A 111,597-nucleotide genomic window follows, 5' to 3' on the forward strand; every position below is an offset into this window, starting at 1 on the left:
ACGCCGGTTAAATTTACGACATGCAATTACTTATATGCCGAGAGGGTTATAACTTTGGTATTAGCGCTATTTGAACAATTGCATTCAGCCATACGACGCCTAGCCTGACGATGAAGTCGGGGCGCCGCCCCGGTGGTATTCGAGGGAGCACCCGTGATGGACCTGACAATAAAAAACCTGTCCCTGAAACTGTATTGCAAGGCCAAGGCATTCATGGCCGACAAGGAAGGGGCAACAGCGATCGAATATGCGGTTATTGCGGGACTGATCTCGGTAGTCGTCATCAGCGCGGCCGCGTTGATCGGAACCGACCTTGGCGTAATCATGGACAGCATCAAGACCGAAGTTGCAAAAGCGAAATAGCGGTTATTCCTGATTTCCGCTCTTCTACCTAATTGGAAGTTCCCGCGCCCGGCGCGGGAACTTGTTCTGCTGCGTGCATGAAAGTTTTCTAAAGTTGCGCCCTGCGCTGCCGATACAGCCTGCTCAAACCCGTTTCACAGCAGGATGCTTTACCAATGCTTCGTTCGCTGTCCTTCTCCAGGAAGATTCTCCTGGCTGCCTCCCTCGTGGTTACCTTCGCCTTCGCCTGTTTCATCTTCTTCAACGATTTGCGCCAGCGCGACGCGATCCACTCTGACACCGAATCCTATCTCTCCGAGGTCGGCAGCCTGACCGCCAGCAACATCCAGAGCTGGCTGGAGGGGCGCATCCAACTGGTGGAAGCGGAAGCTGCGCAACTGGCCGATGGCGAACCGACGTCCGAGCGCATCCAGCACGTGCTGGAGCAGCAGGTGTTCCAGAAGAACTTCGAATCGGTCTACCTCGGTGAAGCCGCCAGCGGCGTGTTCACCATGCGCCCCTATGCGCCGATGCCCGACGGCTACGACCCGCGCACCCGCGGCTGGTACAAGGACGCCGTGGCCGCCGGCCGGCTGATCGTGACCGAGCCCTTCCTCGATGCCGGCACCAACGAGCAGATCCTCGCCATGTCCATGCCGGTCATGCGCAATGGCCAGTTGGTCGGCGTGGCCGCCGGCGACATGAAGCTGGAAACCATCACGGCGATCATCAACTCGCTGAAGTTCGACGGCGATGGCTATGCCTTCCTGGTCAGCGACGCCGGCAAAATCCTTCTGCACCCCGATAGCAGCCTGATCTTCAAGAGCCTCGGCGAGGTCTACCAGCAAGGCGCACCCAAGGTGCAGCCGGGCGTGCAGGAAGTCAGCATCAACGGCGAGGACCAGCTGGTCTCCATGACCCCGGTGAAAGGCCTGCCGGGCGTGACCTGGTACGTCGCCCTGGTGCTCAACAAGGATTCCGCCTACGCGATGCTGAGCGATTTCCGCAACACCGCCATCATCGCCACCGTCATCGCCATCATCGCCATCCTGTTCCTGCTGGGCATGCTGATCCGCGTGCTGATGGCGCCACTGACCGACATGGGGCGCGCCATGCAGGACATCGCCCAGGGCGAAGGCGACCTGACCAAGCGCCTTAACGTCGCCAGCAACGATGAGTTCGGCGTGCTGGCCAATGCCTTCAACCGTTTCGTCGAGCGTATCCACGAGTCCATCCGCGAAGTGGCCTCCACCGCACGCCAGCTGCACGACGTCTCGCAGTTGGTGGTGAATGCTTCCAACTCCTCGATGAGCAACTCCGACGAACAGGCCAACCGCACCAACAGCGTCGCCGCGGCGATCAACGAACTGGGCGCCGCCGCCCAGGAAATCGCCCGCAACGCCGCCGACGCCTCGCACCATGCGACCGACGCCAGCCATCAGTCCGCCGATGGCCGCCAGGTGGTCGAGCAGACCATCAGCGCGATGAACATGCTGTCGGACAAGATCAGCTCGGCCTGCGCCAACATCGAGTCACTGAACAGCCGCACGGTGAACATCGGGCAGATTCTGGAGGTGATCAAGGGCATCTCCGAGCAGACCAACCTGCTGGCGCTGAACGCCGCCATCGAGGCCGCCCGCGCCGGCGAAGCTGGCCGTGGATTCGCCGTGGTGGCGGACGAGGTGCGCAACCTCGCCCACCGGGCCCAGGAGTCCGCGCAGGAAATCCAGAAGATGATCGAGGAGCTGCAGGTCGGCGCCCGCGAAGCCGTGGATACCATGACCGAAAGCCAGCGCTACAGCCTGGAGAGCGTCGAGATTGCCAACCGCGCTGGCGAGCGCCTGGCCAGCGTCACCCTCCGCATCGGCGAGATCGATTCGATGAACCAGTCGGTCGCCACCGCCACCGAAGAGCAGACCGCCGTGGTCGACTCGCTGAACATGGACATCACCGAGATCAACACCCTGAACCAGGAAGGCGTGGAAAACCTCCAGGCCACGCTGCGCGCCTGCGCGGACCTGGAGAACCAGGCAGGCCGGCTGCGCCAGTTGGTGGACAGCTTCCGTATCTGATTCTTGCGAAGATGAAAAAAGGCGCCTTTTGGCGCCTTTTTTGTTCGCGAGCAAGCTCGCTCCTACAGGTCGGGGCTCTTGCAGGAGCGAGCTTGCTCGCGAACCTGCCCATCCCGACCCTACCACCAAATTCCGCTTTCTCAGGCTTGGCCCCAACCAGCCTGTATCACCGCTGAAACACCTACCACAGAGCCACTCCTACCGTTCGTCCGACTCTTTCAAGCTTCCCTCGGGCACGCCGAAATCAAGGGTGAAGGCCTTTGATACCAACCAACAAACCGGGCCTGTCGTCACCGCCGGCACAAGGGAGTTCCGGCCACGCCCGCACGGCTATCCGCCGCGCCGGCGCCGTCCGTTTCACACCACAGGAACGGACGTCCTGCGGCGACACCGGATCTGTCGCCCGGACCAACGCCGCTCAGGCATCCCACTACTTCCGGACTCGACGCAGCATGATCAAGAGCCTGAAATTCAGCCATAAGATTCTCCTGGCCGCTTCTCTTGTTGTTTTCTCGGCATTCGCCCTCTTCACCCTCTACAACGACTACCTGCAGCGCAACGCGATCCGCGAGGACCTCGAAGACTATCTGCGGGAAATGGGCGACGTGAGCGCCAGCAACATCCAGAACTGGCTGAGTGGCCGGCTGCTGCTGATCGAAAGCACCGCACAGACCATTGCCCGCGACAGCGCAGCGGAACATCTGAGCGCATTGCTGGAGCAGGACAGCCTGCGCAAGACCTTCAATTTCACCTACCTGGGCCAGGAAGACGGCACCTTCACCATGCGCCCCAACAGCGCCATGCCTGACGGTTACGACCCGCGCACCCGCCCCTGGTACAAGGATGCCGTCGCCGCTGGCGGCACCACGCTGACCGAGCCGTACATCGACGCCGCCACCCAGGAACTGATCATGACCGTGGCGACCCCGGCCCGCGCTGGCGGCAAGACCTTGGGTGTAGTCGGCGGCGACCTTGGCCTGCAGACCCTGGTGCAGATCATCAACTCGCTGGACTTCAGCGGCATGGGCTACGCCTTCCTGGTCAGCGGCGACGGCAAGATCCTGGTGCACCCGGACAAGAGCTTCATCATGAAGTCCCTCTCCGACATCTACCCGCAGAACACCCCGAAAATCGGCGGCGGCTTCAGCGAGGCTGAGCTCAATGGCCACACCCGCATCCTCAGCTTTACCCAGGTGAAGGGCCTGCCGTCCGTGAACTGGTACATCGGCCTGTCCATCGACAAGGACGCGGCCTACTCCATGCTGAGCAAGTTCCGCGCCTCGGCCATCATCGCCGCCGCCATCGCCATCGTCGCCATCCTGCTCCTGCTGGGCATGCTGATCCGCGTGCTGATGCAGCCGCTGACCACCATGGGCCGCGCCATGGAAGACATCGCCCAGGGCGAAGGCGACCTGACCAAGCGCCTGAAGGTCGCCAGCAACGACGAGTTCGGCGTGCTGGGCAACGCGTTCAACCGCTTCGTGGAGCGCATCCATGAATCCATCCGCGAAGTGGCCTCCACCGCGCGCCAGTTGCACGACGTCTCGCAACTGGTGGTGAATGCCTCCAACTCGTCCATGAGTAATTCCGACGAGCAATCCAACCGCACCAACAGCGTGGCCGCGGCGATCAACGAGCTGGGCGCCGCCGCCCAGGAAATCGCCCGCAACGCCGCCGATGCCTCGCACCACGCCACCGACGCCTCGCACCAGGCCGGTGACGGCCGCCAGGTGGTCGAGCAGACCATCAGCGCGATGAACATGCTGTCGGACAAGATCAGCTCGGCCTGCGCCAACATCGAGTCGCTGAACAGCCGTACGGTGAACATCGGGCAGATTCTGGAGGTGATCAAGGGCATCTCCGAGCAGACCAACCTGCTGGCGCTGAACGCCGCCATCGAAGCCGCCCGCGCCGGCGAGGCGGGTCGTGGATTCGCCGTGGTGGCGGACGAAGTGCGCAACCTCGCTCACCGCGCCCAGGAGTCCGCGCAGCAGATCCAGAAGATGATCGAGGAGCTGCAGATCGGCGCCCGCGAAGCCGTGGATACCATGACCGAAAGCCAGCGCTACAGCCTGGAGAGCGTCGAGATTGCCAACCGCGCTGGCGAGCGGCTGGCCAGCGTCACCCACCGCATCGGCGAGATCGATTCGATGAACCAGTCGGTCGCCACCGCCACCGAAGAGCAGACCGCCGTGGTCGACTCGCTGAACATGGACATCACCGAGATCAACACCCTGAACCAGGAAGGCGTGGAAAACCTCCAGGCCACGCTGCGCGCCTGCGCGGACCTGGAGAACCAGGCAGGCCGCCTGCGCCAGTTGGTGGACAGCTTCCGCATCTGACCGCGGCAGCTATGAAAAAGGCGCCTGCGGGCGCCTTTTTTTGTTCGCGAGCAAGCTCGCTCCTACAGGTCGGGGCGCTTGCTCGCGAACATCCCTGTTGTCTGGTTTCGGGGCGGCACTATCTGCACGATCGCGGGCATGGCCCGCTCACCTCAACGCCGCTTGCTACCGCCCAGCAGCGCGCCCATCAGCCCGCGCACCAACTGCCGACCAATCTGGTTCGCCGCCTGGCGCACCACCGTCTTGCTGACCTGGCTGGCCAGGGAACCGAGGATCTCGCCGGCCATACCGCCGAAGTCGGTGCCTTTCTCCTCCTTCCCCTGAGTCGGCGCCATCTTGTCGTCGGCGCGGCCGGTGAGCTTTTCGTACGCGGACTCACGGTCAATCGGCTGGTCATAACGTCCGGCCAACGGCGAGCGACGGATGAGGTCGGCACGCTCGGCATCGGTCAGCGGGCCGATGCGCGACTGTGGCGGCGCCACGGCCACACGCTGGACCATGGCCGGCGTGCCCTTCTCTTCCAGCGTGCCGACCAGCGCCTCGCCGATGCCCAGTTCGGTGAGCACCTTCAGGGTGTCGAACGCCGGGTTCGGGCGGAAGCCATCGGCCACCGCGCGCAGGGATTTCTGCTCTTTGGCCGTGAAGGCGCGCAGGCCGTGCTGGATGCGCAGGCCCAGTTGCGCCAGCACGTCGTCCGGCAGGTCGCTGGGCGACTGGGTGACGAAGTACACGCCCACACCCTTGGAGCGGATCAGCCGCACCACCTGTTCGAGGCGATCCTGCAGGGCCTTGGGCGTGCCGTTGAACATCAGGTGCGCCTCGTCGAAGAACAGCGCGAGGATGGGCTTGTCCGCATCGCCGCGCTCGGGCAGTTGCTCGAACAGCTCGGCCAGCAGCCAGAGCAGGAAGGTGGCGTAGACCTTGGGCGCATCGTGCACCAGCTTGCTGGCATCCAGCAGGTGGATGCGGCCGCGGCCGTCGGCTTCGGGGCGCAGCAGGTCCTCCAGTTGCAGCGCCGGCTCGCCGAAGAAATCTTCTGCGCCCTGCTGCTCCAGCAGCGCCAGGCGCCGCAGCAGCGCCTGGGACGAGGCGGCAGTGAACAGCGCGCGGTCCTCGCCGAGCACTTCCGGGTGTTCCTTGAAGTGGTTGAGCAGCGCCTTGAGGTCCTTCAGGTCGAGCAGCAGCAGGCCTTCGCGGTCGGCCACCTTGAACGCGGCAAACAGCGCGGCCTGCTGGCTCTCGGTCAACTCCAGCAGGTTGGCCAGAAGCAGCGGGCCCATCTCGGACAATGTGGTGCGCAGCGGGTGGCCGGTCTTCCCAGCCACGTCCCAGATACTGACCGGGTAGGCCTGGGGCTTGTAGTTCAGCCAGGGCATGCTGGCGATACGCTCGGCCACCTTGCCCTGCGGGTTGCCAGCGGCGGCAATGCCGCACAGGTCGCCCTTGATGTCGGCGGCGAACACCGCGATACCGGCATCGCTGAAGGATTCGGCGAGGTGCTGCAGCGTCACCGTCTTGCCCGTGCCGGTGGCGCCGGCGATCAGGCCGTGACGGTTGGCGAGCTTCCAGGACTGGCCGACCGGCTGCCCGTCGGGGCCCGCACCGATGATGAGTTGCTTCGTGACTGACATCCGTTGTTCCCCTTCAGTGGGCCTGTCGCAATGAGTGCTTCAACAAGAGTGGCGCGTCCCGCCGCGCTTCGCAATCGACTAGGCCGGGACTTTGAAGACGTGCTTGAGGTAGTGCAGGAAGTTCTCGTCCTTGCACTGCGTCTTGCCAGGCTCGTCGGAAATCTTTGCCACCGGGTGGCCGTTGCAGGCGGTCATCTTCAGCACGATGTTCATCGGCTGTACACCCGGCACATCGCAGGTGAAATGGGTGCCGATGCCAAAGCTGACATCGATCCGCTCGCGCAGCGCGCGGTAGATTTCCAGCGCCCGTGGCAGGTTGAGGCCGTCGGAGAACACCAGGGTCTTGGTCAGCGGGTCGATACCCAGGTGCTCGTAGTGCCGGATGGCCTTTTCCGCCCATTCCAGCGGATCGCCCGAGTCATGGCGCAGGCCGTCGAAGAGCTTGGCGAAATACAGGTCGAAGTCCGCCAGGAAGGCGTCCATGGTGATGCAGTCAGTCAGGGCGATACCCAGTTGCCCGCGGTACTCACGCACCCAGGCGTCCAGCGCGGCGGCCTGGCTGTCGATCAGCCGAGGGCCGAGCTGCTGATGCGCCATCAGCCACTCATGGGCCATGGTGCCCAGTGGCTTGACGCCCAGCTCCCGCGCCAGGTGTACGTTGCTGGTGCCGACGAAGTGGCCGGGGAAGCCGTCGCGCAGGTCGCGCACCACCGCTTCCTGTACCGGATAGGAGAAGCGCCGGCGGGTGCCGAAGTCGGCCATCTTGAAGCCCGCCAGTTCCTCGGCGCTGGCCTCCTTGCGCAGCCAGTCGAACTTTTCCTGCAGGCGCTCGCGGACCATCGTCAGCGTCGTACCAGGGTGGCGGTGGCGGTTGCGCACTTCACTGATACTCGCGAGCAGCGGCACCTCGAAGAGAATCACGTGCAGCCACGGCCCTTTCAGGCGCAGGAACAGCTCCTCGTTCTCCACGCCCAGTTGCACATAACGGGGATTGAAGCGGAACAGGCCGAGGAAGCGGATGAAGTCGGGCTTGAAGAACGGGATACGTTCGAGGAAAGCCAGGTCCTGGGGGGAGAAGGACAACTCCGCCAGGCGCTCGATCTGCTCGCGCAGCGGGTCCAGGTAGGCGCGCAGGTCCTCCTCGTTGCGGCAGCGGAACTCCCACTCCACCTCGGCATTGGGGTAGTTGTGCAGTACCGCCTGCATCATGCTCAGCTTGTAGAAGTCGGTATCCAGCAGGTTCTGCACGATCCGCCGGGAAAATGCGCTGTCGCTCATGCTCATCTCATTGCAGGCTTGAACCGGCAGTCTAAACCCGTCGCCCACAAAAAACCCCGCCGAGGCGGGGTTTCGAGTTGGAATCAGAAATCAGCGTGCTTTGCTCTGCGTCATCCCGAACAGGAAGAGCAGCAGGTCGTCATCCGGGCGGATGTCCTGTTGCTTGGCGCGCAGGTTGGGCGGCATCGGACAGCTGTCCAAGCCGCCTTTTCCGGAAATGACCGAAGGCCCCGGCTCATGCCAGGCCGCCGCCGCCAGGGTCGCCACCCCGAGCGCGCCAACGAGGAGCAAACCTCGCGTGATTTCTAACTTCATGTCTGCAACCCTTTGATGGCGCTGCCAAACGCCGCTTGGTAACCATAGACAAAGGCCTGCCATTGCGCCTCTGTCCACGACGAGCGGCGTTTTACCTGGCGAAGATCGTGACGCGCGGCACGCTGGGCGCTGAAGCGCTGGCGAGCCTTTTCCATGTCAATCAGGGCCACTTCGATCTTCTCGCCGTCCACCTTCACGAACACATGCTTGAGGTAGAGGCAGCCATGCTGCCAGCGACCGGCGTTAAGTTTTGCAAGGGTACTACCGTAATGTTGCAGAATTCTTTGGTGCAGGGCTTCACCCCAGCGCTCCTGGTCGCCACGGGCGTAGCAGTCTTCCAGGCTGGTGAAACCGTCCAGGGATTCGGTGACCAGCAGCGCCTGCCATTCGCCATCGACCTTGCGGCAACCGGCGTAGACCAGCGTCGGCACCTTCACGCCCAGCGCTTCGGCGGCCTTGAGGGCGTTACGCTCGCGAATGGCGGTCGGATAACCGAAGGGATGCAGCAGGTCACGGTAGATGTGACCCATCTGCTGCTTGCGATAGAGCATGCGGCCGTCGGAGGTCAGGACTCGCTGCACGCCGCTTTCGCCGCCGCGCCGACGGTTGGGTTCCTCGACCCACTTGCCGGGCACCTGGAGCCAACGGTCGATGGCGTTCTCACCGGAAATTTGCTGCAGCGAAGCCAGATCAACGGCCATCCATCACTCCTTACGCAGAATGTAGACCCGCCACATGTGTACGAGCGGGACGAAATCAATGTGATCCTGGACCTTGAAACCAGCCTGGCGGAACTCCGCCTCGATGGTCTTGGCGGGAATCACGAAGCGGTTCTGGTAAGCGTGTTTCTTGCGATTCGACTCGGCGCGAGCACGTTTCCAGGACTTGAAGTTGCCATCGACCCACATCGACAGGATCACCGAATCACGGGTTACGCGGTGAAATTCGCGCAACATCGTCAAACGATCGTCAGATTCGCCGATATGGTGCATCAGGCGCATCGAGAAGATGCTATCGACGGCGCTGTCGGGCAGATCAATGGCAAACGCGGAAGTCTGCAAAGGTCGGACGCGTTTTACAACCTCATTCGGTTGACCCGCGCAGGCTACGGCAATCATGTCCGGGGAATTGTCCGCCCCGATGATCACCCGGTTCTCCTTTTCGGCCAGCATCGGCCAGAAGCGCCCGGCGCCGCACGGCAGGTCGAGAACCAGGTTGGGCTGGCCGGCAAGCTTGAGAGCCTGGCGGGCGACTTGGACATCGCGCCAGTGGGAAAGTTTCCGGGAGAGTCCGGCCTGGTGCTTGCGCAGGTAACGCTCTGCGTGCTGGCGGTCGTACTTTTGAGAGAACTCCAGGTCGACGGGTTTTTCAGTCATCGGATATTTACCTTTCCCGAATTCAGGGCGAACGATACAAACCAGCCTGTCACAGCCGGGTCATGCACTTGTGAAGTTTTCGTCAAACGATGGCTAGGCGAACTTCGAAGCGACAGCCATGGGGCTCGGCCGGACGCAGCGTGACGTCCCAACCTTCGGAGGCGCAGATCCGCTTGACCAGCGACAACCCCAGGCCAAGCCCCTCACCACGCGGGTTCTGGCCACGCACGAACGGCTGGAAGACGCGCTCGCGCTGTTCTTCAGGGATGCCGGCACCGGTGTCTTCGACCCAGAATCCGTTCGGTCCAAGTTGTAAGCGGATGCTGCCGCTTTCGGTGTAATGCATGGCATTGCGCAATAAATTGCTCATCACCGAGCGCAGGAAAGGCGCGTTGAATTGGCCGGGCATCTCCTGACCAACGTCATACTCCAGCGTCAGGCCTTTTGCCTCGATCGGACCACGCCACTGTGCGACCAACTCGTCGCCGATCTGCCGCAACCCGGCCTGGGAAACGATGGCCATGTCCTTGCGCTGAGCGCGGGCCAGCATCAGGAAGGTCTGCACCAGGTCACGCATCTCTTCGCAGGCACTGTTCATGCGAGCCAGCTGGGCGCGCGCCCGCGGGCTGAGACCCGGCTCTTCCGCGAGCAATTCGGAGCTGGTGGCGATCACCATCAACGGCGTCCGCAGTTCGTGGCTGACGTCACTGGTGAAGAGTTTCTCCCGGGTCAGCACATCGTGTAGCCGCCCCATGGCGTAATCGAAGGCTGCCGCCAGTTCGCCTACCTCATCGTTGGCGTAATCCGGCGACATCGGCGGCGCCAGCTCCAGCAACTGGTCGCGATGGCGAACCTGGCGCGCCAGGCGCGACACCGGCTCCATGACCTTGCGCGCCAGCAGCCAGCCCAGCAGCCCGGACAAGGCCAGGCTGAGCACATAGCCGGTCACGACGGCAGCGTAGAGAATCTGCTCGCGCGCCTCGAAATCGCTCTGGTCCTGCAGCAGGACGAAGCGGCGACCGTCAATATCACGCGCCAGCGCATGGAACGACAGCTCGCCGTCAAACACCTCATGGAAACCAGTATCCAGCCGGCGCAAGGCTGGCGGCATGGCGTAGACACCCGCGCCATCGCTGATGAAGAAACGCATGCCTGGGTCTAGCTTGGGAGCCTGGCCGTTGCCCAGGTCCTCATTGATGATGCGGTCCAGTTCGCCGCCCAGGTCGCGGGAGATCAGACGTTCCTCGACGATGTGGACAACGCCGACGATTCCCACCGAGAACAGGCCACCAACGGCGGCGGTCATGAGTACGAAGGCAAAGACAATCCGTCGGGAAAGGCTCTGCTTATACTCCATGCGCTTCCTCCGCCAGCTTGTAGCCGACGCCGTGCACGGTATGCAGCAGGGAGGAACCGAAGGGCTTGTCGATCACTTGGCGCAACTGGTGAACGTGGCTGCGCAGGCTGTCGCTGTCGGGGCAGTCGTCGCCCCACACGGCCTCCTCGAGTACATCGCGGCGCACCACGTGCGGGCTCTTCTGCATCAGTACGGCGAGCAGCTTGAGGCCGATGGGGTTGAGCTTGAGCGGCTTGCCGGCGCGGTTCACTTCGAGGGTGTCGAGGTTGTAGCTCAGGTCAGCGACCTGCAGCTCGCGACGCCCGCCGCCCTGGCTGCGGCGCAGCACCGCTTCGATGCGGGCGGCCAGCTCGGAGAGTGCGAAGGGTTTGAGCAGGTAGTCGTCGGCGCCGGAGCGGAAGCCCTGCAGGCGGTCGTCCAACTGGTCACGGGCGGTGAGCATGATTACCGGGGTGTCGCGGCGCGCGTCTTCGCGCAGGCGACGGCACAGGGTGAAGCCATCCAGCCCCGGCAGCATCACGTCCAGTACGATCAGGTCGTAATGGGAGGTCGCCGCCAGGTGCAATCCGGACAGGCCGTCCTGGGCGCAATCCACCGTGTAGCCCTTGAGGCCCAGGTAGTCGGCCATATTGGCCAGGATGTCCCGATTGTCTTCAACCAACAGAATACGCATGTGCTCTCCTTTCGCGAACAGCACTCTAGCCTAACTGGCTTAAATGGAACTTAAACGCCTTTGACGGATTTTTCACACTTGTTCGCAGTGACACGGTAGCACTGCCGCGCTTCCCGAGGCCTGCCGGCGTCTCTTTCAGCAAGGCCTAGCGGCCCATCAGCGCGTGAACAGACCAGAGTCCGGCCAAGGTCATCAACAGGGAGCCGGCAAGGTGCGTGGCCACGGTGCCCATCGCCCAGGCCAGCCGGCCCTGCTGCAGCAGCACGACGACTTCGGCCGAGAAGGTGGAGAAGGTGGTGAGACCACCGCAGAAACCGGTGATGATCAGCAATCGCCATTCTGGCGCCAGGCCCGGCGTGTTGGCGAAGAAGGCGATGGCCGCGCCGATGATGTAGCCGCCGACCAGATTGGCGACCACCGTCCCCGGCGGCATGGATGGCAGGAGGGTATTGAGCTTGAGCCCGAGCACCCAGCGCAGTAGAGCGCCGAGAGCGGCTCCGAGGGAGACGGCGAGAATCGATTTCCACATGGTCCTGTCCTGGGGAAGGTGTTTTGGACAGGCTGCAGGCGAGCGCCTACGCGCCTTTCCAGGTCAATGCGTAGGCATCATCAGCCACAAGGGCGGTTGAAGGAGGAATGCCATCTCCTGCGACGGATACTGGCATATCCGGCGCCCATGAAAAAGCCCCGCCTAGGCGGGGCTTTTTCGTATAGCAGGTGCCGGGTGGCTTACATCATGCCGCCCATGCCGCCCATGCCGCCCATGTCCGGCATGGCCGGAGCAGCCTTGTCGTCAGCCACTTCGGCAACCATCGCCTCGGTGGTGACCATCAGGCCGCCGATGGAAGCAGCAGCTTGCAGAGCCGAACGGGTGACCTTGGCCGGATCGAGAATACCCATCTCGATCATGTCGCCGTACACACCGGTAGCAGCGTTGTAGCCGAAGTTGCCCGAACCTTGCTTGACCTTGTCGACTACCACGCTCGGCTCGTCGCCGGAGTTGGCAACGATCTGGCGCAGCGGAGCTTCAACGGCGCGACGCAGCAGAGCGATACCGACGTTCTGGTCTTCGTTGTCGCCCTTCAGGCCTTCGATGGCTTGCAGAGCACGAACCAGAGCGACGCCGCCGCCAGGAACCACGCCTTCTTCCACCGCAGCACGGGTAGCGTGCAGGGCGTCTTCAACGCGGGCTTTCTTCTCTTTCATCTCGACTTCGGTGGCAGCGCCAACCTTGATCACGGCAACACCGCCGGCCAGCTTGGCCAGACGCTCTTGCAGCTTCTCACGGTCGTAGTCGGAGGAAGTCTCTTCGACCTGCTTGCGGATCTGCAGAACGCGAGCTTCGATGTCGGCTTGAGCGCCAGCGCCATCGATGATGGTGGTGTTTTCTTTGCTCAGAACCACGCGCTTGGCGTTACCCAGGTGCTCCAGGGTGGCGCCTTCCAGGCTCAGACCGACTTCTTCGGAGATGACGGTACCGCCGGTCAGGATGGCGATGTCCTGCAGCATGGCCTTGCGGCGGTCGCCGAAGCCCGGAGCCTTGACGGCTGCGACCTTGACGATGCCACGCATGTTGTTGACGACCAGGGTAGCCAGGGCTTCGCCTTCGACGTCTTCAGCCACGATCAGCAGCGGACGGCCGGCTTTGGCAACGGCTTCCAGGACCGGCAGCATTTCGCGGATGTTGGAGATCTTCTTGTCGACCAGCAGCAGCAGCGGGCCGTCGAGCTCGGCCACCATGGTGTCCGGCTTGTTGATGAAGTAGGGGGACAGGTAGCCGCGGTCGAACTGCATGCCTTCTACGACGGACAGTTCGTTTTCCAGGCCCGAGCCTTCTTCAACGGTGATCACGCCTTCTTTACCGACTTTTTCCATGGCTTCGGCAATGATGTTGCCGATGGAGTCGTCGGAGTTGGCGGAGATGGTGCCCACCTGGGCAATGGCCTTGGTGTCAGCGCAGGGCTTGGCCAGGTCTTTGAGCTGAGCAACGATCGCGATGGTCGCCTTGTCGATGCCGCGCTTCAGATCCATCGGGTTCATGCCGGCAGCGACGGCTTTCAGGCCTTCGTTGACGATGGCCTGGGCCAGAACGGTAGCGGTGGTGGTGCCGTCACCGGCAGCGTCGTTGGCCTTGGAGGCAACGTCTTTCACCAGTTGGGCGCCCATGTTCTCGAACTTGTCTTTGAGTTCGATTTCCTTGGCGACGGAAACGCCGTCCTTGGTGATGGTCGGAGCGCCGAAGCTCTTGTCCAGGATGACGTTACGGCCTTTCGGGCCCAGGGTCGCTTTCACAGCGTCGGCCAGGACGTTTACGCCGACCAGCATTTTCTTGCGAGCGGAATCGCCGAACTTAACTTCTTTGGCAGCCATGTTCTGTTTCCTCTAAATCGAATTCGGTGGGGAGTGGACGGACTGAAATCAGTCTTCCAGGACGGCGAGGATCTCGGACTCGCCCATCACCAGCAGTTCTTCGCCGTCGACCTTGATGGCGTTGCTGCCGGAGTACGGACCGAAGACCACCTTGTCACCGACCTTCACGGCCAGAGCGCGAACTTCGCCGTTGTCCAGGACACGGCCGGCACCAACAGCAACCACTTCACCGCGGTTCGGCTTCTCGGCGGCGGAACCCGGCAGCACGATGCCGCCTGCGGTCTTGGTCTCTTCCTCGCTGCGACGGATGACGACGCGGTCATGCAGAGGACGAAGCTTCATAGTCGTAACTCTCCCAAACTGTGATTTCCAACGGCCAGATCGATGCCCGGCAGGTTTTATTGAATCCGGCGGTGCCGGTTTGCGTCCCGGCTGGCGAGACGCGTAAAGAGCAGCCTGTCCAACTGACAGGGACCTTGCGGTGACCGGTACATAAGGTCGCTACAAGGCATTTCAAGGGTGTGACCAAAAAAAATTTGCTAACGGAGGGTGCTCCAGGCGGTCGAAGCCGCCCGAAACTCAACGCAGGCGGTCGCGGTCTTCCTCGCGGCGCTGGTACTCGCCTTCGATCACGCTGGGACCACTGCGTTGCTGGGCCGCCGGATCATCAGCGAAGGCCCGGCGACGCTCGGCCTGTTCCTGCATGCGCTGACGCACGCGGCCAAGCATCAGGCGGCGAGTGAAGGGGATCAGGCAAAGCAGGCCGAAGACATCGCTGATAAAGCCCGGCAGCATCAGCAGACCACCGCCCAGGGCGATGACCAGGCCTTCGAGCATTTCCTGCTCGGGCAGCTCACCGCGATTCAGGCGCTCACGGGCACGCAGCGCGGTGGCGACGCCAGCGACGCGCAGCACGGCGGCGCCGATGAAGGCGCCGGCGATAATCAGCAGCAGGGTCCAGCCCACGCCGATCACGCTGCCGACCTTGATCATCACGGCCAGCTCGATCAGCGGGAATAGAAGAATCAGGAAAAGAGGAACTCGCATCGATATTTCCTTGGCGGGGCGTTTGCCCAGATAACAGGCAAGGTGGCGACGCCCCGCGCCGATTTCAAGGGAATGCTCAGGCCTGGATGACTTCATTCCCCGGCCAGGCGTCCGCCTTGGCCAGTTGCACGAGTGCCTGGCGAACCGCGCCGGGATTGCCGCACGGCGCGGGGAACGGCAACCAATGCAGGCCCTGGCCAATGCGCAGGTGGAAACCTTCAGTATCAATTCCCGCCATCTGCGGGCCCTTGCCCGCAGGCAACCCGGCCAGTTCGACGTAGTGCTCGATGGCATTGGCATGGTCGCTGTTCATGTGCTCGACCATGCTCTTTTCTGCCTCGCCGATGAAAGGATTGGCCAGCGGCACGCTGTCCGCACCCAGCCAATGGATGTCACCGAAGCCGCCGATAAACCGCCACTGCACCGGCTCCAGCACCCAGAAATCGAAGTCGTGGACGATGTGGTAGTCCTGCGAGCCGGGGAAATAGCGGTAGTAGCGCTCGGCGGCGCCAGCGATGGCATCGACGTCCTCGATCAGCAGCGCCTCGGCCAGCAGGGTCAGGCGACCGGCGGCCTGGATGTCGTCGACACCGCGCTCGCCGATCAGCAACGAGCACTTGCCGTCCATCTGCAGGTTATGGGTGTGCTGGGCAATGCGGCTGATCAGGATCAGCGGGCGCCCTGCCTGGTCCAGGCAGTAGGGCACCACGGAGCCGAAGGGGAATCCAGGCCACTTCTTCGAATGGGTGGAGAGGACGCCGCGGTATTCCTTGAGCAGCAGTTCTCGGGCATGCTTGGCAGCTTTCACGCTCAACTTATGACTCCTCGCAAAGAATCCGTCGTAAACGGACGGGCAGGACTGACTCTGTGCACAGCTGCCGGCGGGGCCTTTCACCAGAAACTGTTCGTGGGGTTGTTCCGATGCAATTGAAAGACAAGGTCATCATCATCACCGGTGGCTGCCAGGGCCTGGGCCGCGCCATGGGCGAGTACCTCTCCGGCAAGGGCGCGCGCGTCGCGCTGGTTGACCTCAATGCCGAAAAACTGGACGAAGCCGTGACCGCCTGCAAGGCCGCTGGTGGTGACGCCCGCGCCTACATCTGCAACGTCGCCAATGAAGAACAGGTTACCCACATGGTGGCCCAGGTCGCCAGCGACTTCGGCGCCATCAATGGCCTGGTCAACAATGCCGGCATCCTGCGCGACGGTCTGACCATCAAGGTCAAGGACGGCGAGCTGAGCAAGATGAGCCTGGCCCAGTGGCAGGCGGTGATCGACGTCAACCTGACCGGCGTGTTCCTCTGCACCCGCGAAGTGGCGGCAAAGATGATCGAACTGAAGAACGAAGGCGCGATCGTCAACATTTCTTCCATCTCCCGTGCCGGCAACATGGGCCAGGCCAACTACTCCGCGGCCAAGGCCGGCGTGGCTGCCGACACCGTGGTGTGGGCGAAGGAACTGGCACGCTACGGCATCCGCGTGGCGGGCGTGGCGCCCGGCTTCATCGAGACCGACATGGTCGCCAGCATGAAACCCGAGGCCCTGGAGAAGATGACCGCCGGCATTCCGCTCAAGCGCCTGGGCAAGCCGCTGGAAATCGCTCACTCGGTGGCTTATATCCTCGAGAACGACTACTACACCGGCCGCGTGCTGGAGCTGGACGGCGGCCTGCGTCTGTAATCCCCCGCCCATGAAAAAGCCCCGCCAGGTGCGGGGCTTTTTTGTGCTTTTTGTAGGAGCGAGCTTGCTCGCGCACTCTTTCCCGGCAGCACCGATGCCATGCGGTTCGCGAGCAAGCTCGCTCCTACACGCCGGGGCGGCTTACCAGCCGACACCCAGGCCAACGGTATAGCGACGCTCGTTGACGTCGCCATCGTTGCCGCTGAGCTTGTCCCACTCGGCCTTCAGGCTCAGGGACGCCCAAGAGGTGAGTTTGTAGCGGATGCCCGCCTCGCTCTCCAGCTCGTACTCCACATTGGACTCCAGCGGCTTGCTGACCTCGCCGTTGGTGAACAGCTCGAACTGCTTGGCCAGCAGGTAGCGGTTGTAGTCCCACTTCAGGCTGGTGCTGTAGAAGTGCGACTTCTCGTCGTCGACGAACTCGTAGTCGTTGCGGTTGACCAGCGTGGCCAGGGAGAACGCGCCCAGTTCGTTATCCCAGAACTGGTAGCCCGGGCCGGTACCAACGGTGCGCTTCTTCTGCAGGTCTTCGATCCAGTCGCGCTTGTACTGCGCCTGCCCTTGCCAGAACCAGTGCTCGTCGAGGAAGCGGTCGAGGGCGTACTGGGCCGAGTAGTTGTCCGTACTGACCTGGTTGTCCTTCTTCTCGCGGTTGTATTCGCCCTGCAGGTTGTGACGCCAGCGACCGTGGCGGGCATTGGTCTTGAAGTCGATGTCGTAGTCCTCGACATCGTTCTCGGCCTGCTTGTGGTCCAGGGAAAAGTCGACGTTACCGGTCCACACCCAGTCTTCCAGGATCGGCTTGGGCGGCATCATCTGTTCGATCTTCGCCAGCTCAACGGTCTTCGCCTCGCCGTTGACCAGCGTGACCTTGCCGTCTTCCGACGCCTTGATGCCCTTGGAATGCTCGCCAGTCTCCTCGTCGTACTTCACCAACAGATTCTGGTCGGTCTCCAGCGTCTTGATCTTGTCCCACTTCAGTGTGATCTCTCCGCCATAGTCGGTCGCCAGCAGCAGCTTGCCGCCGTCGAACAGCCTGATGGTGCCAGTGAGGCGGTCACCGTTCTTCAACCAGACGGTATCGGCAAGGGCGGACAGGGAACAGGAGGCAAGGGCGATGGACAGTAGGGCTCTGGGCAACATGAGTCGAATTCAACTGGATTAGGTGGGCAAAAAGCCGGGCATTATCCAGATACCCGACACTAGAGCAACGACTGACCGACCCAGTTGCAGGGAGTTCACCATGACTGACAGATGGACCTTAGGAACCAGCTGACTTGTCAGACTTGCGACAACCGATATCCTGAGCGTCAGCCCCTCTGCCACGGTGCATTCGATGCCCAGGTCCAAGCCTCCGGCCAGCCCCCCCCCGGCCAGCCCCCCCGCTTCCGATCTCGGGCTGGAAAGCCTGCAGGTGCGCCGCGAGGCGATCTTCCTGGTGATTGCCCAGGTGCCGGAAGGCTGCGTCATCACCTACGGCGATGTCGCCCGCCTCGCTGGCCTGGGCCGCTCAGCGCGGCTCGTCGGGCGCATCCTCAGCCAGTTGCCGGAGGGCACGCGGCTGCCCTGGCACCGGGTGATCGCCGCCGGCGGGCGGATCAGCCTGCCCATTGGCACCGTCTCGGGTAACGAGCAGCGCGCACGATTGCGTGCGGAGGGTGTCAGAATCCATAACGATCGGGTGGACATACGTCGGCACGGCTGGCCTAGCGGCGAGCAGTCCTAGTAAAGTTCGCGAGAATTTTTGACCTGCTGGAAAACACCCCATGAAAGAGCATTCCTGGCGAGAGGCATGGATTGCCTACAAGTCTCCCGCCAGCCTCGCGCTTTTGCTGCTGGGATTCGCCGCCGGCCTGCCCTACATGCTGGTGCTCTCCACCCTCTCGGTGTGGTTGCGTGAAGCGGGTGTCGCTCGGGAAACCATCGGATTCGCCAGCTGGATCGGGCTGGTGTATGCCTTCAAGTGGGTCTGGTCGCCCATGCTCGACCAGTGGCGCCTGCCCTTCATCGGCCGGCTGGGCCGTCGCCGCTCCTGGCTGCTGTTTTCCCAGGGGCTGATCGCCATCGGCCTGCTTGGCATGGCGCTGTGCAACCCGCAATCGCACCTGAACTGGCTGATCGCGCTGGCGATGGTGGTGGCCTTCGCCTCCGCCACCCAGGATATCGCCATCGACGCCTACCGCCTGGAAATCGCCGAGAACACCCGTCAGGCTGCGCTCGCCGCCTGCTACATGACCGGCTACCGGGTTGCCGTGCTGTTCGCCACCGCCGGCGTACTGTTCCTCGCCGAATGGGCCGGCTCCAGTGCCCTGCACTACAGCCAGTCGGCCTGGGCGCTGACCTATGCGGTGTGCTCCCTGGCCATCCTGCCCGGCCTGATCACCACGCTGCTGATGAAAGAGCCGCCGGTGAACGTGCAGCCGCAGGCCGGCAGTTCGGCTTTCGCCTTCAACCACCAGTTGCTCTCGGTGCTGACCCTGCTGGTGCTGCTGATCTCCGTGCCGGCGATGCTCACCGCACTGACCGCCCAGGCCTGGCCGCGCGCTGCGTTGTACGCGATCTTCATTGGCGTGTGCATGACTCCCCACGGCCGCCGACAGATCCGCCCGGTGCGCGAGCTGCTGTCGAAGGTACGCCGCCCGTTGTTGCTGGCCGTGCACGGTCGCGGCCTGCCGCAGTTCGATTTCGTCCACCAGGCCGTCTCGGTGATCGTGCTGATCATCCTGCTGGTCACCGGCACTGCGTTCATCAACATGACCGAGGCCGGCAAGTGGTGGCTGGCCATCCTCTACCTGCTGATCGCCCTGAGCTGCATCTCCGCCCCCGGCCGCCTGCTGATGGCACCGGTGCTGACGCCCATCACCGAGTTCGTCCGCCGCTACCGCTGGCAGGCGCTGCTGCTGCTCGGGTTGATCTCCACCTATCGCATGTCCGACACCGTCATGGGCACCATGGCCAGCGTGTTCTACATCGACATGGGCTTCTCCAAGGACACCATCGCCACCGTCAGCAAGCTGTTCGGCGTGGTGATGACCCTGGTCGGCGCGGCGGCCGGCGGCGTGCTGATCGCCCGCTTCAGCATCCTGCCGATCCTGTTCATCGGCGGCGCGGCTTCGGCTGGGACCAACCTGCTGTTCGCCATGCTGGCGCAGATGGGCGCGATCGACGACCCACACCTGATGGGCCAGAACGTCTTCGCGATGCTCGAGGTGCTGGAACCCCACGTCACCATGCTGGTGGTGACCATCATGCTCGACAACTTCAGCGGCGGCCTCGCCACTTCGGCCTTCGTCGCCTACCTGTCGAGCCTGACCAACCTGAAGTTCTCCGCGACCCAGTACGCCATGCTCAGCTCCACCATGCTGCTGTTGCCGCGCTTCATCGGCGGCTATTCCGGCGCCATGGTCGAGGGCATGGGTTATGAGCGGTTCTTCTTCTTCACCGCCCTGCTGGGCGTGCCCACGCTGCTGCTGATCGGTTGGCTGTGGCTGCGCCGCAAGAACGACATGACCAACGGCGCCGCCGAGGAACCTTCGGAAGCGCCCGCGCAACACCCCAGCGCGGAACGTCACTGAACCCTGGCCAAACAACAGCCCCATGAAACGGTGCCCATGAAAAAGGCCGGCAAATGCCGGCCTTTTTCGTTCAGCGTGAAGAATCATTCCGCCAGGACGGAATCCTCCTCGCCCTTGACCACGCGCACCACCTTGTTCGGCGCCAGGTCGATACCGGCATCGCGCAGGCGCTGGCGCACCTGCTCGTTGAGCATGAAGGTGATGGCCCAGTAGTCGGAGTTGGCAGTCCACAGGCGCAGCGACAGGGTCACCGAGTTTTCACCAAGGCCCGCGACCACCACCACCGGCGCAGGCGACTTGAGCACGCGCGAATCCTCGGCCAGTTCCTTGAGAATGGCGCGGGCGCCATCCAGGTCGGCATCGAAGGCCAGCTTCACGTCGAAGGTCACCTGGCGCGTGGTCTGAGTCGAGGTGTTGGTGATGATGCCGTTGGACAGCGCGCCGTTGGGGACGATCACGGTGCGGTTGTCGCCGGTGCGCAGCACGGTATGGAAGATCATGATGTTGTCCACGGTGCCGGACACGCCCTGGGCTTCGATCCAGTCGCCGATCTTGAACGGGCGGAACAGCAGGATCAGCACGCCGCCGGCAAAGTTCGACAGGCTGCCCTGCAACGCCAGACCAATCGCCAGGCCGGCGGCGCCGATGGCGGCGACGAAGCTGGTGGTCTGGATGCCGATCATCGAGGCCACGCTGACCATCAGCAGGATCTTCAGGATGATGTTCACCATGCTGCCGATGAAGCCTTGCAGCGTCTTGTCCACGTGCTTGGTGGACAGCAACCCGCCCACACGACGGGTGAACAGGTTGATCACCCACCAACCGATCAGCAGAGTCAACAGCGCCAGTACGGCATTGCCCAGGTAGGTCAGGGCTATCGGAGTCCAGGCCTCCGCACTGTTCATGATCTGCTCGTAATTCATATCCATGGATGCAGGCCCCTTGTCTATTGCCATTCCAAAAACAAAACCGCCATGGCAAGCCATGGCGGTCGGGAGTTCGCCGAGCGACTCTATTACTGCGACGTCACTCGGGCGATGAGGTTCCGCAGCTCTTATGAACGAGCGTGCATCAGTCGCGGAAATTGTTGAATTGCAGCGGCATGCCCAGGGACTCGCCGCGCAGCAGCGCGATGGCTTCCTGCAGGTCGTCACGCTTCTTGCCGGTGACGCGTACCTGCTCGCCCTGGATGGCGGCCTGTACCTTGAGCTTCTTGTCCTTGATCAGGGCGACGATCTTCTTCGCCAGATCCTTGTCGATGCCCTCGCGGAAGTCGACTTCCTGCTTGACCACCTTACCGGAGGCGAAGGAGTCCTTGATCTCCATGCACTGTGCGTCAATCTTGCGTTTGACCAAGCTGGAGCGAAGAATGTCGAGCATCTGCTCGAGCATGAAATCCGCCTCGGCGGTCAGGGTGATGGACTTTTCCTTGGCCTCGAAGCTGCACTTGCCCTTCAGGTCGAAACGGCGGTCCAGTTCCTTGGTGGCGTTATCCAAGGCGTTGGTCAGTTCGTGTTTGTCCAGTTCGGACACCACGTCGAACGAAGGCATGACATCTCTCCAGATGGACGGCGCGATGCGGTTCACAGTCAGCATCGAGCCTGGCTTGACGATAAAAATGCGCGGTCATTATAACTGACAGACAAGACTGCGCCCGGCCTCTGACACTGAGAGTCGGCATTTCCCACTCGTTTGCGAGACATTCCTTTCCATGCCAACCAACCATCTCAGCATTCTGGTGGTCGACGACGCCAAGTTCTCCAGCGCCATGATCGGCCGCGCGCTGAGTCAGGCCGGCTATCAGAACGTGCGCTTCGCCAGCAGCGCCAGCGAAGCGCTCGACCTGCTGGAAAAGGAGCCGGTGAGCGTCCTGCTCGCCGACTGGCTGATGCCCGAGATGGACGGCCTGGAGCTGACCGCGCGGGTACGCCAGCTCGACGAGAGCGGCGACCACTACACCTACATCATCCTGCTCACCGGCAAGGAGGGCGACAACGCCCTGGCCGAGGCCTTTGACCGTGGCGTGGACGACTTCGTCAGCAAGTCGTCGATGAACGAACAACTGGTTCCCCGCGTGCTGGCCGCCGACCGTCTGAGCAATACGCTGCAGCGCCTGCTGATGGAAAACCGCCTGCTCACCGAGAACATCACCAGCCTGGAAGAGCGCAACCTGGTGGACAGCGCCACGGGCCTGGGCAACCAGCGCTACCTGAAGCAGAAGCTGGCCGACAGCATCCGTCAGGTGGAATCCCGAGGCGGCGCAGTGTGCTACATGCTGATCGGTCTGCCGGAGCTGGCCGAACTGGGCCAGAAGCACGGCCAGTCGTTCCAGAACGAACTGCTCCACGGGGTCGCCCGCCGTCTGCAACAGCTTGTGCGACCGCTGGATGTACTGGCGCGCATCGACGGCCAGCACTTCGCCCTGATCACCCTGCTCGAAGACCTGCAGGAGTGCTCTCCCAGCAGCTTCCGCCGCCTGCACGAAGGTCTGAACCTCAAGGCATTCAAGACCAGTGAAGGTTTCATCACCCTCAAGGCCGGCATCAGCCTGGTGGGCCTGGACGCCAAGGCGCTGCCCCTGGAGGTCGAACAGGTGATGCAGCAGGGACGCGCGCTGCTGCCCGACGCCTTCGCCAGTGGACGAATCAACGCCAGCCGCCTGACCGGCCTGCGCTAAACTTCGCGGTAAGCCCCCGACCCGCGAAGTTCTCCCCATGACCTGGACCATCCTCGGCGCCGGCAGCCTCGGTTGCCTGTGGGCCGCCCGCCTGTCCCGCGCCGGCCTGCCAGTGCGCCTGCTGTTGCGCGACCGCCAGCGCCTCAACGCCTATCGCGCCCTCGGCGGCGTCACCCTGGTGGAAGACGGCCGCGAGAGCCTCTACCCCATTCCAGCGGAAACCGCCGGCCAGGGTGCGCCGATCCAGCGCCTGCTGCTCGCCTGCAAGGCTTACGACGCCGAATCCGCCGCCGCCAGCGTGGCCGCCCGTCTGGCCCCCGGCGCCGAGCTGATCCTGCTGCAGAACGGCCTGGGCAGCCAGCAGGCAGTCAGCGCCCACCTGCCGCGCGCCCGTTGCCTGTATGCCTCCAGCACTGAAGGCGCCTTCCGTGAATCCGACTTCCGCGTGGTGTTCGCCGGTCACGGCCAGACCTGGCTGGGCGACGAACAGGGCGGCCCGGAGCCGGCCTGGCTGGCCGACCTGCGCCGCGCCGAGATTCCCGTGCAGTGGAGCGGCGACATCCTCGAACGCCTTTGGCGCAAGGTCGCGCTGAACTGCGCGATCAACCCGCTCACCGTGTTGCACCAATGCCGCAACGGCGAGCTGGCCAGCCATCTCAGCGAGGTTGCCGGGCTCTGCGACGAGCTGGGCCAACTGCTCCATGCCGCTGGCTACTCCGCCGCCGCACGGGAACTGCAGGGCGATGTAGAGCGGGTGATCACCGCCACTGCGGCGAACTTCTCCTCCATGTACCAGGACGTCGCCAAAGGCCGGCGCAGCGAGATCGCCTACCTGCTTGGCCACGCCTGCCGCGAAGGTGATCGCCTGCATCTGGCACTGCCGCGACTGCGCGCCCTGCACGAGCGCCTGCGCGCCTACCTGGTAGCGCGCGGATTGCCCGACACCTGATCGCGGGCTACCCTGCCCGCCTCTCCTGTTTTTCCAAGAAAGCGCCCATGCCTTCACCCATGAACCTGCGCCAGCGCCTGGAAGACCTGCCGGTCGGCCAGAAGATACTTGCCGCCCTGCTGGTGCTGCTGGCGACCGTCATGCTGGTGGCCAACCTCGCCTTCATCAGTGCGGCCTACTGGATTTCCCAGGACAGCGTGGCGCCCCAGGCCCTGCAGACCATCGGCCGGCTGATCGCCAACCCGGCGCTCAGCGAACCGGCTCTGTCTTCGCCAACCCAGGCCCAGGTGCTACTGCGCCAACTGGACGACTACCAGCCGCTGCGAGCCGCCGCGCTCTACGACAGCGATGGCGAGCGCATCGCCCAGACACCAAGCAACGGCCCCATCGCCCTGCCCGAGCGCCTCGATCACCTGGAGCGCTGGCGCCAGCACGAGTACCGCCTCAATGCCCTGTTCGAGCTACCCCAGGCCGGCCGCAACAGCGGTTATCTGCTGCTGGTAGCCAGCAGCGAGCTGCCCGGCGCCTTCTACACCGGCACCCTCACCGCCAGCCTGGTGATCCTCGCCGTCTCGGTGCTGCTCTGGTTGCTGATCGCCCAACAGATCAGGCGTCTGATCACCCGGCCGATCCGCAGCCTCGAAGAGCTCTCGCGCCAGGTCACCCGCGAAGAGAACTATGCCCTGCGAGCCGAACGCGGCAACGCCGACGAGATCGGCCGCCTGGCCGACGCCTTCAACACCATGCTGACCCGCATCGAGGCCCGCGAGCAGCAGCTCAAGCGCGCCCGCGACGATGCCCAGGAGGCCGTGGAACAGGCACAGTCGCTGGCCGAGGAAACCCGCCGCTCGAACCGCAAGCTGGAACTGGAAGTCCAGGTGCGCAGCAAGATCGAGAAGAAGCTCACCGGCTTCCAGCACTACCTCAACAGCATCATCGACTCCATGCCGTCGGCACTGATCGCAGTGGACGAGCAGCTCTATGTCACCCAGTGGAACCAGGAAGCCAGCCAACTCTCCGGCACCAGCCTGGACGACGCGGTGAACCAGCCGGTGTTCCTTGCCTTCCCGTCGCTCAAACCCTTCCTGCCACAGCTCACCCGCGCCGCCGAACAGCACAAGGTCGAGCGCGTTGAACGCGTCACCTGGGCCCTTACTGATGCGCCGCGCCACTACGCCCTGACCTTCTACCCGCTGATGGGCGGCACCGGCCGTGGCGCGGTGATCCGCATCGACGACATCACCGACCGCCTCGGCATGGAAGAGATGATGGTGCAGTCGGAGAAAATGCTCTCCGTCGGCGGCCTCGCCGCCGGCATGGCCCATGAGATCAACAACCCGCTGGGCGCCATCCTGCACAACGTGCAGAACATCCGCCGACGCTTGTCACAGGACCTGCCGAAGAACCTCGAAGTAGCCGGCGAAGTCGGCGTGCGCCTGGACGACCTCAACCACTACCTGGAAGCGCGGGAGATTCCCAAGCTGATGGATGGCATCCAGTACGCTGGCTCGCGGGCGGCAAAGATCGTCACCCACATGCTCTCCTTCAGCCGCCGCAGCCATCGCCAGATGGCCGCCTGCGAACTGCCGGCGCTGCTGGAACAGGCCGTGGAGATCGCCGGCAACGACTTCGACCTCACCGGTGGCTTCGACTTCAAGTCGCTGGAGATCGTCCACGAATACGATCAGCGCCTGGGGCCGGTGCCGGTGATTGCCAACGAGATCGAACAGGTCCTGCTCAACCTGCTGAAGAACGGCGCCCAGGCCATCCACCTGCGCGACGACGAGGAGGAAGGCGAGTACGGCCGGATCACCCTGCGTACCCGGCTCAATCCACCGTGGGCGGAAATCCACGTGGAGGACAACGGCTGCGGCATGCCGGAGAACGTTCGCAAGCGCATCTTCGAGCCGTTCTTCACCACCAAGGAAGTCGGTCAGGGCACGGGGCTGGGCCTGTCAGTCTCGTATTTCATAGTCACCAACAACCACAAGGGGCAGATGGAGGTGCAGTCCGAGCTGGGCGTGGGCACCTGCTTTACCATCCGTCTGCCGCTGGGCGCCGAGATATCCCCGCCACTGCCGCTACTGGCGCAGGGCGACAAGGAGCATTGAACCATGGGCAATCGCCTGTCGAAGATCTACACCCGCACCGGCGACGCCGGGGAAACCGGCCTGGCCGACGGCCGCCGCGTGCCCAAGCACCACCCGCGCGTGGAAGCCATGGGCGCGGTGGATGAATTGAACAGCCATCTCGGGCTGCTGCTCGCCGGGCTGAACGAAGCGCGTAGCAGTGCATTGGAGGAAGTCATTGGCGTACTGGCGCCGATCCAGCATCGCCTGTTCGACCTGGGTGGTGAGCTGGCGATGCCGGAATATCGCGCGCTGAACGATGCCGAAGTGGAGCGCCTGGAGCAGGTGATCGACCGCTGGAACGAGGAACTCGGGCCGCTGAAGAACTTCATCCTGCCCGGCGGCTCGCGCCTGGTCGCCCTCGCCCACCTGTGCCGCGCCCAGGCGCGCAACGCCGAGCGTCGCTGCCAGCAGTTGAACGCCGAGGAACCGCTGGAAGGTGCGGGCCTGCGCTATCTGAACCGCCTGTCCGACCTGCTCTTCGTTGCCGCGCGCTTCATCGCCCGCCGCCAGGGCGTGGAAGAAATCCTCTGGCAGGCGGCCGAAAAACCCGCCTGATTGCCAATCGCGCACAGGGCAATGCCGAAACTGTAGGAGCGAGCTTGCTCGCGAACCGCCCAGCTTTTCTAAGTCGGGCCTGTTCGCGAGCAAGCTCGCTCCTACAAACATCCGTCAGCCGTAATCGTTTGGCAACTGGCGTAGGAATGGGGCGGGAAGCGCTTTTGCAGAATGGCGTGGAGCGAAGCGATACCCATCACCGCCCCACGCGAGATCCCATCAGCCTTCGACTTTCGGCCAGAACGCGCGAATCCCCGCCACGCCCTGTGCACCGGCCTGCCAGGCACGCTCGACATCCTGCGGGCCGACGCCACCAAGCAGGAATACCGGCTGGTTGAAGCCATCGATCAACTCCGCCGCCGCTTCCCAGCCCAGCGCCGGCTCGCCCGGATGGCTCTCGGTGGGCTGCACCGGCGACAGGGTGACGAAGTCCACACCCATGCGCGCCGCGAGCTCCAACTCCTCGGCGTTATGGCAGGAAGCCGCCAGCAGACGCTCGCTGGGGAAGGGCCGGCCGTTGGGCGCGTACTTGCGCAGTTGCTCGGAGGTCAGGTGCCAGCCAGCCGCCGGGAAGTCCCCCAACCACTCCAGCGGGCCCTTGAGCATCAGTTGCGCCTTGCCGGCGCACAGGCCTTGCACATCGACGGCAAGGTCGCGGTACTCGGGGCTGTACATGTTCGGCGCACGCAGCTGAATCAGCCGTATGCCGCTGGCGACCGCAGCGCGGACACCCTGCACCAGTTGCGGGATTTCCAGGCCATCGGGGGTGATCAGGTAGCGATCGGGCAGGCGCGCGGCCTGCACAATGGGCTCGTTGGCCGCTGGAAACTCGTAGTCCGGCAGATCGCGCGGGGCGACCCAGGCCAGCGGCTGGCCTTCGGCGCCGTGGGGCGCTCCGGAGAAAGCGGAGACCTCCCAGACATCCAGCAGTACGTGCTTGTCGCTGTAGTCGTGCTGCACGCGGATCAGCGGGCGCGCCTGCTCGACCTCGATGCCCAGCTCTTCCTTCAGCTCGCGAGCCAAGGCGGCCTGCACCGCTTCGCCCTCTTCCACCTTGCCACCGGGAAACTCCCAGAGACCGCCCTGGTGCTTGTCGTCCGGACGGCGGGCGATCAGCACCCGGCCATCGAGCCCGCGAATCACAGCGGCGGCGACATGTACTCGTTTCACAGTGCTACTCCTCAATCCGATTCAGGCAGGGCCCGCGCAGACGGGCATTCTACCGTCATTGGCGGCCTGGTTCAGGCGCGTTCGACCATCGCAGCGTCATGCCAGGGACGGAAAGCCGGCCAGGCGTAGATGGCATCGACGTAGTTCTGCGCCTCGATCGGCAGGGTGACGCAGTAGCTGCGCAGGCGCGTGGCAATGGGCGCGTAGAAGGCATCGGCGATGCTGGCATGGCCGAACAGGAACGGACCGTCCTGGCCGAACTGCTGGCGGCACAGGGCCCAGAGTTCGACAACGCGGGCGATGTCCGCCGCCACAGCCTCGGGTATTTCGGCCAGCGGCTGGTTGCGCTGGATGTCCATGGGCATGTGCGAGCGCAACGCCATGAAGCCGCTGTGCATCTCGGCGCAGACCGTGCGCGCCAGGGCGCGGGCCGCTTCGCCACGGGGCCAGAGGTGGGCTTCGGGGAATCGTTCGGCGAGGTATTCGGCGATCGACAGGGAATCCCAGATCAGCCCGTGCTCGCACTTGAGCGCCGGCACCTTGCCGCTGGGCGAGTGCTCACGGATGCGCCGCGCGGTGTCCTGGCCGCCCAGGGGAATGAGGATTTCCTCGAACTCGGCGCCGGTGAGTTGCATGGCCAGCCAGCCGCGCAGGGACCAGGAGGAGAGATTCTTGCTGCCGATGATCAGGGTGAGGGACATGGACGCGATGCTCTTGAGGGTCAGTCAGGAGACCTTAGAGCGCGGCAGCCATGAAAACAAATTCCCGATTTTCATCCTTCCATGAAAATCGGGAATCCGAGTGAAGCGAAGCGCCGGCACGAGGCCGGCGGCGGATCAGGTGCGGTATTCCGCGTTGATCTTCACGTACTCGTGGGACAGGTCGGTGGTCCAGATGGTCTCGCTGCAGGTGCCGCGGCCGAGATCGATGCGGATGGTGATCTCTTCCTGGGCCATGACCTTGGCGCCCTGGTCCTCGGTGTAGCTGGCCGCGCGGCAGCCACGGCTGGCGATGGCCACGTCGTCCAGGAACACGTCGATCAGGCTCACGTCCAGGTCCGGCACGCCGGCACGGCCAACGGCAGCGAGGATGCGGCCCCAGTTCGGGTCGGAGGCGAACAGCGCGGTCTTGATCAGCGGCGAGTGAGAGACGGCGTAGCCGACATCCAGGCACTCCTGGTGAGTCGCGCCGCCGTTGACCTGCACGGTCACGAACTTGGTAGCGCCTTCGCCGTCACGGACGATGGCCTGGGCCAGCTCCATGGAGACCTCCAGCACGGCCTGCTTCAGCGCGGCGAACAGCGCGCCGCTGGCGGCGGTGATTTCCGGCAGTGCGGCCTGGCCGGTGGCGACCAGCATGCAGCAGTCGTTGGTGGAGGTGTCGCCATCGATGGTGATGCGGTTGAACGACTTGTTCGACGCATCGCGCAGCAGGTCCTGCAGCACGCCCTGGGCAACCTTGGCGTCAGTGGCAATGTAGCCGAGCATGGTGGCCATGTTCGGCTTGATCATGCCGGCACCCTTGCTGATGCCGGTGACGGTGATGGTTACGCCGTCGTGCTGGAACTGGCGACTGGCGCCCTTGGGCAGGGTGTCGGTGGTCATGATGCCGGCGGCAGCGTCGGCCCAGTTATCCACAGACAAGTTGGCCAGTGCGGCGGGCAATGCGGCTTCGATCTTCTCGACCGGCAGCGGCTCGCCGATCACACCGGTGGAGTACGGCAGCACGGCGTTTTCCGGCACGCCAGCAAGCTCGGCCAGCTTGGCGCAGGTGCGGGTGGCATTGGCCAGGCCCGACTCGCCGGTACCGGCGTTGGCGTTGCCGGTGTTGGTCAGCAGGTATCGCACCGGGCCCAGGAAGCGCTTGCGCGCCAGGATCACGGGGGCGGCGCAGAAGGCGTTGGTGGTGAACACACCGGCTACGGTGGAGCCTTCGGCGCAGCGCATCACCACGATGTCCTTGCGGCCGGGTCGCTTGATGCCGGCAGAGGCGATGCCGAGTTCGAAACCGGGGACCGGGTGCAGGGTGGACATGGGGCCGAGACCAACAGCCATGTGCTGTGCTCCTATCTAGTCAGTGAATCTAATCAGTGAAACAGATGAGAAAAACGCCGCGAGCGGCAGGGCCGGTCGCGGCGTCGGTATCAGGGGCGGGAGGCGTTATTCCACCTGACCGTGGCAGTGCTTGTACTTCTTGCCCGAACCGCAGGGGCACGGCTCGTTACGGCCGATCTTCGGTTCGTTGCGGATGGGTTCCATCGGCACCACGTTGTCAGCCGGCACCTCACCTTCCTCTTCCGGCTCGCCAGTGACCTGCTCCATGGACGGAGCGGCGGCGTGCTGGAACTGCATGCGCTTGGCCATTTCCTCGGCTTCGCGACGCAGGCGGGCTTCTTCTTCGGCCGGGTCTTCGCGGCGAACCTGGACGAAGGACAGCACGCGGATGGTGTCGCGCTTGATGGAGTTCAGCAGTTCCTGGAACAGGTTGAAGGACTCGCGCTTGTATTCCTGCTTCGGATTCTTCTGCGCATAGCCGCGCAGGTGAATGCCGTGACGCAGGTGATCCATGGTGGACAGGTGATCCTTCCACAGGTCGTCCAGCACGCGCAGCAGCATCTGCTTCTCGAAGGTGCGCAGGGCCTCGGCGCCCGCCATGTCTTCCTTCTCGTTGTAGGCCGCCACCAGCTCGGCGAGGATCTTCTCGCGCAGGGTTTCTTCGTAGAGCTTCTCGTCGTCGTCCAGCCATTGCTGGATCGGCAGCTTGAGGCCGAAGTCGCTGTACAGCGCCATTTCCAGGCCAGTGATGTCCCACTGCTCGGGCAGCGACTGCGGCGGGATGTGATCGCTGACAGTGTTGTTCAGGGTCTCTTCGCGGAACTCGGCGATGGTCTCGCCGATGTTGTCGGCTGCGAGCAGGGTGTTGCGCATGTGGTAGATCACCTTGCGCTGCTCGTTGGCGACGTCGTCGAACTCCAGCAGTTGTTTACGGATATCGAAGTTGCGGCCTTCGACCTTGCGCTGCGCCTTTTCGATGGCGTTGGTCACCATGCGGTGCTCGATCGCCTCGCCCGGCTGCATGCCCAGGGCCTTCATGAAGTTCTTCACCCGATCGGAGGCAAAGATACGCATCAGGTGGTCTTCCAGCGACAGGTAGAAACGGCTGGAGCCCGGGTCGCCCTGACGGCCGGCACGGCCACGCAGTTGGTTGTCGATACGACGGGATTCGTGGCGCTCGGAAGCGATCACGTGCAGGCCACCCGACTCGATGACTTGCTGGTGACGCTTCTGCCAGTCGGCCTTGATCTGCGCGACCTGCTCGTCGGTGGGGTTCTCCAGCGCGGCGACCTCCACTTCCCAGTTGCCGCCCAACAGGATGTCGGTACCACGACCGGCCATGTTGGTGGCGATGGTCACCGAGCCCGGACGACCGGCCTGGGCGATGATCTCGGCTTCCTTCTCGTGGTACTTGGCGTTCAGTACCTTGTGCTCGATGCCGGCGTTCTGCAGCAGCTGCGAGACGTATTCGGACGTCTCGACCGAGGCGGTGCCCACGAGGATCGGGCGGCCCAGCGCCTGGCACTGCTGCACGTCGGTGATGATGGCGGCGTACTTCTCGTCCTGGGTCAGGTACACCAAGTCGTTGAAGTCCTTACGGGCAACCGGGCGGTGGGTCGGGATCACCACCACGTCCAGGCCGTAGGTCTGGCGGAATTCGAAGGCCTCGGTGTCGGCGGTACCGGTCATGCCGGCCAGCTTGGTGTAGAGGCGGAAGTAGTTCTGGAAGGTGGTCGAGGCCAGGGTTTGGCTCTCGGCCTGGATCGGCAGGTTTTCCTTCGCCTCGATGGCCTGGTGCAGGCCCTCGGAGAGGCGGCGGCCCGGCATGGTACGGCCGGTGTGCTCGTCGATCAGCAGGACCTGGTCGCCCTGGACGATGTACTCCACGTTGCGGTGGAACAGGGTGTGGGCGCGCAGCGCGGCATAGACGTGGGTCAGCAGGCTGAGGTTGTGCGCCGAGTACAGGCTCTCGCCCTCGGCCAGCAGGCCGTTCTGGGTCAGCAGCTCCTCGACGTAGGCGTGGCCCTGCTCGTTGAGCTCCACCTGGCGGGTCTTCTCGTCGATGCTGTAGTGGCCCTGCTGGGTCACCTGACCTTCGACTTCCTCGACGTGGCGCTTCAGGCGCGGGATCAGCTTGTTGATCTTGATGTACAGCTCGGAGCTGTCTTCGGCCTGGCCGGAGATAATCAGCGGAGTCCGCGCCTCGTCGATGAGGATGGAGTCCACTTCGTCGACCACGGCGAAGTTCAGCTCGCGCTGGAACTTGTCGTCCAGGCTGAACGCCATGTTGTCGCGCAGGTAGTCGAAGCCGAATTCGTTGTTGGTGCCATAGGTAATGTCGGAAGCATAGGCAGCGCGCTTCTCTTCCGGCGGCTGGAACGGGCTGACGATGCCAACGGTGAGGCCGAGGAATTCGTACAGCGGACGCATCCAGTTGGCGTCGCGGCGGGCCAGGTAGTCGTTCACGGTGACCACGTGCACGCCTTTGCCGGCCAGGGCGTTGAGGTAGACGGCCAGGGTACCCACGAGGGTCTTGCCCTCACCGGTACGCATCTCGGCGATCTTGCCTTCGTGCAGGGTCATGCCGCCGATCAACTGGACGTCGAAGTGACGCATGCCCATCACGCGCTTGCCGGCCTCACGGGCGACGGCGAAGGCTTCGGGAAGAATCTGATCGAGGGTCTCGCCCTTGGCCAGGCGCGCCTTGAACTCCTCGGTTTTGGCCTTGAGTTGCTCATCGGAAAGCGGAACCATCTGGGGCTCGAGTGCATTGATGGCCTGAACCTGCTTGGCCATGCGCTTCACTTCGCGCTCGTTCTTGCTTCCAAAGAGTTTTTTCAACAAAGGCGCAAACATATCGACTGGGTCATCCGAACTGGAGAATTGGAGGGCTGCCCGACTGGCTGGCCGCGGCGCGGAACGGCAATGAAGCGGGCATTCTACCCGGAAACTTCCGGGAAAAAAGTGCCGAAGTCATCCTCCGAAGCTTCGCATTCTGCGAGCGCCGGGGCAATGCATGGGCGGACAACTTTGAATCCGAGTGAGTGATATGGTGACGCAGGCCGACAACTTCAAGGCCGGACAGTGGCATCTGGCCCTGAGCGCATCTGTTACCATCCCTCTTCATTCACTCCCGGTTGCTCTCCATGGCTTTCCGCCCCCTTCCTGCCAAGGCGATGACCAAGCTGCTGCGCGAAGCCAAACCGCTGCAGTCGCTGTTCGCCGAGGCCCAACGCCTCTCGCGCCTGCAGGAACTGCTCGACTCGCAACTGCAACCCGCTGCACGTCCTTACTGCCGCGTCGCCTCTTGGCGTGAAGGTAGCCTGCTGCTGGTGGTCACCGACGGCCACTGGGCCACGCGCCTGCGCTACCAGCAGAACCGCCTGCTGCGGCAACTGGCCGCGTTCGAGGAGTTCAGAGGGCTGGCGCGCATCCTGTTCAAGGTGCAGCCAACCACCCAGACACCGACGCGGGTGAACACCAACCGGATCACCGAGTCCGCCTCCGCCACCCTGCACGAAGCCGCCGAAGGCATCAGCAATCCGCAGCTCAAGGCTGCCTTGGAGCGCCTTGCCAGCCGCAGTCGCAAACCGCCGGAACCGAGCGGGGAATAAATTGCAGGCATAAAAAAAGGCCACCCGAGGGTGGCCTTTGAATTTTGTAGCTGAAAGGAGGAGGTTTCCTTATACGGCCGCAGCGGGTCGCATATAGGAGATCGGCGCGGTCTTGGCGTCCTCGAAGGTCACCACTTCCCAAGCGTCCTTGTCTGCGATGAGGGTACGCAGGAGACGGTTGTTCAGGGCGTGACCGGACTTGTAGCCGATAAACTCGCCGATAAGGCTGTTACCCAGCAGGTACAGGTCACCAATGGCGTCCAGGATCTTGTGCTTGACGAACTCGTCCTCGTAACGAAGACCGTCTTCGTTGAGCACTCGATACTCGTCGACCACGATGGCGTTCTCCACGCTGCCACCCAGAGCCAGGTTCTGGGAACGCAGCATCTCGATGTCGCGCATGAACCCGAAGGTACGGGCGCGGCTGACTTCCTTCACGAAGGAAGTGCTGGAGAAATCCACCACGGCTTTCTGGGTGCGACCACGGAAGACCGGATGATCGAAATCGATCTCGAAGCTCACCTTGAAGCCGTCGAACGGGACGAAGGTGGCGCGCTTGTCGCCCTCTTCCACCGTCACTTCGCGCTTGATGCGGATGAACTTCTTGGCCGCTTCCTGCTCTTGCAGGCCAGCGGACTGGATCAGGAATACGAAGGGACCTGCGCTGCCATCCATGATCGGCACTTCCGACGCCGACAGCTCGACATAGGCGTTGTCGATACCCAGGCCGGCCATGGCCGAGAGCAGGTGCTCCACGGTATCCACCTTGATGTCACCCTTGATCAGGGTGGTCGACATGGTGGTTTCACCGACGTTCGAGGCCCGGGCGGGAATTTCCACCACTGGGTCGAGATCGGTCCGGCAGAACACGATGCCAGTATCGACGGGAGCCGGCTTCAGGGTCAGGTAAACCTTCTCCCCGGAATGCAGGCCGACACCGGTCGCCCGGATGATGTTCTTCAAGGTGCGTTGTCTGATCATGGCTTTGGCCGCTTTCGCGCAAGTTGCGAACTGTTGTCAACAATGGGCGGCGATGATAGCAGAACCGCCCTTTGCTGAACACCAATCACATTGATACTCCTGATAAATCGACTCAATCGGCCTGGCGACGCAGGAAGGCCGGGATGTCCAGGTAGTCCAGATCGTCCTGCGGGTTCAGCTTGGCCGCGGTGGCAGCGCCGCCGTGGTTCTGATTGCGCATGACGGTCGGACGGTCCAGGTCACGGTAGTTCACCGACTGCTGCTCGCGCTGTACCGGAGCCTGGGTGCTGACGGCCTGGGTCTGAACGGTGTTGTCGACGACCTTGACCGGCTTCTCCAGGCGAGCGCCCAGACCGGTGGCGACCACGGTGACGTGCAGCTCGTCGCGCATGTCCGGATCGATCACGGTGCCCACTTTCACAGTGGCGTGCTCGGAAGCGAACTGCTCGATGATGTTACCCACGTCGGAGTATTCGCCCAGGGACAGATCCGGACCGGCGGTGATGTTCACCAGGATGCCGCGGGCGCCCTGCAGGTTGACATCTTCCAGCAGCGGGTTGCGGATCGCGGCTTCGGTCGCCTCGCGAGCGCGGTTCGGGCCGCTGGCGCAACCGGTACCCATCATGGCCATGCCCATTTCGCTCATGACGGTTTTCACGTCGGCGAAGTCGACGTTGATCATGCCCGGGCGCTTGATGATGTCGGAGATACCGCGAACGGCACCGGCCAGTACATCGTCAGCCTTGGCGAAGGCAGCCAGCAGGCTCGCGTCCTTGCCCAGGATGGTCAGCAGTTTTTCGTTCGGGATGGTGATCAGCGAGTCGACGCTTTCCGCCAGCGAGCGGATGCCCTCGTCGGCGATCTGCATGCGCTTGCGGCCCTCAAACGGGAACGGACGGGTGACCACGGCCACGGTGAGGATGCCCATTTCCTTGGCAACCTCGGCGATGATCGGCGCAGCACCGGTACCGGTACCGCCACCCATGCCGGTGGTGATGAAGACCATGTCGGCGCCTTCCAGAACCTCGGCGATACGCTCGCGGTCCTCGATGGCGGCCTGGCGGCCTACTTCAGGGTTGGCGCCAGCACCCAGGCCCTTGGTAACACCTGGGCCGAGCTGCAGCACGGTGCGCGCGGCGATGTTCTTCAGCGCCTGCGCATCGGTGTTGGCGCAAATGAATTCGACGCCATCAACGTTGTTCTTGGCCATGTGGTTTACGGCGTTGCCGCCGCCACCACCTACGCCGATCACTTTGATGACTGCTGTTTGCGGGACGTTATCTACCAGTTCAAACATTTCCCCTCTCCTTCCTTTCTAGTTGTGTTGCCTACGTTTACCGCGGTGGTAAATCAGAAATTGCCCTGGACCCAGCGTTTGAGCTTTTCCAGTACGGGTGTCTTGGGTTCGTCGCTGCTGAAGCTGCTGCCGGACATGGAGATACCGTCGGATTGCTTTTGCAGTCCGTACAGGAGCAGACCCACACCGGTGGAATAGATTGGATTGCGCACGACGTCGGCCAGTCCCTTGACGCTGTGAGGTACGCCCAGGCGTACCGGCATGTGGAAGATCTCCTCGGCCAGCTCGACAGCCCCTTCCATCTTGGCGGTGCCGCCGGTCATGACGATCCCGGCTGGAATCAGGTCCTCGTAACCGCTACGGCGCAGTTCGGCCTGAACCAGGGTGAACAGCTCGTCGTAACGAGGCTCGACCACTTCGGCAAGCGCCTGGCGCGACAGTTCCCGCGGCGGACGATCTCCGACGCTGGGCACCTTGATGGTTTCGCCGGGGCCGGCCAATTTGGCCAGTGCACAGGCGTATCGAATCTTGATTTCCTCAGCGTACTGAGTCGGGGTGCGCAACGCCATGGCGATGTCGTTGGTGACCTGATCGCCGGCGATCGGGATGACAGCCGTATGGCGGATGGCGCCCTCGGTGAAGATGGCGATGTCGGTGGTGCCGCCACCGATGTCCACCAGGCACACGCCCAGTTCCTTTTCATCCTCGGTGAGCACGGAGTAGGCCGAGGCCAGTTGCTCGAGGATGATGTCGTCCACTTCCAGGCCACAACGACGCACACACTTCTCGATGTTCTGCGCAGCGTTCACCGCACAGGTCACCACGTGCACCTTGGCTTCCAGGCGGACGCCGGACATGCCCAGCGGCTCGCGCACGCCTTCCTGGTTATCGATCACATAATCCTGGGCCAGGGTGTGCAACACACGCTGGTCAGCCGGGATCGCCACGGCCTGGGCCGCGTCCAGCACGCGCTCGATGTCGGCGCCGCTGACTTCGCGGTCGCGAATCGCCACGATGCCGTGGGAGTTCAGGCTACGGATATGGTTGCCGGCGATGCCGACGAAGGCCGAGTGGATACGGCAGCCAGCCATCTGCTGGGCTTCATCGATGGCGCGCTGGATCGATTGCACGGTGGACTCGATGTTCACCACCACGCCCTTCTTCAGGCCGCGGGACGGGTGCGTCCCAATGCCGACGATTTCCAGCTTGCCATCGGCCGCCACCTCGCCCACCAGCGCCACCACCTTGGAGGTGCCGATGTCCAGGCCGACGACCATTTTGCCGCTCTGCACGCTTGCCATGTCTATTGAAGTCTCCTCAACTCACTGCACGCCGGTGGTCTGGGCCACCGTCGTTTCCGGCACCGGATCGCGCCACGCCACGGCCAGGCCGTTGGGGTAACGCATGTCGATGCGGGCAATTTTCGTAATCTGTTCTTTCAGCGCCTTGTCGTAGATGGTCACGAACCGGCGAATCTGTTCTACCGCGTGATCGCGGCCCAGCATGATCTCCACGCCCTGTGCGGTGCCCAGGGTCCATGCGCCACGCGAACTCATGTCCAGGCTGGCGATGGTGAAGCCCAGTGGGCGGAGCATCTGGCTGAGAATCTGGTACTGCTGCATCACTTGCTGCTGAGCACGCTGCGGGCCGGACAGGCGCGGCAGGTGCTCGTAGTTGGCCACTTCGCGCGGGGCGAAGGCTTGACCCTGATTGTTCAGCAGGGCTTCGTCACCCCAGCGGGCGATGGGTAATTGCTCGTCGAGGCGGATAACCACCTGATCGGGCCATACGCGACGCACCTCGGCGTGAGCGATCCAGGGCATCTGCTCCAGCTCCTGGCGCATGCCGGCCAGGTCGATGGTGAAGAAGCTGGCCGAAACGTAAGGGCTGATCCGCTGCTGCACCGCCGCCTGGCTGATGTAGCTGAGATCACCTTCCACGCTGACCTTGGCGATCGGCCGGTCCGCGTAGGGGAGCACGTACTGCGCCCCGTAATAAGCACCGCCACCGAGCACGCCCAGCACCAGAGGCCACAACAGCACCTTCAGGAAGCCGAAGCTGGGCTTGGGCATGCGAGCGCTGAGCGGCTCCTTGGCCACCAGACGGCTGGCGCCGCGCGGCACCGGCTTGCGTGCAGGTGCACGGCCGATTCCGGGGTTCTGGTGACGAAGCTGCGCGCCGTTCATGACTTATCCCCTTGCCTCGACGCTGTCGGCAAGGATCGCCAGCACAAGCTGCTGGAAATCCAGGCCGGCCGCGCGCGCGGCCATGGGCACCAGGCTGTGGTCGGTCATGCCCGGTGCTGTGTTCACTTCCAACAGCCAGAAGCGCCCTTGGGCGTCCTGCATCACATCGGTCCGCCCCCAGCCCTGGATGCCAAGGGCATCGCAGGCGCGCGCGGTCAGGTCCTTGAGTTCCTCTTCCTTGTCGGCATCGAGGCCGCAGGGAATCTGGTACTGGGTATCGTTGGCCAGGTACTTGGCGTCGTAGTCGTAGAAGGTGTGCGGAGTACCCAGGCGAATGGGCGGCAGCACCTGGCCACGCAGAATGGCGACGGTGTATTCGGGGCCGCTGATCCATTGCTCGACCAACACCTGCGGGTCGTACTTCGCGGCGGCGGCCCAGGCGGCGATCAGTTCCTGCTCGCTGTTCACCTTGGCCATGCCGATGCTCGAACCTTCGCTGGCCGGCTTGACGATCAGCGGGAAGCCGAGCTTCGCTGCGGCGGCACGGCAATCGTCCTCGCTGGCAAGCACGGCGTGGTCAGGCGTCGGCAGGCCCAGGCTCAGCCACACACGCTTGGTGCGCAGCTTGTCCATGGCCAACGCGGAGGCCAGCACACCGCTACCGGTGTAGGGAATGCCGGCGATTTCCAGCAGACCCTGCATGGTGCCGTCCTCACCGCCACGACCATGGAGGATGATGAAGGCGCGGTCGATCTTTTCGCGGGTCAGACGCTCCAGCAGATCGTCGCCCACATCGATGCCGAAGGCGTCCACGCCCGCGCCCTGCAGAGCCTGCAGGACCATGGCGCCGGACTTCAGCGACACCTCGCGCTCGGCGCTCCTGCCGCCGTACAGCACGGCGACGCGACCGAATGCGCGGGGCTCGAGGGCGGATTTGAGGGCGTCACTCATTGTTTCTTCCCCTCGGCGCCAGCGGCGGCGGCGCCGAACATCGGATTCTTGATCAGTTGCGGAGCCAGCCCGCCGATATCGCCGGCACCCTGGCAGAGCAGGATGTCGCCCGGACGCAGCAGCGGCTTGAGCAGCGAAGCGAGGTCACCGCCGCGCTCCAGGTAGATCGGGTCGAGCTGGCCGCGTTGACGGATGCTGTGGCACAGGTGACGGCTATCGGCGCCAGGGATCGGCTCTTCGCCGGCCGGGTAGACCTCCATCAGCATCAGTACGTTGGCCTCGCCCAGCACCTGCACGAAGTCGTCGTACAGATCACGGGTACGGCTGTAGCGGTGTGGCTGGTAAACCATCACCAGACGGCGCTCCGGCCAGCCACCGCGCACGGCCTTGATCACCGCCGCGACTTCGCGCGGGTGGTGGCCGTAGTCGTCGACCAGCATCACGCTGCCGCCTTCCACCTGCAGGTCGCCATAGACCTGGAAGCGTCGGCCGACGCCCTGGAAGCCGGACAGGCCCTGGACGATGGCCTCGTCGGAGATGCCTTCGTCGGTGGCGATGACGATGGTCGCCAGGGAGTTCAGCACGTTGTGCAGGCCGGGCATGTTCACCGAGACGTCCAGCGGCTCGCGCTCGGGGCGCAGCACAGTGAAGAAGGTGCGCATGCCTTCCTGGCGGATGTTGATGGCGCGGACGTCGGCGTCCTCGCTCAGGCCGTAGGTCACGGTCGGACGCGCAACCTGCGGCAGGATCTCGCGCACGACCGGGTCGTCCACGCAGACCACGGCCAGACCGTAGAACGGCAGGTTATGCAGGAAGTCGACGAAGGTGCGCTTGAGCTTGTTGAAGTCGCCGCCGTAAGTACTCATGTGGTCGGCGTCGATGTTGGTGACGACCGAAACCATCGGCTGCAGGTGCAGGAAGCTGGCGTCGCTCTCGTCCGCCTCGGCCACCAGGTAGCGGCTGGTGCCCAGCTGCGCATTGGTGCCGGCGGCGTTCAGACGGCCGCCGATGACGAAGGTCGGGTCCAGGCCGCCAGCGGCGAATACCGAGGCGATCAGGCTGGTGGTGGTGGTCTTGCCATGGGTACCGGCAACGGCGATGCCATGGCGGTAGCGCATCAACTCGGCGAGCATCTCGGCACGCGGCACGACCGGCACGCGTCGATCCAGCGCGGCGGCAACTTCCGGGTTCGACTTGTTAACCGCGCTGGAAACCACCAGCACGTCGGCGCCGTCGGAGTTCTCCGCACGGTGGCCGATGAAGATTTCCGCGCCGAACTTCTCCAGGCGCTCGGTGACCGGCGAAGCCTTGAGGTCGGAGCCGGAGACTTCGTAGCCGAGGTTGAGCAGGACTTCCGCGATACCACACATGCCCACGCCGCCGATGCCGACAAAGTGGATGCGGCGGATGCGCCGCATGGTGCGAGTGACGCCGGTGGGTTCTTTAACCACGGGCCACCTCCAGGCAGGCATCGACTACCGTGCGGGTAGCCTCGGGCTTGGCCAGGCTGCGTGCGCGAGCGGCCATGCGGGTCAGGGAATCGGGGTGCATCAATACCTCGGACAGCTGCGCGGCCAAATCGGCGGCGCTGGTAGATTTCTGTGGCAGCAGGTGGGCCGCGCCCTCCCGCACCAGGAATTCGGCGTTCTTGGTCTGGTGGTCGTCGATCGCGTGGGGCAGCGGCACCAGGAAGGACGGCAGGCCGGCGGCGGTCAGCTCACTCACGGTCAGCGCGCCGGCGCGGCATATCACCAGATCAGCCCAGGCGTAGGCGGCAGCCATATCGGCGATGAACGGAGCTACGTCCGCTTCGACACCTGCGTTGCGGTAACGCTCCGCAGTAATTTCGTCATGCTGACGACCGGCCTGATGGCGAATGGCCGGGCGAATCTCCGCTGGAACCTGCGCCAGCGCTTCGGGCAGCAGTTTGTTCAGCGGCTCGGCGCCCAGGCTGCCGCCCAGCACCAGCAGGTTGACGCGACGGCCGGCCAGCGGTGCGCGGGCACCCTCTTCCAGGAACAGCTCGACACGCACTGGGTTGCCGGTAGTCAGGCGCTTGGCGCTGCTGTCGAAGGTATCCGGGAAAGCTTCGCAGACACGCTTGGCCAGCGGCGCAAGGCTGCGGTTGGCGGTGCCGGCGACGGCATTCTGTTCATGGATCACCAACGGTACGCCAGACAGCTTGGCAGCCAGGCCGCCAGGGCCGGTGACGTAACCGCCCAGGCCCAGCACGCAAACCGGCTTGAGCTGACGCACCACGCCAATGGCCTGGAACAGCGACTTGAGCAGATCGAACGGCGCACGCAGCAGCGACTTGATGCCTTTGCCACGCAAACCGCTGACGTTGATCAGGTGCAGCGGCAGGCCGGCCTTGGGTACCAGGTCGTTCTCGATGCCGCGCGGGGTGCCCAGCCAATGCACGCTGTAACCGCGCGCCTGGAACTCACGGGCGCAGGCCAGGGCCGGGAACACGTGTCCGCCGGTGCCGCCCGCCATGATCAGGACATTACCTTTCATCGGCAAAGTCCTCTTCGCTGAATTCATATTCCTCGCTGCCCATCACGGTGCGGCGTTCCCATTCGATGCGCAGGAGCATCCCCAGGCAGGCACAGCAGATCACCAGCGACGAACCGCCGTAGCTGAGGAACGGCAGGGTCAGGCCCTTGGTCGGCAGCAAGCCGACGTTCACGCCCACGTTGATGAGGAACTGACCGATCCACAGGAAGGCCAGGCCGTAGGCAACGTAGGCGGAGAAGTACTGTTTCGACTGCTCGGCCCAGATGCCGATGTAGAGCGCGCGCAGGCTGACGAAGACGAACAGGGCGACGGTCGCCATGGCGCCGACGATGCCCAGTTCCTCGGCGAGCACCGCGAACACGAAGTCGGTGTGCGCTTCGGGCAGGTAGAACTGCTTCTGGATGCTGTTGCCCAGGCCCATGCCGGTCCAGCCGCCACGACCGAAGGCGATCAACGCCTGACTGAGCTGGTAGCCCGCGCCGAACTGGTCGGCCCAGGGGTCGGTGAAGTTGGTCAGACGCGCCATCCGGTACGGCTGGGTCTGGATCAGCAGCACCACGGCGCCGACCGCCAGCGCGACCATCAGGCCGAAGCGGAACAGGCCCACGCCACCGAGGAACAGCATCGCGGCGGCCGCGCCCATCATCACCACTGTGGCGCCGAAGTCGGGCTCACGCAGCAGCAGGCCGGCCATCGGCAGCAGCACGACGAAGGGTTTGAAAAAGCCCAGCCAGCTCTCGCGCACTTCTTCCTGGCGGCGAACGAGGTAGCCGGCCATGAAGATCACCACGAAGACCTTGGCGATTTCCGAAGGCTGGATGTTGAACAGGCCGAAGCCGATCCAGCGCATGGAACCGTTCACCTCGCGTCCGATGCCGGGGGTGATCACCATCACCAGCAGCAGGAAGGCCACGGCCAGCAGCTTCCAGCCCCAGCGCTGCCAGGTTTCCATCGGCACCATCATGGTCACGCCACAGGCGACGAAGCCGATGGCGAGATAGATCAGGTGGCGGACCGAGAAGTACAGCGGATTGCCGGACTGCGCCGCGGCGACTTCGGAGGATGCCGAAGTGACCATCACCAGGCCGAGGCCGAGCAGCGCCAGACAACCCGCGAGCAGCGGGAAGTCGATGTCGATGCCATTACGGCTGATCAGCGGGGACGGGTATGGGCGCAGGAAGGAGAACATCAGGCGAGCTCCTCCACGGCCTTGGCGAACAGGCGTCCGCGTTCTTCGTAGTTCTTGAACATGTCCAGGCTCGCGCAGGCTGGCGACAGCAGCACCGCGTCACCCGGTAGAGCCAGGTCGGCAGCGTGCTCGACGGCTTCTTCGAGGGTATTCACGCGAACCTTGGGCACCGCGTTGCCGATTGCAGCACCCACCAACTCGGCGTCGCGCCCCAGCAGCACCACGGCACGGCAATGTTGCGCGACGGGGCCACGCAGGTCATGGAAGTCGGCACCCTTGCCATCGCCACCGGCGATCAGCACCAGCTTGCCGTCGATATCGGCACCCAGGCCTTCGATGGCAGCCAGGGCGGCGCCGACATTGGTGGCCTTGGAGTCGTCGTAGTAACTCACACCGTTACGCTCCCGCACCCACTGGCAGCGGTGAGCGAGACCGGCGAACTCGCGCAGGGTCTGCAGCATCGGCTCGAACGGAAGGCCGACGGCGTGACCCAGCGCCAGCGCCGCCAGGGCATTGGACTGGTTGTGCGCGCCACGGATTTTCAGCTCGCGGGCCGGCATCAGCGGATCGAACTGGAAGGCCAGCCACTTCTCGCCGTTCTCTTCGATCAGACCGAAGCCCTTGAAGTCCGGCTTGTTGGTGCCGAAGGTCCAGCACGGCACGGTGTCAGCGATCAGAGGGCGGCTCAGCGCATCGGCACGGTTCACCACGACCTGCTTGGCGCCACGGAAGATGCGGTGCTTGGCCAGGTGGTAATCGGCCATGCCGTCGTAGCGGTCCATGTGGTCTTCGCTGACGTTCAGACAGGTGGCGACTTCGGCGTTCAGGCGCTCGCAGGTTTCCAGCTGGAAACTGGACAGCTCGACCACGTACAGCTCGACGTCATCGGCCAGCAGGTCCAGCGCCGGAGTCCCGAGGTTGCCGCCGACGGCGACCCGCTTGCCGGCAGCCTTGGACATGTCGCCCACCAGGGTAGTGACGGTGCTCTTGGCGTTGGAACCGGTGATGGCGACGATCGGCGCCTTCGCGTGACGGGCGAACAGGTCGACGTCGCCGGACATGCGCACACCACGGGCAGCAGCTTCGATCAGCGCCGGAACGCGCAGCGACAGGCCGGGGCTCACATAGAGCTCCTGGGCGCGGCAGAGGAAATCGGCGTCGAGGTCGCCGCAGCGCACCTCGACCTGCGGGTACTGCTCGCGCAGGGTCGCCAGCTCCGGCGGATTCGCGCGCGTATCGGCCACGGCAAAAGGCACGCCCTGGCGCGCCAGGTAGCGCACCAGGGACATGCCGCTCTTGCCGAGGCCGACAACGATGCGGAATTGGTCGGAAGCGATCAGGCTCATGCTCGATCAGTCCTCAACGCAGTTTCAACGTAGCCAGGCCGATCAGCACGAGAATTACCGTGATGATCCAGAAGCGCACGATCACGCGCGGCTCAGGCCAGCCTTTAAGTTCGAAGTGGTGGTGGATCGGCGCCATGCGGAACACACGCTTGCCGGTCAGCTTGAAGGAGGCGACCTGGATCACCACCGACAGGGTTTCCATGACGAACACGCCGCCCATGATGAACAGCACGATTTCCTGGCGGACGATCACGGCGATGGTGCCCAGCGCGGCGCCGAGCGCCAGCGCGCCGACGTCACCCATGAAGACCTGCGCCGGATAGGTGTTGAACCAGAGGAAGCCCAGCCCCGCGCCGACGATGGCGCCGCAGAAGATGATCAGCTCGCCGGCACCCGGTACGCTCGGGATGAACAGGTATTCGGCGAATTTGATGTTGCCCGACAGGTAGCAGAATATCCCCAGCGCGCCGCCGACCATCACGGTAGGCATGATGGCGAGGCCATCGAGGCCGTCGGTCAGGTTCACCGCGTTGCTGGAGCCAACGATCACGAAGTAGGTCAGCACCACGAAGAAGATGCCCAGCGGGATCTCGACGTTCTTCAGCATCGGCACGATCAAAGTGGTTTCGACCGGCGTCTCGGCAGTCATATAAAGGAAGATCGCCGCGCCCAGGCCAAACACCGACTGCCAGAAATACTTCCAGCGGCTCGGCAGGCCGCGCGAGTTCTTCTCGATCACCTTGCGGTAGTCATCCACCCAACCGATGGCGCCGAACAGCAGGGTCACGGCGAGCACGACCCAGACGTAGCGGTTCGACCAGTCGGACCACAGCAGCGTGCTGATGGCGATAGCGGTGAGGATCAGCGCGCCACCCATGGTCGGCGTGCCTTTCTTGGACAGGTGCGATTGCGGGCCGTCGTTGCGCACGGCCTGGCCGATCTGGCGGATCTGCAGAGTGCGGATCATCCACGGGCCCAGCCAAAGCGACAGGACGAGCGCGGTCAGCACGCTCAGGATGCCGCGCAGGGTCAGGTACTGGAAGACGCCGAAGCCCTTATAGAACTGTTGCAGGTACTCGGCGAGCAGCAGCAGCATTTAGTGACTCTCCTCGGAGGAACCACAGAGCGCAGCGACGACTTTGTCCATCGCCGCGCTACGGGAACCCTTGATCAAAATGGTGGTTGTCGAAGTTTCTTCGGCCAGGGCATGGATCAGGCTGGCCTGATCGGCGAAGTGCCGGCCCGCGGAACCGAACGCCTGCACGGCGTGGCTCATCAACGGTCCGACTGCATACAGGGCGGTGACTTTGCCAATGGCGTAGGTTCCCACTTCGCGGTGGGAGGACTCTGCCCAGGCACCCAGCTCGCCCATGTCCCCGAGGACCAGGACGGTCCGGCCGGAAAAGCCGGCGAGTATATCAATCGCCGCGCAGATTGAAGCCGGGTTGGCGTTGTAGCTGTCATCGATCACACGCATCCCGTTCGTCGCCAGCTGCGCTGCGGCGCGCCCCTTGACCGGCTGCAGGTTCTGCAGGCCGGAAACGATCCCGACCAGCGGCACACCCAGAGCGTGAGCGGCGGCGGCGGCGGCCAGTGCGTTCGTCACGTTGTGCTCGCCCAGCAGATTCAACTGAACGGAGGCCACTCCGGCCGGGCCTTGCAGGGTGAAGCCGGGGCAGCCACGGGCGTCACGTTTCACATCGCTGGCGCGGAAGTCGGCGCGGGCATCGTGCAGACCGAAGCTCGATACACGGCGACCTGCGGCGCGGGCCTGCCAGGTGTCGAATGCCTTGTCATCGCGATTGAGGATGGCGACGCCGTCGGCGGGCAGCCCCTCGAGAATCTCACCCTTGGCCAGGACGATCTTGTCCTGGCCGCCGAACTCGCCCACATGGGCGGTGCCGGCGTTGGTGATGATGGCGACCTGAGGATGAGTCAGCGCGACGGTGTAGGCGATCTCGCCGACACGGTTGGCGCCCAGCTCGATGACCGCACTCTTGTGCTCCGGCGCCAGTTGCAGCAGGGTCAGCGGCGCGCCGAGGTCGTTGTTCAGGTTGCCGCGAGTCGCCAGGACTTCGCCCTGAGTACGCAGGATACTGGCGAGCATCTCCTTCACGGTCGTCTTGCCACTGGAACCGGTCACGGCGGCCACGCGGCCGGTGAAGGCGGCGCGGTTCAGCGCACCGAGCTGGCCCAGCGCGATTCGAGTGTCTTCCACAATCAGTTGCGGCAACGGTGCGCCGTCGACCTCGCGCTCGACCAGGGCGGCAACCGCACCCTTGGCAGCAACGTCGGCTAGGTAATCATGGCCATCGAAACGCGGGCCGGTCAGGGCGATGAACAGTTGGCCGGGTACGATGGCGCGGCTGTCGGTGCTCACGGCGTCGAAGCTGGCGTCGGCGCCGACCACACGGCCTTGCAGCACAGCAGCGACTTCGTTGAGCGACAGGGGCTTAAGCACGCTTCACCTCCCAGGCAGCCAGCGCCTTGGCGGCTTGTTCCAGATCGGAGAACGGGTGGCGAACACCGTCGATCTCCTGGTAATCCTCATGCCCCTTGCCGGCCAGCAGCACAACGTCATCGACGCCGGCAGCGGCAATCAGGCGGGCGATGGCTTCGCCGCGACCGGGCACGAACTCGACCGCCTCGGGCTTGGCGAAGCCAGCACGGATGTCGGCGATGATCGCCTCGCTCTTCTCAGTGCGCGGATTGTCGTCGGTGACCAGAACGCGGTCGGCATGCTGCTCGGCGATCTGCGCCATGATCGGACGCTTGCCGCTGTCACGGTCGCCGCCGCAACCGAACAGGCAGAGCAGTTGGCCATGTACGTGCGGGCGTAGGGCCAGCAGAACTTTTTCCAGCGCATCCGGGGTGTGGGCGTAGTCCACGACTACCAGTGGCTTGTCGCCGCCGCCCAGACGCTGCATGCGGCCGATGGGGCCTTCCAGTTGCGGCAGCACCTTGAGCACGTCGCCCAGCGGGTAGTCCAGGCCCAGCAGCGCACCAACCACGGCCAGCAGGTTGCTCAGGTTGAACTTGCCCAGCAGCGAGCTGCGCAGCAGACCTTCGCCCTGCGGAGTGACGATCTGCGCTTGCACGCCGGCATCGCTGAAGGTGGCTTCGCGGCAATAGATGTAGGCCGATGGGTCGTTGAGGCTGTAACCCATCAGACGGGATTCGTGGGACTCAGCGGCCAGTTGGCGACCGAAGTCGTCGTCCAGGTTGATCACCCGGCAACGCAGGCCCTGCCAGGCGAACAGCTTCGCCTTGGCGGCGCCGTAGGCTTCCATCGAGCCGTGGTAGTCCAGATGGTCGCGGGACAGGTTGGTGAACACCGCCACGTCGAAGCCCAGCGCCGCGACGCGGCCCTGCTCCAGACCGTGAGAGGACACTTCCATGGCCACGGCCTTGGCGCCAGCCTGCTTCAGGCGCGCCAGGGTCGCCTGCACGGCGAGCGGATCGGGCGTGGTGTGGCGGCCGCTTTCCAGCGCGCCATAGAAACCGGTGCCGAGGGTGCCAACGATACCGCAGCGCTCGCCAAGCAGATCCAGCGCCTGGGCCACCAGTTGGCTGACGCTGGTCTTACCGTTGGTGCCAGTCACACCCACCAGCTCGACGCCACGGCTCGGCTCGCCATAGAAGCGGCCGGCGATGGCGGACAACTGCTTGGCGAGGCCCTTGATGGCGATCATCGGCACATCGCTGGGCGGCAGATCGACAGCACCTTCGGCCTCATAGGCGACAGCGGCCGCACCTTGGCTGAGTGCGGCGGCAATATGTCCGCGGCCATCCTGACGCCCACCCGGAACGGCCAGGAACAGGTCACCCGGCTTGACGGTACGGCTGTCCAGGGTCAGTTCACGAATCAGTTCGCCGCTTTCCGCCTGGGGCAGCAGCTGGTTCAGGCTCATCGGCATCAGCCACGCCCTCCTTTGGCAGCGGGCGCAGCATCGGCTTGTTGCTGCGGAGTCGCCGCCGGCAGGTTGTCCGGCGGCACGTTCATCAGGCGCAGAGTGCCGGACATCACCTTGCTGAACACCGGCGCGGAGACCAGGCCGCCGAAGTAGCCGGCCTTGCTGGGTTCATCGATGACCACCACAGCGACATAGCGCGGGTTGTTCATCGGCGCGAAGCCGGCGAACAGCGAGCGGTAGGAGTTTTCGGCATAACCCTTGGTACCGGTCGCGGTCTTGCGCGCAGTACCGGACTTGCCAGCCACGTGATAACCCGGCACTTGAGCGCGGTACACGCCATTCGGCGCTTCGATCACTTGCTGCAGCATGCCCTGCATGGTCTTGGCGACCGGCTCGGGAATGACCTGGGTAGCGTCTGGCTGACGGTCGGCGCGGACCATGGTCAATGGCACGCTGCGGCCATTGTTGGCCAGCGCTGCGTAGGCATGCGCAAGCTGAATGGCGGTAACGGACAGGCCGTAGCCGTAGGACAGCGTGGCGGTCTCGGCCTTGCGCCATTCCCGGTAGTTCGGCAGGTTGCCGACGCGCTCGCCGGGGAAGCCCAGGCCAGTATCCTGGCCGAGGCCGACCTTCTGCATCACGCTGTAGATAGCTTCGCCGCCGATATCGAAGGCGACCTTGCTCATGCCGACGTTACTGGAGCGGATCAGGATGCCGGTCAGGTCCAGCACCGGACCTTCGGTGCGGGACACATCGCGAATGGTGTAGCGACCAATCTGCAGGGTGCCGGGGTAAACCTCGACCTTGTCGGAAGGCTTCCAGCGGCCGGTCTCCAGCGCCGCGCTCATGGAGAACGGCTTCATGGTCGAACCCGGCTCGAACACGTCGATCATCGCGCGGTTGCGCATCATCGCCGGCTGCAGGTTGCGACGGTTGTTCGGGTTGTAGGTCGGCTGGTTGGCCATGGCCAGCACTTCACCAGTCTTCACATCGAGGATCACCAGGCTGCCGGCCTTGGCGCCGTTCTCCACCAGCGCGTTGCGCAGCTCGCGGTTGGCGAGGTACTGCAGGCGCAGGTCGATGGACAGGGCGAGAGTCTTGCCAGCCTTGGCGTTGCGGGTGACCTGCACGTCGCGGATCAGATGGCCGCGGCGATCCTTGAGCACCTGGCGCTTGCCCGGCACGCCGGCCAGCCAGCTGTCAAAGGCGAGCTCCACGCCTTCGCGGCCACGGTCGTCGACGTCAGTGAAGCCCACTACCTGCGCAGCGACTTCGCCGGACGGGTAGAAGCGGCGGAATTCTTCAACCGAATAGACACCGGGGATGCGATGGGTCTTCACCTGGGCCATCACGGCCTCGCCCTGTTCCGGGGTCAAACCACGGACCAGATAGATGAACTCCTTGTCGGCGTTCGCATCCAGGCGCTCGGTCAGTGCAGCCTTCGGCTGGCCCAGGGCGTCGGCAAGGAAGCCCCACTTCTCGCGCTCCAGCACCAGCTCCTTGGGGTTGGCCCAGAGCGTGGCGACCGGCGTACTGACAGCCAGCGGCTCGCCATTGCGATCGGTGATCAGGCCACGGTGCGCAGGGATGGAGATGTGACGCACGCTACGCGCATCGCCCTGTCCTTTGAGGAAGTCGTGGTCGATGACGTGCAGGTCGACGATCCGCCAGGCGATCGCCGCCACCATCGCCAGCAGCAGGGCGATGACGACGCGGAAGCGCCAGGGGTAGCGAGCGCCGGCCAGGTCTTTCATGGCGCCACCATGATGATTTCGGTCGGATCGGGCACGCGCATTTTCAACTGGTCGGTCGCCAGACCTTCGATGCGACTATGGGCGGTCCAGGTGCTCTGCTCGAGGATCAGGCGGCCGTACTCGGCCTGTGCCTTGTCGCGCACGTTGAGCTCGGTGTACAGCGAGTTGAGCAACTGGCGGTTCCAGTACGCGCTGTAGGAAACGGAGATAGCCGACAGCAGCACGCCGATGAACAACAGCAGCATGAAGAAGCTGCCGGTCGGCAGGCGCTTAGCGAAGAGGCGGCTCATCTGAGCTTCTCCGCGATGCGCATGATCGCGCTGCGCGAACGCGGGTTTGCCTGGAGCTCCGCCTCGGAGGCGTAGACCGGCTTGCCGATCAGCTTCAGGCGCGGCTCAAAAGGCGTGACGCGAATCGGCAGGTTGCGCGGCAGGTTGTCCGCCTCGCCCTTAACCTGCTTGCGCATGAATTGCTTGACGATGCGATCTTCCAGCGAGTGGAAGCTGATCACCACCAGACGGCCACCCACGGCCAGGCCTTCCATCGCCGCTTCAAGGCCACGCTCCAGATCGCCCAGCTCGTTGTTGATGAAGATTCGCAGCCCCTGGAAGGCTCGGGTCGCCGGATTCTTGCCCTTCTCCCAGGCCGGGTTGGCCTCGGTGATCACGGCCGCCAGGTCGGCGGTACGCTCGAATGGTTTTTCCGCGCGGCGCTGCACGATGGCGCGAGCCATGCGCTTGGCGAAGCGCTCTTCGCCGTAATCCTTGAACACACGGGCAATCTCGTCTTCCGCGGCAGTGGCAATCCACTGCGCAGCGCTGACGCCCTGATCCGGGTTCATGCGCATGTCAAGCGGGCCATCATTGAGGAAGCTGAAGCCGCGCTCAGGATCATCCAGCTGCGGCGAGGACACGCCCAGGTCCAGCAGAACGCCGTTCACGCCACCTTGCAGGCCGCGCGCGGAGAACTCTTCCGCCATCTCGGCGAAGGACCTTTGCACAATGACGAAGCGGCCGTCTTCGGCCGCCAGTGCTTTCCCCGTCGCGATGGCTTGCGGGTCCTTGTCGAACCCGAGCAGTTGGCCGCCCGGGCCGAGCTTGCCGAGCAAGGCCCGGCTGTGCCCTCCCCTGCCGAAGGTTCCGTCCACATAGCGGCCGTCCTCCAGGGGGGCCAGTGCTTCGACGGCCTCCTCGAGTAGAACGGTGATGTGTTGGAAGGTACTGGTCACAGGCAGGCTCACAGAATAAGGTCGCGCAATTCATCCGGCAGGCCGCCGGGCTCTTTGATGGCTGCGAGGTCGGCCTCGGCAACCGCATTCCACTTGTCTTCGTCCCACAGCTGGAACTTGTTCAGCTGGCCGACCAGCATCGCTTTCTTGTCCAGGCCGGCGTACTCGCGCAGGCGCGGCGGAACGAGGAAACGCCCGGCGCTATCGAGCTCCAGGTCAACGGCATTACCAATCAGCAAACGCTGCAGGCGCCGCGTCTCTTCACGCAGCGAGGGCAGCTCGCGCAGCTTGGCTTCGATGAGTTCCCATTCAGGGAGGGGGTATACGGTGAGGCAGGTGTCGACGGCATCGATGGTGACGATGAGCTGGCCATTGCAACGCGAAACGAGCTCGTCACGATACCGACTCGGCATCGCGAGGCGCCCTTTGGCGTCGAGACTGATGGCGTTAGCTCCGCGAAACACGTCAGCGCTTCCCCTGTGGTTGGCTATCCATGCCTGTTGATCCCACTTTTACCCACTTCATACCACTTCCGCACACTATAGAAATCCGTACTCCCCACCGTCAAGGCAAGCCGGAGGGGAAAAATCCTTACAGGACCGAGATTTAGCGTGCTTTTGCGAGGTTCGGGGAGGAGATTTGACGCGCCAGAAAAGAGAAAAGCCCAGTGTTTTCAAAACACTGGGCTTTCATACTTAAAGTGATTTCTTAAGTTTGTAACTTCTTCCGGTCAGCGACAAATGGTCATGTGGGAAGAAGTGGAGGAAAAGTGGTGAGAGTCGATCTGTAAGCCGGGTTCTGTCGAGGACAGCCATTCCTCTGGGACATACATCACTGCATACCTCAAGCGATCTACCCGAACCCAACGCGGGCCGCGCCAATGGGTTCCTATTTGATCTTGCTCCGAGTGGGGTTTACCTAGCCACGAACTGTTGCCAGCCGTGCGGTGCGCTCTTACCGCACCTTTTCACCCTTACCGGCGCTTGCGCGCTTAGGCGGTTATTTTCTGTGGCACTTTCCGTAGGCTCACGCCTCCCAGGCGTTACCTGGCACTCTGCCCTATGGAGCCCGGACTTTCCTCCACCCCATGGTGGAACACCACGGAACAGCGACTGTCCAATCGACTCTCAGTCAGCAAGGTTAGCGGCTGACGGCGCTCAGGACAAGCTCAAGCCTTGCCCTGACGCTCCAGCGCGATCTGATAAAGCTGGTTCTTCCGCGCCCCGGTGATCTCCGCAGCCAGCGCTGCGGCACGCTTGACTGGCATTTCAGCCAGCAGCAGGTCGAGCACCCGCAGGGTCTGCGCATCCACCGCGTCATCACCTTCCGGCGCGGGCTTGCCGGCCACCAGCAGCACGCACTCGCCCCGCTGCTGGTTGCTGTCGGACGCCACGAACTCGCGTAACTCGCCCAGCGGCAACCCTTTCAGCGTCTCGAACGTCTTGGTCAGCTCGCGAGCCAGCAGTGCCGGCCGTTCGTCGCCGAAGATCGCCGCCATGTCCTCGATGCACTCCAGCACACGGTGCGGCGCCTCGTAGAAGATCAGGGTGCGCGGCTCATCCACCAGCGCCTCCAGTCGACCACGTCGCCCCGCGACCTTGGCAGGCAGGAAGCCTTCGAAGACGAAGCGATCGGAAGGCAGTCCTGCAGCGGACAGCGCGGCAATCAGCGCGCAGGCGCCCGGCACCGGCACTACCGGGATGCCCGCCGCGCGCGCTTGCCGCACCAGGTGGTAGCCCGGGTCGGAAATCAGCGGCGTGCCTGCATCGGAAATCAGCGCGACGTCCTCGCCAGCCTGCAGCTTGGTGAGAAACCGGCCGCCCTGCTCCCGTTCGTTGTGCTCGTGGCAGGCCGCCAGCGGCGTCTCGATCCCGAAGTGCTGCAACAGACGGACGGAGTGCCGGGTATCTTCGGCCGCAATCAGCGCCACGTCGGCCAGCACCTTCAACGCCCGCGCACTGATGTCATCCAGGTTGCCAATCGGAGTGGCCACCACATAGAGAGTGCCTAGGGTCACGCGCTAACCTCGCCGGAAGTATCTGAAAAAGCCGCATTGTATCCCGATTCCGGCAGCCGCCATCGCGTCACCCTCGCCGCTTGGGTACAATCGGCAGCTCTTTGAATGCGTCACGAGAAGCCCGATATGATCGCTCGCCTGCGTCCGCTATCCGCTCTGTTCCTGGCCGGCATGCTCGCCGCCTGTGCGTCTTCCCCGTCGTCCAATCTCGGCGAACTGCCGCGCACCCCGGACGCCAGCATCGAACAGCTGCTGCAGCAGGCCTCCACTGCCAAGCCGGACGAAGCCGCCGTACTGCGCCTGTCCGCCGCCGACCTCGCCTACAAGCAGAAGGATCTCGGCCGCTCCACGCAGATCCTCGACCAGATTCCGATGGACAGCCTGAAGCCAGCCCAGCAGGTCTTCGCCAGCACCCTGCGCGCCCAGCTGGAGCTTGCCCGCAACAAGACCAAGGCCGCCCTGAAGGCCTTCGAAAACCCCAACTTCCAGCGTCTGGGCGAAATGCCGGTGGACCTCCAGGCCCGCGCTGGCATGGTCAAATCCCTGGCCCTGGCCGCCGACGGCCAGACCCTGAGCGCCGCCCGCGAGCGCGTGTTCATCGACCCGCTGCTCAACGCCGAGGCCAGCAAGGCCAACCATGAGGAAATCTGGAAACTGGTCTCCAGCCTGCCGCTGGCCCAGATGCAGGCCAGCAGCAACGAAGGCGACCTGAACGGTTGGCTCGAACTGGCACGCATCACCAAGTCGTCCTCGACCCTGAAGGAACAACAGTCGAACATCGACAACTGGGTCGCACAGAACCCGGACCACCCGGCCGCCAAGCAACTGCCGGACGCCCTGACCAAGCTGAAGTCCCTGGCCGCCCAGCCGCTGAACAAGATCGGCCTGCTGCTGCCGCAGCAAGGCCAGCTCGCCTCTGTCGCCCGCGCCCTGCAGGACGGCTTCCTCGCCGCCCACTACCAGGCGCAGCAGGGCGGCCAGGCGCAGCCGGCCATCAAGCTGTATGACAGCACCCAGGTGCGCTCGCTGGACGAGTTCTACCGTCAGGCCCAGGCCGACGGCGTACAACTGGTCGTGGGCCCACTGGAGAAAAACCTGGTCAAGCAGATGAGCAGCCAGCCGCAACTGCCGATCACCACCCTGGCCCTGAACTACGCCGACGGTAGCCAGGAAGGTCCGGCCCAGCTGTTCCAGTTCGGCCTGTCCGCCGAAGACGAAGCCCGCGAAGTCGCCAACCGCGCCTGGAACGACGGCATGCGCCGCGCCGTGGCCCTGGTGCCGCGCGGCGAATGGGGCGACCGCGTCCTCGCGTCCTTCAGCCGCAACTGGCAGGCCGCTGGCGGCACGCTGATCGCCGCCGAGCACGTCGACCAGCCAGTGGAACTGGCCCGCCAGATCGCCGACCTGCTGCAACTTCGCCAGAGCGAAGGTCGCGCCAAGCGCCTGCAGGGCGTGCTCGACAGCAGCGTCGACACTCAACCGTCGCGCCGCCAGGACATCGACTTCATCTTCCTCGCCGCCACCCCGCAGCAGGCCCGCCAGATCAAGCCGACCCTGGCCTTCCAGTACGCTGGCGACCTGCCGGTCTACGCCACCTCGAACCTGTACACCGGCGTGAACAACCCGGCGCAGGATCAGGACCTGAACGGTATCCGCTTCTGCGAAACCCCGTGGCTGCTGAATCCGAACAACGCCCTGCGCCAGCAGGTCGCCGCGCAATGGCCGGCCGCCAATGGCAGCCTCGGCCGCCTGTACGCCATGGGCGCCGACGCCTACCAGCTGGCCCCTCGCCTACCGGAGCTCAAGGCTGTGCCGAGCATGCAGGTGGACGGCCTGACCGGCACCCTGAGCGTCAGCGCCGGCCAGCGCGTGGAGCGCCGCCTGCCCTGGGCCGAGTTCAAGAACGGCCAGGTCCAGCCGCTGGAGAACAGCGGTATTTGATCGGCAACAGCCCTACCCAGAAGGCCGGGCAGCAGGCCGAAGCCGCTGCCCTGGCCCATCTGGAACAGCATGGATTGCGCCTCCTGGCGCAGAACTGGACTTGCCGCCGAGGCGAGCTCGATCTGGTCATGCTGGACGGCGATACAGTAGTATTCGTCGAAGTTCGCTCCCGCCGGCATTCCGCCTGGGGAGGAGCGCTGGAAAGCGTGGACATGCGCAAGCGTCAACGCCTGGCCATCTCCGCTGAACTCTTCCTGCAACAGAACGCCCGCTGGAGCAGTCATCCCTGCCGATTCGACGTCGTCGCCATCGACAGTCGCGCCCCAGGCTCCGCAGGGCACTTGAACTGGATCCCCAACGCTTTTGACACCTGATCAGACGCCCGACGAAAGGTCACACCTGATGGACATGCAATCCCGTATCCGCCAGCTCTTCCATGCCAGCATCGAGACCAAGCAACAGGCCACCGAGGTGCTCATTCCGCATATCGAGCAGGCCAGCATGGTCATGGTCAATGCCCTGCTGAACGAGGGCAAGATTCTCTCGTGCGGCAACGGCGGCTCCGCCGGCGACGCCCAGCACTTCTCCTCCGAACTGCTGAACCGCTTCGAGCGCGAGCGCCCGAGCCTGCCAGCGGTCGCCCTGACCACCGACAGCTCCACCATCACCTCGATCGCCAACGACTACAGCTACAACGAAGTCTTCTCCAAGCAGATCCGCGCCCTGGGCCAACCGGGTGACGTTCTGCTGGCGATCTCCACCAGCGGCAACTCGGCGAACGTCATTCAGGCGATCCAGGCCGCACATGATCGCGAAATGGTTGTCGTAGCTCTGACCGGCCGCGACGGCGGCAACATGGCATCGTTGCTGCTGCCCGAAGACGTGGAAATCCGCGTTCCGGCCAAGGTCACAGCGCGCATCCAGGAAGTCCACCTGCTGGTGATCCACTGCTTGTGCGACCTCATCGACCGTCAACTGTTCGGGAGTGAAGAATGACCCGTACCCCCCTGATCGCAGCCGCACTGGCCGTGACCATGGCACTGGGTGGCTGCACCAGCTTCGTCAGCGCCACCCGCGACAAGCCGATCGACGACGACAAGGGCACCCGCACCCTTGGCAGCAAGATCGACGACTCGCTGATCGAAACCAAAGTGGCAGTGAACGTCGCCAAGGCCGACCCAGCCCTCGACCGCGACTCCCACGTCGTGGTGATCAGCTACAACGGCGTGGTGCTGCTGGCCGGCCAGACGCCGCGCGCCGACCTGAAGAACAAGGCCGAGCAGGCCGCCAAGGAAGTGCAGAAGGTCAAGACCGTGCACAACGAGCTGCAGATCCTGCAGCCCTCCTCCCTGGCCGCCCGCAGCAACGACACCTGGCTGACCACCAAGATCAAGAGCCAGATGCTCGCTGACGCGAACGTTCCCTCCACCCGCATCAAGGTCCTGACCGAGAACGGCATCGTCTACATGCTGGGCCTGGTGACCCGCAAGGAAGGCGACCTGGCCACCCAGGTGGTTCAGGGCGTGGACGGCGTGCAGAAGATCGTCCGTCTGTTCGAGTACATCGACTGATCGGACTCTTCATTGCAGGCATGAAAAAGGCGACCCTCGGGTCGCCTTTTTTATTACTTCACAACCTTGAGGCTCGGCCGGCCACTGGGGCGCGGCGGCTCGTCGGAGGGGCCGTCATCCGGCAAATCCTCGTCGTCGGTGGGTACCGGCGGCTCCAGATCGAAGACCATGCCCTGACCATTCTCCCGGGCATAGATCGCCATTACGGCCTGGGACGGGACGTAGAGGCTCTGGGCGACACCACCGAAGCGACCTTCGAAGCTGACCGCCTCGTTGTCCATCTGCAGGTGGCGTACGGCGGTCGGCGAGACGTTCAGCACAATCTGCCCGTCGCTGGCATAACCCGGCGGCACCCGCACGCCTGGATACTCGGAGTTCACCAGGATATGCGGGGTACAGCCGTTGTCGACGATCCACTCATAGAGGGCTCGCACGAGGTAGGGACGACTGGAGTTCATCATCGGGCTCCTTAGCGCATATCACGTTCGATAGAGGACAGGCTGGCACGGAAAGTCTCCCGTGCAAACTGCCGCTCCATGTAGTCCAACAGAGGTTTCGCCGGCCGCGGAAGCTCAATGCCCAGGATCGGCAGGCGCCAGAGGATCGGCAACAGGCAGCAATCCACCAGGCTCAGTTCATCACTGAGGAAGAACGCCTTATCGGCGAACAGCGGCGACACCCCTGTCAGGCTCTCACGCAACTCCTTGCGCGCCAAGGCTCGCTCGGCATCCTTGCGGCGGGTATCGAGGATACGGTCCACCAGGCTGCACCAGTCGCGCTGGATACGGTGCATCAGCAGGCGGCTGTTTGCGCGAGCCACCGGGTAGACCGGAAGCAGCGGCGGGTGGGGATAACGTTCATCGAGGTACTCCATGACTACCGTCGACTCGTAGAGCGCGAGATCGCGATCCACCAGAGTCGGCAGGCTGCCATAGGGGTTCACTTCAGCGAGCTTGGCCGGGATGTTGCCGGCAGGTACATCGATGATGTCAGCAACGACGCTCTTTTCCGCCAGCACCAGGCGCACGCGATGGCTGTAATGGCAGGAAGGGTCGGAGAAGCAGGTGAGCTTGTTGATAGCGGCCATGCCGCGCGCCTCCTCGCAGGATTTCTTGTGGGAGGTAGAAAAACGCACGCGCGCCCCGTAGGGCGCGCGCTTGTTACTACGACTGGTTGTGCTTAGTGCACGTCCTTCCAGTATTCGCGCTTGAGCAGGTAGGCGAACACGAAGAAGAAGGCCAGGAACAGCAGGACGTAGGTGCCGATGCGGTGGGAATCCAGCTTGTTCGGGTCAGCCGAATAAGCCAGGAAGGTCACCAGGTTCTTCACCTTCTCGTCGAACTGGGCTTCGGTCAGCTGGCCGGATTTCGGCACAATGGTCAGCTGATCGCAGGCCTCGTGGGTCAGCGGGGTACCGGTCAGAGGATCGTACTGCTTCTTGCCATCCTCGACGACCTGAACCTGCTTGCAGCCGACGACCTGGCGGCCCTGCAGGCTCACCAGCACGTTCGGCATGCCGACGTTCGGGAAGATCTTGTTGTTCACGCCCCAAGGACGCTTGGGATCTTCGTAGAACGAACGCAGGTAGGTGTACAGCCAGTCAGCGCCACGAACGCGAGCTACCAGGGTCAGGTCCGGCGGCGCAGCGCCGAACCATGCCTTGGCGTCAGCCGGCTTCATGCCGATGTCCATGTGGTCACCGATCTTCGCGCCGGTGAACACCAGGTGGCTCATCATCAGCTCTTCCGGGATACCCAGATCACGGCCGACACGCTCATAACGCTGGAACTTGGCGCTGTGGCAGCCCATGCAGTAGTTGGCGAAAGTACGCGCGCCATCCTGCATGGCGGCCTTGTCGGTCAGGTCGATGTCGACCTTGTCCAGGGCCGGACCATGGCCTTCGGCAGCGAAGCCGAAGACGGGCAGCAGAGCCAGAACAAATGCAGCGAATTGCTTTTTCATCAGCCAGTCACCCTTTCCGGAACCGGTTTGGTTTTCTCCATCCGGGTGTAGAACGGCATCAGGATGAAGAAGGCGAAATACAGAATGGTGCACAGGCGGGACAGCGTGGTACCCAGCGGCGACGGCGCTTGCGAGCCGTAGTAGCCGAGGATCACGAAGGAAACCGCGAAGATCACCAGCCAGATCTTGCTCAGCCAGCCCTTGTAGCGGATCGAGCGAACCGGGCTACGGTCCAGCCACGGCAGCACGAACAGCACGGCGATGGCAGCGCCCATGGCGATGACACCCATCAGCTTGTCCGGAACGGCGCGCAGAATGGCGTAGAACGGAGTGAAGTACCAAACCGGAGCGATGTGCTCGGGGGTCTTGAACTGGTTCGCCATCTCGAAGTTGGGCTTCTCGAGGAAGAAACCACCCATTTCCGGGAAGAAGAAGATCACAGTGCAGAAGACGAACAGGAAGACCACGACACCGACGATGTCCTTGACGGTGTAGTAAGGGTGGAACGGGATGCCATCCAGCGGGATGCCGTTCTCGTCCTTCTTCTTCTTGATGTCCACGCCGTCGGGGTTGTTCGAGCCGACTTCGTGCAGCGCCAGGATGTGCAGCACGACAAGGCCGAGCAGGACGATCGGCAGTGCAATCACGTGCAGGGCGAAGAAGCGGTTCAGGGTGATGCCGGAGATCAGGAAGTCACCACGAATCCACTGGGCCAGGTCTTCGCCGACGACCGGAATGGCGCCGAACAGCGAGATGATTACCTGGGCGCCCCAGTAGGACATCTGACCCCAGGGCAGCAGGTAGCCCATGAAGGCCTCAGCCATCAGGGCTAGGTAGATCAGCATGCCGAAGATCCACACCAGCTCACGCGGCTTCTGGTACGAACCGTACAGCAGGCCACGGAACATGTGCAGGTAGACGACCACGAAGAACGCCGATGCACCGGTGGAGTGCATGTAGCGGATGATCCAGCCGTAATCTACATCTCGCATGATGTACTCGACGGACGCGAAAGCTTCTTCGGCCGACGGAGTGAAGCTCATGGTCAGCCAGATACCGGTGAGGATCTGGTTAACCAGGACGAGCAGTGCGAGAGAGCCGAAGAAGTACCAGAAATTGAAGTTCTTCGGGGCGTAGTACTTGCTCAGATGGTCTTCCCACATCTTGGTCGCGGGGAAGCGGGCATCGACCCAAGCCATGAACTTGTTCATCAGGCTTTCTCCTGGTCCACACCGATGGTCAGCTCGTCACCATCAAGCGAATAGGGCGGAATCGGCAGGTTCAGGGGCGCGGGCTGTCCCTTGTAAACGCGGCCGGCGAGGTCGTAATGGGAGCCGTGGCACGGGCAGAAGTAACCACCCTTCCAGTCCGGACCAAGGTCCGCAGGAGCGACTTCCGGACGGAAAGTCGGCGAGCAGCCCAGGTGGGTGCAAATACCGACGATCACAGCCAGCTCAGGCTTGATCGAGCGCACCTTGGGATCGACATAGGCAGGCTGGTCCGAAGCCTTCGACTCGGGGTCCGCCAGTTGCCCGTCGAGGGTCGGCAGCGCATCCAGCATTTCCTTGGTGCGATGCACCAGGAATACCGGCTTGCCGCGCCACTCAGCGATGACCTGCTGGCCTGGCTCGATCTTGGCTACGTTGTACTTCACCGGCGCGCCAGCGGCCTTCGCCTTGGCACTGGGGAACCATGACCCCACGAACGGGACCGCAGCTCCGACCGCTCCTGCCGCACCAACCACCGAAGTGGCCGCGACAAGGAAGCGACGCCGGCCTGCATTCACGCCGTCATTACTCATTCAGTCGTCTCCCATCAGCTTCAAGCCTGTTCAAATCAGGCTTTTAAGTAAAAATTCGAGCCGCGCAAAAAATTCGCCAAATGGTAAAGAAAAGCCCTTGTGATGACAAGGTAATAGCCTGTTACGCAACCCCTGAAACCCTTGCGCCGCGCGGCTTGCGCGGATGCGACACCTTGCCGCACGAACTTATTGAAGACATAAAAAAACGCCCAGTCCAAAGGATCTGGGCGTTTTTTTCGAAGCGTCGTATTAACGCTTGGAGTACTGCGGACGCTTACGCGCTTTACGCAGACCGACTTTCTTACGTTCAACTTCGCGGGCGTCGCGAGTGACGTAGCCGGCTTTACGCAGCGAGCTGCGCAGGGTCTCGTCGTACTCGATCAGAGCGCGGGTGATACCGTGACGGATCGCACCAGCTTGACCGCTTACGCCACCGCCAACGACGGTTACGTAGATATCGAACTTCTCGGTGTTCTCGGTCAGCTCGAGCGGCTGACGGACAACCATGCGAGCGGTCTCACGACCGAAGAACTGCTCGATAGTGCGATTGTTGATGGAGATTTTGCCAGTGCCCGGACGCAGGAAGACGCGAGCGGTAGCGGTCTTACGACGGCCAGTGCCGTAATTTTGAGTCGCCGACATAATGAGCTATCCCGTTAAATCTTCAGTTCTTGAGGCTGCTGAGCGGTGTGCGGGTGGTTGGCACCCTTGTACACTTTCAGCTTGCGGTACATGTCGCGGCCCAGCGGGTTCTTCGGCAGCATGCCTTTGACGGCAGTCTCGATAACGCGCTCAGGAGCCTTGGCGATCAGCTTCTCGAAGTTGATCGACTTGATACCGCCCGGGAAGCCCGAGTGATGGTAGTACATCTTGTCGGTAGCTTTGGCGCCAGTGACACGAACCTGCTCGGCGTTGATGACGACGATGTAGTCGCCGGTATCAACGTGCGGGGTGTATTCCGGCTTGTGCTTGCCGCGCAGGCGGGTAGCAATCTCGGTAGCCAGACGACCCAGGGTCAGGCCAGCAGCGTCGACGACGAACCAGTCGCGCTTAACAGTTTCTGGTTTCGCGGTATAAGTTTTCATTCGTTATAGCCTCAGGGGCCGCCTGAAAATAAGACGGCGAATCTTACTGGACAGTGGTTGCCTTGACAAGTCAAGGACAGCCGAAGACAGACACGAATTGGGGCTCGGGTCGGTGTGCGTCCGTAACGACTAGATGTATCAATCGGCAGGCTTTGGCATCCCCCACCGATGAAAGGCTGCGGAATTATGCAGATTCCGGCAGAATTTTCAACTGTATGACGCACTTGTTTTCATGAGGAGACCCGCATGGAGTACCGCCCGCTCGGCCGCACCGAACTGAAAGTCAGCGCCCTCTGCCTGGGGACCATGACCTGGGGCGAGCAGAACACCCAGGACGAAGCCTTCGCCCAAATCGAACGGGCCAAGGCCGCCGGTCTGAATTTCATCGATACCGCCGAGATGTACCCGGTGCCGCCGCGCGCGGAAACCTACACCCGCACCGAACAGATTATCGGCAACTGGTTCGCCCAGCGCGGCGATCGCGCCGACTGGGTGCTCGCCAGCAAGATCGCCGGCCCCGGCAACTCCATCAGCCACATCCGCGACGGCCAGCCGAAGCTCGACCGCAAAAACATCGTCGCAGCGCTGGACGGCAGCCTGAAGCGCTTGCAGACCGACTGGATCGACCTTTACCAGTTGCATTGGCCCGAGCGCAGCACCAACTTCTTCGGCCAGCTGGGCTACCAGCACAAGGAAGAAAGCTTCACGGCGCTGGAAGACACCCTGGAAGCGCTCGACGAGCAGGTTCGCGCCGGCAAGATCCGCCATGTCGGCCTGTCCAACGAGACGCCCTGGGGCACCATGCGCTTCCTGCAGATCGCCCAGGAGCGCGGCTGGCCGCGTTCGGTGTCGATCCAGAATCCCTACAACCTGCTCAACCGCAGCTTCGAGGTGGGCCTGGCAGAAATCGCCATCCGCGAACAGATTGGCCTGCTGGCGTACTCGCCGCTGGCCTTCGGCATGCTCTCGGGCAAGTACTTCGGCGGCGCGTGCCCGGCCAACGCACGAATCACTCTGTTCAGCCGCTTCACTCGCTACACCAACCCGCAGACCGCCCGCGCCTGCGACCGCTACGTGAACCTGGCCCGCGAGCACGGCCTGGACCCGGCGCAGATGGCCCTGGCCTTCGTCACCAGCCGGCCATTCGTGACCAGCAATATCATCGGCGCGACCAACCTCGAGCAGCTGGAAGCCAATCTCGGCAGCCTCAAGCTGAAGCTCTCCGACGAGGTGCTGGCCGGCATCGAGGCGATCCACAAGGACCAGCCGAACCCGGCGCCGTAGCGCTTTGCTCTCTTTGCTCCCTTTGCTCCCTTTGCTCTCTTTGCTCTCTTTGCTCTCTTTGCTCTCTTTGCTCTCTTTGCTCTCTTTGCTCTCTTTGCTCTCGTAGGAGCGAGCTTGCTCGCGAACGATCCAGCGCTGGAGTTCCCGACGGAATCTGTTCGCGAGCAAGCTCGCTCCTACAGGGGAGCTCTATCACAAAGCCCTGGCGATGATCTCCTTCATGATCTCGTTGGTGCCGGCGTAGATGCGCTGCACGCGCGCATCGGCCCAGGCACGGGCGATCGGGTACTCCCACATGAAGCCGTAGCCACCGTGCAGTTGCACGCACTCATCGAGCACCTTGCATTGCAGGTCGGTGGTCCAGTACTTGGCCATCGCCGCGGTCGGTACGTCGAGCTTGCCCTCCAGGTGCTGCTCCAGGCAGCGATCAACAAAGACACGGCCGACCTGGATCTCGGTGGCCATTTCCGCGAGCTTGAAGCGAGTGTTCTGGAAATCTGCGACGGACTTTCCGAAGGCCTTGCGGTCACGGGTGTAGTCCAATGTCCATTTCAGCGCCGCCTCGGCCGAGGCCAGCGCGCCGAGGGCGACGGTCAGGCGCTCCTGGGGCAGTTCCTGCATCAGGTAGATGAAGCCCTGCCCGTCCTTGCCCAGCAGGTTTTCCTTGGGGATGCGCACGTCCTGGAAGAACAGCTCAGAAGTGTCCTGCGCCTTCATACCGACCTTTTCCAGACGCTTGCCCTTGCTGAAGCCCGGCGTGCCCGCTTCCACCAGGAACAGGCTGGTGCCCTTGGCCCCGGCCTTGGGATCGGTCTTGGCGACCACGATCACCAGATCGGCCAGCCAGCCGTTGGTGATGAAGGTCTTCGATCCGTTGATCACGTACTCGTCGCCATCCAGCACGGCAGTGGTCTTCACGCCCTGCAGGTCGGAGCCGGCGCCCGGCTCGGTCATGGCGATAGCCGAAACCATCTCGCCGGAAATCAGCTTGGGCAGGTAGCGCTGCTTCAGCTCTTCGCTGCCGTAGTGAAGGATGTAGGGCGCAACGATGTCCGAATGCAGCGAGAAGCCGATGCCGGTCAGCCCCAGGCGACCGATCTCCTCGATCACCACGGCGCTGTAGAGGAAATCAGCCGCCATGCCGCCGTAGGCCTCGGGCAGGTGCGAGCAGAGCATTCCGGCCTCGCCGGCCTTGTTCCACAGCTGACGGTCGACATGACCGTCCTTTTCCCACTGGGCGTGGAAGGGCACCGCCTCCTGTTCGAGGAACTTGCGGACGCTGTCGCGGAACAGCTCGTGGTCGGAACTGAACAGGGTTCTCGGAATCATGCGGTGCACCTGCGGATCGGTTGTAGGAATTATTGGAAGGCCGACTGTAGGCCAGCACGAACCGCTCTGCACTGGACACTTTCGCCAAAAAATAAGACGATCCAGCCGCATCATGACCGCTTTAGCGTCATGCAAAGACATCCATAAGAAGTACAAGAACCGATGCCCAACCCAGCTTCCCGCGTGCTGCGCCGCGTCAGCATCCTCGCCACCCATGGCGTGTTCGGCTCCACCCTGATGCAGGCCAAGGACTTCTTCCACATGGCCGCCCTGCGCCATGGCCGCCAGCAGGGCCTCGGCCTGCAACCCAGCTTCGAGACCCGCATCGTCAGCCCCGACGGCCAGCCGGTGACGAGTTTCAGCGGCGACCTCCTGCCGGTACACGGCGCCCTGGACGAACCGGAGCTGATCATTCTCCCCGCCTTCTGGGGCGACTTCGACGAACTGCTGACCCTCTACCCACAGGTAACGGCCTGGCTGCGCGAGCGTCATACCGCCGGCTGCGTGCTATGCGGTGAAGTCTCGGGTGTGTTCTGGCTCGCCGAAGCGGGTCTGCTGGACGGCAAGGAAGCCACCACCTATTGGCGCTTCTTCCGCGAGTTCGCCGAGCGCTACCCCAAGGTGCTGCTCAACCAGGACAAGCACATCGCCGACGCTGACAACATCTACAGCGCAGGCGGCCTCACCTCGGTGCGCGACCTGTACATCTACCTGATCGAACATTTCTGCGGCGCCGCTGTGGCTCAGGGCGTAGCCCGCGACATCCTCTACGAGGTGCAACGCACCTACACGCCCGGCCGACTGGGCTTCGGCGGACAGAAACTGCACCACGACCCGGCAATTCTGCAGATCCAGCACTGGCTGGAGGAGCACTTCTCCGACAAGTTCCGCTTCGAGGATGTAGCCCGCGAACACGGCATGAGCATCCGCAACTTCATGCGGCGCTTCCAGGCGGCCACCGGCGACAAGCCGCTGCACTACCTGCAGCGACTGCGCATCGAGACTGCGCGCAACCTGTTGTCGACCAGCCGCAAGAGCATCAAGACCATCAGCTACGAAGTCGGCTACGACGACGCCAGCTTTTTCGCTCGACTTTTTCGCCAGCACACCGGGCTGTCACCGAATCATTACCGGCGCCAATACGAACAGAAGGAAGCCTGAAACAGGCCATCCCTAGGATGGGTTCACGGACTCGGGAGCGGCCCTATGATCGGGGCAGCTTCCGACAACAAGAACTTCACGGGATATCGCCATGCGCCGCTTTCTGCTTGCCCTCCTGACCGTCTTCAGCCTCAACGCTGTGGCGGACGACAGCTGGAAACCCTTCCCCTACGACCAGAGCGCCTTCGATTACAGCGGCGACAAGTTGCGCGAGGCCTGGCCGCGCCTGACCCGCGGCTTCGGCACCAACTATCCCTTCCCCGATGCGGACTGGGTGGTCACCATGGCCACGAAGCATCCCGAAGCTCTCAAGAAGACGGTCGCAGCCGGCACCGGCTTCAGCGGCAAGCCGGAAGAGGCGCAGGTCTACGCTGAGAAGCTGCAGGACGTGTGGCGCAAGGTGTTTCGCGGCGACTTCGCCCAGGCCAAGAAGGACGGCCTGGCGCTGGGCGTCGGCGGACAAGTGCCCGGCATGTTCGCCCAGGTGCTCTACGCCATGTTCCTCGCGCCGAACCAGGAGGAGAAGCAGCGCCTGCTGGAAGAAGTGATCAGCTACACCGACGACGCCGGCCCGTTGCTCAACGCCGACCCCATTGCCCAATTCGGCCGCGCCTACGCCAAGGCGCGCCTGGCCGAAGACCTGCCGGTGCCGGTGGTGCTCAAGCGCGGCTATACCAGCGAGATCCCCAAGGAGCTGGACGCCCTGCTGGCCAAGCAGCCGAACCAGCCCTTTGCCCTGGCGCTCTACGGCGGCTATGAAGCCGGCGTGATCCGCAAGGTCGGCAAGCTGGTAGGCAAGATGACCTACGGGGTGAGCGCGGACAAGATGGAGCAGTACTTCGCCCGCTCCTTCCGCGCCGCCGACGACCTGCCCATCGGCCACTACGAATACGCCAATGCGCTGGCCTACGTGTACGGCGAAGATGAAGAGCAGAAAGCGCTGGAGCAGCTGAAGAAAGCAGTGGCAATCAAGCCGATCAACGCTATGGAGGCGCTGGAAATTGCCCACGCCCAGCAATTGCTGAAGAAGGCGCAGCAGGAGATGGCGCAGCGCTGATGCTCTCCTGTAGGAGCGAGCTTGCTCGCGAACCGCCCAGCTATTGAGCCGCCGACAAAAGATTCGCGAGCAAGCTCGCTCCTACAAAGAACCAGAACGAAAAAGGCTGCCCGAGGGCAGCCTTTTTTATTCGCCGAACCGTCAGGGACGGTGTGGGCGGCTCAGGTATTCGTGGGACTGCATTTCCAGCAGACGGCTCAGGGTGCGCTGGAACTCGAACTCCAGGCGGCCGCCGGTGTACAGGTCTTTGAGCTCGACCTCGGCGGAGAGGATCAGCTTGACGTTGCGGTCGTAGAACTCGTCCACCAGGTTGATGAAACGGCGAGCCATATCGTCCTTGGTCACGCCCATCTGCTCGACATTGGAGATCAGGATGGCGTGGAAGATCTTCGCCAGCTCGATGTAATCGTTCTGGCTGCGCGGGCCGTCGCACAGCTCGCGGAACTCGAACCAGGCCACGTCATCGCAGGTGATGCGCGCGCGGATTTCGCGGTTCTCGATCATCAGCGCGTCATCGCGGGTGGCAGCGGCACACTCCGGGGTCAGCGCCTTGAAGTCGCGGGTCATGGCCTGCTCGGCCTGCTCGGACAGCGGCCAGTGGTACAGCTCGGCCTGTTCCAGGGCGCGCAGGCGATAGTCCACGCCGCTGTCGACGTTGACCACTTCGGTGTGCTGCTTGACCAGGGCGATGGCCGGCAGGAAGCGGGCGCGCTGCAGGCCGTCCTTGTACAGGCCGTCCGGCACGATGTTGGAGGTTGCCACCAGGCTGACGCCGTTCTTGAACAGTTCTTCCAGCAGGGTCGCGAGGATCATCGCGTCGGTGATGTCGGAGACGAAGAACTCGTCGAAGCAGATCACCCGGGCCTCGTCGGCGAAACGCTTGCCGATGATGGTCAGCGGGTTCTTCTCGCCCTTGAGGGTCTTCATTTCCTCGTGGACGCGCTTCATGAAGCGGTGGAAGTGCGTGCGCATCTTCTGCTTGAAGGGCAGCGCCTCGAAGAAGGTATCCACCAGGTAGGTCTTGCCACGGCCGACGCCGCCCCAGAAGTACAGGCCCTTCACCGGCTCCTGGGTCTTCTTGCCCAGCAGCTTGCCGAACAGGCCAGTCTTGCCTTTATCAGCGGCGACCAGGTCGTCGTAGAGGCGTTGCAGATGCTTCACGGCGTTCGCTTGCGCGGCGTCGTGGAAGAAGTCGGGGCGTTTGAGGTCTTCCTGGTAGCGCTGAAGAGGCGTCATGATCGGTAGCAAGGCAACGAAAACGGGGGCGCACACTTTAGCGGCGCCCCCGTTTCTTGGCAATTGGCCGGTAGTCGGACCGGCCTGCTGCACCTCACTCCTGCGGAGCGAGAGCCTCGTGCAGACGCTGCATGGCAGCGTCGCGCTCCGCGTCGGTGGAGAACTCCGGGCTGTACGCCACGGCTTCGCCATCCAGGCGCACGCTGAAGGTGTTCAGCTCGGCGTGCAGGTCCAGCTCCTCGGACTGCAGGCGCTTGGTCACCTGGCCGGCAGCCTTGCCATCGGCGAAGGCGATGGAAAGCAGCAGTTGCTCACCGGCGGCGTCCAGCAGGCGGAAGCGGAAGCCGTCGTCCTCGCGGAAGCTGACGAAACGCGCAGCCTTAGCCGCCTTTTTCTTGCCTTCGCTGGCCACCTGCACCTGCTCGCGGAACGACCGCAGACCGACGGCCTCGCGCAGTTCGCCGAGGAACGGAGTGGCGATGCGGCGAGCCTTGGCGGCACCGGCCAGGAGGATGTCCTCCAGGTCAGCCGGGCGGGTGATCAGCGCGTGGTAGCGCTCGCGGGCCTCGCCCAGCTCGTTGTCGAGCAGATCGAACAGGCGCTGCTTGGCTTCGCCCCAAGCCAGGCCACCGAGCAGTTCAGCGCGGAACGCGGCCTGTTGCTCGTGGGTGGAGAAGGCCTGATAGAGGGTGAACAGGTGCGAGTTATCTGGATCTTTCGGCTCGCCCGGCGCACGGGAGTCAGTGACGATGCGCGCGACAGCGTCCTTGAGCTGCTTGGCAGTGCCGAACAGCGGAATGGTGTTGTCGTAGCTCTTGGACATCTTGCGACCGTCCAGGCCCGGCAGGGTCGCCACGTCTTCCTCGATCACCACTTCCGGCAGGGTGAACAGCTCCTTGCCGTTGCCGAACAGGTGGTTGAAGCGCTGGCCGATGTCGCGGGCCATTTCCACGTGCTGGATCTGGTCGCGGCCGACCGGCACCTTGTGGGCGTTGAACATCAGGATGTCCGCGGCCATCAGCACCGGGTAGCTGTACAGGCCCATGGTGACGCCGGCATCCGGGTCTTCGCCGGCCTCGACATTCTTATCCACCGAAGCCTTGTAGGCGTGGGCGCGGTTGAGCAGGCCCTTGGCGCTGACGCAGGTGAGCAGCCAGGTCAATTCGGGGATTTCGGGAATATCGGACTGGCGATAGAAAGTCGCCTTGTCCGCATCCAGGCCGCAGGCCAGCCAGGTGGCGGCGATTTCCAGGCGTGAACGCTGGATGCGCGTCGGATCATCACATTTGATCAGCGCGTGGTAGTCGGCCAGGAAGTAGAAGGAATCTGCCTGCGGATCGCGGCTGGCGACGATGGCCGGGCGGATGGCGCCGGCGTAGTTGCCCAGGTGCGGAGTACCGGTGGTGGTGATGCCGGTCAGGATACGGGTCGTCATGGGAATCCAGGAATCAACACAAATGAAATGGCGGGCCGGATGGTAACGCGGCTTGGCGGCCTAGGCGAGCCGGGCCTGAATCAGGTCCTTGAGCTCGATCAGCTTGCCGTGGAAGAAATGACTGCACTCGGGGATGCGGATCAGTTCGTGGGGCTTGGTCAGCTCGGCGCTCCAGGCGTAGACGCGCTCAGGCGTCACCACTTCATCTGCCTCCGGCTGAATCACCGTGAGCGGGCAGCGCTCAGGCAACTCGACATCGAAGCGCTCCACTGGCGGCGCCAGCATGAACAGTTGCGCCAGCGCCGCGCCCTCCTCTTCCAGGCGCTGGGCAGCATTGCCGGCCACGCAGGAACCGAAGGAAAAGCCCATCAGCGTCAGCGGCAGTCCCGGATGCTGCCCGGCAAGCCAGCGCGCGGCGGCCAGCGCGTCGTCGATCTCGCCACGGCCTTCGGCATAACTGCCGGCGCTCTGACCCACGCCACGAAAATTGAAACGCAGGGTGGCGTATCCTGCATCCCGTGCGGCGCGCTGCAGGGTGGCGACCACTTTGTTCTGCATGGTGCCGGCAAACAGCGGGTGCGGATGACAGATCAGCGCGACGCCTTTCGCATCAGGCGCGGCGAGGTGCAGGGCTTCCAGCTGGCCTTCGGGACCATCGAGGAACAGGGGGATTTCGCGGGTGGTCAAACAACAGCTCCGTGACCCCGTGGCGGGTCGTCTCGTCTAGCTCAATACCTGCGCAGGCGGCGAAGCGTTCGCCACGGTATACAAGCACAGGTGCAAGCCGCTAACGTAAAGCAAAGCCGTCTATAGAGGAAGGATTCGCGTGGAACAGTCCCTCACCACCTGGTTGCTGCCGCTACTCGCCCTGATCGTCGGGGTCGGCATCGGCTTTCTGATCGCCCGTCTGCTGCCCAACGCCGCGCCCAACAAGCTGCAGCGTCAGGTGGACGACATGCAGGATCGTTTCGATAGCTACCAGCGCGAAGTGGTGACCCACTTCAGCACCTCCGCCAGCCTGATGAAAAAGCTCACCCAGAGCTATCAGGATGTGCAGGAACACCTGTCCGAAGGCGCCGAGCGCCTGGCCCTGGACGAGCAGACCAAGCAGCGCCTGCTGGCTGCCCTGCATGCCGACGAATACCCAGAGCGCCGCGAGCGCCTGACTCCGCCGGCGAACAACGAAGCGCCGCGCGACTACGCGCCCAAGACCGGCGACGGCCCGGGCACGCTGGACGAGACCTACGGGCTGAAAAGCAAGTATTGAGCCCTGTCCCCAGAAGCCCCGCAATAGCGGGGCTCTTTCATGTCCGCGCAAATGCGCGACCCATAGGAGCGAGCTTGCTCGCGAACCGCTGAACGCTCAATCGCCGAGGCATGGTTCGCGAGCAAGCTCGCTCCTACAAAGATCAAAAGAAAAGCCCCGCCTAGGCGGGGCTTTTTCTTTTCAGCGCTGTGCGATCAGATCGCGCCGCGCTGGCGAAGCAGGTCGAGGACTGCCTTGACGCCCTCTTCCACCGACTGGCTCTGGGTGTCGATCACCAAATCGGCATCCAGCGGCACGTCGAACGGGAAGGACTCGCCCGGGATGTTGTCCTGACCGGCGGCGTACAAGCCCTGCGGGTCGCGTTCACGGCAAACCTGCGGGGAGGCCTGGACGTACACGGTGACCAGGCGCTCGGCGCCAATCAGCGATTTGGCGCGCTCACGACCTTCGGCGCTAGGGGCCACGAAGGCACACAGGCTGATCAGGCCAGCCTCGTTGAACTGCCTGGCCACATGGGCGGTGCGCAGCCAGTTCTCGGTGCGACCGGCGCGGTCCTGCGGCAAGCCCTTGTTCAGGTCATGACGCAGGTTCTGGCCGTCCAGCACATAGACCGCACGGCCCATGTCGAACAGCTTGCGCTCCACCGCGTAGGCCAGGGTGCTCTTGCCCGCCCCGGAAAGCCCGCTGAACAGTACGGTGGCCGGTTGCTGGCCGAATCGTGCTGCGCGCTCCTCCCGAGCTACATGGGCATTTGCACCGTGGTGTACGGCGGTGCCATGGCTCGATTGCGGAGCGGCGATGATCATGCCGGCACCGACGGTGCCGTTGGTCAGGCGGTCGACCACGATGAAGGCACCAGTGGTGCGATTCTGTTCGTAGCCGTCCAGCGCAATCGGAGCATCCAGGCTGACCTTCACGCGGGCGATCTCGTTGAGCTTGAGTTCGCTGGCGGCGGTCTCTTCCAGGGTGTTCACGTCCACCTTGTGGGTGATGCTCGGAATCGAGCCCGGCACATAGCTGGTGGCACGCTTGATGTCGTACTTCTTGCCCGGCAGCATCGGCTCTTCAGCCATCCACACCAGCATGGCATCGAAGCCGTCGGTCACCTGCGGACGGTTGTCGGCATGCACCAGCATGTCGCCGCGGGAGACGTCGATCTCGTCTTCCAGGGTCAGGGTGACGGCCTGGCCCGGGCCGGCCTGCTCCAACTCGCCCTCGAAGGTGACGATGGACTTGACCTTGCTGCCCTTGCCCGACGGCAGGGCCACGACTTCGTCACCCTTGCGCACGATGCCGCTCGCCAGGGTGCCGGCGAAGCCGCGGAAGTTCAGGTTCGGACGGTTGACGTACTGCACCGGGAAGCGCATGTCGTCGAGGTTGCGGTCGCCCGCGACTTCCACGGTCTCGAGAATTTCCATCAGCGACTGGCCGGTGTACCACGGCGAGCGCTCGGACTTGTTGACCACGTTGTCGCCCTTCAGCGCCGACATCGGCACGAAGTGCAGGGAGTTGGTCTTGAGGTTGATCTTCTCGGCGAACTGCAGGTAGTCGGCCTTGATCTGCTCGAAGACGCCCTCATCGAAGCCCTTGAGGTCCATCTTGTTGATGGCGACGACGATGTGCTTGATGCCCAGCAGCGAGGCAATGAAGCTGTGCCGGCGGGTCTGGGTCTGCACGCCGTAGCGGGCGTCGATCAGGATGATGGCCAGATCGCAGGTGGACGCGCCGGTGGCCATGTTGCGGGTGTACTGCTCATGGCCGGGGGTGTCGGCGATGATGAATTTGCGCTTGGAGGTGCTGAAGTAGCGGTACGCCACGTCGATGGTGATGCCCTGCTCACGCTCGGCCTGCAGGCCATCCACTAGCAGCGCCAGGTCGACGTCGTCGCCGGTGGTACCGACTTTCTTGGAATCCTTGGTGATGGCCTCGAGGTGGTCCTCGTAGATCATCTTGGAGTCGTGCAGCAGGCGCCCGATCAGGGTGCTCTTGCCGTCGTCGACGTTGCCGCAGGTGAGGAAGCGCAGGAGTTCCTTGCGCTCGTGCTGGGCCAGGTAGGCGAGGATGTCCTCGCTGATCAGATCGGATTGATGCGACATGGTGCGAGAACCTTAGAAGTAGCCCTGACGTTTCTTTTCTTCCATCGAACCGGCGGCGTCGTGGTCGATGACCCGGCCCTGGCGTTCGGAAGTCCGCGTCAGCAGCATTTCCTGGATGATTTCCGGCAGCGAAGTAGCGGTGGACTCTACCGCGCCGGTCAGCGGGTAGCAGCCCAGGGTGCGGAAACGCACCATCTTCTTCTGGATACTGGCCTTCTGCTCGGGCGTGAGGTGCTCGAGGATGCGCTCGTCATCGATCATGATCAGCGCGCCGTTCATCTCGATGACTTCGCGCTCTTCGGCGAAGTACAGCGGCACGATCGGGATCTGTTCCAGGTAGATGTATTGCCAGATGTCCAGCTCGGTCCAGTTCGACAGCGGGAAGACACGGATCGACTCGCCCTTCTTCACCTTGCCGTTGTAGACGTTCCACAGTTCCGGACGCTGGTTCTTCGGGTCCCAGCGGTGCTTGCTGTCACGGAAGGAGTAGACGCGCTCCTTGGCGCGGGACTTCTCTTCGTCGCGGCGGGCGCCACCGAAAGCGGCATCGAAACCGTACTTGTCGAGGGCCTGTTTGAGGCCTTCGGTCTTCATGATGTCGGTGTGCTTGGCGCTGCCGTGGGTGAACGGGTTGATGTCCTGCGCCACGCCATCGGGGTTGATGTGGGTGATCAGGTCCAGGCCGTATTCGCTGACCATCTTCTCGCGGAAGCGGTACATCTCCTGGAATTTCCAGCGGGTGTCGACATGCATCACCGGGAAAGGCAGCTTGCCGGGGAAGAAGGCTTTACGCGCGAGGTGAAGCATCACCGCGCTGTCCTTACCGATCGAGTACAGCATCACCGGGTTGTCGAACTCGGCGGCGACCTCGCGGATGATGTGGATGCTCTCGGCCTCCAGCTGTTTCAGATGCGTCAGTTTGTCGACCATGGCTACTCACGGAATTGCTTATGGACGGCCGGCGGGCCGTAGACGAGCGCGCACTCTATCACAGCGCAAGGCTCTAACCGGGGAGCGGGTTATACCGAAAAAATATACCGATATAGCCATACGCGCTCAGTGCGAAAGCCGGCTGCGGACAGCATCTGAAAGGCTACTCCGGGACGCTCGAACGAGACGCCCCAAGGCCCCAAACGCCATCTCGGAAATATCCTCGAGACTTTTCCTGCAACAGAGTCAGCAGCGTCCTTGAGGCGCTCCCGGCTTGTGCACGGCCGGCACTGCGCTAGCATAGCGGCACGTTTTCCTGCCCCAGAAGATCTCCCATGCGCCGCATCGTTTTCGCCCTGCCTTTGCTCGTCCTCGTCTCCGCGTGCAGCAGCAAACCGACTCCCGCTCCACAACCGGCCCAGAAGCCGAAGGCACCGACCCTGATCACCCCCAACGCCCACCCGGCGTTCGGCTCGGTACAGCCGATCACCCCGCTGCGCGGCGATTACGCGAACAACGCCAACGCCAATCGCTTCATCGACATGATGGTGAGCAAGCACGGCTTCAATCGGCAGGATCTGCATGACCTGTTTGCCCAGACGCAGGAGCTGGACTGGGTGATCCGCCTCATGGACCGCCAGGCGCCGACCTACACGCCGCCCAGCGGCCCGAACGGTGCCTGGCTGCGCTACCGGAAGAAGTTCATCACCCCGGATAACGTGCAGAAGGGTGTGCAGTTCTGGAACGAATACGAAGCCGACCTGCAGCGCGCCTCGCGCACCTACGGTGTGCCGCCGGAAATCATCGTCGGCATCATCGGCGTGGAAACCCGCTGGGGCCGCGTGATGGGCAAGACGCGGATCATCGACGCACTGGCCACCCTGTCGTTCTCCTACCCGCGTCGCGCCGAGTTCTTCAGTGGCGAACTGGAGCAGTTCCTCCTGCAGGCGCGCAACGAAGGCGACAATCCCCTGGAAATGCGGGGCTCCTATGCCGGCGCCATGGGTTACGGACAGTTCATGCCCTCCTCTTTCACCCAGTTCGCAGTGGACTTCGACGGCGACGGCCACCGCGACCTGTGGAACCCGCGCGATGCCATCGGCAGCGTGGCCAACTACTTCAAGCAACACGGCTGGGTCACCGGCGACGCGGTGGCGATCCCGGCCATCGGCCAGGCCCGCTCACTGGAAGACGGCTTCAAGACCCAATACTCGATCAGCGCGCTATCCGCCGCCGGCCTGCGCCCGCAGGGTTCGCTGGGCAATCACCAGACCGCCAGCCTGCTGCGCCTGGACATGGGCAACACCTACCAGTACTGGTACGGCCTGCCGAACTTCTACGTAATCACCCGTTACAACCACAGTACCCACTACGCCATGGCAGTGTGGGAGCTGGGCAAGGCGGTGGACCGCCAGCGCCACGGCTACCGCTGAGGCACGTACAAAAAAGCCGGCTCATTGAGCCGGCTTTTTTCATGCCTGTTTCCGGATGCGGCAGGATGATCGAGCAGCAGCCACCTTGCAGCGAACGAGGTTTCCTGCCATCTCAGCCCAGGGTGGGTTCGCGAGCAAGCTCGCTCCTACAGCCATCCCTGCAAGACCTGGCGCTGGGTCTGAACGCCATCAGGCCGGGTTCGGGCAATCGATGAACAGATGCTCGATGGCGAAGCGCTTGGCCAGGTAGTCTCCCAGCGCCTGCACGCCGTAGCGCTCGGTGGCGTGGTGGCCGGCGGCGATAAAGCTGATGCCGTTCTCCCGCGCGCTGTGCACGGTCTGCTCGGAGACTTCGCCAGTCAGGTAGGCATCGACACCAGCGGCAATCGCCTGGTCGATATAGCCCTGAGCGCCGCCGGTGCACCACGCAATGCGGCGGATTGGCTGGCCGCCATCGACCAGCAGCGGTTCGCGGCCAAGCACGTCACGCACATGGATTGCGAGATCGCTGGGCAGCATGGGCTCGGCCAGCGAGCCGACCAGCACGATGGAGCGGGGGTTGCCCGGTTCCAGCGGCCCTTCGATCTCGAAACCAAGCTGGCGACCGAGCTGCACGTTGTTGCCCACCTCGGGATGCAGGTCCAGCGGCAGGTGGTAGGCCAGCAGGCTGATGTCATGGCTCAGCAGGGTCTTCAGGCGGCGTTGCTTCATGCCCACCACGCGGGCATCCTCGCCCTTCCAGAAATAGCCGTGGTGGACCAGCACCACATCGGCGTCCGCTTCCACGGCCGCATCCAGCAGCGCCTGGCTGGCGGTGACACCGGAAACGATACGGCGCACCTGCGGGCGGCCCTCAACCTGCAGGCCGTTGGGGCAGTAATCCTGAATCTTCGCGGCGTCCAGGAAACGGTCGGCTTCCTCGACCAGCGTGCTCAGTGCGATAGCCATCGAAATTCCTCCAACATCGGCTGCGAGCGTCTATTTTCTTGGCTCGCCGCCCGTATAATGGCCGCCACCCTATCGGCCATCCCCCGGCCAAGCAACCCCAAGGATTTTCTTCGATGCTGAAGGCCCTGCGTTTCCTCGGCTGGCCCGTGCTGGTTGGCGTGCTATTGGCTCTTCTGATCATCCAGCATAACCCGCAATGGGTCGGCCTTCCGCAGCAGGAAGTGCATCTGCAACAAGCGCCATTGCTCAGCCGCCTGCAACAGGGCCCGGTCAGCTACGCCGATGCCGTGACACGCTCGTCGCCCGCCGTGGCCAACCTGTACACCACCAAGATGGTCAGCAAGCCGAACAACTCGATGCTCGATGATCCACTGTTCCGGCGCTTCTTCGGCGATAACCTGCCGCAGCAGAAACGCATGGAGTCGAGCCTGGGTTCGGCGGTGATCATGAGCCCCGAAGGCTACCTGCTGACCAATAACCACGTAACCTCCGGCGCGGACCAGATCGTCGTGGCCCTGCGTGACGGCCGCGAGACCATTGCCCGCCTGGTGGGCAGCGACCCCGAGACCGACCTCGCGGTGCTGAAGATCGACCTCAAGGACCTGCCCTCGATCATGCTCGGCCGCTCCGACGGCATCCGCACCGGCGACGTCTGCCTGGCCATCGGCAACCCCTTCGGCGTCGGCCAGACCGTCACCATGGGCATCATCAGCGCCACCGGCCGCAACCAGCTGGGCCTGAACACCTACGAAGACTTCATCCAGACCGACGCGGCGATCAACCCAGGCAACTCCGGCGGCGCGCTGGTGGACGCCAACGGCAACCTGATTGGCATCAACACCGCGATCTTCTCCAAGTCCGGCGGCTCCCAGGGCATCGGCTTCGCCATTCCGACCAAGCTGGCGCTGGAAGTCATGCAGTCGATCATCGAGCACGGCCAGGTGATCCGTGGCTGGCTCGGCGTCGAAGTGCAGCCGCTGACCCCGGAACTGGCCGAATCCTTCGACCTCAAGGACAAGGCCGGCATCGTCGTCGCCGGCGTCTACCGCGACGGCCCCGCTGCCAAGGCCGGCCTGCTGCCCGGCGACATCATCCTGAACATCGATGGCGAAGCCGCCAGCGACGGTCGCCGCTCGATGAACCAGGTCGCGCGCACCAAGCCGGGCGAGAAGATCACCATCGAAGTGCTGCGCAACGGCAAGCCGGTGACGCTCAACGCCGAAGTCGGTCTGCGCCCGCCGCCCGCCCCTAATGGCAACTGATGCCGCCCTCTTTTCCAGAGCAATGAAAAACGGCGCCCGAAGGCGCCGTTTTCTTTTGCAGCGATAGCCTTACAGCTTCATGCGCAAGGCATCCAGCAGAGCCTGATTCTGCTCCTCGGTGCCGATGCTGATGCGCAGGAACTGGTTGATCCGCTGCTGCTTGAAGTGGCGCACGATGACGCCTTCTTCGCGCAGGGCGGCGGCCAGTTCGGCGCCGTCACGCTGCGGGTGGCGAGCGAAGATGAAGTTCGCCGCCGACGGCAGTACGTCGAAGCCCAGGGTCTTGAGCTCGGCCACCAGCTTCTCGCGGCTGTGGATAACCGCGTTGCAGGTCTGCTCGAAGTACGCCTGATCCTCGAACGACGCCACCGCACCGGCCAGGGCCAGACGGTCCAGCGGGTAGGAGTTGAAGCTGTTCTTCACCCGCTCCAGCGCTTCGATCAGGTCTTCATGACCAATCGCGAAGCCGACCCGCAGGCCCGCCAGGGAACGTGACTTGGACAGGGTCTGCGCCACCAGCAGGTTCGGGTAGCGGTTGACCAGGGAGATCGCGGTCTCGCCGCCGAAGTCAACGTAGGCCTCGTCCACCAGCACCACGCTGTCCGGGCTGGCTTGCAGCAGGCGCTCGATGGCATCGAGCGGCAGCAGGCAACCGGTGGGCGCATTGGGGTTGGGGAAGATGATGCCGCCGTTCGGGCGCGCGTAATCCTCGACGCGGATCTGGAACTGCTCGTCCAGCGGCAGCGCTTCGAAGTCGATGCCGTAGAGGCCGCAGTAGACCGGATAGAAGCTATAGGTCACGTCGGGGAACAGCAGCGGCTTGCCGTGCTGGAACAGCGCGTGGAAGGCATGGGCCAGGACTTCGTCCGAACCGTTGCCGACGAAGACCTGGGAGGTTTTAACGCCGTGGTACTGGGCGATGGTCTGCTTCAGGCGATCGGCGTTCGGGTCCGGATACAGGCGCAGCGTGTCGTTCAGCTCGGCCTGGATCGCGGCGACCACCTTCGGCGACGGGCCGTAGGGGTTCTCGTTGGTGTTCAGCTTGACCAGCTTGGCCAGCTTCGGCTGCTCGCCCGGAACGTAGGGCACCAGTTCCTTGACGAAGGGACTCCAGAATTTGCTCATCGGTTACTCACCGTCAAGGATGCGGAATTCGGCACTGCGCGCGTGGGCGGTCAGCGACTCGCCGCGGGCCAGGATCGAAGCGGTCTTGCCCAGCTCGGAAGCGCCCGGCGCGGAGCAGAAGATGATCGAGGAACGCTTCTGGAAATCGTATACGCCCAGCGGCGAGGAGAAGCGCGCAGTACCGGAAGTCGGCAGCACGTGGTTCGGCCCCGCGCAATAGTCGCCCAGCGCCTCGGCGGTATAGCGGCCCATGAAGATGGCGCCGGCGTGGCGGATCTTCGGCAGCCAGCTTTCCGGGTCGGCCACCGACAGCTCCAAGTGTTCAGGGGCGATGCGGTTGGCGACCTGGCAGGCCTGTTCCTGGTCGGCGACGAGGATCAGCGCGCCACGGTTGGTCAGCGAAGTACGGATGATCTCGGCGCGCTCCATGGTCGGCAGCAGCTTCTCGATGCTGGCGGCGACTTTGTCGAGGAAAGCCGCGTCCGGGCTGACCAGGATCGACTGGGCATCCTCGTCATGCTCGGCCTGGGAGAACAGGTCCATGGCGATCCAGTCCGGATCGGTGCCGCCATCGCAGACCACGAGGATTTCCGAAGGGCCGGCGATCATGTCGATGCCGACCTGGCCGAACACGTGGCGCTTGGCGGTGGCGACGTAGATGTTGCCCGGGCCGACGATCTTGTCCACCTGCGGCACGCTCTCGGTGCCATAAGCCAGCGCGGCTACGGCCTGGGCACCACCGATGGTGAAGACGCGGTCGACGCCGGCGATACAGGCAGCGGCCAGGACGATTTCGTTGATCTCGCCACGCGGAGTCGGCACCACCATCACCACTTCGGCGACACCGGCGACCTTGGCCGGAATGGCGTTCATCAGCACGGAAGACGGATAGGACGCCTTGCCGCCGGGCACGTACAGGCCGGCGCGATCCAGCGGGGTGACCTGCTGGCCGAGCACGGTGCCATCGGCTTCGGTGTAACGCCAGGAGTCCTGCTTCTGCTTCTCGTGGTAGCTGCGCACGCGTTCGGCGGCCGTTTCCAGCGCCTCGCGCTGGGCCGGGGTGATGCGGGTCAGGGCCAGTTCCAGACGCTCGCGCGGCAGGATCAGGTCGGCCATGGTCTTGGCGTCGACGCCGTCGAAGCGCTGGGTGAACTCCACCACGGCGGCATCACCGCGCTTGCGCACATCGGCGATGATGTCCAGGACACGCTGGTTCACCGACTCGTCGGACACGCTTTCCCAGGAGAGCAGATGGTCCAGATGACGCGCGAAGTCCGGATCGGCGGCGTTGAGTCGACGGATAGCGAAGGGTGCGGTCATAGCTGGCCTCTTTAATTGGCATGATCTCGGGCGCCGCAAGACTATCAAGCCTTCCGTGCGGGCACCCGAGAAAATTTGGCTATGACACGGATAGGCTGCCGCGACCGGAGTCGCGGTGGGTATCAGTGACGGTGTCGAGCTTCGACGGCGTCGCGCAGGGTGTCGATCAGGGCCTGGATGCGAGCGTGCTGCATCTTCATCGAGGCTTTGTTCACGACCAGGCGCGAGCTGATGTGCGCGATCAGTTCCTGGGGCTCCAGGCCGTTCGCACGCAGGGTGTTGCCGGTGTCGACCACGTCGATGATCTTGTCGGCGAGGCCGACCAGCGGCGCCAGCTCCATGGAGCCGTAGAGCTTGATCACGTCGACCTGGCGGCCCTGCTCGGCGTAGTAGCGCTTGGCGACGTTGACGAACTTGGTGGCCACGCGCAGGCGGCCCTTGGGCTCCGGCGCGCCGACCGCACCAGCGGTCATCAGCTTGCAGTTGGCTATCTTCAGGTCCAGCGGCTCGTAGAGACCCTGGCCACCGTACTCCATGAGCACGTCCTTGCCCGCGACACCAAGGTCGGCGGCACCGTGCTCGACATAGGTCGGCACGTCGGTGGCGCGCACGATCAGCAGGCGCACATCATCGAGGGTGGTGGGGATGATCAGCTTGCGGCTCTTGTCCGGATTCTCGGTCGGCACGATGCCCGCCGCTGCAAGCAGCGGCAGGGTGTCGTCGAGGATACGGCCCTTGGACAGGGCAATCGTCAGCATTGTCTGGTTCTGCCTTAGCCCGGCACGCGGCGAATCTTCGCCCCGAGCAGTTGCAGTTTCTCTTCGATGCACTCGTAACCACGGTCGATGTGGTAGATGCGGTCGATCATGGTATCGCCATCGGCCACCAGAGCGGCGATCACCAGGCTGGCGGAAGCGCGCAGGTCGGTCGCCATGACCGGTGCGCCCTTGAGCTGCGGAACGCCGGTAACAATGGCGGTATTGCCTTCGACCAGGATCTGCGCGCCCATGCGGTTCATCTCGTAGACGTGCATGAAGCGGTTCTCGAACACGGTCTCGATGACCGCGCCGGTGCCTTCGGCGATGGCGTTCAGGGAGATGAACTGTGCCTGCATGTCGGTCGGGAATGCCGGGTACGGCGCAGTGCGGATATTCACCGCCTTCGGCCGGTTGCCCTTCATGTCCAGCTCGATCCAGTTGTTGCCGGTGGTGATGTGCGCACCGGCCTCGACCAGCTTGGCCAGGACCGCTTCGAGGATGGTCGGATCGGTGTCCTTGAGCTTGACGCGGCCACCAGTGGCCGCAGCGGCGACCAGGTAGGTACCGGTCTCGATGCGGTCGGGCATGACGTTGTACTTGGCGCCGCCACCCAGACTTTTTACACCGTTGATCACGATGGTGTCGGTGCCAGCGCCCTGCACATCACCGCCCATGGCGTTGATGAAGTTCGCCAGGTCGACGACCTCGGGCTCACGCGCGGCGTTTTCCAGCACGGAGCGGCCATTGGCAAGGGCTGCGGCCATCATGATGTTCTCGGTACCGGTCACGCTGACGGTATCGAAGAAGAAATGCGCGCCGAGCAGGCCGCCGGCCGGGGCCTTGGCCTTGATGTAACCGCCTTCAACGGTAATCTGCGCACCCATGGCCTCGAGGCCGCGAATGTGCAGGTCCACCGGACGCGAACCAATGGCACAGCCGCCGGGCAGCGCGACTTCGGCCTCACCGAAGCGGGCAACCATCGGGCCGAGCACGAGGATCGACGCACGCATGGTCTTCACCAACTCGTACGGCGCGACCAGGGTCTTGATGGTGCTGGCGTCGACTTCGACGTTGAGTTTCTCGTCGATGATCGGCTGCACGCCCATGCGACCGAAAAGCTCGATCATGGTGGTGATGTCGTGCAGGTGCGGCAGGTTGCAGACGGTCACCGGGGTGTCCGCCAGCAGGGTGGCGGCGAGGATCGGCAGCGCCGAGTTCTTCGCGCCGGAGATGCGGATCTCGCCATCGAGACGAGTGCCGCCGGTAATGATCAGTTTATCCATTGCTAATTTCCCCGTGGGCTCAGGAACGCTCGGCCCAGGCGGCGCGGCTGAAGAATTTCATGGTGACGGCATGGATGGCGCCCGAGGCGATCCACTCGTTCAGGTGGGCATAGATCTGTTGCTGGCGCTTGACCGGGCTCAGACCGGCGAGCTCGTCGCTGATCAGGTTCAGCTGAAAATTGCAGCCTTCGCCTTCCACTTCGATCTGGGTACCTGGGAGTTTCGATTCCAGGAAGTTTTTGACTTCTACGGCCTGCATGCTCAACCTCGTTCGGCGCCCTACGCGCGCGGGTCGGCCATGATACAAAAAAGCCCCCCGCCTGCGAACCCCGGCAGGGGAAGTCGCGGACGGAGGGCCTTCTTAGTGTTTCAATGCTGTAACGGCAGGATCTCCAGGAGCTCGCCAACCTTGGCGATTTCCTGCATGTCCTTGGGCAGGCCGGAAATCTGCAGCGTCTTGCCGGCCTTGCGCGCATCACGGGTATACGACAGCAGCAGCGACAATCCGACGCTGCTGGAGCGCTCCACCGCCGAGCAATCCAGGTGCAGCGCACTGGCCTTGCTCGCGGCGATCAGCCGGGCGCCCTGCTGACGCAGTGCGGGGCCGGAGCTGTAGTCCAGCACGCCGGAGAGGGCCAGTTCGCCCTCGACGCGCTCCGTGATACTGCCCTGATTCATTCTGCGCCGCCTTCCGGCTGGCCCTTGGCAGCGTCCTTGGCCTTGGCGACTACCTGACCCCAACCAGCAATGGTGGCCTCCAGGTCGTTGCGGTTCTTCTGCATGGAATCAGCGAACTGGTCACGGAACAGCTTGCCGATGTTGATGCCGTTGATGATCACGTTACGCAGGCGCCAGTTGCCGCCCTGGTTGACCATGGTGTACTGCACCGGATAGACGGCGCCGTTGCCGCCGACCACTTCCATGTTCACCGAAGCGCGATCCTGCTCCTGCTTGCCGGTGTTCAGCACGCGGATGTCCTGGTTGTCGTACTCCAGCAGCGCATTGCCGTAGAACTGGAACAGGCTGTTCTTGAAGGTTTCCTCGAAGCGCTTGACCTGTTCCGGCGAGGCCTGGCGGGAGTATTTGACGGTCATCACGCCCTTGGCGATGCCCTCGGAGTCCACCACGGGGCCGAGGATGCGGTTCAGGGTGTCGTAGAACGCCTGGGGATTGGCCTTGTAGCTGGCCTTGTTGGTTTTCAGGTCCGACAGCAGGCTGTCGACGGTCTGCTGCACGACCTGCTGAGCGGTCTGCTCGGCCTGGGCAAACAGCGGCAGGATCGCAAGCAGAACCAGGAAGCCACGGCGCAAGGTTTTCAACATGGAGTGAGTCCTCATTTCTTCGAGTCGTCTTTGTTGACCGAATTCAGCAGGAACTTGCCGATCAGGTCTTCCAGCACGAGTGCCGACTGGGTGTCCTTGATGGTATCGCCTTCCTTCAGCAGCTCTTCATCGCCACCGACACTGATGCCGATGTACTTCTCGCCCAGCAGGCCGGCGGTCAGGATGGAGGCGGTAGAGTCGTCCGGCAGGTTGTTGACCTGGCGATTGATCTCCATGGTCACACGACCACGATAGCTGTCATGGTCCAGGTCCACCGCAGTGACCTTGCCGATGGTGACACCCGCCATGGTGACCTTGCCGCGCACGGTGACGCCGGCGATGTTGTCGAAATAGGCGTACAGCTTGTAGGTATCGCCCGAATTGCCGATGGTCAGTCCGCTGACACGCAGGGCCAGCAGCAGCAGGGCCAGCAGGCCGGCCAGAATGAACAGGCCTACACCGATTTCCAGGGTGCGGGTTTGCATCAGAAGTCTCCAAACATCAAGGCGGTCAGGATGAAGTCCAGCCCCAGCACTGCCAGGGAGGCATACACAACGGTACGGGTGGTGGCGCGGCTGATCCCTTCGGAGGTGGGTTCACAGTCATAGCCCTGGAACACGGCGATCCAGGTCACGACGAAGGCGAACACCACACTCTTGATCACGCCATTGAGAATGTCCTTGGTGAACTGCACGCTGTTCTGCATGTTCGACCAGTACGAACCGTCATACACACCCAACCAGTCCACGGCGACCAGGGCTCCACCCCAGATGCCGACAACACTGAAGATAGCCGCCAGCAGCGGCATCGAAATGAAGCCGGCCCACAGGCGCGGAGCGATGATGTACTTGAGCGGATCGACACCGATCATCTCCAGGCTGGACAACTGCTCGGTGGATTTCATGTTGCCGATCTCGGCGGTCAGCGCGGAGCCGGCACGACCAGCGAACAACAGACCGGTCACCACCGGCCCCAGCTCACGCAGCAGCGTCAGTGCGACCATCTGGCCGACCGCCTGCTCCGAACCATAGCTCGCCAGGATGTTGTAGCCCTGCAGGGCCAGCACCATGCCGATGAACAGGCCGGAGACAACGATGATCGCCAGGGACAGCACACCCACCGAATATAGCTGCTTGACCAGCAACTGGAAGGCGCCGCTGTGTACGCGGCGGCCGAAGATGGCATGCACCAGAAACAGGCCCGAGCGGCCCAGCGACTCGAGGACATCGAGCCCCGCGCGCCCGAGCAGGCGAACTCGCTCGAGCGATGAAGTCTTGCGCATCAACGTTCTCCCAGCAGGTCGGCGCGGTAATCGCGAGCAGGATAGTGGAACGGCACCGGACCATCAGGAATGCCCTTCATGAACTGGCGCACCCGCGGATCATCGAGACCCTTCAGGTCCGCCGGCGTTCCGTGACCGAGCACGCGACCGTCACCGACGATATAGATGTAGTCGGCGATGCTCGCGGTTTCCGCCAGATCGTGAGACACCACGATGGAGGTGATCCCCAGGGCATCGTTGAGCAGACGGATCAGGCGCACCAGCACGCCCATGGCGATCGGGTCCTGGCCCACGAAGGGCTCGTCATACATCAGGATCTGCGGATCCAACGCAATGGCGCGGGCCAGCGCCACGCGGCGCTTCATGCCGCCGGACAGCTCGTCCGGCATCAGTTCCACCGCTCCGCGCAGGCCCACGGCCTGCAGCTTCATCAGGACGATGTCACGAATCATGTCTTCCGGCAGCTCGGTATGCACCCGCAGCGGGAAGGCGACGTTCTCGAAGACATCGAGGTCGGTGAACAGCGCCCCGCTCTGGAACAGCACGCCAAACTGCTTGCGCATGTCGAACAGATCGCTGCGACCCAGCGACGGGAGATTCTGGCCGTTGACCCACACTTCGCCGCTCGCCGGGCGCAGTTGGGCGGCGATCAGTCGCAACAGGGTGGTCTTGCCACATCCCGAGGGCCCCATGATCCCGGTGACCTTGCCGCGTGGAATGCGGATGTCCACGTTATCGAAAATCTTACGCGTGCCACGCTTGAAGCTCAGGCCCTTCAGCTCGACCGCGTATTGGTCATTGGTGCTCATAGAACTCCTTTCATCACGGCGCTGTCCGTTGCCCCGTCTGTCATACGGCAGAAACACGGCGCGGCAGGCCGAACGGCCGCGAACTATAACACCCCGCGAAGCCGCGCCCCAAGGGCTGCTAAGCCGTCGTTAAGGACCAGTTCAGCAAAATGCGCTCAACATTGAGATGCCAGTGATGAAGCCTTTGCCGCTTTCCCGTTATAATCTCGCACTTCATTTTGCCCCGCGCCTTTCGAACATGAGCCAGAAACACGATTTCATCCAGTCGGCACAGCGCACCATCCGCCTCGAGCGTGACTCGGTGGACGCCCTGCTGCCGCGCATCGGCGCCGATTTTTCCCTGGCCTGCGAGCTGCTGCTCGACTGCAAGGGCCGCGTCGTCGTGGTCGGCATGGGCAAATCCGGCCATATCGCCCGCAAGATCGCCGCCACCCTGGCCAGCACCGGCACGCCGTCCTTCTTCGTACATCCAGCCGAGGCCAGCCACGGCGACATGGGCATGATCACCAAGGACGACGTCGTCCTGGCCCTGTCCAATTCCGGCTCCACCGCGGAAATCGTCACCCTGCTGCCGCTGATCAAGCGCCTGGGCATTACCCTGATCAGCATGACCGGCAACGCCGAGTCGCCGCTGGCCAAGGCCGCCGCGGTCAACCTGGACGCCAGCGTCGAGCACGAAGCCTGCTCGCTGAACCTCGCGCCGACCTCCTCCACCACGGTTTCCCTGGTGATCGGTGATGCGCTCGCCATCGCCCTGCTGGAAGCCCGCGGCTTCACCGCCGAGGACTTCGCTTTCTCGCATCCGGGCGGCGCACTGGGCCGTCGATTGTTGCTGAAAGTGGAAAACATCATGCACGTGGGTGAAGCATTGCCGCAGGTTTCCCCCGGCACGTCGCTCAGCGGCGCGCTGCTGGAAATGACCCGCAAGGGCCTGGGCATGACCGTCATCCTCGGAGACGACGGCAAGCTGGCCGGCGTCTTCACCGACGGCGACCTGCGCCGCACCCTGGACAAGGGCCTGGACGTGCGCCAGGTGAGCATCGACCAGGTCATGACCGTGCACGGCAAGACTGCCCGCCCGGACATGCTCGCCGCCGAAGCCCTGAAGATCATGGACGACCACAAGATCAACGTACTGGTCGTGGTCGACGACAAGGACCACCCGGTCGGCGTCCTCCATGTCCACGACCTGACCCGTGCGGGAGTCATCTGAATGACTGCCGACCTGCTGCAACGCGCGAAAGCGGTCCGCCTGGCGGTATTCGACGTAGACGGCGTGCTCACCGACGGCAAGCTCTACTTCCTGCCTGACGGCGGCGAGTTCAAGACCTTCAACACCCTCGACGGCCAAGGCATCAAGATGCTCATGGCCACGGGCGTGCGCACCGCGATCATCACCGGCCGCTCGAGCCCGGTGGTCGAGCGCCGGGCGAAGAACCTGGGCATCAACCACCTGTTCCAGGGCCGCGAGGACAAGCTGGTCGCCCTGGACGAGTTGCTTGCCGAACTGGGTCTAGGCTATGAAGAAGTCGCGTACCTGGGTGACGATCTGCCCGATCTGCCGGCCATTCGCCGTGCCGGATTGGGCATGGCGGTCTCCAGCGGCGACGCCTTCGTGCGCCAGCATGCCGACGGTGTGACCCAGGCCCGTGGCGGCGAAGGTGCCGCCCGCGAGTTCTGCGAACTGATCCTGCGCGCCCAGGGCAACCTCGAAGCTGCCCAGAACGCGTACCTCTAGAGCCGAACATGCCCAAGACTTTCCAACAGAAGCTGTTGCTCGCCCTGATCACCATCCTGCTGATCGCCCTCGGCTATTACTGGAACGTGCGCCTGGACTTCAACGAGCGGCAACTCAAGTCGCAGACCAGCGACGCGATCGACTTCTATGTGGTGAATGCCAAGAGCGTTCAATACCGCCTCGACGGTTCCCTCGCCTACGAGATGACCGCCGACAAACTCGAACACCTGAAAGCAACCGACGTGACCCTGGTCACCACGCCCGACCTCTTCTTCCACCGGGAGAACGAGCCTCAGCCGTGGCATGTCCAGAGCGTTCGCGCCGAAGTGGCCCCCGAAGGCAAGCAGGTCGAGCTGATCGATGACGTGCGTGTTGCGCGCACCGACGCGCAGCAACGCACGCTCCTGCTCAACACCTCGCGCATGACGGTGTTCCCAGACAAGGACTATGCGCAGACTGACCAGCCCGTGAAGATCACCGAACCCAACGGTGTGACCACGGCAGTTGGCATGAAGGCGTATCTGAAAGACAGCCGGATGCTCCTGCTGTCCAACGTAAGAGGTCAGCATGAGGCTCGTTAACACCCTCCCCCTTCTTTTCAGCCTCGCCGCCGCCATTGGCAGCGCTGCCGCCTGGGCTCTTCCCACCGACCGGGAACAGCCGATCCGTGTCCAGGCCGACAGCGCCGAACTGGATGACAAGCAGGGCGTTGCTGTCTATCGCGGCGACGTGGTGGTAACCCAGGGCAGCATGAAGCTGACTGGCAACACCGTTACGCTCAAGCAGAACAAGGACGGCGAGATCGAGGTCGTAACCTCGGTCGGCAAGCCCGCCTACTTCGAACAGAAGCCGGCGCCGGACAAGCAGATCACCCAGGCCTACGGCTTGACGATCCAGTACTTCGTCACGCAGAACCGCGTCGTACTGATCGACCAGGCCAAGGTAATCCAGGAAGGCAACACCTTCGAAGGCGAAAAGATCGTCTACGACACCCAGCGCCAGATCGTCAACGCAGGCCGTGCCACCGGCTCCCAGGTGACCACGCCGCGCCCGCGTATCGACATGGTCATCCAGCCCAAGAAAAAGCAGGATCAAGCGCAGTAATGGCTACGCTAACCGCCCAGCACCTCGCCAAGAGCTACAAGAGCCGGCAAGTCGTCCGCGACGTCAGCATGAGCATCGAGAGCGGGCAGATCGTCGGCCTGCTCGGCCCCAACGGAGCGGGCAAGACCACCTGCTTCTACATGATCGTCGGCCTGGTTCGCGCCGATCAGGGCGTGGTGCGCATCGACGAGCAGGACGTCACCCACCTGCCCATGCACGGCCGCGCGCGCGCCGGCATCGGCTACCTGCCGCAGGAAGCCTCGATCTTCCGCAAGCTGTCGGTGGCGGACAACATCGGTGCCATCCTGGAAACCCGCAGCGACCTCGATCGCGCCGGCCGCCAGGAAGCCCTGGAGGGCCTGCTCGAGGAGTTCCACATCCACCACATCCGCGACAACCTTGGCATGAGTCTGTCCGGCGGTGAGCGTCGCCGCGTAGAAATCGCCCGCGCCCTGGCCAGTTCGCCGAAGTTCATCCTGCTGGACGAACCCTTCGCCGGCGTTGACCCCATTTCCGTGGGGGACATCAAGCAGATCATCCATCACCTCAAGGCCAAGGGCATCGGTGTGCTGATCACCGACCACAACGTCCGCGAGACCCTGGATATCTGCGAAACGGCGTATATCGTCAACGACGGCCAACTGATCGCCGAAGGCAGCGCCGAGAGCATCCTCGCCAACGACCTGGTGAAGGAAGTCTACCTGGGCCACGAGTTCCGCCTCTAAGGCCCTGCGCCGCGCCCTTCCCAGGGCGTGGCAGCTCCACCTCTTCCCTGCGCGTGGCGCGGCTCGTCGGCCGTTCCGCGATGCATTCGGCTGCCTGTCCTGCCCGGGCGCAACCGGGTTGTAACGAAAGGTCGACAGCCCCTAGGCAAAGCGTCCAAACTCAGGCATATAATTTGCTTCCTCGCGGCACCCCGGTGTCCGTAGTCGTGGATATGGCGCGCTTCGCGCCAGCGAACAAGGTGCCTAGTTCCAGCCATGAAACCATCGCTAGTCCTAAAGATGGGCCAGCAGCTGACGATGACCCCGCAGCTGCAACAGGCCATCCGACTGCTCCAGCTCTCCACGCTGGACCTCCAACAGGAAATCCAGGAAGCCCTGGAGTCCAACCCGATGCTGGAGCGCCAGGAAGAAGGCGAGGATTACGACAACAGCGACCCCATGGCGGACGGCGCCGAGTCAGGCGCCAACGGCACCACCAGCAGCTCCCAGGACAATTTCCAGGAAAGCACAACGCCCAATGCCGACAGCCTCGATGAGGACCAGTGGGCCGAGCGCATCCCCAACGAGCTGCCTGTAGACACTGCCTGGGAAGACATCTACCAGACCAGCGCCAGCAGCCTGCCCAGTAACGATGACGACGAGTGGGACTTCACCTCCCGCACCTCAGCCGGCGAAAGCCTGCAGAGCCATCTGCTGTGGCAGCTCAACCTCCTGCCGATGTCCGATACCGACCGCCTGATCGCCCTGAGCATCATCGACGGCATCACGGACGACGGTTACCTCGACGAGTCCCTCGACGACATCCTCGCCTCCATCGATCCGGAACTGGGCGTGGAGATGGACGAAGTGGAAGTCGTGCTGCGCCGCGTACAGCAGCTCGAACCCGCTGGCGTCGGTGCACGCAACCTGCGCGAGTGCCTGCTGCTGCAGCTGCGCCAGCTGCCCACCAAGACTTACCTGCTGGCCGAGGCTATCCGTCTGGTCAGTGATCACCTGGACCTGCTCGGCAGCCGCGACTACAGCCAACTGATGCGCCGCATGAAGCTCAAGGAAGACGAGCTGCGCGAGACCATCGAGCTGATTCAGTCGCTGCATCCGCGCCCGGGCTCGCAGATCGAATCCGGCGAAGCCGAATACGTGGTCCCGGATGTCATCGTGCGCAAACACAACGAGCGCTGGCTGGTGGAGCTGAACCAGGAAGCGGTGCCGCGCCTGCGCGTCAACTCGCAGTATGCGGGCCTGGTACGCCGCGCCGACTCCAGCGCCGACAACACCTTCATGCGCAACCAGCTGCAGGAAGCGCGCTGGTTCATCAAGAGCCTGCAGAGCCGCAACGAAACGCTGATGAAGGTGGCGACGCAGATCGTCGAGCACCAGCGCGGCTTCCTGGAATACGGCGAAGAGGCGATGAAGCCGCTGGTCCTGCACGACATCGCCGAGGCGGTGGGCATGCACGAATCGACCATCTCCCGTGTCACCACGCAGAAATTCATGCACACGCCGCGTGGCATCTTCGAGCTGAAGTATTTCTTCTCCAGCCACGTCAGCACCTCCGAAGGCGGCGAGTGCTCGTCCACCGCGATCCGCGCAATCATCAAGAAACTGGTCGCGGCGGAAAGTCCGAAAAAGCCATTGAGTGACAGCAAGATCGCTGGTTTACTGGAGGCACAGGGCATTCAAGTGGCACGTCGTACCGTCGCCAAGTACCGGGAGTCCCTAGGAATCTCTCCCTCGAGCGAGCGCAAGCGACTGGTGTGACGTTGATCCACGCCAAGGTGTTCCGGCGGCAGGCCCCATAACCTGCCACTTACACACGGGCAATAAGGAGAAAGCGGTATGCAAGTCAACATCAGTGGACATCAACTGGATGTGACCGACGCCCTGCGCGACTATGTCGGCGAGAAACTTGGCCGACTGGAGCGCCACTTCGACAAGATCACCAATGTTCAGGTCATCATGGAGGTCGAGAAGCTGAAGCAGAAAATTGAAGCCACCCTCCACATCGCCGGTGGCGAAGTGGTGGCCTGCGCCGAACATGAAGACATGTACGCGGCCATCGACCTGCTCACCGACAAGCTCGACCGCCAACTGATCAAGCACAAGGAAAAATACCTCGAACGCCAGCAAGGTGTTGGCGTCCGTTAACCCCTCCCTATGATCCGACTTGAGCAAATCCTGACCCCCGGCCGTTCCCTCGTGAACGTGCCGGGAGGCAGCAAGAAACGTGTCCTCGAACAAATCGCCAACCTGGTGGCTCGCGAGCTGCCGGGTTTCGATTCCCAAGACATCTTCGACAGCCTGGTGGCCCGGGAACGCCTGGGCTCCACCGGCTTCGGCAATGGCATCGCCATTCCGCACTGCCGCCTCCCCGGCTGCCAGTCGCCGATCAGCGCCATCCTGCACCTTGACCACCCGGTAGACTTCGACGCCCTCGACGGTGCGCCGGTGGATCTGGTGTTCGTGCTGCTGGTGCCGGAAGCGGCCACCGAGGAGCACCTGGAACTGCTGCGGCAGATCGCCTCCATGCTCGACCGCTCCGACGTCCGCGACCGCCTGCGTCACGCCGCCAACGGCGAGGACCTGTACCGGATCGTCGTGGACTTCCAGAACAACGGGCACTGATCATGCGCCTGATCATCGTCAGTGGAAGATCCGGCTCGGGCAAGAGCACCGCGCTCAACGTGCTCGAGGACAACGGTTTCTACTGCATCGACAACCTGCCGGCCAGCCTCCTCCCGGACCTGGCCCAGCGCGCGCTGCTGCACACCGAACTGCTGCACCCCCAGGTCGCCGTCTCCATCGACGCTCGCAACCTGCCCAGCCAGCTGCAGCGCTTCCCCGAGCTGTTGCAGGAAGCCCGCGACAAGCACATCCAGTGCGACGTGCTGTACCTCGATGCCGATGACGAAACGCTGCTCAAACGCTTTTCCGAGACTCGCCGCCGCCACCCGCTGACCAGCGACAGTCGTTCGCTGGCCGAAGCCATCGCCGACGAATCGCACCTGCTGGCGCCGATTGCCGATCTGGCCGATCTCAAGCTCAACACCACCAACCTGAACCTCTATCAGCTGCGCGACGTGCTCAAGCTGCGCCTACTGAACAAGCCCGAACTGGGCACCGCCTTCCTGGTCGAATCCTTCGGCTTCAAGCGCGGCATGCCGGTGGACGCCGACCTGGTGTTCGACGTGCGCTGCCTGCCCAACCCCTACTGGAAGCCCGAGTTGCGCGAGCACACCGGGCTCGATGTTGAAGTCCAGGAATACCTGGCGGCGCAACCTGATGTCGAGGAGATGTACCAGGATATCCTCGGCTACCTGAACAAATGGCTGCCGCGCTTCGCCGCGAGCAACCGGGCCTATGTCACCATCGCCATCGGCTGTACCGGTGGCCAGCACCGCTCGACCTACCTGGCCGAGCGGATCGGCCAAGCCCTCAAGGAAAGCCTCACCAACGTGCAGATTCGCCACCGCGACCTGAGCTAAGCAGCGACAGACAACAAAAGGACAGCCCCTCGCGATGCCCGCCCTCGAAGTCACCATCATCAACAAGCTTGGCCTGCACGCCCGTGCGGCGGCCAAATTCGTCGGCGTCGCAGGGCGTTTCCCCTGTCAGGTTCGCGTGGGCCGCAACCCCGAGAGCACGGTAGACGGCAAGAGCATCATGGCCGTGATGATGCTGGCCGCCGGCAAGGGCACCAATCTGCATCTCGCTGCCGAGGGCGAGCAGGAAGACGAAGCGATCAAGGCGCTGGTCGACCTGATCAACAACTACTTCGACGAAGGCGAGTGACGCGCCAGGCCTTCAGCCTAGCGACGTATCCAGCACCATCATCAGACAGAAGCCGATGATCAGCCACTGGGTGGCCTGCGCCGCATGACCGCGCCGCTGTGACTCGGGAATGATCTCGCGCACCACCACATAGAGCATCGCACCCGCCGCCGCGGCCAGCCCCCAGGGCAGGAACATCCGCGAGATGCCGATCAGCCAGGCGCAGAGCACCGCGAACAACGGCTCCACCAGCCCTGAGGCCGCCCCGGCCAGCGCTGCCTTGCCACGTGACACCCCAGCTCCTGCCAGCACCAGCGCGATCGCCAGCCCTTCCGGTACATCCTGCAGCGCGATACCCAGCGCGAGACCACTGGCGCCCTGCACTTCTCCGCCAGCGGCAACGCCCACGGCCATGCCCTCGGGAATGTTGTGCAGGACGATAGCGGCGACGAAGAGCAGGATACGCGCCGGTACTTTGCCCTCGGCTGCGCCCTGGATATTTGTCTGGGCGTCTTCGAGCACCCGGCCGAACACCGCCAGGCCGAATGCGCCCAGCGCCAGGCCCAGACTGACCAGCAGCGACGCGAGCCAGGTGGACCGTCCGCCCGCTTGCGCCGCCTCCAGCGCGGGGAGCAGCAGCGAAAATGCAGTGGCCGCCAGCATCACCCCGGCGCCAAAGCCGAGCATGGCGTCCGCAATCCGAGCCGGCATGCTGCGCACCAGCAGCACAGGCAAAGCGCCCAGGGCAGTGCCAAGGGCGCACAGCATGCCGCCATGCAGTGCCAGGTACATCGGTGCCGACAACGCCAGGCGTGCCAGCAGCATCAGGTGCTGGACCACGAGCACACCGCCGCCAAGGACGATGCTCAGCCCCAGCAACCAGCGCAAATTACGCCCTCCGCTTTCACGCAGACTCTGCACGATCAGACGCATGGGGTGACCTTCGGTTTCATCCTTTTCCCCGCGCCTGCAGCGCCAGACGGTAACGACGAAGCACTTCAGGCCAGGCGACGACGTTGTAGAAAGCGGCAATGTATTCCGGCCGACGGTTCTGATAGCGCAAGTAGTAGGCATGCTCCCAGACATCCAGCCCGAGGATCGGCTGATTGCCCTGCATCAGCGGGCTGTCCTGGTTGCCGGTGCTCTCCACCTGCAGCTTGCCCTGCGGGTTGACGGTCAACCACGCCCAGCCGCTGCCGAAACGGGTCAGCGCAGCCTTGGTGAAGGCCAGGCAGAAGGCGTCGTAGCCGCCCAGTTCCGCATCGATGGCCTGACGCAACTCGTCCTGTGGCAGACCGCCACCATCCGGCGCCATGACGGTCCAGAACAGCGAGTGGTTGGCGTGGCCACCGCCGTTGTTGATCACCGGAGCGCGCAATGCCTCAGGCAGGCGATCAAGGCTCCCCAGCAACTCCTCCACCGGAACCTCCACTAACGCCGAGCCTTCCAGTGCGGCGTTCAGATTGTTGATGTAGGTCTGGTGGTGCTTGCTGTGATGGATTTCCATGGTCTGCGCATCGATGTGCGGCTCCAGCGCATCGTAGGCGTACGGCAAGGCAGGCAGGATGTGAGGCATCTTGGTTCCTCCGGTTCGTATCGGACGTCAGTGGTAGCGCATCGAATGCACGGCAGTGAACAGGCCCGGGCGCAGTTCGACCGCCCCCTGGCGGCGCAGCAGGCGCTGGGTGCGCGGATAGGTGCCGTGCTCGCCGATGAAATTGAGCAGCTCGACGTAGGTGCGACGGCTGTGCTGCACAGCCGCTGCGCGCAGGTCCGAGCATTTGCGCAGGTCCTCGCCCAGCACCAGCAGGCGCTCGTGGCAGGCGCACAGGTACTCGGCGGTTTCCTCCGGCTGGCCCAACTGCAGGTGCAGGTCGCCGAGGTTGTGATGAGAGATGACGAAGGCCATCACCGCTTCCTCGGGATCGTGCCAGCGGTCCAGCAGGACCTGGGCCAGCGCCAGCGCGTGGAGGTAATGCTCACGGGCATCGATCAACTCGTTACGAATGAAGCAGCGGTTGCCCAGTTCGATGGTGCGTTGCCAATGACGCATGGCAGGTTCCTCCAGCGGGTGGGGCGGAGTCAGAGTCCGCCGGCGGTGAGCTTCTCGGGATTGAGCAGTTGCTCGAGACGAGCGCGGTCCAGATCGATGCCCTTTAGAGCAGAGAACTCAAGCGCAACATCGGCCACGGCTGCTGTCGAGCAACAGCTGGAAGCACTTTTCGAACAGGCGCCAGGCCGGCACCGGTTCCCACGCCGCCAGGTAGCGCGCCTCGCCGATGTACTGCTCGACCAGCCGCGGTTCGTTCGGCTCCAGGGCGCAGCGGATGCGAGTGCCCAGCAGGTACCAGCGGTCAGTGATCGAGCTGTCGACTTCGGCAAACATGGCAATCCCTCAATCGATAATGAGATTTATTATTGTTTGCGAAAATCCAAAAAACAAGCCTGCCTGACGCAATGCGCTGGATGGCCTGCCTGGAGAATGAGTCGAGGAAGGGCTGGAAGCCGCGGCCAGCGGGCCGCGGCGAGGGGATCAGTTGCCGGCGACCATCATCTTTTCGATGAGCACGGAGCCGGTGTGCAGATTGCCGCGATACTCCACGTCGTTACCGATGGCGATGATGTTGCGGAACAGGTCGCGCAGGTTGGCGGCGATGGTGACTTCCTGTACCGGGAACTGGATTTCGCCGTTCTCCACCCAGTAGCCGCCTGCGCCACGCGAGTAGTCGCCGGTCACCAGGTTGACACCCTGCCCCATCAGCTCGGTGACCAGCAGGCCACGGCCCATGCGGCGGATCAGGGCGGCCTGGTCCTCGTCGCCATGGCTGACGAACAGGTTGTGCACGCCGCCGGAGTTGGCCGTGCTGGGCATGCCCAGCTTGCGCCCGGAATAGGTGCCCAGCACATAGGAAACCAGCTCGCCGCCTTCCACGAAGGGCTTGGCATAGGTCGCCAGGCCATCGTTGTCGAACGAGGCACTGCCCAGCGCGCCGCGCAGCAGCGGCCGCTCATCCAGGGTCAGCCATTCCGGGAACAGTCGCTGACCCAGCGCGCCCTCAAGGAAGGACGACTTGCGGTACAGGCTGCCGCCGGAGATGGCGCCGAGGAAGTGGCCGAACAGGCCCACGGCAACTTCCGGGGCGAATAGCACGGGGACTTCGGCAGTCGGCACCGGGCGCGCGCCCAGGCGGCTGGCGGCACGTTCTGCAGCACGACGGCCGATGGATTCAGGGGTGGCCAGCAACTCGCCGCGACGATTCACGTCGTACCAGTAGTCGCGCTGCATCTGCCCTTCGCCTTCGGCGATCATCACGCAGCTGAGGCTATGACGGGTGCTGGCATAGCCACCGACAAAGCCGTGGCTGTTGCCGTAGACGCGACAACCCTGGTGGGTGTTCAGCGTAGTGCCGTCGGCTTTGGTGACACGTTTGTCAGTGGCAAAAGCCGCGGCCTCGCAGGCCAGTGCGCGCTCGATGGCCTGGTCGGGGGTGATCGACCAACCGTGGTACAGGTCCAGGTCCGGCAGGTCACGGGCCATCAGCGCCGGGTCAGCCAGGCCGGCACAATCGTCTTCGGAAGCGTGCTTGGCGATCGCCAATGCCGCCGCCACGGTCTCGCGGATAGCGTCCGCGCCGGTCGCCGAGGTGCTCGCCGAGCCCTTGCGCTGGCCGACGTAGAGGGTAATGCCAAAGCCCTGGTCGCGGTTGAACTCGACGGTCTCGACTTCCCCCTGGCGCACCGAGGTGGACAGCCCCTGCTCCACCGATACCGCCACCTCGCAGGCGCTGGCGCCCTGCCGGGTGGCCTCGGCGATGATCCGCTCGACCTGCTCGCGCAGTTCGGGAAGGACCTCCGGGCTCACTGCCGGGTTGTGTTCGCTCATTGCATGCCTCTCCTGTTCATGGTCCGGCCCCGCCATCAGGCGGCGGCAACCGGCGCGGGCCGGACAAGCGGCCCCTGACTCGTTATCATGGCGGCGTTTTCAACGAGACCCCCGCCATGGCTGAAATTCACGATGACGACTCGTCCTTCGATGAGAAGAGCAAGTCGCAAGTAAAACGCGAAATGCACGCACTGCAGGAGCTCGGCGAGCGCCTGACCACGCTCAAGGCCGACATGCTCGACCGCATGCCGCTCACCGATCCGCTGCGCCGCGCACTGGAAGAAGCGCCCAAGCACAAGGCCAACGCCGCCAAGAAACGCCACCGGCAGTTCATCGGCAAGCTGATGCGCGACCAGGACGTCGAGGCCATCCTCGCCCTGCTGGAACAGGTAGACACTTCGACCCGCCAGTACAACGAACGCTTCCACGCCCTCGAGCGCTGGCGCGATCACCTGATCACCGGCGGTGACGCGGCGCTGTCCGCCTTCTTCGGCGAATACCCGGAAAGCGACCGTCAGCATCTGCTCCAGCTGATCCGCCACGCCCAGCATGAGGCCGCTCACAACAAGCCTCCGGCCGCGGCGCGGAAGATCTTCAAGTACATCCGCGAGCTGGACGAGATGAAACGCGGCCTGCGCTGAGCGGCCGCGCCCTTCCCTTCCTGGCCCACCGGCAACGGCCTCAGGCGCCCGTGCCGCCGACGGTGATCGCGTCGATCTTCAGGGTCGGCTGACCGACACCCACCGGCACGGACTGGCCGTCCTTGCCGCAGGTGCCCACGCCGCTGTCCAGCGCCAGGTCGTTGCCGACCATGGACACCCGGCTCATCACTTCCGGACCGTTGCCGATCAGGGTCGCGCCCTTCACCGGGCGAGTGATCTTGCCGTTCTCGATCAGGTAGGCCTCGCTGGTGGCGAAGACGAACTTGCCGCTGGTGATGTCCACCTGGCCACCGCCAAGGTTTGCGCAGTAGATGCCGCGCTCGACGCTGGCGATGATTTCCTGGGGATCGCTCTGCCCGGCCAGCATGTAGGTGTTGGTCATGCGCGGCATCGGCAGGTGCGCGTAGGACTCGCGACGGCCGTTGCCGGTGCGCGCCACGCCCATCAGGCGGGCGTTGAGCTTGTCCTGCATGTAGCCCTTGAGGATGCCGTTCTCGATCAGCACGTTGTAGTTGGTTGGCGTGCCTTCGTCGTCCACCGACAGCGAACCGCGACGGCCGGCGATGGTGCCGTCATCGACGATGGTGCACAGGCTGGAAGCGACCTTCTCGCCGATGCGACCGCTGTAGTTCGAGCTGCCCTTGCGGTTGAAGTCGCCTTCCAGGCCGTGGCCCACGGCTTCATGTAGCAGCACGCCGGACCAACCAGCGCCCATCACCACCGGCAGGCTTCCGGCCGGCGCGGGAACCGCTTCGAGGTTGACCAGGGCCTGGCGCAGCGCCTCGCGGGCGTAGCTCATGGCGCGGTCTTCCTGGAGGAAATACTTGTAGTCGGTACGACCGCCGCCGCCGTGACCACCACGCTCACGGCGGCCGTTCTGCTCGACGATCACGCTGACGTTGAAGCGCACCAGCGGGCGGATGTCCGCCGCCAACGATCCGTCCGCCGCGGCGATCAGCACCTGATCCCAGACACCGGCGAGGCTGACGGTGACCTGCTGGATGCGCGGGTCGAGGGCGCGGGTGGCGGCGTCGATCTTCTGCAGCAGCTCCACTTTCTCGGCGCGGCTCATCACGTCCAGCGGGTTCTCGCCGGCATACAGACGCGTCGGCACCACGGCCTTGAAGGCCTGCACCTTGCCGTTCTGCCCGGCGCGGGAAATCGAACGAGCGGCGCGAGCGGCCTGGATCAGCGCCTCATGGTTGATTGCGTTGCTGTAGGCGAAGCCGGTCTTCTCGCCGGACTGCGCGCGCACGCCGACGCCCTGGTCCATGTGGAAACTGCCCTCCTTGACGATGCCGTCCTCCAGCATCCAGGACTCGGAGACCTGGCTCTGGAAGTAAAGATCGGCGGCGTCGATGCCGGGCCCGCTCAGCTCGTGCAGGATCGGCGACAGCTGGTCGATATCCAGACCACCGGGGGCCAGCAGGTGCTGACTGACGGATGACAACAGTTCGCTCATATTCACTCCGTACGCGCCGGTCGTGGTTCGACCGGCGGGAAAAATCTTCTGTGCCGGGCAATCGGCATGCGCTGCCGGATCGCCGCCTGTTCCTCGCTGTCGCGCTCGGCCAGCAGCACCGCCTCGCCCTTGGCCTGTTCGGCGAGGATACGCCCCCAGGGGTCGACAATGGCCGACTGGCCCCAGGTTTCCCGTCCTTTGGGGTGGGTACCGCCCTGCCCGGCCGCCAGCAGGTAACACTGGGTCTCGATGGCACGGGCACGGATGAGGATTTCCCAATGCGCCGCCCCGGTCACCGCGGTAAACGCCGAAGGGGCGCTGATCAGCTCAGCGCCGGCTTCGCGCAGCGCGGTATAGAGCTCGGGGAAACGCAGGTCGTAGCAGACCGTCAGCCCCAGGCGCCCGACCGGCGTATCCGCCACCACCACGTGCTGGCCGAAGGCGTAGTCGTCCGACTCGCGATAGCGGCCACGGGCGTCGGCGACATCCACGTCGAACAGGTGCAGCTTGTCGTAGCGCGCCGCCACTTCGCCGCGCTCGTCCACCAGCAATGAACAGGCGTTGGCCTTCGCGTCCGGCTGGCCTTCAGGCGGCAGCGGCAGGGTACCGGCGACTATCCACAACCTGAGGTCGCGGGCGGTGCTTTTCAACCAGGGCAGGATGGGCCCTTCGCCAAGGGCTTCGGCGCGGCCGATGTCCGCCAGGTCACGACGGCCCATGGCGGCGAAGTTTTCCGGCAGCACGGCGAGACGCGCGCCGCTCGCGGCGGCCTGCTCGAGCAGGCGACGGGCGGCGGTGAAATTGGCCAGGACATCGTCCTGGCTGACCATCTGGATGACGGCAATGGACATGGCTAGCTCCGGTAATGCCTGGGTTTCATGCTAACCGATGCCCGGACAGTCTGCTCAATGGGGTTTTTCGAAGGGTTTCTCGAAGGTGATCGCCGGGCTCTGCCATGGGCCCTTCACGCTGTACTGCACGCTGGCAAAGCGCGCGACCTTGTCGCCCAGCAGCTTGTCCACCACGAACAACGCACCGCCGATGGCTGGCGCACCGACGATCAGCGCTGCCAGAGGCAGGTTGTTGGTCACCGGCAGGGTCACCAGCAGCTTGGCGTCGATCTGATCGTGGGCGAGGTCCAGCGTGCCGTTGAGTTCCAGGTTGCTCGACGGACCATCCAGGCGCAGCGGCTCGCGGGTAAAGAAGACGCCGTCGGTGGCGGTGAGCACGCCCTTCACGCGGTCGTAGCTCAGGCCCTTGCCGAGCAGATCGGAGAAGTCCAGCCGCAGGCGGCGGTTGATGGCGTTGAAGTTGAGCAGGCCGAAGACCCGCAGTGCGTTGGCACCTCCCTCCACCTCGACGAACTGCCCCTTGCGCAGGCTGGCGTCAAGGGTTCCGCCGAAGCGCCGCAGGTTCAGCGCCGCCGGCGAGCCCGGCCAGTTGCCGTTGATGTCCACACTGAAGCGCTCGCTGGTCACGCTGGGCGCGAAGTCCCAGGCCTTGAGCACGTCCCCCAGGTTCTTGCCCTCGAGCTTGCCCTGGAAGGTGCTGCGCGCGCTCGCTTCCACACCGTCCCAGCGCAGGTTGCCTTTCACCGAGAGGCCGCGCAGGTCCAGGTTCACATCGTTGAAGCCCACGCCGGTCGGCGTCGGGCGCAGATTGAAGCTCCAGGCGCCCACCGGCTTGCCGGCCTTCAGCACCTGGCGAATGGTCACGTCCATCGGTGGCAGGGTGCGCGGGTCGATCTTCGCCATCGGGTCGGGCTGCTCGACCGCCTTCGCGGAATCGATGGCCTCGCCCTTGGGCAGGTCGATGCGGTCCAGAGCGATCTGGATCGGCTTCACCTTGCTGTCAGGCAGGGTGATCTTGCCGGTGACCAGCGAGCTGACCAGCCCGACCTGCCAGTTGCTGTCGACGCGGGTCAGGTCCAGCGTGAGGTTGTCCAGCGTCTGGCCGAAGCCCTTGAAACGAGCGATCTGCAAGTCTGCGCCACGCAGCAGCCCGGCAGCGCCTTCGACACCGGTGTTGGAGTACTTCTTCGCGACCGCCATCCAGGCATCGGCATCGACTTCATCGACCTTGCCGCGCACCTGAACGCCATTCCAGTTGGGCAGCACGGCCGGATCGCCCCCCAGGCGCAGCACGCCACGGCCTGCGAGCGGCTGGTCAGCCGGTGCAGCGTAGGCCAGGCTGGCACGGTCACCATAGGTCGCCCAGTAGCGCCGCTCGGCACCATCCAGGGTCATGCGCCACTCACTTTCGCGGGTTTCCTGCGCAGCCTTGCCCAGCGGTGCCGGCAGGTCGATGGTGACGCCCTGCAGGTTCGAGGCGACCTGCAACTGGCTGTCCTTGCCATCGAGCAGCAGGTTGAGCTGGAACGGAACGCGCCCGTCCACCGGCAACTGCTTCTGCACCTTGCCCCAGTCGAGCAGGGTCTTTACCGGCACCTGGCCAGCCACCAGCACGCGGGTACGCGGATCGCCATTGCGACCTTCGGCGCGAATGCTGCCGGTAACGCGGGCCCCAAGCACCTGGGCGGAGACGTTCTGCCCGCTCAGGCCGCTGTCGGTGTCATAACGGAACTTGCCCTTGACCTGTTCGAGGTTCAGTTCAGGCTTGGCGATCTTCAGCTGCGCCTTGTCGGTATCGAAATCGACGATCACCCGCGCCTTGCTCGCCTCGCCCTTGGCCAGGGGAATATCGAGATTGAGATGGCCGTTCAGGTCGCCCTTGCCTTCCCAGCCGGCAAAGGTATGAGTGGCGCCAATCGGCGAGTCCTGGAGGATCTTCAGACCGTCGACGAGGTTGCTGTCGATATCGCCGTTCACGTGCAGGTGGGCGACTTCACCCGGATTCGAATGGGGTATCTCCACCGAAACATCGCGCACCTGGCTATTGAGGATCTGTCCGCTCGTGGCATTGATGCTCACGCCACTATCCTCGACACGCACCTCGCCCTCAGCCTTGCTCAGGCCTGGCCAGCCGGGCTGGTAATCGAGCACGCCGTCGTGGACCTTGAAGTACAGGCTCATTGCATGGGCCTCGGGCGCCGAGCCCTTCTGCAGCGAGCCCTGCCAGAGGAAATAGCCCTGCTCGATGCGGCCGCTCTTGATGGAGCCCTTGAGCCAGGCGGCGAGGTCCTTGCTCATCTGCGGGATCACGGTGGGCAGGTACTTGCTGGTGAAGCGCGCGTCGCCATGGCTCATGCCGACGCGCAGGTCCATGTAGTCCTCCTGCGCAGGGTCGCGCATCAGGCGGATCAACATGTCGCCGGCGATGGTGCCTTCCTCGCCCTCCACCTGCATCAGGTGGCTGCCAAGGGTGAAGGCTTCGTCGTTGAGCTGGAAGAACATCCGCGTGTGCGCGGTGCGGTAGTGCCAGGGTTCGGGGAACAGCGTGGCCAGGTGCAGCATGAAGTCCTGGGCGTTGGCGTCCAGCGTGCCGCCGCCGAGGTTGCCGCTCAAGGTGCCGTCGACATTGGCCACCGCGGGAACATCATGGAAGGCTTTGACACCGACCTTTTCCAGATTGGTGGCATAGACGACGCGCTCGGCGCCCTCGCGCTGCGGCCAGTAGTCGAAATTCACGTTGTGCAGCACGCCGCTCGGCTTCAGGCCATCGAGCCATTCGACGACCTTGTCCGGCAGCGGCGCCAGGGCGGTGATGGTCGGGCCCAGCGGAGTCAGGTCAAGGCGGTCGGCACGCAGTTGCCAGTGCTCCTCGTCCTTCATTCGGCGAGTCAGTTCCAGCTCCACCTCACCCCAGCGGGTATCACCGATGTTCGCCGCCAGATCGGCGACGCGCAGATCAAAATCGTCACCGTTTCGCTGGAAGAACAGGCCCACACCCAGATCGCTCAGACTGACCGGCTTGCGCCCGGCCAGCGCGGCCTCGATCTTCGGCGCATTCAGACGCGCTACCGCGGAAACCGGCACGCCCTGGTCGATAGTCGCCCAGAATTCGCCACCGGCCTTGGCCTGGGAGAGTTTCCAGGCGCCAGTGAGGCGCTCGGGCAGCCATTTCGCCCAATCGGCCTGAGGCAGGCTGAGATACAGCTGAGCCGAGCTTTTCGCCCAGTCGTCACGGTTCAGGCGGGTTTCCAGACGCGCCGCCACTGGCTCACCACCGGGCAGGCTGAGGCGAGCTTCCAGGCGCTGACGGCTGCCGCTGCGCAGGGTCATGCCGACGTAGTTCAGCGACAGAGGATTGGCCTGCTGCGGCAACACGGTCAGTTGGCTGTCCATCAAAGACAGGCGACGCGGAGTCAGCAGCAGGTCGATGAGCTTGCGCGGATCGGTGTCGCCGCCACGGCTCGGCAGGCCGTCGGCGTGCCACTTGCCTTCCTCGTCCTCGCGCAGGGTCAGGTGCAGGCCTTCCAACTCCAGGGCATCGACGCGCGGTTGACGCGCCATCACGCTGCCAAGGATGTCCGGCGTCAGCCGTACACGCTCCAGGCGCAGCGAGTCATTGCCCTCGCCCAACTGGATGTCGCGCACCACGATGATCGGGCTGAAGGCATGCCAGTGCCCTTCGAGCGCACCGATGGCCACCGGCAGGCCCAGTTGCTCACTGGCCTTCTGCGCGAGTTCGTCGCGGTACTCCGCCACCAGAGGCACCAGTTGCCGGCCAAGGCTGACGTATAGCGCGAGCAACACCAGCCCCAGCGCCAGAAGGCCCAGGACGATGCGCAGGGAAGTGGCGAACAGGTGGCCGGCGCGCTCCATGTCAGCCGGCTACCTGTGAAGTGAAGCGAAGGGTCATCTAGCGGCCTCCCAGCCACGCAAGGTCGAACCTGGTCTGACAGTGTGCGTCAGACAAAGCTCCAAAATACCCCATTGCAGAGCGGCCGATTGCACAAAGCCCACGTCGTGCGACCCGCCGCTCAAAGCAGGACAACGTCGTACTGCTCCTGGGAGTACATGGCCTCGACCTGGAACTTGATGGGACGGCCGATGAACAACTCCAGATCGGCGACATTGCCAGACTCCTCGTCCAGCAGTCGGTCCACCACCTTCTGGTTGGCCAGCACCAGGTAGGAATCGGCCTGGTAGGCCCGAGCCTCGCGGAGGATCTCGCGGAATATCTCGTAGCAGATGGTCTCGGGGGTCTTCAGCATGCCGCGGCCCTGGCAGCTTGGGCAGGGCTCGCAGAGCACCTGCACCAGGCTTTCGCGGGTGCGCTTGCGGGTCATCTGCACCAGGCCCAGTTCGGTGATGCCGATGATGTTGGTCTTGGCATGGTCGCGTTCGAGCTGCTTTTCCAGAGTCCGCAGGACCTGGCGGCGGTGCTCTTCGTCTTCCATGTCGATGAAGTCGATGATGATGATCCCGCCCAGGTTACGCAGGCGCAGCTGGCGGGCAATGGCGGTGGCCGCCTCGAGGTTGGTCTTGAAGATGGTTTCTTCGAGGTTGCGGTGGCCAACGAACGCGCCGGTGTTCACGTCGATGGTGGTCATCGCCTCGGTCGGGTCGATGATCAGGTAACCGCCGGACTTGAGCAGCACCTTGCGCTCAAGCGCCTTCTGCACCTCGTCTTCGACCCCGTAGAGGTCAAAGATCGGCCGCTCGCCAGGGTAGTGCTCCAGGCGGTCAGCGATTTCCGGCATCAGTTCTTCGACGAACTGCGTGATCTTCTGGAAGTTCTCCCGGGAATCGACGCGAATCTTCTCGATGCGCGGATTCACCAGATCACGCAGGGTGCGCAGGGCCAGGGACAGGTCTTCGTAGATCATCGTCGGCGCGCCGACGGTCTGGATCTGCGCGTCGATCTGGTCCCAGAGACGGCGCAGGTAGCGGATGTCGGCGAGGATCTCGTCCTCGCCGGCGCCCTCGGCAGCGGTACGCAGGATGAAGCCGCCGCGCTCGACGATGCCCTCAGCCTCAACGCACTTGGCGACCACCTGCTTGAGGCGCTCGCGCTCGTGTTCGTCCTCGATCTTCAGGGAAATGCCGACATGGCTGGTGCGCGGCATGTAGACCAGGTAGCGCGAGGGGATCGACAGGTGCGTGGTCAACCGCGCGCCCTTGGTGCCGATCGGGTCCTTGGTGACCTGCACCACCAGGCTCTGCCCTTCGTGCACCAGCGCGCCAATGCTCTCCACGGCGCTGCCCTCGCGGGTGGAAATCTCCGCCGCGTGGATGAATGCCGCTCGCTCCAGCCCGACATCGACGAAAGCCGCCTGCATGCCCGGAAGCACGCGCACGACCTTGCCCTTGTAGATGTTGCCGACGATCCCGCGGCGCAACGTGCGCTCGACATGGACTTCCTGCAGGACGCCGTTCTCCACCACCGCCACGCGCGATTCCATCGGCGTGATATTGATCAGGATCTCTTCGCTCATGCGCCCTTCCTTATCGCGCCCGGAGTCGTGCCAGCGCTATTTTCCGATCAAGACTGCCAGCTGGCGATGGAGAAGTCAGCCAGCAATGCCGCGGTTTCACACAAAGGCAGGCCGACCACGGCGCTGTAGCTGCCCTCTACGCGGCTGACGAAGATCGCCGCGAGGCCCTGGATAGCATAGCCACCTGCTTTATCCTGGGGTTCGCCGGTCTCCCAGTAGCGCTCGGCTTCCTCGGCGTGAACCTCGCGGAAGGTCACCCGGCTGCTGACCACGCGCGCCTCGCAGCGGTCACGGTCGGCCACCGCCACGGCGGTCAGCACCTCGTGCTCGCGGCCGGACAGCGCCTGCAGCATGGCCAGGGCGTCGTCGCGGTCCACCGGCTTGCCGAGGATACGGCCGTCCAGCACCACGGCGGTATCGGCGCCAAGCACACAGACGTCGGCGCGCTGGGCGAGGAAATTCAGCCCGGCCAGCGCCTTGCTGCGCGCCAGGCGTTCGACATAGGCGAGCGCCGACTCGCCGGACTCGGGCGTTTCATCGATGGACGCGGGCACTATGTGGAACGGCAGGCCGATCTGGGTGAGCAGTTCGCGGCGACGCGGCGAACTGGAGGCGAGGTACAGCTGGGCCATCAGAGACTCCGAAGCGGGCCCGCGTAGCGCGAGCCCGGTGATTCACCCGCAAAGGGGCGATCAGTTGATGTTCAGGCGCAGCCGCAGGGCCCGCAGCAAGGTGTAGACCCAGGGCCAGAGCAGGGCACTGACCAGTGCCGGCAGGAGGAACACCAGGGTCGGCGGGCGGTTGCCGGTCAGGGCGCTGATCCACAGCTGGACCAGTTGCGCGAGGCCGAAGACCACCAGCAACACCAGGCATTGCTGCCAGATAGGGAACATGCGCAGGCGCTGATGCAACGAGAGCACCAGGCAGATGATCAGGCTCAGAATCAGCGCGTTCTGCCCCAGCAGGCTGCCGTAGAGCACGTCCTCGGCGACGCCGAGCACCCAGGCGCTGAGCATCCCGACCTTGTGCGGCAGATAGAGCACCCAGTAGGTAAGGAACATTGCCAGCCACAGCGGGCGACCGATCTCCATGAAGCTGGGCATAGGCGCCACCGACAGCAACAGCGCCAGCAGCAGCGTCAGCCAGACGGCCCAGCCATTGTTGGAACCCTGGGTAGCCATCAGTGACGAGCCCTGGCATCGGGGTGCGATGCCGGCGCACCAGGTGCGGCCGGGTCAGCAGCATTGGTGCCGGCCGGATGGGCTGGCTGTGCGGCAGGAGCGGCAGGCTGCGCGCCGTCATGGGGCTGCGCGGCGGGAGCGCCAGGCGCTGCCGGTGCCGGCTGTGCCGGCGCGCCAGACTCGGCGGCCTTGCGGTCGGCCTCGGCCTGGGCTTCGGCGGCATCGGTGGCGCGCTGCTCGGGGGTACGGCTGTCGCTGAACACCAGCAGCACGTAGCGGCTGCGGTTCATCTTGGCCGTCGGCACGGCGCGGATGGTAGCGAAAGGTCCACCAGTGTCGTGCAGCACTTCCTTCACCACCGCTACCGGATAGCCGGCCGGGAAGCGCTGACCAAGGCCGGAGCTGACCAGCAGGTCGCCTTCCTTGATGTCGGCGGTATCGGCGACGTAACGCAGTTCCAGGCGTTCCGGGTTGCCAGTGCCCACGGCGATGGCGCGCAGGCCATTGCGGTTCACCTGCACCGGAATGCTGTGGGTGGTATCGGTCAGCAGCAGCACGCGCGCGGTGTAGGGCATGACCTCGACCACCTGGCCCATCAGACCGCTGGCATCGAGGACCGGCTGGCCCTGGAACACGCCGTCCTTCTCGCCCTTGTCGATCAGGATGCGCTGGGTGAAGGGGTTGGGATCGACGCCGATCAGCTCGCCCACCAGCACCTTGTCATCGACCAGCGCGGAGGAGTTGAGCAACTCGCGCAGGCGCACGTTCTGTTCGGTGAGGGTGGCCAGCTTCTGCAGACGGCGCTGCATCAGCAGTTGCTCAGCCTTCAGGCGCTCGTTCTCGGCCTGCAGTTCGCTGCGGCTGGTGAACTGATCACGCACACCTTCCCAGGCACGAACAGGGAAGTCGGCAATGCCATAGAAAGGACTCAGCACGAGGCCCATCTGGCTGCGTACCGGTTTCAGATAATCGAAGCGGGCATCGACCACCATCAAGGCGACCGACAGGACAGCGAGCACCAGCAGGCGCGCACCCAGCGAGGGCCCTTTGGAGAATATCGGTTTGATGACCGGCTCCTAGCTGTTCGAAGTCGGTTGAAGTTTCACCAGTGCGGGCGAAACGTCAACCGACCTTTACAGGGCTTTCCTACCTTATTCGGTGGAAAGCAGGTCCATCGAATGACGGTCCATCATTTCCAGCGCCTTGCCGCCGCCACGGGCGACGCAGGTCAGCGGGTCTTCGGCGACGATCACCGGCAGGCCGGTTTCCTGGGCCAGCAGCTTGTCCAGGTCGCGCAGCAGCGCGCCACCACCGGTCAGCACCAGGCCGCGCTCGGCGATGTCCGAAGCCAGTTCCGGCGGGGACTGCTCCAGAGCGCTCTTGACCGCCTGGACGATGGTCGCCAGCGATTCCTGCAACGCTTCGAGCACTTCGTTGGAGTTCAGAGTGAAGCTGCGCGGTACGCCTTCGGCCAGGTTGCGACCACGGACGTCGACTTCGCGGACTTCGCCGCCCGGGAAGGCGGTGCCGATTTCCTGCTTGATGCGCTCGGCGGTGGATTCGCCGATCAGGCTGCCGTAGTTGCGGCGCACGTAGGTGACGATGGCCTCGTCGAAGCGGTCGCCGCCGACGCGGACGGATTCGGCGTAAACCACGCCATTGAGGGAGATCAGGGCGATCTCGGTGGTGCCGCCGCCGATGTCGACGACCATGGAGCCACGGGCCTCTTCCACCGGCAGGCCGGCGCCAATGGCTGCAGCCATCGGTTCTTCGATCAGGTACACCTCACGGGCGCCAGCGCCCAGGGCCGATTCACGGATCGCGCGGCGTTCCACCTGGGTGGACTTGCACGGTACGCAGATCAGCACGCGCGGGCTGGGCTGCAGGAAGCTGTTCTCGTGAACCTTGTTGATGAAGTACTGCAGCATCTTTTCGCAGACGCTGAAGTCGGCGATCACGCCATCCTTCATCGGACGAATGGCGGCAATGTTGCCCGGGGTACGGCCCAGCATGCGCTTGGCTTCGGTACCGACCGCCACCACGCTCTTCTGGCTGCCGTGGCTACGAATGGCGACCACGGACGGTTCGTTCAGGACGATGCCGCGCTCGCGCACATAAATAAGGGTATTGGCAGTGCCCAGGTCGATCGACAGATCACTGGAGAACATGCCACGCAGTTTTTTGAACATTGGAAAGAAACCCATAGGTGGCGCGTGGGTGAAAAGTGCGCGGGTAAAAAAGTGCGGCAAACTCTAACAATGACGGGGGTTTTGGGCAAGGCGGCAATTTATGCTAGATTCCTCGTTTTTCGGGCCTGCAGGCCCGTCCCAGCGGCCTTCGACGGTCCGCCGCGGGTTCTGTTCCCTGCCCCCACCAATTCCTTCCGGCCAGGTCCAGTTCGAACCGGGCCGCTCTAGCTGGAGACCTCGATGGCGCTTGAACGCTCCGACGTGGAAAAGATCGCCCACCTCGCCCGCCTGGGCCTGGAGGAAGCCGACATTTCGCGTACCACCGACACCCTGAATAACATCCTCGGCCTGATCGACGCCATGCAGGCGGTCGACACCGACGGCGTGGAGCCCCTGGCCCACCCGCTGGAAGCCACCCAGCGCCTGCGTGCCGACGCCGTCACCGAGGAGAACCGCCGCGAAGCCTACCAGGCCATCGCGCCGGCCGTGGAAGACGGCCTTTACCTCGTCCCGAAAGTCATCGAGTAAGCGCTAAGGACACGGACATATGCTGCATCAATTGACCCTCGCCGAAGTCGCCCGCGGACTCGCCGACAAGCAATTCTCCGCCCAGGAACTGGCCACTGCCCTGCTCGCGCGCATCCAGCAGCTCGACCCGCAGCTGAACAGTTTCATCACCGTCACCGAAGAGAGCGCCCTGGCCCAGGCCAAGGCGGCCGACGAGCGGCGCGCCAAAGGCGAGACCGGTGCCCTGCTGGGCGCGCCGATCGCCCACAAGGACCTGTTCTGCACCCAGGGCGTGCGCACCAGCTGCGGTTCGAAGATCCTCGACGCTTTCGTCTCGCCCTACGACGCCACTGTCGTCGAGCGCCTGGCCGACGCCGGCACCGTGAGCCTGGGCAAGCTGAACATGGACGAATTCGCCATGGGTTCGGCCAACGAATCCAGCCACTACGGGCCGGTGAAGAACCCCTGGGATACCTCCCGCGTGCCGGGCGGCTCCTCCGGCGGCTCGGCTGCCGCCGTGGCCGCGCGCCTGATTCCGGCCGCCACCGGCACCGACACCGGCGGCTCGATCCGCCAGCCGGCCGCGCTGACCAACCTCACCGGCATCAAGCCGACCTACGGCCGTGTGTCCCGTTGGGGCATGATCGCCTATGCCTCCAGCCTCGATCAGGGCGGCCCGCTGGCCCGCACCGCCGAGGACTGCGCACTGATGCTCGGTGCCATGGCCGGTTTCGATCCGAAGGACTCCACCTGCGTCGACCAGCCAGTGGACGACTACCTGGCCGCCCTTTCCAAGCCGCTGACCGGTCTGCGTATCGGCCTGCCGAAGGAGTACTTCGGCGCAGGTCTCGACGGCCGCATCGCCGATGCGGTCATGAAGGTGGTCGAGCAGCTCAAGCAGCTCGGCGCGGTGGTCAAGGAGATTTCCCTGCCGAACATGCAGCACGCGATCCCTGCCTATTATGTGATCGCGCCCGCAGAAGCCAGCTCCAACCTGTCGCGTTTCGACGGCGTTCGCTACGGCTACCGCTGCGAAGACCCGAAGGACCTGCAGGACCTGTACAAGCGCTCCCGCGCCGAAGGCTTCGGCGCCGAAGTGAAGAACCGCATCATGGTTGGCACCTACGCGCTTTCCGCTGGCTACTACGACGCGTATTACCTGAAAGCTCAGAAAATTCGCCGCCTGATCAAGAACGACTTCACCAATGCTTTCGCAGAAGTCGACGTGATCCTCGGCCCCACCACGCCGAACCCGGCCTGGAAACTGGGCGAGAAGAACAACGATCCAGTCGCCCAGTACCTGGAAGACATCTACACCATCACCGCCAACCTCGCCGGCATTCCGGGCCTGTCCATGCCCGCCGGCTTCGTCGACGGCCTGCCGGTGGGTGTCCAACTGCTCGCGCCATACTTCCAGGAAGGCCGCCTGCTCAACGTCGCGCACCAGTACCAACTGGTCACCGACTGGCACACACAAGCACCGGCTGGGTTCTGAGGAAGGATTACGATATGCAATGGGAAACCGTGATCGGGCTGGAAATCCACGCACAGCTCTCCACCCAATCGAAAATATTCTCCGGCAGCGCCACCACCTTCGGCGCCGCCCCCAACACCCAGGCCAGCCTGATCGACCTGGCCATGCCCGGCACCCTGCCGGTGCTGAACCAGGAGGCCGTGCGCATGGCCTGCCAGTTCGGCCTGGCGATCAACGCCGAAATCGCCGGGCGCAACGTGTTCGCGCGCAAGAACTACTTCTACCCGGACCTCCCCAAGGGTTACCAGACCAGCCAGATGGACCACCCCATCGTCGGCAAGGGGCACCTGGACATCACCCTGGAAGACGGCACCGTCAAGCGCGTCGGCATCACCCGCGCGCACCTGGAAGAGGACGCCGGCAAGAGCCTGCACGAAGACTTCCACGGCATGAGCGGCATCGACCTGAACCGCGCCGGTACTCCGCTGCTGGAAATCGTTTCCGAGCCGGATATCCGCAGCGCCAAGGAAGCCGTGGCCTACGTCAAGGCGATCCACGCGCTGGTGCGCTATCTGGGCATCTGCGACGGCAACATGGCCGAAGGTTCGCTGCGCTGCGACTGCAACGTTTCGGTACGGCCGAAGGGCCAGGCCGAGTTCGGCACCCGCGCCGAGATCAAGAACGTGAACTCCTTCCGCTTCATCGAGAAGGCGATCAACCACGAAGTGCAGCGTCAGATCGAGCTAATCGAGGATGGCGGCAAGGTCGTGCAGGAAACCCGCCTTTACGACCCGAACAAGGACGAAACGCGCTCCATGCGCAGCAAGGAAGAAGCCAACGACTACCGTTACTTCCCCTGTCCGGACCTGCTGCCGGTGGTGATTGAGCGCGCCTTCCTCGACGACCTGCGCACCCAGCTGCCGGAACTGCCGGACCAGAAACGCGAGCGCTTCGAGAGCCAGTACGGCCTGTCCGCCTATGACGCCAGCGTGCTGTCCGCCAGCCGCGAGATGGCCAACTACTTCGAACAGGTCCAGACCATCTGTGGCGATGCCAAGCTGGCCGCCAACTGGGTGATGGGCGAGCTCTCCAGCCTCCTCAACAAGGACGGCCTGGAAATCGAGCAATCGCCGGTCTCCGCCGAGCACCTGGGCCAGATGATCCTGCGCCTGAAGGACGGCACCATCAACGGCAAGGCCGCGAAGACCGTGTTCGCTGCCCTGGCCGAGGGCGAGGGCTCGCCGGACGAGATCATCAAGGCCAAGGACCTGGTACAGAACACCGATTCCGGCGCCGTCGAGAAGCTGCTGGATGACGTGCTGGCAGCCAACGCCGAGCAGGTCGAACAGTACCGCGCCAGCGACGAAGCCAAGCGCGGCAAGATGTTCGGCTTCTTCGTCGGCCAGGCCATGAAGGCCGCCAAGGGCAAGGCCAACCCGGCACAAGTGAACGAACTGCTGAAGAAGAAGCTCGAAGCCTGAGCCCACACTTCAACGACGCCGGGCTTGCCCGGCGTTTTTTCGTCCGGAGGTTCGATGCTGCGACCCATGGCCCTCGTCGGCTGCCTGGCCTTGCTGGCCGGCTGTAGCACCACGTCATATGACAGCGACTCGGAGGTTTCCGGCCGCGGCTACCGCGCCGAAGGTACCGCGTCCTATTACGGCAAGGCCCACCATGGCAAGCGCACCGCCAGCGGCGAGCGCTTCAACCAGAACGCCCTGACCGCCGCGCACCGCACTCTTCCCTTCGGTACGCGAGTCAAAGTCACCAACCTCGACAACGGCCGCAGCGTCGTCGTGCGCATCAATGACCGCGGGCCGTTCGGCCGCGGGCGGATCATCGACGTCTCGAAAGCCGCTGCCGAACAACTCAATATGCTGCGCTCCGGCACCGCGCCGGTGCGCCTGGAAGGTCTCTGAAGGAGCCAGAATGAGCAACGACAACCGCAAGGCCGGCGAGCAGGTTCGCCGCGAAGTGATGGGCGACGTTTTCGTCGATCGTGCGCTGGGCAACGCCACCGACTTCACCCAGCCGCTGCAGGACTTTGTCAACGAGCATGCCTGGGGTGGCGTGTGGAACCGTGAAGGCTTGCCGCGCAAGACCCGCAGCCTGATCACCCTGGCCGCGCTGACTGCGCTCAAATGCCCGCAAGAGCTGAAAGGCCATGTGCGCGGCGCACTGAACAACGGCTGCACGGTGGAAGAGATTCGCGAAGCGCTGCTGCATTGCGCGGTCTATGCCGGTGTTCCGGCGGCTATCGATGCCTTCCGCGCGGCGC

General features: G+C 63.9%; 110 protein-coding genes, 1 other RNA gene, 1 pseudogene and 1 riboswitch (1 of these 113 running past the window's edge). Of the genes and pseudogenes, 37 read left to right on the forward strand and 75 right to left on the reverse strand.

Annotated features, from left to right (window positions below; genetic code table 11):
- The first annotated feature begins 168 nt into the window (after positions 1-168).
- From AC2T4A_RS28605 to AC2T4A_RS28615, 3 genes are all read left to right on the forward strand, one after another.
- A complete protein-coding gene (locus AC2T4A_RS28605; protein WP_413352176.1) occupies positions 169-363 on the forward strand; it encodes a Flp family type IVb pilin in 195 nt (64 codons plus the stop codon).
- 155 nt (positions 364-518) lie between these two features.
- Positions 519-2,414 carry a methyl-accepting chemotaxis protein gene (locus tag AC2T4A_RS28610; RefSeq protein ID WP_486742374.1) on the forward strand — a complete coding sequence of 632 codons (1,896 nt, stop codon included), beginning with the start codon at positions 519-521 and terminating at the stop codon, positions 2,412-2,414.
- Positions 2,415-2,866: 452 nt separating this feature from the next.
- The gene (locus tag AC2T4A_RS28615) at positions 2,867-4,756 is read left to right on the forward strand and encodes a methyl-accepting chemotaxis protein (protein ID WP_486742375.1); all 1,890 of its coding nucleotides are present in this window, start codon (positions 2,867-2,869) and stop codon (positions 4,754-4,756) included.
- Positions 4,757-4,908: 152 nt separating this feature from the next.
- Here the strand turns inward: AC2T4A_RS28615 and AC2T4A_RS28620 are convergent, their stop codons facing one another.
- The 12 genes from AC2T4A_RS28620 to AC2T4A_RS28675 form a co-directional block, all read right to left on the reverse strand.
- Complete coding sequence (locus AC2T4A_RS28620) at positions 4,909-6,387, reverse strand: helicase HerA-like domain-containing protein (RefSeq protein WP_486742376.1); 1,479 nt, start codon at positions 6,385-6,387, stop codon at positions 4,909-4,911.
- Positions 6,388-6,465: 78 nt separating this feature from the next.
- Positions 6,466-7,665 carry a nicotinate phosphoribosyltransferase gene (gene pncB, locus AC2T4A_RS28625; protein WP_486742377.1) on the reverse strand — a complete coding sequence of 400 codons (1,200 nt, stop codon included), beginning with the start codon at positions 7,663-7,665 and terminating at the stop codon, positions 6,466-6,468.
- A 90-nt stretch (positions 7,666-7,755) separates the two neighbouring features.
- Positions 7,756-7,980 carry a hypothetical protein gene (locus tag AC2T4A_RS28630; protein ID WP_416744900.1) on the reverse strand — a complete coding sequence of 75 codons (225 nt, stop codon included), beginning with the start codon at positions 7,978-7,980 and terminating at the stop codon, positions 7,756-7,758.
- Positions 7,977-8,681 (reverse strand): lipopolysaccharide kinase InaA family protein, encoded by a 705-nt coding sequence (locus tag AC2T4A_RS28635; RefSeq protein ID WP_416744899.1) that lies wholly within the window; start codon positions 8,679-8,681, stop codon positions 7,977-7,979. The genes AC2T4A_RS28630 and AC2T4A_RS28635 overlap by 4 nt, the downstream gene beginning before the upstream one ends.
- Before the next feature lie 3 nt (positions 8,682-8,684).
- The gene (locus AC2T4A_RS28640) at positions 8,685-9,356 is read right to left on the reverse strand and encodes a class I SAM-dependent methyltransferase (RefSeq protein WP_416744898.1); all 672 of its coding nucleotides are present in this window, start codon (positions 9,354-9,356) and stop codon (positions 8,685-8,687) included.
- A gap of 82 nt (positions 9,357-9,438) precedes the next feature.
- The gene (locus tag AC2T4A_RS28645) at positions 9,439-10,713 is read right to left on the reverse strand and encodes a sensor histidine kinase (protein ID WP_416744897.1); all 1,275 of its coding nucleotides are present in this window, start codon (positions 10,711-10,713) and stop codon (positions 9,439-9,441) included.
- On the reverse strand, positions 10,703-11,386 hold the full coding sequence (locus AC2T4A_RS28650; RefSeq protein ID WP_017518075.1) for a response regulator transcription factor: 684 nt from the start codon (positions 11,384-11,386) through the stop codon (positions 10,703-10,705). The genes AC2T4A_RS28645 and AC2T4A_RS28650 overlap by 11 nt, the downstream gene beginning before the upstream one ends.
- A gap of 145 nt (positions 11,387-11,531) precedes the next feature.
- Positions 11,532-11,915, reverse strand: a complete 384-nt coding sequence (gene crcB / locus AC2T4A_RS28655; RefSeq protein WP_416744896.1) for a fluoride efflux transporter CrcB — start codon at positions 11,913-11,915, stop codon at positions 11,532-11,534.
- Positions 11,916-11,979: 64 nt separating this feature from the next.
- A riboswitch (Fluoride riboswitch) is annotated at positions 11,980-12,042 on the reverse strand.
- Positions 12,043-12,115: 73 nt separating this feature from the next.
- Positions 12,116-13,756 carry a chaperonin GroEL gene (gene groL, locus AC2T4A_RS28660; protein WP_192431525.1) on the reverse strand — a complete coding sequence of 547 codons (1,641 nt, stop codon included), beginning with the start codon at positions 13,754-13,756 and terminating at the stop codon, positions 12,116-12,118.
- 48 nt (positions 13,757-13,804) lie between these two features.
- Positions 13,805-14,098: a co-chaperone GroES gene (locus AC2T4A_RS28665; RefSeq protein ID WP_009617968.1), complete on the reverse strand. Its 294-nt coding sequence runs from the start codon at positions 14,096-14,098 to the stop codon at positions 13,805-13,807.
- Positions 14,099-14,335: 237 nt separating this feature from the next.
- On the reverse strand, positions 14,336-14,803 hold the full coding sequence (locus AC2T4A_RS28670) for an FxsA family protein (RefSeq protein WP_416744895.1): 468 nt from the start codon (positions 14,801-14,803) through the stop codon (positions 14,336-14,338).
- Positions 14,804-14,879: 76 nt separating this feature from the next.
- Entirely contained in the window at positions 14,880-15,617 is a 738-nt protein-coding gene (locus AC2T4A_RS28675; RefSeq protein ID WP_416744894.1) for a HugZ family pyridoxamine 5'-phosphate oxidase, read from the reverse strand.
- Between the two features lie 107 nt (positions 15,618-15,724).
- Here AC2T4A_RS28675 and AC2T4A_RS28680 point away from each other — a divergent pair, with 107 nt between their 5' ends.
- A complete protein-coding gene (locus tag AC2T4A_RS28680; RefSeq protein WP_184589133.1) occupies positions 15,725-16,483 on the forward strand; it encodes an SDR family oxidoreductase in 759 nt (252 codons plus the stop codon).
- 141 nt (positions 16,484-16,624) lie between these two features.
- Here AC2T4A_RS28680 and AC2T4A_RS28685 read toward each other — a convergent pair whose 3' ends face one another.
- On the reverse strand, positions 16,625-17,626 hold the full coding sequence (locus AC2T4A_RS28685; protein WP_486742378.1) for a DUF481 domain-containing protein: 1,002 nt from the start codon (positions 17,624-17,626) through the stop codon (positions 16,625-16,627).
- Positions 17,627-17,819: 193 nt separating this feature from the next.
- Here AC2T4A_RS28685 and AC2T4A_RS28690 point away from each other — a divergent pair, with 193 nt between their 5' ends.
- Together AC2T4A_RS28690 and AC2T4A_RS28695 are read left to right on the forward strand one after the other, a co-directional pair.
- Positions 17,820-18,209, forward strand: a complete 390-nt coding sequence (locus AC2T4A_RS28690; protein WP_486742379.1) for an MGMT family protein — start codon at positions 17,820-17,822, stop codon at positions 18,207-18,209.
- Positions 18,210-18,249: 40 nt separating this feature from the next.
- Entirely contained in the window at positions 18,250-20,058 is a 1,809-nt protein-coding gene (locus AC2T4A_RS28695) for an AmpG family muropeptide MFS transporter (RefSeq protein WP_486742381.1), read from the forward strand.
- Between the two features lie 83 nt (positions 20,059-20,141).
- On the opposite strand, the gene AC2T4A_RS28700 is transcribed toward AC2T4A_RS28695, so the two are convergent.
- Positions 20,142-20,987 carry a mechanosensitive ion channel family protein gene (locus AC2T4A_RS28700; RefSeq protein ID WP_416744890.1) on the reverse strand — a complete coding sequence of 282 codons (846 nt, stop codon included), beginning with the start codon at positions 20,985-20,987 and terminating at the stop codon, positions 20,142-20,144.
- Between the two features lie 142 nt (positions 20,988-21,129).
- Entirely contained in the window at positions 21,130-21,609 is a 480-nt protein-coding gene (locus tag AC2T4A_RS28705; protein ID WP_045209642.1) for a YajQ family cyclic di-GMP-binding protein, read from the reverse strand.
- 160 nt (positions 21,610-21,769) lie between these two features.
- Here AC2T4A_RS28705 and AC2T4A_RS28710 point away from each other — a divergent pair, with 160 nt between their 5' ends.
- Genes AC2T4A_RS28710 through AC2T4A_RS28725 form a run of 4 tightly spaced genes read left to right on the forward strand, consistent with a single transcriptional unit; the run spans position 21,770 to position 26,371 of the window.
- Positions 21,770-22,735, forward strand: coding sequence for a response regulator (locus AC2T4A_RS28710; RefSeq protein WP_416744889.1), 966 nt, complete (start codon positions 21,770-21,772; stop codon positions 22,733-22,735).
- A 37-nt stretch (positions 22,736-22,772) separates the two neighbouring features.
- The gene (locus AC2T4A_RS28715) at positions 22,773-23,684 is read left to right on the forward strand and encodes a putative 2-dehydropantoate 2-reductase (RefSeq protein WP_486742382.1); all 912 of its coding nucleotides are present in this window, start codon (positions 22,773-22,775) and stop codon (positions 23,682-23,684) included.
- A 59-nt stretch (positions 23,685-23,743) separates the two neighbouring features.
- Positions 23,744-25,795, forward strand: coding sequence for a sensor histidine kinase (locus AC2T4A_RS28720; protein ID WP_416744971.1), 2,052 nt, complete (start codon positions 23,744-23,746; stop codon positions 25,793-25,795).
- Between the two features lie 3 nt (positions 25,796-25,798).
- The gene (locus tag AC2T4A_RS28725; protein ID WP_138521337.1) at positions 25,799-26,371 is read left to right on the forward strand and encodes a cob(I)yrinic acid a,c-diamide adenosyltransferase; all 573 of its coding nucleotides are present in this window, start codon (positions 25,799-25,801) and stop codon (positions 26,369-26,371) included.
- Between the two features lie 219 nt (positions 26,372-26,590).
- Here AC2T4A_RS28725 and AC2T4A_RS28730 read toward each other — a convergent pair whose 3' ends face one another.
- The 4 genes from AC2T4A_RS28730 to secA form a co-directional block, all read right to left on the reverse strand.
- Positions 26,591-27,541: a Nudix family hydrolase gene (locus AC2T4A_RS28730; protein ID WP_416744886.1), complete on the reverse strand. Its 951-nt coding sequence runs from the start codon at positions 27,539-27,541 to the stop codon at positions 26,591-26,593.
- A gap of 71 nt (positions 27,542-27,612) precedes the next feature.
- Positions 27,613-28,242, reverse strand: a complete 630-nt coding sequence (locus tag AC2T4A_RS28735) for a glutathione S-transferase family protein (protein WP_478377270.1) — start codon at positions 28,240-28,242, stop codon at positions 27,613-27,615.
- 135 nt (positions 28,243-28,377) lie between these two features.
- Positions 28,378-29,595 (reverse strand): bifunctional glutamate N-acetyltransferase/amino-acid acetyltransferase ArgJ, encoded by a 1,218-nt coding sequence (argJ, locus tag AC2T4A_RS28740; protein WP_416744884.1) that lies wholly within the window; start codon positions 29,593-29,595, stop codon positions 28,378-28,380.
- Positions 29,596-29,700: 105 nt separating this feature from the next.
- Entirely contained in the window at positions 29,701-32,451 is a 2,751-nt protein-coding gene (secA, locus tag AC2T4A_RS28745; RefSeq protein WP_478377272.1) for a preprotein translocase subunit SecA, read from the reverse strand.
- A 290-nt stretch (positions 32,452-32,741) separates the two neighbouring features.
- Here secA and AC2T4A_RS28750 point away from each other — a divergent pair, with 290 nt between their 5' ends.
- A complete protein-coding gene (locus AC2T4A_RS28750; protein WP_478377273.1) occupies positions 32,742-33,209 on the forward strand; it encodes a DUF721 domain-containing protein in 468 nt (155 codons plus the stop codon).
- 69 nt (positions 33,210-33,278) lie between these two features.
- Here the strand turns inward: AC2T4A_RS28750 and lpxC are convergent, their stop codons facing one another.
- The 18 genes from lpxC to rsmI form a co-directional block, all read right to left on the reverse strand.
- Positions 33,279-34,190, reverse strand: coding sequence for a UDP-3-O-acyl-N-acetylglucosamine deacetylase (lpxC, locus tag AC2T4A_RS28755; protein WP_184589107.1), 912 nt, complete (start codon positions 34,188-34,190; stop codon positions 33,279-33,281).
- Between the two features lie 112 nt (positions 34,191-34,302).
- A complete protein-coding gene (ftsZ, locus tag AC2T4A_RS28760; RefSeq protein ID WP_017518095.1) occupies positions 34,303-35,487 on the reverse strand; it encodes a cell division protein FtsZ in 1,185 nt (394 codons plus the stop codon).
- Positions 35,488-35,540: 53 nt separating this feature from the next.
- Positions 35,541-36,788, reverse strand: a complete 1,248-nt coding sequence (gene ftsA, locus AC2T4A_RS28765; protein ID WP_024764065.1) for a cell division protein FtsA — start codon at positions 36,786-36,788, stop codon at positions 35,541-35,543.
- A 21-nt stretch (positions 36,789-36,809) separates the two neighbouring features.
- Positions 36,810-37,673, reverse strand: a complete 864-nt coding sequence (locus AC2T4A_RS28770) for a cell division protein FtsQ/DivIB (protein ID WP_416744881.1) — start codon at positions 37,671-37,673, stop codon at positions 36,810-36,812.
- Positions 37,674-37,676: 3 nt separating this feature from the next.
- Entirely contained in the window at positions 37,677-38,624 is a 948-nt protein-coding gene (locus AC2T4A_RS28775) for a D-alanine--D-alanine ligase (protein WP_478377274.1), read from the reverse strand.
- Entirely contained in the window at positions 38,621-40,075 is a 1,455-nt protein-coding gene (gene murC / locus AC2T4A_RS28780; protein WP_478377275.1) for a UDP-N-acetylmuramate--L-alanine ligase, read from the reverse strand. The genes AC2T4A_RS28775 and murC overlap by 4 nt, the downstream gene beginning before the upstream one ends.
- Positions 40,068-41,141, reverse strand: a complete 1,074-nt coding sequence (gene murG, locus AC2T4A_RS28785; RefSeq protein WP_486742383.1) for an undecaprenyldiphospho-muramoylpentapeptide beta-N-acetylglucosaminyltransferase — start codon at positions 41,139-41,141, stop codon at positions 40,068-40,070. Before murG ends, murC begins: the two co-directional genes overlap by 8 nt.
- Positions 41,131-42,330: a putative lipid II flippase FtsW gene (gene ftsW / locus AC2T4A_RS28790; RefSeq protein WP_416744877.1), complete on the reverse strand. Its 1,200-nt coding sequence runs from the start codon at positions 42,328-42,330 to the stop codon at positions 41,131-41,133. The genes murG and ftsW overlap by 11 nt, the downstream gene beginning before the upstream one ends.
- The gene (murD, locus tag AC2T4A_RS28795) at positions 42,330-43,676 is read right to left on the reverse strand and encodes a UDP-N-acetylmuramoyl-L-alanine--D-glutamate ligase (RefSeq protein WP_486742384.1); all 1,347 of its coding nucleotides are present in this window, start codon (positions 43,674-43,676) and stop codon (positions 42,330-42,332) included. Before murD ends, ftsW begins: the two co-directional genes overlap by 1 nt.
- A 13-nt stretch (positions 43,677-43,689) precedes the next feature.
- The gene (mraY, locus tag AC2T4A_RS28800; RefSeq protein ID WP_416744875.1) at positions 43,690-44,772 is read right to left on the reverse strand and encodes a phospho-N-acetylmuramoyl-pentapeptide-transferase; all 1,083 of its coding nucleotides are present in this window, start codon (positions 44,770-44,772) and stop codon (positions 43,690-43,692) included.
- The gene (locus AC2T4A_RS28805) at positions 44,773-46,137 is read right to left on the reverse strand and encodes a UDP-N-acetylmuramoyl-tripeptide--D-alanyl-D-alanine ligase (protein ID WP_486742385.1); all 1,365 of its coding nucleotides are present in this window, start codon (positions 46,135-46,137) and stop codon (positions 44,773-44,775) included.
- Positions 46,130-47,593 (reverse strand): UDP-N-acetylmuramoyl-L-alanyl-D-glutamate--2,6-diaminopimelate ligase, encoded by a 1,464-nt coding sequence (locus AC2T4A_RS28810; protein ID WP_416744873.1) that lies wholly within the window; start codon positions 47,591-47,593, stop codon positions 46,130-46,132. Before AC2T4A_RS28810 ends, AC2T4A_RS28805 begins: the two co-directional genes overlap by 8 nt.
- Positions 47,593-49,344 (reverse strand): peptidoglycan D,D-transpeptidase FtsI family protein, encoded by a 1,752-nt coding sequence (locus AC2T4A_RS28815; protein WP_416744872.1) that lies wholly within the window; start codon positions 49,342-49,344, stop codon positions 47,593-47,595. Before AC2T4A_RS28815 ends, AC2T4A_RS28810 begins: the two co-directional genes overlap by 1 nt.
- Entirely contained in the window at positions 49,341-49,634 is a 294-nt protein-coding gene (gene ftsL / locus AC2T4A_RS28820) for a cell division protein FtsL (protein ID WP_416744871.1), read from the reverse strand. The genes AC2T4A_RS28815 and ftsL overlap by 4 nt, the downstream gene beginning before the upstream one ends.
- Positions 49,631-50,572, reverse strand: a complete 942-nt coding sequence (gene rsmH / locus AC2T4A_RS28825; protein WP_486742386.1) for a 16S rRNA (cytosine(1402)-N(4))-methyltransferase RsmH — start codon at positions 50,570-50,572, stop codon at positions 49,631-49,633. The genes ftsL and rsmH overlap by 4 nt, the downstream gene beginning before the upstream one ends.
- An 8-nt stretch (positions 50,573-50,580) precedes the next feature.
- Positions 50,581-51,036 (reverse strand): division/cell wall cluster transcriptional repressor MraZ, encoded by a 456-nt coding sequence (mraZ, locus tag AC2T4A_RS28830; RefSeq protein WP_024764056.1) that lies wholly within the window; start codon positions 51,034-51,036, stop codon positions 50,581-50,583.
- Between the two features lie 307 nt (positions 51,037-51,343).
- Positions 51,344-51,700, reverse strand: an RNA gene (gene rnpB / locus AC2T4A_RS28835) — RNase P RNA component class A.
- Between the two features lie 40 nt (positions 51,701-51,740).
- Complete coding sequence (gene rsmI, locus AC2T4A_RS28840; protein ID WP_416744869.1) at positions 51,741-52,589, reverse strand: 16S rRNA (cytidine(1402)-2'-O)-methyltransferase; 849 nt, start codon at positions 52,587-52,589, stop codon at positions 51,741-51,743.
- Between the two features lie 126 nt (positions 52,590-52,715).
- Between rsmI and AC2T4A_RS28845 the strand changes: the two genes are divergently transcribed.
- The 4 genes from AC2T4A_RS28845 to AC2T4A_RS28860 are packed head-to-tail and all read left to right on the forward strand — an operon-like array spanning position 52,716 to position 56,101.
- Complete coding sequence (locus AC2T4A_RS28845) at positions 52,716-54,530, forward strand: penicillin-binding protein activator (RefSeq protein WP_486742387.1); 1,815 nt, start codon at positions 52,716-52,718, stop codon at positions 54,528-54,530.
- Complete coding sequence (locus AC2T4A_RS28850) at positions 54,527-54,904, forward strand: YraN family protein (protein ID WP_416744867.1); 378 nt, start codon at positions 54,527-54,529, stop codon at positions 54,902-54,904. Before AC2T4A_RS28845 ends, AC2T4A_RS28850 begins: the two co-directional genes overlap by 4 nt.
- 28 nt (positions 54,905-54,932) lie before the next feature.
- Positions 54,933-55,526: a phosphoheptose isomerase gene (locus tag AC2T4A_RS28855; protein ID WP_017518113.1), complete on the forward strand. Its 594-nt coding sequence runs from the start codon at positions 54,933-54,935 to the stop codon at positions 55,524-55,526.
- On the forward strand, positions 55,523-56,101 hold the full coding sequence (locus AC2T4A_RS28860) for a BON domain-containing protein (protein WP_138521301.1): 579 nt from the start codon (positions 55,523-55,525) through the stop codon (positions 56,099-56,101). The genes AC2T4A_RS28855 and AC2T4A_RS28860 overlap by 4 nt, the downstream gene beginning before the upstream one ends.
- A gap of 53 nt (positions 56,102-56,154) precedes the next feature.
- Here AC2T4A_RS28860 and AC2T4A_RS28865 read toward each other — a convergent pair whose 3' ends face one another.
- The 7 genes from AC2T4A_RS28865 to rplM all read right to left on the reverse strand — a co-directional run bounded on the left by AC2T4A_RS28865 (position 56,155) and on the right by rplM (position 60,949).
- The gene (locus AC2T4A_RS28865; protein WP_081517483.1) at positions 56,155-56,559 is read right to left on the reverse strand and encodes a ClpXP protease specificity-enhancing factor; all 405 of its coding nucleotides are present in this window, start codon (positions 56,557-56,559) and stop codon (positions 56,155-56,157) included.
- An 11-nt stretch (positions 56,560-56,570) separates the two neighbouring features.
- Positions 56,571-57,188 (reverse strand): glutathione S-transferase N-terminal domain-containing protein, encoded by a 618-nt coding sequence (locus AC2T4A_RS28870; RefSeq protein ID WP_192431550.1) that lies wholly within the window; start codon positions 57,186-57,188, stop codon positions 56,571-56,573.
- 92 nt (positions 57,189-57,280) lie between these two features.
- Entirely contained in the window at positions 57,281-58,063 is a 783-nt protein-coding gene (locus AC2T4A_RS28875; RefSeq protein ID WP_081517481.1) for a cytochrome c1, read from the reverse strand.
- On the reverse strand, positions 58,063-59,274 hold the full coding sequence (locus AC2T4A_RS28880; RefSeq protein WP_045209611.1) for a cytochrome b: 1,212 nt from the start codon (positions 59,272-59,274) through the stop codon (positions 58,063-58,065). The genes AC2T4A_RS28875 and AC2T4A_RS28880 overlap by 1 nt, the downstream gene beginning before the upstream one ends.
- Complete coding sequence (gene petA, locus AC2T4A_RS28885; protein ID WP_045209610.1) at positions 59,274-59,864, reverse strand: ubiquinol-cytochrome c reductase iron-sulfur subunit; 591 nt, start codon at positions 59,862-59,864, stop codon at positions 59,274-59,276. Before petA ends, AC2T4A_RS28880 begins: the two co-directional genes overlap by 1 nt.
- Before the next feature lie 249 nt (positions 59,865-60,113).
- A complete protein-coding gene (rpsI, locus tag AC2T4A_RS28890; RefSeq protein ID WP_416744866.1) occupies positions 60,114-60,506 on the reverse strand; it encodes a 30S ribosomal protein S9 in 393 nt (130 codons plus the stop codon).
- 14 nt (positions 60,507-60,520) lie between these two features.
- The gene (gene rplM / locus AC2T4A_RS28895) at positions 60,521-60,949 is read right to left on the reverse strand and encodes a 50S ribosomal protein L13 (RefSeq protein ID WP_015475857.1); all 429 of its coding nucleotides are present in this window, start codon (positions 60,947-60,949) and stop codon (positions 60,521-60,523) included.
- 246 nt (positions 60,950-61,195) lie between these two features.
- On the opposite strand from rplM, the gene AC2T4A_RS28900 reads away from it, so the two are divergent.
- Complete coding sequence (locus AC2T4A_RS28900; protein ID WP_486742388.1) at positions 61,196-62,233, forward strand: NADP(H)-dependent aldo-keto reductase; 1,038 nt, start codon at positions 61,196-61,198, stop codon at positions 62,231-62,233.
- Positions 62,234-62,425: 192 nt separating this feature from the next.
- On the opposite strand, the gene AC2T4A_RS28905 is transcribed toward AC2T4A_RS28900, so the two are convergent.
- Positions 62,426-63,571 (reverse strand): acyl-CoA dehydrogenase family protein, encoded by a 1,146-nt coding sequence (locus tag AC2T4A_RS28905; RefSeq protein ID WP_416744864.1) that lies wholly within the window; start codon positions 63,569-63,571, stop codon positions 62,426-62,428.
- Between the two features lie 252 nt (positions 63,572-63,823).
- On the opposite strand from AC2T4A_RS28905, the gene AC2T4A_RS28910 reads away from it, so the two are divergent.
- Entirely contained in the window at positions 63,824-64,723 is a 900-nt protein-coding gene (locus AC2T4A_RS28910; protein WP_416744970.1) for a GlxA family transcriptional regulator, read from the forward strand.
- A 91-nt stretch (positions 64,724-64,814) separates the two neighbouring features.
- Complete coding sequence (locus AC2T4A_RS28915) at positions 64,815-65,780, forward strand: hypothetical protein (protein WP_478377284.1); 966 nt, start codon at positions 64,815-64,817, stop codon at positions 65,778-65,780.
- A 141-nt stretch (positions 65,781-65,921) separates the two neighbouring features.
- Here the strand turns inward: AC2T4A_RS28915 and zapE are convergent, their stop codons facing one another.
- From zapE to AC2T4A_RS28930, 3 genes are all read right to left on the reverse strand, one after another.
- A complete protein-coding gene (zapE, locus tag AC2T4A_RS28920; RefSeq protein WP_416744862.1) occupies positions 65,922-67,016 on the reverse strand; it encodes a cell division protein ZapE in 1,095 nt (364 codons plus the stop codon).
- A gap of 94 nt (positions 67,017-67,110) precedes the next feature.
- Positions 67,111-68,451 (reverse strand): tryptophan--tRNA ligase, encoded by a 1,341-nt coding sequence (locus tag AC2T4A_RS28925; protein ID WP_416744861.1) that lies wholly within the window; start codon positions 68,449-68,451, stop codon positions 67,111-67,113.
- Between the two features lie 60 nt (positions 68,452-68,511).
- Entirely contained in the window at positions 68,512-69,138 is a 627-nt protein-coding gene (locus AC2T4A_RS28930) for an alpha/beta hydrolase (protein WP_486742389.1), read from the reverse strand.
- A 139-nt stretch (positions 69,139-69,277) separates the two neighbouring features.
- On the opposite strand from AC2T4A_RS28930, the gene AC2T4A_RS28935 reads away from it, so the two are divergent.
- The gene (locus AC2T4A_RS28935) at positions 69,278-69,718 is read left to right on the forward strand and encodes a Z-ring associated ZapG family protein (RefSeq protein WP_045209602.1); all 441 of its coding nucleotides are present in this window, start codon (positions 69,278-69,280) and stop codon (positions 69,716-69,718) included.
- A 194-nt stretch (positions 69,719-69,912) separates the two neighbouring features.
- Here the strand turns inward: AC2T4A_RS28935 and cysN are convergent, their stop codons facing one another.
- Both cysN and cysD read right to left on the reverse strand, forming a co-directional pair.
- On the reverse strand, positions 69,913-71,814 hold the full coding sequence (gene cysN / locus AC2T4A_RS28940; RefSeq protein WP_416744858.1) for a sulfate adenylyltransferase subunit CysN: 1,902 nt from the start codon (positions 71,812-71,814) through the stop codon (positions 69,913-69,915).
- A gap of 12 nt (positions 71,815-71,826) precedes the next feature.
- A complete protein-coding gene (gene cysD, locus AC2T4A_RS28945; RefSeq protein ID WP_236174420.1) occupies positions 71,827-72,744 on the reverse strand; it encodes a sulfate adenylyltransferase subunit CysD in 918 nt (305 codons plus the stop codon).
- Between the two features lie 335 nt (positions 72,745-73,079).
- Between cysD and mltB the strand changes: the two genes are divergently transcribed.
- Positions 73,080-74,177, forward strand: a complete 1,098-nt coding sequence (gene mltB / locus AC2T4A_RS28950) for a lytic murein transglycosylase B (RefSeq protein ID WP_486742390.1) — start codon at positions 73,080-73,082, stop codon at positions 74,175-74,177.
- Positions 74,178-74,366: 189 nt separating this feature from the next.
- On the opposite strand, the gene AC2T4A_RS28955 is transcribed toward mltB, so the two are convergent.
- Entirely contained in the window at positions 74,367-75,125 is a 759-nt protein-coding gene (locus AC2T4A_RS28955; RefSeq protein WP_416744856.1) for a Nif3-like dinuclear metal center hexameric protein, read from the reverse strand.
- Between the two features lie 113 nt (positions 75,126-75,238).
- Here AC2T4A_RS28955 and algW point away from each other — a divergent pair, with 113 nt between their 5' ends.
- The gene (algW, locus tag AC2T4A_RS28960) at positions 75,239-76,387 is read left to right on the forward strand and encodes a Do family serine endopeptidase AlgW (RefSeq protein ID WP_218435693.1); all 1,149 of its coding nucleotides are present in this window, start codon (positions 75,239-75,241) and stop codon (positions 76,385-76,387) included.
- Positions 76,388-76,456: 69 nt separating this feature from the next.
- Here algW and hisC read toward each other — a convergent pair whose 3' ends face one another.
- The 10 genes from hisC to AC2T4A_RS29010 form a co-directional block, all read right to left on the reverse strand.
- Positions 76,457-77,512, reverse strand: a complete 1,056-nt coding sequence (hisC, locus tag AC2T4A_RS28965; protein WP_478377289.1) for a histidinol-phosphate transaminase — start codon at positions 77,510-77,512, stop codon at positions 76,457-76,459.
- A gap of 3 nt (positions 77,513-77,515) precedes the next feature.
- Positions 77,516-78,832: a histidinol dehydrogenase gene (gene hisD, locus AC2T4A_RS28970; RefSeq protein ID WP_416744854.1), complete on the reverse strand. Its 1,317-nt coding sequence runs from the start codon at positions 78,830-78,832 to the stop codon at positions 77,516-77,518.
- A 122-nt stretch (positions 78,833-78,954) separates the two neighbouring features.
- Positions 78,955-79,590: an ATP phosphoribosyltransferase gene (gene hisG / locus AC2T4A_RS28975; RefSeq protein WP_416744853.1), complete on the reverse strand. Its 636-nt coding sequence runs from the start codon at positions 79,588-79,590 to the stop codon at positions 78,955-78,957.
- Between the two features lie 14 nt (positions 79,591-79,604).
- A complete protein-coding gene (gene murA / locus AC2T4A_RS28980; RefSeq protein ID WP_416744852.1) occupies positions 79,605-80,873 on the reverse strand; it encodes a UDP-N-acetylglucosamine 1-carboxyvinyltransferase in 1,269 nt (422 codons plus the stop codon).
- A gap of 19 nt (positions 80,874-80,892) precedes the next feature.
- Positions 80,893-81,132: a BolA family protein gene (locus AC2T4A_RS28985; RefSeq protein WP_017518139.1), complete on the reverse strand. Its 240-nt coding sequence runs from the start codon at positions 81,130-81,132 to the stop codon at positions 80,893-80,895.
- Between the two features lie 110 nt (positions 81,133-81,242).
- Positions 81,243-81,551 (reverse strand): STAS domain-containing protein, encoded by a 309-nt coding sequence (locus AC2T4A_RS28990; RefSeq protein WP_416744851.1) that lies wholly within the window; start codon positions 81,549-81,551, stop codon positions 81,243-81,245.
- On the reverse strand, positions 81,548-82,195 hold the full coding sequence (locus AC2T4A_RS28995) for a Tgt2/MlaC family protein (RefSeq protein ID WP_416744850.1): 648 nt from the start codon (positions 82,193-82,195) through the stop codon (positions 81,548-81,550). Before AC2T4A_RS28995 ends, AC2T4A_RS28990 begins: the two co-directional genes overlap by 4 nt.
- Positions 82,196-82,206: 11 nt before the next feature.
- Positions 82,207-82,680 (reverse strand): outer membrane lipid asymmetry maintenance protein MlaD, encoded by a 474-nt coding sequence (gene mlaD, locus AC2T4A_RS29000; RefSeq protein WP_045209590.1) that lies wholly within the window; start codon positions 82,678-82,680, stop codon positions 82,207-82,209.
- Complete coding sequence (mlaE, locus tag AC2T4A_RS29005; RefSeq protein ID WP_169941676.1) at positions 82,680-83,477, reverse strand: lipid asymmetry maintenance ABC transporter permease subunit MlaE; 798 nt, start codon at positions 83,475-83,477, stop codon at positions 82,680-82,682. Before mlaE ends, mlaD begins: the two co-directional genes overlap by 1 nt.
- A complete protein-coding gene (locus AC2T4A_RS29010; RefSeq protein WP_416744849.1) occupies positions 83,477-84,286 on the reverse strand; it encodes an ATP-binding cassette domain-containing protein in 810 nt (269 codons plus the stop codon). Before AC2T4A_RS29010 ends, mlaE begins: the two co-directional genes overlap by 1 nt.
- 238 nt (positions 84,287-84,524) lie before the next feature.
- Here AC2T4A_RS29010 and AC2T4A_RS29015 point away from each other — a divergent pair, with 238 nt between their 5' ends.
- The 10 genes from AC2T4A_RS29015 (at position 84,525) to AC2T4A_RS29060 (ending at position 91,642) form a co-directional block, all read left to right on the forward strand.
- Positions 84,525-85,499: a KpsF/GutQ family sugar-phosphate isomerase gene (locus tag AC2T4A_RS29015; protein ID WP_416744848.1), complete on the forward strand. Its 975-nt coding sequence runs from the start codon at positions 84,525-84,527 to the stop codon at positions 85,497-85,499.
- Entirely contained in the window at positions 85,500-86,024 is a 525-nt protein-coding gene (locus AC2T4A_RS29020; protein WP_416744847.1) for a KdsC family phosphatase, read from the forward strand.
- A gap of 8 nt (positions 86,025-86,032) precedes the next feature.
- Complete coding sequence (gene lptC, locus AC2T4A_RS29025; RefSeq protein WP_486742391.1) at positions 86,033-86,605, forward strand: LPS export ABC transporter periplasmic protein LptC; 573 nt, start codon at positions 86,033-86,035, stop codon at positions 86,603-86,605.
- Positions 86,592-87,128 carry a lipopolysaccharide transport periplasmic protein LptA gene (gene lptA, locus AC2T4A_RS29030; protein ID WP_486742392.1) on the forward strand — a complete coding sequence of 179 codons (537 nt, stop codon included), beginning with the start codon at positions 86,592-86,594 and terminating at the stop codon, positions 87,126-87,128. The genes lptC and lptA overlap by 14 nt, the downstream gene beginning before the upstream one ends.
- Positions 87,128-87,853: an LPS export ABC transporter ATP-binding protein gene (gene lptB / locus AC2T4A_RS29035; RefSeq protein WP_037009811.1), complete on the forward strand. Its 726-nt coding sequence runs from the start codon at positions 87,128-87,130 to the stop codon at positions 87,851-87,853. The genes lptA and lptB overlap by 1 nt, the downstream gene beginning before the upstream one ends.
- Before the next feature lie 255 nt (positions 87,854-88,108).
- Complete coding sequence (locus AC2T4A_RS29040; RefSeq protein ID WP_416744844.1) at positions 88,109-89,611, forward strand: RNA polymerase factor sigma-54; 1,503 nt, start codon at positions 88,109-88,111, stop codon at positions 89,609-89,611.
- 78 nt (positions 89,612-89,689) lie between these two features.
- Entirely contained in the window at positions 89,690-89,998 is a 309-nt protein-coding gene (gene hpf / locus AC2T4A_RS29045; protein WP_017518151.1) for a ribosome hibernation-promoting factor, HPF/YfiA family, read from the forward strand.
- A 9-nt stretch (positions 89,999-90,007) separates the two neighbouring features.
- Entirely contained in the window at positions 90,008-90,475 is a 468-nt protein-coding gene (ptsN, locus tag AC2T4A_RS29050) for a PTS IIA-like nitrogen regulatory protein PtsN (protein WP_037009823.1), read from the forward strand.
- Between the two features lie 2 nt (positions 90,476-90,477).
- Positions 90,478-91,335 (forward strand): RNase adapter RapZ, encoded by an 858-nt coding sequence (gene rapZ / locus AC2T4A_RS29055; protein ID WP_416744843.1) that lies wholly within the window; start codon positions 90,478-90,480, stop codon positions 91,333-91,335.
- 34 nt (positions 91,336-91,369) lie between these two features.
- On the forward strand, positions 91,370-91,642 hold the full coding sequence (locus AC2T4A_RS29060; RefSeq protein ID WP_081517453.1) for an HPr family phosphocarrier protein: 273 nt from the start codon (positions 91,370-91,372) through the stop codon (positions 91,640-91,642).
- Positions 91,643-91,654: 12 nt separating this feature from the next.
- Here the strand turns inward: AC2T4A_RS29060 and AC2T4A_RS29065 are convergent, their stop codons facing one another.
- From AC2T4A_RS29065 to pmbA, 6 genes and pseudogenes are all read right to left on the reverse strand, one after another.
- Positions 91,655-92,548: a ZIP family metal transporter gene (locus tag AC2T4A_RS29065; RefSeq protein ID WP_416744969.1), complete on the reverse strand. Its 894-nt coding sequence runs from the start codon at positions 92,546-92,548 to the stop codon at positions 91,655-91,657.
- A gap of 22 nt (positions 92,549-92,570) precedes the next feature.
- Positions 92,571-93,197, reverse strand: coding sequence for a superoxide dismutase (locus AC2T4A_RS29070; protein WP_486742393.1), 627 nt, complete (start codon positions 93,195-93,197; stop codon positions 92,571-92,573).
- A gap of 27 nt (positions 93,198-93,224) precedes the next feature.
- A complete protein-coding gene (locus AC2T4A_RS29075) occupies positions 93,225-93,674 on the reverse strand; it encodes a hypothetical protein (protein WP_478377293.1) in 450 nt (149 codons plus the stop codon).
- A gap of 29 nt (positions 93,675-93,703) precedes the next feature.
- Positions 93,704-93,784: pseudogene (locus tag AC2T4A_RS29080) on the reverse strand (hypothetical protein); the annotation flags it as partial.
- A 7-nt stretch (positions 93,785-93,791) separates the two neighbouring features.
- Entirely contained in the window at positions 93,792-94,007 is a 216-nt protein-coding gene (locus tag AC2T4A_RS29085) for a hypothetical protein (protein WP_416744840.1), read from the reverse strand.
- A 147-nt stretch (positions 94,008-94,154) separates the two neighbouring features.
- A complete protein-coding gene (pmbA, locus tag AC2T4A_RS29090; protein WP_486742394.1) occupies positions 94,155-95,504 on the reverse strand; it encodes a metalloprotease PmbA in 1,350 nt (449 codons plus the stop codon).
- A 116-nt stretch (positions 95,505-95,620) separates the two neighbouring features.
- Here pmbA and yjgA point away from each other — a divergent pair, with 116 nt between their 5' ends.
- On the forward strand, positions 95,621-96,145 hold the full coding sequence (gene yjgA, locus AC2T4A_RS29095) for a ribosome biogenesis factor YjgA (protein ID WP_239746551.1): 525 nt from the start codon (positions 95,621-95,623) through the stop codon (positions 96,143-96,145).
- Positions 96,146-96,185: 40 nt separating this feature from the next.
- On the opposite strand, the gene tldD is transcribed toward yjgA, so the two are convergent.
- The 8 genes from tldD to mreB form a co-directional block, all read right to left on the reverse strand.
- Entirely contained in the window at positions 96,186-97,628 is a 1,443-nt protein-coding gene (tldD, locus tag AC2T4A_RS29100) for a metalloprotease TldD (protein WP_486742395.1), read from the reverse strand.
- Between the two features lie 2 nt (positions 97,629-97,630).
- Entirely contained in the window at positions 97,631-98,479 is an 849-nt protein-coding gene (locus AC2T4A_RS29105; protein ID WP_486742396.1) for a carbon-nitrogen hydrolase family protein, read from the reverse strand.
- Positions 98,480-98,533: 54 nt separating this feature from the next.
- Positions 98,534-102,352, reverse strand: coding sequence for a YhdP family protein (locus tag AC2T4A_RS29110; RefSeq protein WP_486742397.1), 3,819 nt, complete (start codon positions 102,350-102,352; stop codon positions 98,534-98,536).
- Between the two features lie 158 nt (positions 102,353-102,510).
- Positions 102,511-103,968, reverse strand: a complete 1,458-nt coding sequence (rng, locus tag AC2T4A_RS29115) for a ribonuclease G (RefSeq protein WP_088421210.1) — start codon at positions 103,966-103,968, stop codon at positions 102,511-102,513.
- 47 nt (positions 103,969-104,015) lie between these two features.
- Positions 104,016-104,600: a Maf family protein gene (locus AC2T4A_RS29120; RefSeq protein ID WP_416744836.1), complete on the reverse strand. Its 585-nt coding sequence runs from the start codon at positions 104,598-104,600 to the stop codon at positions 104,016-104,018.
- Positions 104,601-104,660: 60 nt separating this feature from the next.
- On the reverse strand, positions 104,661-105,149 hold the full coding sequence (mreD, locus tag AC2T4A_RS29125; protein WP_416744835.1) for a rod shape-determining protein MreD: 489 nt from the start codon (positions 105,147-105,149) through the stop codon (positions 104,661-104,663).
- Entirely contained in the window at positions 105,149-106,168 is a 1,020-nt protein-coding gene (gene mreC, locus AC2T4A_RS29130) for a rod shape-determining protein MreC (protein ID WP_486742398.1), read from the reverse strand. The genes mreD and mreC overlap by 1 nt, the downstream gene beginning before the upstream one ends.
- A gap of 132 nt (positions 106,169-106,300) precedes the next feature.
- On the reverse strand, positions 106,301-107,338 hold the full coding sequence (gene mreB, locus AC2T4A_RS29135; protein ID WP_017518164.1) for a rod shape-determining protein MreB: 1,038 nt from the start codon (positions 107,336-107,338) through the stop codon (positions 106,301-106,303).
- Between the two features lie 240 nt (positions 107,339-107,578).
- Here mreB and gatC point away from each other — a divergent pair, with 240 nt between their 5' ends.
- The 5 genes in view from gatC to AC2T4A_RS29160 are tightly spaced (at most 54 nt apart) and all read left to right on the forward strand, a layout consistent with a single transcriptional unit that may run on beyond the window.
- The gene (gatC, locus tag AC2T4A_RS29140; protein WP_015475813.1) at positions 107,579-107,866 is read left to right on the forward strand and encodes an Asp-tRNA(Asn)/Glu-tRNA(Gln) amidotransferase subunit GatC; all 288 of its coding nucleotides are present in this window, start codon (positions 107,579-107,581) and stop codon (positions 107,864-107,866) included.
- Between the two features lie 19 nt (positions 107,867-107,885).
- Positions 107,886-109,340 carry an Asp-tRNA(Asn)/Glu-tRNA(Gln) amidotransferase subunit GatA gene (gene gatA / locus AC2T4A_RS29145; RefSeq protein WP_486742399.1) on the forward strand — a complete coding sequence of 485 codons (1,455 nt, stop codon included), beginning with the start codon at positions 107,886-107,888 and terminating at the stop codon, positions 109,338-109,340.
- A gap of 14 nt (positions 109,341-109,354) precedes the next feature.
- On the forward strand, positions 109,355-110,800 hold the full coding sequence (gatB, locus tag AC2T4A_RS29150; protein ID WP_486742400.1) for an Asp-tRNA(Asn)/Glu-tRNA(Gln) amidotransferase subunit GatB: 1,446 nt from the start codon (positions 109,355-109,357) through the stop codon (positions 110,798-110,800).
- A gap of 54 nt (positions 110,801-110,854) precedes the next feature.
- Positions 110,855-111,238 carry a septal ring lytic transglycosylase RlpA family protein gene (locus tag AC2T4A_RS29155; RefSeq protein ID WP_478377300.1) on the forward strand — a complete coding sequence of 128 codons (384 nt, stop codon included), beginning with the start codon at positions 110,855-110,857 and terminating at the stop codon, positions 111,236-111,238.
- 10 nt (positions 111,239-111,248) lie between these two features.
- Positions 111,249-111,597: the 5' portion of a carboxymuconolactone decarboxylase family protein gene (locus tag AC2T4A_RS29160; protein ID WP_478377301.1), read on the forward strand. 41 nt of this gene lie beyond the right edge of the window; only the first 349 of its 390 coding nucleotides appear in the window; its start codon is at positions 111,249-111,251; its stop codon lies off the right edge, out of view.

It is taken from the genome of Pseudomonas sp. PVC-3-1 (genome assembly GCF_057444315.1).

Coding starts and splice junctions, on each gene's coding strand:
- AC2T4A_RS28815 (WP_416744872.1), bottom strand. CDS start 49,344: ATGAAAGACCTGGCCGGCGCTCGCTACCCCTGGCGCTTCCGCGTCGTC.
- mreD (WP_416744835.1), bottom strand. CDS start 105,149: ATGGCTACCCAGGGTTCCAACAATGGCTGGGCCGTCTGGCTGACGCTG.
- AC2T4A_RS29105 (WP_486742396.1), bottom strand. CDS start 98,479: ATGTCCATTGCCGTCATCCAGATGGTCAGCCAGGACGATGTCCTGGCC.
- AC2T4A_RS29060 (WP_081517453.1), top strand. CDS start 91,370: ATGCCCGCCCTCGAAGTCACCATCATCAACAAGCTTGGCCTGCACGCC.
- lptB (WP_037009811.1), top strand. CDS start 87,128: ATGGCTACGCTAACCGCCCAGCACCTCGCCAAGAGCTACAAGAGCCGG.
- AC2T4A_RS29010 (WP_416744849.1), bottom strand. CDS start 84,286: ATGAGCACCAATGACCAATACGCGGTCGAGCTGAAGGGCCTGAGCTTC.
- AC2T4A_RS28955 (WP_416744856.1), bottom strand. CDS start 75,125: ATGGCTATCGCACTGAGCACGCTGGTCGAGGAAGCCGACCGTTTCCTG.
- AC2T4A_RS28810 (WP_416744873.1), bottom strand. CDS start 47,593: ATGCCGATGAGCCTGAACCAGCTGCTGCCCCAGGCGGAAAGCGGCGAA.
- ptsN (WP_037009823.1), top strand. CDS start 90,008: ATGATCCGACTTGAGCAAATCCTGACCCCCGGCCGTTCCCTCGTGAAC.
- ftsL (WP_416744871.1), bottom strand. CDS start 49,634: ATGAGCCGCCTCTTCGCTAAGCGCCTGCCGACCGGCAGCTTCTTCATG.
- AC2T4A_RS28900 (WP_486742388.1), top strand. CDS start 61,196: ATGGAGTACCGCCCGCTCGGCCGCACCGAACTGAAAGTCAGCGCCCTC.
- AC2T4A_RS28685 (WP_486742378.1), bottom strand. CDS start 17,626: ATGTTGCCCAGAGCCCTACTGTCCATCGCCCTTGCCTCCTGTTCCCTG.
- AC2T4A_RS29110 (WP_486742397.1), bottom strand. CDS start 102,352: ATGGAGCGCGCCGGCCACCTGTTCGCCACTTCCCTGCGCATCGTCCTG.
- AC2T4A_RS29120 (WP_416744836.1), bottom strand. CDS start 104,600: ATGGCCCAGCTGTACCTCGCCTCCAGTTCGCCGCGTCGCCGCGAACTG.
- AC2T4A_RS28680 (WP_184589133.1), top strand. CDS start 15,725: ATGCAATTGAAAGACAAGGTCATCATCATCACCGGTGGCTGCCAGGGC.
- AC2T4A_RS29085 (WP_416744840.1), bottom strand. CDS start 94,007: ATGTTTGCCGAAGTCGACAGCTCGATCACTGACCGCTGGTACCTGCTG.
- hisG (WP_416744853.1), bottom strand. CDS start 79,590: ATGCTGACGATTGCCCTGTCCAAGGGCCGTATCCTCGACGACACCCTG.
- AC2T4A_RS28645 (WP_416744897.1), bottom strand. CDS start 10,713: ATGGAGTATAAGCAGAGCCTTTCCCGACGGATTGTCTTTGCCTTCGTA.
- mraY (WP_416744875.1), bottom strand. CDS start 44,772: ATGCTGCTGCTGCTCGCCGAGTACCTGCAACAGTTCTATAAGGGCTTC.
- murA (WP_416744852.1), bottom strand. CDS start 80,873: ATGGATAAACTGATCATTACCGGCGGCACTCGTCTCGATGGCGAGATC.
- pncB (WP_486742377.1), bottom strand. CDS start 7,665: ATGAGCGACAGCGCATTTTCCCGGCGGATCGTGCAGAACCTGCTGGAT.
- AC2T4A_RS28775 (WP_478377274.1), bottom strand. CDS start 38,624: ATGAGTGACGCCCTCAAATCCGCCCTCGAGCCCCGCGCATTCGGTCGC.
- crcB (WP_416744896.1), bottom strand. CDS start 11,915: ATGTGGAAATCGATTCTCGCCGTCTCCCTCGGAGCCGCTCTCGGCGCT.
- AC2T4A_RS28695 (WP_486742381.1), top strand. CDS start 18,250: ATGAAAGAGCATTCCTGGCGAGAGGCATGGATTGCCTACAAGTCTCCC.
- lpxC (WP_184589107.1), bottom strand. CDS start 34,190: ATGATCAGACAACGCACCTTGAAGAACATCATCCGGGCGACCGGTGTC.
- hpf (WP_017518151.1), top strand. CDS start 89,690: ATGCAAGTCAACATCAGTGGACATCAACTGGATGTGACCGACGCCCTG.
- AC2T4A_RS28985 (WP_017518139.1), bottom strand. CDS start 81,132: ATGCAGGCCGTAGAAGTCAAAAACTTCCTGGAATCGAAACTCCCAGGT.
- petA (WP_045209610.1), bottom strand. CDS start 59,864: ATGAGTAATGACGGCGTGAATGCAGGCCGGCGTCGCTTCCTTGTCGCG.
- ftsW (WP_416744877.1), bottom strand. CDS start 42,330: ATGTTCTCCTTCCTGCGCCCATACCCGTCCCCGCTGATCAGCCGTAAT.
- AC2T4A_RS28880 (WP_045209611.1), bottom strand. CDS start 59,274: ATGAACAAGTTCATGGCTTGGGTCGATGCCCGCTTCCCCGCGACCAAG.
- AC2T4A_RS28665 (WP_009617968.1), bottom strand. CDS start 14,098: ATGAAGCTTCGTCCTCTGCATGACCGCGTCGTCATCCGTCGCAGCGAG.
- tldD (WP_486742395.1), bottom strand. CDS start 97,628: ATGAGCGAACTGTTGTCATCCGTCAGTCAGCACCTGCTGGCCCCCGGT.
- rapZ (WP_416744843.1), top strand. CDS start 90,478: ATGCGCCTGATCATCGTCAGTGGAAGATCCGGCTCGGGCAAGAGCACC.
- AC2T4A_RS28870 (WP_192431550.1), bottom strand. CDS start 57,188: ATGGCCGCTATCAACAAGCTCACCTGCTTCTCCGACCCTTCCTGCCAT.
- mreB (WP_017518164.1), bottom strand. CDS start 107,338: ATGTTCAAAAAACTGCGTGGCATGTTCTCCAGTGATCTGTCGATCGAC.
- AC2T4A_RS28865 (WP_081517483.1), bottom strand. CDS start 56,559: ATGAACTCCAGTCGTCCCTACCTCGTGCGAGCCCTCTATGAGTGGATC.
- pmbA (WP_486742394.1), bottom strand. CDS start 95,504: ATGAGCGAACACAACCCGGCAGTGAGCCCGGAGGTCCTTCCCGAACTG.
- murD (WP_486742384.1), bottom strand. CDS start 43,676: ATGAGCCTGATCGCTTCCGACCAATTCCGCATCGTTGTCGGCCTCGGC.
- AC2T4A_RS29070 (WP_486742393.1), bottom strand. CDS start 93,197: ATGCCTCACATCCTGCCTGCCTTGCCGTACGCCTACGATGCGCTGGAG.
- AC2T4A_RS28700 (WP_416744890.1), bottom strand. CDS start 20,987: ATGGATATGAATTACGAGCAGATCATGAACAGTGCGGAGGCCTGGACT.
- AC2T4A_RS28925 (WP_416744861.1), bottom strand. CDS start 68,451: ATGACGACCCGTATCCTGACCGGCATCACCACCACCGGTACTCCGCAC.
- AC2T4A_RS28910 (WP_416744970.1), top strand. CDS start 63,824: ATGGCCGCCCTGCGCCATGGCCGCCAGCAGGGCCTCGGCCTGCAACCC.
- lptA (WP_486742392.1), top strand. CDS start 86,592: ATGAGGCTCGTTAACACCCTCCCCCTTCTTTTCAGCCTCGCCGCCGCC.
- AC2T4A_RS28690 (WP_486742379.1), top strand. CDS start 17,820: ATGCCCAGGTCCAAGCCTCCGGCCAGCCCCCCCCCGGCCAGCCCCCCC.
- cysD (WP_236174420.1), bottom strand. CDS start 72,744: ATGGTCGACAAACTGACGCATCTGAAACAGCTGGAGGCCGAGAGCATC.
- AC2T4A_RS28770 (WP_416744881.1), bottom strand. CDS start 37,673: ATGAACGGCGCGCAGCTTCGTCACCAGAACCCCGGAATCGGCCGTGCA.
- hisD (WP_416744854.1), bottom strand. CDS start 78,832: ATGACCGCACCCTTCGCTATCCGTCGACTCAACGCCGCCGATCCGGAC.
- gatC (WP_015475813.1), top strand. CDS start 107,579: ATGGCGCTTGAACGCTCCGACGTGGAAAAGATCGCCCACCTCGCCCGC.
- AC2T4A_RS28860 (WP_138521301.1), top strand. CDS start 55,523: ATGACCCGTACCCCCCTGATCGCAGCCGCACTGGCCGTGACCATGGCA.
- cysN (WP_416744858.1), bottom strand. CDS start 71,814: ATGTCGCATCAATCCGATCTGATCAGCGAGGACATCCTCGCCTACCTG.
- algW (WP_218435693.1), top strand. CDS start 75,239: ATGCTGAAGGCCCTGCGTTTCCTCGGCTGGCCCGTGCTGGTTGGCGTG.
- AC2T4A_RS28725 (WP_138521337.1), top strand. CDS start 25,799: ATGGGCAATCGCCTGTCGAAGATCTACACCCGCACCGGCGACGCCGGG.
- rpsI (WP_416744866.1), bottom strand. CDS start 60,506: ATGTCGGCGACTCAAAATTACGGCACTGGCCGTCGTAAGACCGCTACC.
- ftsA (WP_024764065.1), bottom strand. CDS start 36,788: ATGGCAAGCGTGCAGAGCGGCAAAATGGTCGTCGGCCTGGACATCGGC.
- AC2T4A_RS28845 (WP_486742387.1), top strand. CDS start 52,716: ATGATCGCTCGCCTGCGTCCGCTATCCGCTCTGTTCCTGGCCGGCATG.
- AC2T4A_RS29075 (WP_478377293.1), bottom strand. CDS start 93,674: ATGCGTCATTGGCAACGCACCATCGAACTGGGCAACCGCTGCTTCATT.
- AC2T4A_RS28630 (WP_416744900.1), bottom strand. CDS start 7,980: ATGAAGTTAGAAATCACGCGAGGTTTGCTCCTCGTTGGCGCGCTCGGG.
- AC2T4A_RS28705 (WP_045209642.1), bottom strand. CDS start 21,609: ATGCCTTCGTTCGACGTGGTGTCCGAACTGGACAAACACGAACTGACC.
- mlaD (WP_045209590.1), bottom strand. CDS start 82,680: ATGCAAACCCGCACCCTGGAAATCGGTGTAGGCCTGTTCATTCTGGCC.
- AC2T4A_RS29020 (WP_416744847.1), top strand. CDS start 85,500: ATGACTGCCGACCTGCTGCAACGCGCGAAAGCGGTCCGCCTGGCGGTA.
- AC2T4A_RS28995 (WP_416744850.1), bottom strand. CDS start 82,195: ATGTTGAAAACCTTGCGCCGTGGCTTCCTGGTTCTGCTTGCGATCCTG.
- mltB (WP_486742390.1), top strand. CDS start 73,080: ATGCGCCGCATCGTTTTCGCCCTGCCTTTGCTCGTCCTCGTCTCCGCG.
- AC2T4A_RS28715 (WP_486742382.1), top strand. CDS start 22,773: ATGACCTGGACCATCCTCGGCGCCGGCAGCCTCGGTTGCCTGTGGGCC.
- AC2T4A_RS28915 (WP_478377284.1), top strand. CDS start 64,815: ATGCGCCGCTTTCTGCTTGCCCTCCTGACCGTCTTCAGCCTCAACGCT.
- AC2T4A_RS28735 (WP_478377270.1), bottom strand. CDS start 28,242: ATGTCCCTCACCCTGATCATCGGCAGCAAGAATCTCTCCTCCTGGTCC.
- ftsZ (WP_017518095.1), bottom strand. CDS start 35,487: ATGTTTGAACTGGTAGATAACGTCCCGCAAACAGCAGTCATCAAAGTG.
- AC2T4A_RS28875 (WP_081517481.1), bottom strand. CDS start 58,063: ATGAAAAAGCAATTCGCTGCATTTGTTCTGGCTCTGCTGCCCGTCTTC.
- rplM (WP_015475857.1), bottom strand. CDS start 60,949: ATGAAAACTTATACCGCGAAACCAGAAACTGTTAAGCGCGACTGGTTC.
- lptC (WP_486742391.1), top strand. CDS start 86,033: ATGCCCAAGACTTTCCAACAGAAGCTGTTGCTCGCCCTGATCACCATC.
- hisC (WP_478377289.1), bottom strand. CDS start 77,512: ATGAGCAAATTCTGGAGTCCCTTCGTCAAGGAACTGGTGCCCTACGTT.
- zapE (WP_416744862.1), bottom strand. CDS start 67,016: ATGACGCCTCTTCAGCGCTACCAGGAAGACCTCAAACGCCCCGACTTC.
- murG (WP_486742383.1), bottom strand. CDS start 41,141: ATGAAAGGTAATGTCCTGATCATGGCGGGCGGCACCGGCGGACACGTG.
- AC2T4A_RS28640 (WP_416744898.1), bottom strand. CDS start 9,356: ATGACTGAAAAACCCGTCGACCTGGAGTTCTCTCAAAAGTACGACCGC.
- AC2T4A_RS29015 (WP_416744848.1), top strand. CDS start 84,525: ATGAGCCAGAAACACGATTTCATCCAGTCGGCACAGCGCACCATCCGC.
- AC2T4A_RS28620 (WP_486742376.1), bottom strand. CDS start 6,387: ATGTCAGTCACGAAGCAACTCATCATCGGTGCGGGCCCCGACGGGCAG.
- AC2T4A_RS28635 (WP_416744899.1), bottom strand. CDS start 8,681: ATGGCCGTTGATCTGGCTTCGCTGCAGCAAATTTCCGGTGAGAACGCC.
- rng (WP_088421210.1), bottom strand. CDS start 103,968: ATGAGCGAAGAGATCCTGATCAATATCACGCCGATGGAATCGCGCGTG.
- groL (WP_192431525.1), bottom strand. CDS start 13,756: ATGGCTGCCAAAGAAGTTAAGTTCGGCGATTCCGCTCGCAAGAAAATG.
- AC2T4A_RS28670 (WP_416744895.1), bottom strand. CDS start 14,803: ATGCGAGTTCCTCTTTTCCTGATTCTTCTATTCCCGCTGATCGAGCTG.
- secA (WP_478377272.1), bottom strand. CDS start 32,451: ATGTTTGCGCCTTTGTTGAAAAAACTCTTTGGAAGCAAGAACGAGCGC.
- AC2T4A_RS28610 (WP_486742374.1), top strand. CDS start 519: ATGCTTCGTTCGCTGTCCTTCTCCAGGAAGATTCTCCTGGCTGCCTCC.
- mlaE (WP_169941676.1), bottom strand. CDS start 83,477: ATGCGCAAGACTTCATCGCTCGAGCGAGTTCGCCTGCTCGGGCGCGCG.
- gatA (WP_486742399.1), top strand. CDS start 107,886: ATGCTGCATCAATTGACCCTCGCCGAAGTCGCCCGCGGACTCGCCGAC.
- AC2T4A_RS28720 (WP_416744971.1), top strand. CDS start 23,744: ATGAACCTGCGCCAGCGCCTGGAAGACCTGCCGGTCGGCCAGAAGATA.
- gatB (WP_486742400.1), top strand. CDS start 109,355: ATGCAATGGGAAACCGTGATCGGGCTGGAAATCCACGCACAGCTCTCC.
- AC2T4A_RS29040 (WP_416744844.1), top strand. CDS start 88,109: ATGAAACCATCGCTAGTCCTAAAGATGGGCCAGCAGCTGACGATGACC.
- AC2T4A_RS28650 (WP_017518075.1), bottom strand. CDS start 11,386: ATGCGTATTCTGTTGGTTGAAGACAATCGGGACATCCTGGCCAATATG.
- AC2T4A_RS28990 (WP_416744851.1), bottom strand. CDS start 81,551: ATGAATCAGGGCAGTATCACGGAGCGCGTCGAGGGCGAACTGGCCCTC.
- AC2T4A_RS28855 (WP_017518113.1), top strand. CDS start 54,933: ATGGACATGCAATCCCGTATCCGCCAGCTCTTCCATGCCAGCATCGAG.
- yjgA (WP_239746551.1), top strand. CDS start 95,621: ATGGCTGAAATTCACGATGACGACTCGTCCTTCGATGAGAAGAGCAAG.
- AC2T4A_RS28710 (WP_416744889.1), top strand. CDS start 21,770: ATGCCAACCAACCATCTCAGCATTCTGGTGGTCGACGACGCCAAGTTC.
- argJ (WP_416744884.1), bottom strand. CDS start 29,595: ATGGCTGTTGGTCTCGGCCCCATGTCCACCCTGCACCCGGTCCCCGGT.
- AC2T4A_RS28750 (WP_478377273.1), top strand. CDS start 32,742: ATGGCTTTCCGCCCCCTTCCTGCCAAGGCGATGACCAAGCTGCTGCGC.
- AC2T4A_RS29155 (WP_478377300.1), top strand. CDS start 110,855: ATGCTGCGACCCATGGCCCTCGTCGGCTGCCTGGCCTTGCTGGCCGGC.
- AC2T4A_RS28615 (WP_486742375.1), top strand. CDS start 2,867: ATGATCAAGAGCCTGAAATTCAGCCATAAGATTCTCCTGGCCGCTTCT.